The organism is Dyadobacter sp. CY345, assembly GCF_021502725.1.
In the GTDB taxonomy this organism is placed as follows: domain Bacteria; phylum Bacteroidota; class Bacteroidia; order Cytophagales; family Spirosomataceae; genus Dyadobacter.
The window spans coordinates 461,371-576,713 of sequence record NZ_JAKFFS010000003.1 but is presented as its reverse complement, the minus strand read 5'-3'; the positions used below and the strand labels follow the sequence as shown (position 1 = coordinate 576,713).

Genomic DNA, 115,343 nt, shown 5'->3' with positions numbered 1-115,343 from the left:
CCTGAGAAGGATTGAGTAATTCCAAATCCAGGTCATTTACCAACGTCTGGCTTGCCTGAATCGCTGCTGCAGGGTCATTCCAGTACAACATCACTTTCAGCTGCGCAGTATTTTCCGGAATCGCGATGGTGTGATTTTTAGATGCCTTATTTGACACCGTCCCATTGATATAACTTCCGCTTTCCAACATTTTAACTGAACGGACAAGATTCAGCCAACCATAACCATACTTAAAATCTGGCCCGGCATTTCCTTTATCCATACCGCTATTGCAGATCAAGGCCTTCATAAGCGCATTTTTAGGATTTGCTCCACCATTCAGTTTTCTGTATTGCTGATATAAAAGCGCCAGACTCCCTGAAACTGCCGGAGCGGCCATACTGGTCCCTGATCCTAATCCATAATTATTCACAGGAGTAGTCGATCTGATGGTAGTTCCTTGCACAACAATCTCTGGCTTTATTCTTCCATCCTTAGCCGGACCTCTGCTGGAATAAACCGAAATCTGTCCGTCCATTTGTGTGTTTCCTACTGAAATTATATTTTTTGAAGCCTGATATCCTCCTAAGGATGTCCCGAATCCGGCAGGAAATGGGCTGCACGGCACTGCGCCGCTGTTTCCAACGGCAAAAACATTTTCCAGAAAGGGCATGTCAAATGCCTGCTGATCCAGAATCTGCGAATACAAATCATAGGAACCGAAAGAAGTGCAGCTTGTCACATCGTTCCCATAGGAATTGTTTGTCACCACCATCCCATAGTCTTTTACATAATTCGGTAGATTAACCAGTAAATTAGAAAAGTGATGTACAATAATTTTGGCTTTTGGTGCATACCCTTTGTAGCGCTCATCGATAACCCCGGCGCCTGCCATCGTTCCCATCACATGCAGTCCATGCGACTCACTTGTTTCTGATGCAAAACGGTTAATGACACGATTGTTAAAATCGATATGCAGCATCGGATTCGCGTTGTCTCCAATACCAACGACAACGCCTTCACCATGTAAATTACGATTTCCGGAAACCGATGAACTTAGCACATTTGCTCTGGAATTTTCCTCACTATGATCATTAAAAGCCTGATCCGGAGCCGGGATAGGTTGTACGTATTGGATAAAAGGAAACGTAGCCAATTCAGCAATACGTGTCACCGGTATACGCAATTCAAGCACACCATAAGCTTTAAAAGTCTCAGCGGTGATCGGGAAATTTTTATTACGTAATTCCTCACTGATTTCCTCAAATGAAAAAGTTTTAGGAAAGCTAATCCAAACGTCCACCATGCCGGGAGTTTTTACAGCATACAATGGAAATTTGCCATTGGCTAACGCAGCGTGCAATTTCTGGTTAACACTCAGCTGGATGACAGACCTTACCTTCGCGTTTTTCAAAGAACCAGCGTTCAAGGCATTGCTTACCGTTGCGGTATAGGCGTTATCGGGAATGTAATCCAATAATTGGATCCCGTCACTGCTAAGTTGTTTCTTTTCTGCCTCGCCTGGAGTATTTTCGAATTGAATGACAACAAACGATTTACGGTTCAACGACCTGAGCTTTCGATTAAGTTCTTCAATTTTCAAGGGAGAGACATTACCCTCCGGAGTGAAAGATCCTTCACGTAAAAAAATTCTGTGCTGCCCAAGAGTAGTAGTCGAACAAATTGCAAAAAGTGTGACAAATAAGTAGAGATTTTTCAATTTCATATGATAGCTGGGTAGAAGTACTTTACATCAATAATAGAGAATTACTTCTAATTATAATGAAAAATATAGCTTAATCATAGAAAATCATTTTATATCACAAAAAATATAGCTTAATCTCTTCTACAAATTTTCTTAACTAGTTTGAATAACATTCAATTATTCTACAAGTCACTAACGGCTACGATATTTCAATTTTTTGTTAATGAAAAAAGAGTCAATTAACTTCGTTGCCTCTAACCTTATTTCGTTGGAGCAACTACTCGTTTCCCACTTCACTGTCTTGCTATTAATTCAGGCTGTGAACATCATTTAAATAGTATGAACTTATACGGCCTGATAGGTTATCCCCTTACGCATTCTTTTTCGAAGCGCTATTTCACCGAAAAATTTGTTCGTGAGAAAATACATAATTGCGGCTACGACTTGTTTGAAATGCAGTCGCTGGAAGATCTTCCTCAATTATTAAAAAAACACCCTGATTTGAAAGGGCTCAACGTGACAATTCCATATAAACAGGAAGTCATAAAATACCTGGACGATCTGGACGATGCCTCTGCGGAGCGCATCGGTGCCGTAAATACGATTAAAGTTTTTGCCGACGGAAGTACGAAAGGTTTTAACACAGATTATTACGGTTTTCGTCAATCCATATCCGAGTGGATGGATCGTCGCGGAGAAGCTTGCTGTAACTTCAAAGCCTTGGTTTTGGGTAATGGCGGGGCTGCACAAGCGGTTAAAACAGCTCTTGAAGATATGAAGACAGAATACAAAATAGTATCCCGCCAGAAAAGCAGCGATTCGCTTTTATACGAAGATCTCACGCAGGAGATCATGGAAAGCCACCTCCTGATTATTAACACAACGCCACTTGGCACGCATCCTAACGTTGACGCTTGTCCAGAGATTCCTTATCCGTGGATAACAAAAGGTCATTGCCTGTACGATTTGGTTTACAATCCGACCACAACTTTATTCATGAAAAAAGGATTTGACCAGGGCGCGGCGGTTCATAATGGTTTGAAAATGCTGGAAATGCAGGCGGAAAAATCCTGGGATATCTGGAACTCAGAAGAGGAAATGTGGAGTGTTTAAACCCTCGAATAAAAACTCCAAAGATCGTGCTCGATTTGTTCTGAACCTGTAAAAATTCCTTGTGGCAGCGGTGCTTTGATGCCGCTGCCTATTTTTTTCAAACTCTGGCACCGCCTTATTTCATCCCACAATCCAACTTTCATAAAAGATCCCAAAACCTGAGCTCCTCCCTCAACCAGCACCGATTGAATCCCTCTTTTAAAAAGCTCGTGCAAAAGCTGATTAATCTCGTCAATACCAGGATTTATTTTTATGTGAGAAGTATTGCCATGATCCGCATACCGTCCTGAAAAATTCTCCGCGTCAGTTTGTTTCAAATAATTTACTACAAAAGTTTTCTGAGAGCTATCAAATAAATTTAAGGTATTAGGAAGCGTAAGGTTTCGATCTAATACGATTCGAACCGGATTTCGACCCTCCCACTGACGGACATTTAATTTTGGATTATCATTCAAAGCGGTATTATAACCCACGAGAATCGCATCTTCTTCCGACCGCCATTTATGCACATTAACACCTGACAATTCACCACTTATTTTTACCGGACTACCATTTTCATACGCGATATATCCATCAGCAGTTTCAGCCCATTTTAAAATAACATAAGGACGTTTTTCCAGAATACTTGTAAAAAATCTTTTATTTAAATTCTTACCTTCCTCTGCAAGAACCTCCTGAACAACCTCAATACCAGCATCCTGCAATCGCCAGATACCTCTTCCTGATACCAGCGGATTAGGATCTCCGTTGCAAACAACTACTTTTTTTATTCCTTTATCCACCAGCAAATCTGCACAAGGCGGAGTTTTTCCTGTATGCGAACAAGGTTCCAACGTAACGTATGCCGTTGCTTCGGAAAACAAATGTCCGTTATTTCTTTTTTCAACATCTTCCACAGCACGCACTTCTGCATGCGGGCCGCCATAATTCCTATGCCAGCCCTCACCAATAATTTCATCATTACATACGATTACGCAACCAACCATCGGGTTTGGGCTGACACTTCCCCGTCCATATTCGGCGAGTTGCAAAGCCCGCTGCATCCACTTTATATCCATGTTCATTTGACAAAAATACAAACCTCGTTTTAAACTCAACTTTCGTGAGTTCTTATAATTTGCTAACTTTCCGACATCAGAATAAAAAATCAACTAAAAATGACTTCGGCTCGTCAGTTATATCAACATATTGTAAGTGGAATTAATGTCTATCCGCCCAAAGAATCCCAGGCCATAACCTTTATGTTATTGGAACATTACATGCGGATAAGAAATATAGATGTTTTGGTGGATCGCCCTATTCCTGAAAATACTGCGCAACCGGATTGGGAAAATATTATTTCAAGACTGAACAACAACGAGCCCGTTCAGCATATCATCGGAACAACAGAATTTTGCGGTCTTGAATTTCGGGTTTCTTCATCTGTTTTAATCCCAAGACCAGAAACCGAAGAGTTGGTTCAGATGGTAACACGCGACTACGCTGAGCCCGATAAAGATGTTGCGATCCTGGATATTGGTACCGGAAGTGGCTGTATTGCAATCGTTCTCGCTCGTTTCCTGCCGCATGTGACAGTTCACGCCTGGGACGTTTCCGACGAAGCACTTTCTGTAGCACGTGAAAATGCCCGCCAACTTATTGCAGATGTTCAGTTTGCGAAACAGGATATGCTGAATGTAACTTTTCCGTTACCGGGAAATGTTATAAAATTTGACTGTCTGGTCAGTAACCCTCCGTATGTAACCTATTCGGAAGCAGAACATATGCGCCCAAACGTGCTCCGTTTTGAGCCGCATGAAGCACTTTTTGTGGAAGATAGTGATCCGTTATTGTTCTATAAAGCCATTGCCGACTTCGGTGTGCATCATATAAAACCGGGCGGAAAATGTTATGTTGAAATAAATGAGCATTTTGGCGCGGGAACAAAGCAGGTTTTTGAAGAAAGAAATTATTCTCAGGTTGAAATCCTGCGTGATATTCACGGAAAAGACCGATTCGTCAGAGCCGTTTGGAAATAATTTTTTCAGAAAGCTTTCGAATTATTTCTGTGCTAACCCGGAATATTCCGTGTTATAAATAACGCCTCATGTATTTAGAAAAAATAAAAGAAGTACTTGATGAAATGGGCAAAGTAGTTGTTGGGCAGGACAGACTGCTCAACCGTCTGCTTATCGGGCTTTTTACTGGCGGCCATATTCTCTTGGAAGGCGTACCAGGACTTGCTAAAACCTTGACCATCAATGTTATGGCAAAAGTTTTACAACTCGATTTTCGCCGTATACAGTTTACACCAGATCTTCTGCCTGCCGATTTAATTGGAACCATGATTTACAAGCCAAAAATTGGCGATTACGAAGTAAAAAAAGGGCCGATTTTTTCCAATATTATTTTGGCAGATGAAGTTAACCGGTCTCCCGCAAAAGTACAATCTGCCTTGTTGGAAGCGATGCAGGAAAAGCAGGTAACAATTGGTGACCAAACTTACTATCTGGATAAACCTTTTGTCGTATTAGCCACGCAAAATCCGGTTGAGCAAGAAGGGACATATCCTCTCCCGGAAGCTCAGATCGACCGTTTCATGATGAAAGTGTACGTCGATTATTTAAATAAACAGGAAGAACTGGAAGTAATGCGCCGCATGTCGGATATCACTTTTGATTATCAGATCAAGCCAATTCTTAACAAGCAGGATCTTTTTGCAATCCGGGAAAATGTCAATAAAGTGAATATTTCAGAAACACTGGAACGTTATATTATTGAGCTGGTTTTTGCCACGAGAAGGCCCCTGGAATATGGTCTGCGTGACGAGGCAAGGTATATTCAGTTTGGCGTTTCCCCACGTGCAACAATTTATCTCAACCGCGCGGCAAAAGCTCTGGCATATCTGGAAGGTCGTGATTATGTATTACCGGAAGACATTAAAGCACTAGCCCCGGATATTATGAACCACAGGATCATGCTAAATTATGAGGCAGAGGCGGACGGGGTAAAGACCACAACAATTATTGATTCGATATTAAGAAAAGTTGCAATTGGATAAATTTAGCTAATTTTTCGGTAATGATCAGGGAACAGGATCATGCCCGTGACCGCCCCACGGATGGCAACGGGAGAATCTTTTTAAACCCATCGGCACACCTTTTAACACGCCGTATTTTGTTATGGCCTGAATCATATATTGCGAACAAGTGGGCGTATAACGACATGAATTAGGCAGATAAGGTGACAGAACACCTTGATAAATCCGGACCAATCCAATGAGTAAAAATTTCATTTTGCTTCGTTGTGTAAAATATTATCTTTGACAATTAACATCATAAACGCATGATTTCCTATATAATTTGGGACGTAAATCCCGAAATCTTTACAATCCCTGAATTCCTGGGGTTCGGCCCTTTTCCCGTTCGTTGGTATGGACTTCTTTTCGCCGCTGGTTTTTTAATCGGGCAACAAATTATGATTCATATCTTTAAAAAAGAGAAAAAGCCTCTTGAAGATATTGATGCGCTGACTTTGTATATGGTGATATCAACTGTTGTAGGAGCACGCGTCGGCCACTTTTTATTCTACGAACCGGAAGTTCTTTTCAAAAATCCGCTGGAAGTAATCCTTCCGCCCTATGCAGGGCTCGCCAGTCACGGTGCCGTTATTGGAATTGTCACCGGGCTATATCTTTATTCCAGATCCCGAAAAGCAACCGGCCAGACATTTCTTTGGGTCGCGGATCGTATGGTTATTTTGGTAGCACTTGCCGGTTCCTTTATCCGTCTCGGAAATCTTATGAATTCCGAAATTGTTGGCCGCCCGACCGATGTTGCCTGGGGATTTATTTTTATGAAAAACACTGAGTTTTTACAGATCCCAAGACACCCGGCTCAGCTATATGAGTCCATTTCCTGCTTTGTACTCTTTTTTATTCTCCTGGCTTTGTGGAACAAATTTAAGGAACAAACCCCGCGTGGTTTGTTGGTTGGTATCTTCTTCGTTTGGGTATTTACACTTCGTTTCCTCTATGAATTTTTGAAAGAAAACCAGGAAGCTTTTGAGGCAAACTATGCGCTGAACATGGGACAGATTTTAAGTATCCCTGTGGTCTTATTAGGCTTATTTTTTATCATACAATCAAGAAAACACGCGATTCAAAAAATAGGGTAGCAGTAATATAGTCGCAGTTAACTTCATGATTATCAAAGCAGGCATTTTTAGATTATATTGCATATACCATGTAATACCTAAACTTGATCGTATGAAAAAAAGATTTATCCTTCCTATGGCTTTGGCGTCAGTTTTCTTCCTGTCGGCATGTGGCGGAAAAAATGAAGAGCAAAAGCAGGAAGAAAAAGAAGAACCAAAGACGGCCGTGGATGCGTTACAACAATTCGCTGATCAGGCAAAAACGATGCAAACCAAACCGGCCGTAGATCCCGTAAATTTTAGGGAATTAAAAGAACTACTTCCTGAAAAAGTTTTAGGACTAGAACGAAAAGAATCTTCCGGAGAGAAAAATGGAGCAATGGGCTTCACCATTTCGCGGGCCGAAGCCACGTACGCAGGCAATTCAGATGAGTCCGTTCATATTGAAATATTTGATACCGGCGGTGTAGCGGGAGTGGGTACAATGGCTCTGGCTGCCTGGACCATGGCCGATATCGACAAAGAGACCGATAAGGGTTATGAAAAAACGACAAAAATAGAAGGCTATAAAGGTTACGAAAAGTACAATAACGAAAGCAAGTCAGGAGAATTAAATGTTTTGGTAGGCGATCGTTTTGTGGTTAATGTCAATGGTGACAATGTTTCGATGGAGCAGCTCAAAAGTATACTTTCCGATCTCGACCTGGAAAAACTAGCAGAGTTAAAATAAAAAAATATATAAAACTTGAACAAAAAAGGAGCCAAAAGGCTCCTTTTTTGTGGTTTAGGAATTTAGAAGTAGAGGTATTGGGTTGATTTGATAATCTCTAATCTCATACTGCGGCAAAATCTACTTTTTCTCTCAAAATTTGCTTCGCCTTTACGAGTTGATTCTTCACAGTATTTTTGGATATAAGCAAAAACTCAGCGATTTCCTGATACGATTTTCCTTCTTCAATATTGAGCCGAAGTATTTGTTTTCTTTTATGAGATAGCGAATCTATGGCTGTTTGTATCAAATAAATTCGTCTCTCCTTTTCTTCCTTCTCATCATCTGCTGCCGCTGTCATAACTTCCATGTATTGTTTGCGGAGAAACTCATTTTTTTCCAGCTTCTTAAAATGATCAAATGCCATATTACGAAGGCAAGTGAAAAGGTAAGCGTTGAAGTTATGATCGGGTTTAATATGATCCCGTTTCATCCAAATTTTAACAAATACATCCTGTACCATATTTTCAGCTTCTTCTTCATCTTTCAGTAATGAAATCGAGAAGCGAAGTGCAGGTACTTTATAATAGCTGTATAGTGCTGCAAATGCCGACTCATCGCCTTGCATCACTTTAATCAGCACATTTTCATCTGGAAGGGCCACGATTGTAATGGTTAAGTCAAATCAACAGAGTACGTTAATAACATTTTAGAATCAATGATCAATTACTATTTCCAAAAATTAATACAAATCAACTTTTGAAAATGAATAATTGAGTCATTTAATGTAAATGAAAATATGCCTCGTATTATTAAGAATTGTGAAATGTTAGATTATCAGCTTTAATTATAAACTTGATAATTAACGAAACTTTAAAAGTTGATCGATGCCAGTAGAATTATGATTATAAATTTACAGATCAAAATTAAAATTCAGATCGCAACTTGCGTAAAATGATCTTCAATTTGCGCAAAGAACATTTTATTAATGAATTGGTAATGATTTTTTATCAGAAAAGACTCATACACACTCCAACTGCATATTTTACGCAGTTATACATATATATACACGGAACTGTCCACTGTTTAAAATGCTGGCGATACTTGTCTCACAATTTTAAAAATCGAATTGATAATAGTCCACCTCCGATAAAGAAGAGTATTATCTAAAACCTTACGCTGGCGAGTATCACACGTGTCGATTCAGCTTTTACATTTTAAAAATCGATAATGAATCAAATTCAGCTCGAAGATATCCTTGGAAAAATTTCAGCTGTCAAGATTGCTGTCTATGGCGACTTTTGTCTCGATTCTTATTGGATTATGGACAAAGGCGGTTCTGAAATTTCAATCGAAACCGGATTAAAAGTAGAGACTGTCTCAAAACATTATTACAGTCCGGGAGGAGCTGGAAATGTGGTCGCTAATCTGGCGGCTTTAAGACCAGCCAAAATAAAGGTAATTGGCGTAATTGGTGATGATATTCATGGCCGTGAGCTGAACATGCAGTTGCAAAATCTGGGCGCCGACACTTTGTCTCTTTACATTCAGGATAAAGATTTCGATACTTATAGTTATTTAAAGCGGCATGTCGACGGGAAAGAACAACCGAGAATCGATTTTGGTCTTTCCAACAAAAGAAGTCTCGATACTGATCGAAAACTTTTACAGTCCATCGAAGAAACACTGAAAGAATATGACGCACTGATTTTTAATCAACAGGTTCCGGGGAGTATAAATAATGAATCATTTATAGACGAAGCCAATATCCTGTTTGAAAAATACAGTCAAAAAATAGTGATGCTTGATTCCAGGCATTATAATAACCGTTTTGAGAATACTTATCGAAAAGCGAATGACCGGGAAACTGCCACTTTATTAGGCATATCTGTAAAGTCTGACGAATCAATTTCTACAAAAGACGTAAAAAAGTATGGCAGCGCGGTTTTTAGTAAAACGCAGAAACCAGTTTTCGTTACTTGTGGAGAACGGGGAATACTGGCGTTTGATGCGACCGGCGTTTATGAAATTCACGGCTTACAATTAAAAGGAAAACTGGATACTGTCGGCGCAGGCGATACAACGATCAGCGCGATTACATTATGTCTGGCGGCAGGAATTCCAGCTCGGGACGCCGCGATGTTTGCCAATTTTGCAGCTGCCGTTACCGTTCAAAAATTATATACAACCGGCACTGCCAATGCCGATGAGATCCGAAAAATTAGCGTTGACCCTGATTTTGTATACAATGCCGATCTGGCTGAAAATGAACGCTTAGCTATATACTTCCCAGGAACTGAATTTGAAATTTGCAGTCCGGAGATCATTAACAGTTTAGGACATATCCGTTATGCCGTTTTTGATCACGACGGCACGATCAGTTCTTTGCGGCAGGGGTGGGAGGAGATTATGGAACCTGTAATGATGAAATCAATTCTTGGTAACCAATTCGACTCCATCGATTTCATCACATTCCAGGGCGTCCAGGAGCGTGTGCGGGAGTTTATTCAAAAAACCACTGGTATTCAGACGATATACCAAATGGAGGGTCTTGTCGAATTAGTAGGCGAATTTGGGTTTGTCCCTGAAAGTGAAATCCTTGACAAATTTGCATATAAAGAATTGTACAATAACGCGTTAATGGCGTTGGTTAATCAAAGAATGCAAAAGCTTGAAGCCGGCGAATTGAGTCAGGAAGATTATACCATCAAAGGCGCTGTTACATTTCTTCACGAGCTAAAATCACGTGGCGTCAAACTTTATCTTGCGAGTGGAACAGACGAAGCAGACGTCATTAATGAGGCGAAAAAACTGGGATATGCTCATCTTTTTGAGGGCGGCATTTATGGCGCATTGAAAGATTATAGCAGCTTTTCCAAAAAACTGGTTATTGAAAAAATTATCCGGGAAAATAGTTTAGAAGGAAACGAACTGGTCATTTTTGGTGATGGGCCGGATGAAATAAGAGAAGGCCGTCGCGCAGGCGGCCTGGCTATTGGTATCACAAGTAATGAAATTCAACGTTTTGGCCATAATCCGGCAAAACGACCTCGTCTGGTGCGCGCCGGAGCACAATTACTCATTCCCGACTTTTCACAATACAAAAAATTGACAGCATCTCTGTTTAAGGGAAATGTCGATTTAACGCCGTAACCTATAAAAGTATTCCCTACCCTATGAAAATCCTGATTGCGTTTTGCATTAGTTATCTGCTATCACAAGCTACGCTGTTCGCGCAGCATAAATCCATTGTTGAGGAATCTCTAATTTTTCCTCTGCAGGAAAAACACGTTCATGCAAGTAGCCTCGTCAGTTTACCCAACGGAGATTTCCTCGTTGCCTGGTTTGAAGGCAGCGGAGAAAGAACAGCTGATGACGTGAAAATAATGGGAGCCCGCTTGAAGAAAGGAGGAAAATCCTGGGGAGAACCTTTTCTTATGGCCGATACTCCGCTCATTCCCGACTGCAATCCGGTACTGTTTTTAAACGCAAAGGGGAAACTTTTTTTAGTCTGGATCGCCGTGCAGGCGAATCTTTGGGAGCAATCGATTCTACGGGTTAAAACGTCAGTCGAGTTTGAAAAACCAGGCGCGCCTGTCTGGAATTGGCAGGATATTATTTTGCTAAAACCAGATAAACAATTTTCGGAAGAGATTATCGCAAAATTTAAATCGCTACCTAAATCAGGCACTGGCTGGGCTGGTTACGCACCAAAGTATGATGATTTAATTATTGAAGCGAGCCAGGAAATTGCAAAAAGAAGTATCGGCTGGATGACCCGCATCAAACCACTTTTACTTGAAAACAAAAGGATTGTTCTTCCGCTTTATTCGGATGGATTTAACCTTTCGATGATGGCAATTTCTGATGATGATGGTGAAACATGGCGGCCCGGCAAGCCGGTAGTTGGCCGCGGCCCGATTCAGCCTGCGCTTGCAAAAAAGAAGGACGGCACTCTCGTTGCACTCATGCGCGATAGTGGAAATTATCCGAACCGCGTTCATATCAGTGAATCCGCTGACAATGGTGAAAGCTGGACTGCAACTTCGAAGACGGATATTCCCAATACGGCAAGTGTCGAACTTCTGGTTTTGCGGGACGGGAAATGGGCTTTTCTCGGAAATGACATCGACGATGGCAGATATCAGCTCAGCCTCCGCATTTCGGATGATGAAGGAAAAACCTGGAAATGGAAAACTTTTATTGAAAATGATTTATCCAAAAAAGGCAACTACTCTTATCCTTCGCTGATCCAAACATCGGATGGACTGCTGCATATGACCTATTCTTATCATCCTGAAAAACAAAAGAAATCCATCAAATACGTAGTCGTCGATCCAAAAAATTTGGTTAAGTAATTATAAACTCTGCTGAAATCCTTTACCTCTTCTATATGCGCAAGATATTTTCTTTTTTTACACTCTTCCTTTTATCCGGAGCCTGTTTTTTTTCATGCAGCAAGTCTTCGCTGAAACAGTCCGTTTATGTGGACAAGCCATTTATACAAGATTTCAGTGTTAAATATTATTCTGATACGGCTAAAACAAATTTGCTTCAGGCTTATGCAGATCGTAACGGCGTGATAAAAATTCTCTCAAAAGAAGGGATTCAACATCCTTCTGACGGGCGGTTATTATATCATGGTTCAATCGTGCCGGATAATTCTTACCGGTTTATGCGTGACAAAAAAAATGCTGCGACAGGAGTCTATCAAAAGCAGTTCGTATATCTTAGCGATTCTGTCGTATTCAGTAATGCGTGGGCAGGAACATTATTCTCAAGACACACTTTACCGGCAGCGAAAATATTTGAAGGTGGAAAAGATTTTTCCTTTCTGATTTCAGATGGAAAATCACTTCAACTTATAAAAAATTCCAAAATCCTTTGGAGCGGATCTTTACAAAACGACGAGATTTTGGGAATACGCTACGACGAGGAAACTAATATCTTCTGGATTCTTGGCAATAAAACACTGTCCAAATTATCAGCCGAAAATAATCTTTCAAAGGTTTTTGAGGGTTCAAATTTCACCTCTTTTGATATCTTTGATAAAGATCAGAAAATCTATATCGGGACAACAGACGGATATCTGGTTTATGATCCTGTTACTAAAAAACAGGTGGGTGAAATAAATAAAAAACTTCCGGTCACACATATTACCGCCATTCAGGCAATAGGTGAAAAGCTTTGGTTTGGATCAAATGAAGGTGCTTTTACGCTACGTGATAGTGGGAAATTTGATTACTATAATGGAGAAAGATGGCTGCCAGGAAATAAAGTGATCCATATTTCAGCAGGACCGGGAAACTCCGTTTTGGTATTAACGACAGCTGGTCTGGGGCAAATTTCTTTCAAAGAAATGACACTTCAGGAAAAGGCCGTTTATTTTGATGAGCAAGTTCGGTCAAGGCATATCCGAAATGGATTCAATGCTGCGCTTGACAACATGAAACATGGAGACCTGGCAACTGGCTATATGTCCGATTCAGACAACGACGGACTCTGGACTTCTATGTATCTGGGAGGCGAAATTTTTCGATATGCTGTTACGAAAGATTCAGCCGCACTGCAAAATTGTCGTGAGTCTCTGGATGCAATAGAGAGATTGTATACGATCAATCCTGTGCCCGGTTTCCCTTCCCGATCCTTCGAACGCAGCGGGCATATTAACAATCTTTCCGATCCGGAACGCTGGCAACACAGTCCGGAAAAAGAATGGGATTGGAAATCTACCACGAGCAGTGACGAAATTATCGGGCATATTTTCGCCTTCGGCGCCATGGCAGAATTAGTTGATGATGTTTCCATGAAATCACGCGCGGTTTCGTTGATTGATACCGTCATGTCACATATTGTAAAAAATGATATGTACCTGATCGATTTTGATGGAAAACCGACGACATGGGGGAAATGGAATCCTAAATATGTTAATGCATTTCCGACCAATGTTGGTGACAGAAAATTGAATTCTTCCAATATTATTTCAATGCTTCAAACCGCTTATTATTTTACAAAAAAAGAGAAGTATAAAACTAAAGCGTTTGAGCTGATGAATAAATTCGGTTATTACGAAAACATGATGCGCCCGATGAGTGCAATTGGAAAAGCACCGGACGATGCTGACGAACATGCTAAAAATATGTCGGAGGGCTGGAATCATTCGGACGACGAAATGTATTTTGTAGGATATTGGGGATTATACCGTTATGCGTTTAACGACACGCTGAAAGCCGCTTACAAGAAACAAATCCTTGACCATTGGCAAGCTGAACGTCCGGAAAAAGAAGGTGCCTGGAATATTTTCACCGCGCTAACCGGCACAAATGAATTTGATTTAAACGAAGCGGTTTGGTACTTACGCGAATATCCGCTTGACATGATCAACTGGTCGATCAAAAACAGTCATCGAAAAGACATCGAATTGATTGAGCCAAATTTTCGCAGGCAAACTACAAAGGAAGTTCTGCCTCCCGATGAAAGACCAATTAAACGTCATAATAGCAATACTTTCGATCTTGACAGAAATGGAGTTGGCGGGACATCTGAGGAAAGTGCAGGCGACATCTGGCTTTTGCCTTATTGGCTGGGAAGGTATCTCGGCGTGATTAGTTCGCCTGTAAAATAGCCCATAAAAAATGAACAACTTATCTTTGTCTTTGTACCTGTTATCACTTTTTATGTCTACACCAGCCCGCCAATCGGAAAAAGAAAACGACGAAAAACAAATTACCCACGATCTGACCTACAATCACGATCTGGATAATAATGATAATTTTTCCCCGGATGGCAAATGGCTCGTATACGATACCAGAACTGACGAAGGTGGCATTGCGGCTTCACCCAGAATTGAAATGGTAAATATTGAAACTGGCGAAATAAAGACTCTTTTTGAAATAAAAAACAACGAAATCTGGGGACCCGGAGCAGGCGCAGTCAGCTACGGTCCTAATACTAATTCAGTGGTGTTTATTCATGGACTGGCAAATAGTACGAGAGAGAATCCATATCAGCAATGGCGTAGGACGGGTGTAATTATTGAAGATTCAAATCCAAATGTGCCAATTTTTATGGATTCCCGGGATGTTATCCCTCCTTTTACGGCCGGCGCTTTGCGAGGAGGAACCCATCGGCACGAATGGAGTGGAGATGGAAATTGGATCGGTTTCACTTATAATGATGCCATTTTAAAAGCACTGGAAGACTCCACCGGAACCATGAGAAATCTGCGGTCTATTGGTGTTTCAAAAAAAATACAACCGGTTTCGGTAAACAAAAATCCGGAAAACATTTCCGGGGAGTGGTTCAGTGCACTGGTGGTTCGCGTAGTGCCTCAGCCAAAGCCTGGCAGTGATGAAATTAGTCATGCGGCCAGTGATAGTTGGGTTGGCGTAAACGGCTATCGACGTCCTGATGGTAAAATGCAGATGGCAAGAGCTTTTCTGGGAACTGTCACTGATAAAAATGGAAAAAGTGTTCATGAAGTTTTTATCGTAGACATCCCCGAAGACATCACGAAACCCGGAGATCTTGGGCCGTTGGAAGGAACAGACACTGATTTTCCGATGCCTCCAAAAGGAACTGTTCAGCGACGGTTGACTTTTACTGCTAACCAAAAATTTCCAGGATGTTCGGAAATTGTCCGCTCATCGGCCGATGGCAGGTTACTTGCGTTTATTTCGAAGGATGAAAAAGGTATTGAGCAGGTTTTTTTGATTTCACCAGCTGGTGGCGTACCAGAACAATTAACCTACCATGAATCAGACGTATCCGGGAACTTACGCTGGCATCCGGATGGTAACCATCTGAGTTATACTTTGAACGGCAGCATTATTTTATGCAAGATAGGAAAGGAAACTTTCGGAGATAGGATTGAAACATTAACAAAGGCTACGAATCACTTTCCAACAAATATCGTATGGTCGCCTGATGGAAAAATGTTTGCCTTCAACAGATTGGTAGAATCAGAAAATGGGAAGAATGCCTCGTTACAAATATTTATAAAAGAATATCTGTCGAAACATTAAGACTCTTTCTGAAAAGTGATTTTTTTGTAAACAGTCGAGAGCGGTAATTTTAAGCCAAAGTATGGCAGCGAAACAATGCCATCCAAAGTATCGAAGAACTCGACATACCAGCGTTCTTCTTCGCGAATGTAAACTTCAACAAGGCAACTGGACTGTTCAATGATCAGATAGTACTGCAAAGAGGGGATTGACCGATACTCATTAAGTTTAATTATTCTATCTGTTTTTTCCGTGCTTTCTGAAATAACCTCCACGATGAGAACTGGCTCTGTTGCATATTTTATCTTATTTCCGGACTCTTTAAATATCAGAAAATCAGGAATACGAAAAATCCTATCCTGGCTTACCTGCAACTTAACAGAATTTTGAACAAAAATATACGGTCGATCTTCCAGAAGATTTCCTATATAGCGATGAATATTTCCAGCAATCTGATTTGCTGTAACCGATTCTCCTGACATCTCGATTAATTCTCCGTTTACGAATTCGAAACGTCCTTCTTGCGTTTCGCAAAACTTAAAGTATTCTTCCAGGCTGTGAAGTTTTTCGGTTACTGCTTCCATGACAGATTTCTTTTTTTTCAAAAATACATTTTTATTAATTAAATCCTAAGCCCATATTGCAATAGGTAATATTTTAATCAAATGATTCTTAGAACTTTGCGGATAATAAGTAATATCTACTTTGCGGTCACGAAACGCAATGACACACTATGGAAATCGTTTTAAATTTGATCAGCAAATCGATGAAATCACACAAAACAACCGGACTATGAGAATTGAAGAGTTTTTACTGGACCGGGCTGAAAAAAGGGAATCGAACGAGGTAAAGAAAATGGCCGTATTAAGTTTGTAAATTCTCTTTTGAGAGAAAACAGCTTTGACACCGAGAAAATTGCCTCTTCTGCTGGTGGGGTTCTGCGGAATTTGTGGAAAGAATAAAAAGTGAGTATAAAACGAGTATAAAATGAGTATTTAACTACTCTAAACGGAAAAATTTTTCAAAGAAGACGCTCGTATAATGAGCCGGGATTCAAGCACAGTTCTGTTTGAAACATTAATTGGTTCTATCCCTTTTAAATGATTCACCAAAGTTCTTACGGCTGCTTCACCCATTTGCTGACCAGGATAATATACTGTTGTTAAATTAGGCTCTATAACCTGGGAAACGGGGTCGTTATTAAAACCAACTACCGCAATATCATCCGGAATATTAAATCCTTTTTCTTTCAATGCTTTCATGCAATTGACAGCGCAGATATCATTGGAAATGAAAATTCCATCAGGCCGAACCTTCATTTCATTAATTTTTTGAGCAACAAATTTTCCGGCTTCCTGACTTAAATCAGTTATCAAAACCAAATCTTCCTCAACTTCTACTCCGTTTTTTATTAGTGCATTTTGGTATCCGTGCAGACGCCCGGAATAAACGTTTCGTTTCAAATTTCCGGTTACATGCATAATCCGTTTGCATCCCTGATCAATTAAATGAGAAGTGGCCTCAAAACCTGCAAGTTCGTTGTCAATAATCACGCCACTGCATTTTGGATGATCGATGATCCGGTCGAAAAATAATACAGGAACTCCTTTTTTTATGAAGTTTTCAAAATGATCAAACGTTTCCGTATCATAAGCAACAGATGCCAGCAGACCATCCACACGGCTATTAAACATTGTTTTTGCATTAGAAACTTCCTTTTTCGCAGACTCCAGAGATTGGCTGATTAGCAAGTTATATCCTGATTCGTTTGCTTCCTGTTCCATTCCCGCCAAAACAGCTGACATAAAATGACTGTTCAGGCGTGGAACAATGACGCCCAAGGTATTTGTACTGCGGCGGCGAAGATTGCTTGCGAAAGTATTGGAGCGATAGCCCATTTCAGCGGCCTTCGCACCAATCATAATTTTGGTTTTACTATTAATGGCGGGATGATCGTTCAAAGCTCTGCTGACTGTTGCCGGAGATATTTCCAGAATTTTAGCGATATCATAGATTGTAACTTCTTTTTCCATGCTGTCAGGGCGATTTATCATGAAAGGTAACAAAAAAATGGTTGATCAAAATAATTTTTGCAATCGGTTGCAATGCAAATTAATATTTAGATATTTATATGATTAAAACAAATTTCAATACGAGGCATGATACATACAATGCGTTGGTTCGGCCCAAATGATCCGGTTTCATTGATGGATATTCGTCAGGCCGGATGCAGCGGAGTCGTGAGCGCCCTGCACCAGATTCCGGTTGGGGATATCTGGAATTCACAAGCGATCGAGGAAAGAAAACGACTTATCCAAGAAAAGAATAACCAATTTTCCGCGTTAAAATGGCTTGTTGTCGAAAGTCTCCCGGTACATGAGGATATAAAAAAAGGGCTTTCATCGCGTGAGTTTTATATAGACAATTATAAAAAGTCTCTGCGAAATCTTGCAGCTTCCGGCATCAAAACCGTTTGTTACAACTTTATGCCCGTACTTGACTGGTCGCGAACTTCTCTGGATTATCAATTGCCGGAAGGTTCAAAAACGCTTCGGTTTGTCTGGATTGATTTTGCCATTTTTGATTTGTTCATTTTAAAAAGGCCAAATGCAGAAGCAGATTACGAACCGGAAACAAGGATTGCCGCAGAGAGTAAATTTCGGAGTATGTCCGATTATCAGCTTTCGGTCCTGACAAACACCGTTTTATTAGGCTTGCCAGGTTCTGAGGAGGCTTTTGATTTAAATATTTTTCAAAGTTTACTTGATGAATATGCTGATATAGACGATGTTCAGTTAAGAAAAAACCTCTATTATTTCATTTCAAAAGTAGCTCCTGTTGCGCAGGAAGTGGGTATCAATCTTTGCATACATCCCGATGATCCTCCACGTTCACTACTGGGACTGCCTCGCGTAGTGAGTACAGAATCTGACCTCGATCAATTAATGAAAGCATGCGATGTTAGAGCAAATGGAATTACTTTTTGCACGGGCTCGCTAGGTGTCCGGGAAGATAATGACCTGCCTGGTATGATCAAAAGATTTGGCGACAGAATCCATTTTGTTCATTTACGCACTACAAAACGGGAAGAAGGAACGCGAAATTTCCATGAAGCGCCACATTTAAACGGTGATGTCGATATGTACGAAGTTGTTAAGGCATTATTGACAGAAGAGAATAGAAGAAAATCCGCGGGATATGCTGATAGTTTATTACCCATGCGACCGGATCACGGTTTCCAGATGCTGGATGATTTGCAGAAGAAAACCTACCCGGGTTATTCAGCGATCGGGCGTTTGAAAGCACTTGCCGAATTACGTGGATTAGAAATGGCAATAGCCCGATCTCCTTCATTGGTTTAAAAATAGTCGCCTCCGACTTGGTCTAGTCAAGCCGATTTTGAAAAACTTTTACCAACTATCAGTTAATACAATGCCGGAATCAATATTTAAAGAAGATCAATTACAACCCTCAGTTTTTTCACTTGAAGGAAAAGTCGCCCTGATAACCGGTGGTGGTAGCGGCATCGGGTTTCACATTGCACAATGTATGGTAAACGCTGGCGCAAGTGTCGTTTTAACTGGACGCAGAGAATCCGTTTTACAGGAAGCTGTCGAAAAATTAGGGGAGAAAGCTACTTATTTCGTCAATGACATCACACAGCTTGATACGATTCCATTGTTGGTGGCTGATATTGAAAAACAATGCGGACCGATTGATATTCTGGTAAATAATGCCGGAATCAATATGAAGAAATTTGCTGTGGAAGTGACGGACGCTGATTTTGACAAGGTCATACAAACGAACTTACATGCTGTTTTCTCCATGACACGTGAATGTGGAAAACGAATGATCGAACGAAAATCCGGCTCCATTATCATGATCACATCCATGGCCGCTATTTATGGAATTGACCGGGTTGTAGCATATACTGCTTCCAAATCAGCTATTGCAGGTATGGTAAAGGCTTTAACGACTGAATTTTCTCCATATAACGTAAGGATCAATGCCGTTGCACCAGGATTTATAGAAACGCCCATGATGCTAACCGCCATGAACGGAGATCCTTCCCGGCGGGACAAAGCAATGGACCGAACACCCATGGGTACCTGGGGAAAACCAGAAGATATCGGATGGGCCGCGGTATTTCTGGCTTCCAGTGCCGCAAAATTCATTACCGGTGTGTCGCTTCCTGTTGATGGTGGAAATTCCATAGGTTTTTAAACATTTTATTCCTTAACCTTAAAACGAACATTTAGTAATGAAGAGAAAACCCTATGGAAATTTAGCATGTTTCGTTCTGCTTCTTGCATTGGCATTTTTCACTTTTCCAGTACACGCACAAAAGATAAAATGGAATAAGGTCAAAATTCTGGTTTATACTAAAAATGGAAAAGGTTATGTACATGACAATATTGCCAATTCTGTTGAGGCGATTCAGGCTTTGGGAAAACAGCATGGCTTTGTTGTTGATGTAAGCGACGATCCATCAAAATTTACAGATGAAAATCTGAAACAATATGATGCCTTGGTTTTTTCAAATACCAATAATGACGTTTTTGATACTGATGCTCAACGCGTTGCTCTGATGCGCTACATACAGGCTGGTGGAAATTTCGTTGGATTACACTCAGCTTGTGGTACAGAAAGGAGCTGGACATGGTTTAAAAATATGCTGGGAGGAACATTTTTCTGGCATGAACCGGGACAAAGTTTTTCGGTAAATATTCTTGACTCAAAAAATCCGTCACTGGCACATTTACCAAAAAAGTGGGATCGTGAAAAAGATGAGTTTTATTTTTTGAAAGAAATGAGCGTAAACCTGAACGTTCTGGCGGTCAACGATCACACCTCGATTCAAAAACCTGCGGGAAAAGCGCTTGATACTTTTGGAACGGTATTCCCGTCTGTTTGGTGGCATGAGTACGATGGCGGACGTGCGTTTTACACTTCCATAGGACATGAAAAAGATGACTATTTAAAAGACGACTTAAGAAAGCATATTCTTGGAGGAATTGAATGGGCGATTGGACCACAAAAACTGCGGAATTACAGCAAAGCCTACGCAAAATCTCCATCCGACGAAGTCAAGACCAACTAGGCCTGAAAGGCCGACATACCTTAACATAGGGCATCGCCCTATGGGGCTTACCATCTCCATCACCCAACAATCCTGAATCCTATGCATAACTCAGAAGAAAATAATCAAAGCAGAAGATCATTTCTAAAAACTGCTGGAACCGGTACCGCAGGTATAATCGCCGCGTCCATGTTCCCAACCATCGTTCCCGCCAGTGTTTTCGGGAAAAACGCGCCAAGTAATAAAATTAATATTGGACAGATCGGATTTGGCCGGATTGGCTCCTCTCACGATTTACCGGAAATTATAAAAAATGAAGCAGCGCATGTGATCGCAGTGTCAGATCTGGACAAAAACCGTTTGGCACAGGGTAAAATCTGGATTGAAAAAAAATATGCTGAACGTACCGGAAAGGAAAAATATCTGGACGTAAAAACCTACGACGATTATCATGAAATTCTGGCGAGAAAAGATATTGATGCCGTAATCATCAGTACGCCGGATCACTGGCATGCGCAGCCAGCCATGGAAGCAGCCGTAGCCGGAAAACATATCTACATGCAAAAGCCAACTTCCCTTACTATCCGTGAAGGAAGACAAATGGCTGATATGGTGATCAAGAAAAAAGTCATTTTCCAGCTTGGCAGCCAGCAACGATCCATGAATCCCTGGCCGCAATTTAAAAGAACTTGTGAACTGGTGCGGAATGGCAGGATTGGTAAACTGAAAAAAGTATACGTCGGACTTCCTGGTGATCCTGCCGGAGGAAACCCTGATAAAATGCCCGTTCCTTCTAATTTAAATTATGATATGTGGCTGGGTTCAACACCTGACATTTATTATACTTTGGACCGGGTACATTCTCAGACTGATATGCTGAATCAGCGTCCGGGATGGTTACGCTTGGAACAATTTGGTGCAGGAATGATCACAGGCTGGGGTTCTCACCATATTGACATAGCCCATTGGGGAATGGATACCGAATTAACCGGGCCAATTGAAATTGAAGGAAAAGCAACGTTTCCTGCACAAGGATCAGGATTATGGGATGTCCACGGCGACTTTTTAGTCAATTCAAAATATGCAAACGGCGTTGAAATGGAAATTGGCGGAACAAATCCAAACGGCGTAAAATTTGAAGGAACCGAAGGCTGGATATTTGTCTCACGTGGAAACGTCGGCGTAACTGCTTCCGATCCTGGCGCCGCAGCAGCTGCGAAAGAGAATAAAGCATTTTATGCAAGTGATCCGAAAATTCTCGGATCGGTGATCGGGCAGGATGAAATTCACTTATACGAAAGTCCGGAACAACACCAGAATTGGATTGAAAGTATACAGAGTGGCAAACAAACGATAAGTCATGCAGAAATCGCGCAGCGCTCCTGCACCGCTTGTCTTCTGGCGCATACTGCAATGAAGCTTGGCCGAAAACTTAAATGGGATCCTAAAAAAGAAGATTATATTGGTGATAAAGAAGCCAGTGCAACTTTGTCAAGACCGCAACGCGGACCTTATGGAACGACCAAGGTGAAAGGTTAAGAAAATCTAAACAAAAAAATCCCTCCGAAATTGAAGTTTGGGGGGATTTTTTTTGTTTGTATCGAATCTTTTTTGTTTGATTGATTTCTGGTAAGTTATTTGGCCTAAATTGGATAAAAACTGACCTAACCCCGAAATCTTAGCTTCATGAAACATTTGCTGCCCTCACTTCTTCTCTGCGCCTGCCTTTTTTCTTGTTCTTCAAAAAATAAGTATGATACAATCATTCGGAATGGTACGATCTATGATGGAAATGGGGAAAAACCTGTCATGGCTGATATTGCCATTAATGCCGATACCATCGCCTTCATTGGTGACCTGAAAAATGAAAAGGCTAAAAATGAAATTGATGCAAAAGGACAAGCTATTGCACCTGGTTTTATAAACATACTGAGCTGGGCAACAGAATCTTTGATTCATGATGGACGAAGCCAAAGTGATATTCGTCAGGGTGTAACTCTGGAAGTGATGGGAGAAGGTAGCAGCATGGGCCCATTAAACCCGAAAATGAAATCTGACCTGCAAAAGGGCCAGGGCGATGTTAAGTATAAAATCGATTGGAATACACTTGGAGAATATTTGAATTTTCTCGAAAAGAAAGGTATAAGCTGTAATGTCGCGTCATTTATCGGAGCCGGTACAGTAAGAACTTATGTTGTGGGCGAAGATAACCGCAAAGCCACGCCGGCCGAATTGGATAGTATGAGATTACTGGTAAAAACAGCCATGGAAGAAGGCGCGATGGGTGTGGGTTCGTCATTAATTTATCCTCCCGATTTTTTCGCAAATACACAAGAACTGATCGCGCTGTGCAAGGAAGCATCGAAACACGGCGGTATGTACATTTCGCATTTACGCAGCGAGGGGAATAAGCTGGAAGAAGCTGTTGAAGAATTGATTACAATCTCAAAAGAAGCCAACATCCCTGCCGAAATATATCACCTTAAAGCAGCTGGAAAAGATAATTGGAAGAAAATGGATGCTGTCATTAAACGTATTGAAAAAGCGCGAGCAGAAGGTTTGCGCATAACTGCTGACATGTACACATACCTGGCCGGTGCCACAGGACTTACCGCTTCGCTTCCTCCTTCTTTGCAGGATGGCGGTTTTGGAAAATTATGGCTCCGTCTGCAGGATCCGGCAATCAGAGCTAAAATGGCGATAGCGATGAAAACAAATCCCTCAGACTGGGAAAACCTTTATTACGGCGCCGGATCAGCTGAAAAAGTATTGTTGCTTGGCTTCAAGCAAGATTCTCTAAAAAAGTATACGGGAAAAACTTTGGCAGAAGTCGCCAAAATAAGAGGTAAATCTCCTGAAGAAACTGCCTTGGATCTTATCGTTCATGACAGCACCAGAATTGGCGCTGCATATTTTTTAATGAATGAGGAAAATGTAAAAAAACAGGTGGCGTTACCCTGGGTAAGCTTTGGATCAGATGAAGGTAGTTTTTCGCCGGAAGGGGTTTTTCTAAAATCGCAGCCACATCCACGGGCCTATGGAAATTTCATTCGTGTGATCGGGCATTATTCAAGGGATGAAAAATTGTTGCCATTGGAGAAGGCGATTTACAAGCTGGCCAAACTACCTGCAACAAACTTAAAACTCAAAAAACGTGGAGAACTTAAAGTTGGTAATTACGCTGATGTGGTAGTTTTTGATCTCAAAAAAGTGAAAGACCTGGCTACTTACGACAAACCTCAGCAATTTGCCACCGGTATTTCTGATGTTTTTGTGAACGGCGTATCTGTTTTAAAAAATGGCGAACACACCGGTGCAAAACCCGGGAAATTTGTAAAAGGTCCCGGCTACAAAACCAACGACTAATAGCCCTGAAAGGGCGTTATATTTTAGAATAGGGCAACGCCCTATTAATTTGGCAATGTACGTTTTTATTCATATCAATCATCGCATATTCCGTGCGAGTTGCTAATTCCCAACGGGCGTTTACCCGTGAATTTCCCAAGGGCGTTACCCGAGGCTAAGATATAACGCACTTTCAGGGCTAAGTTTCAATAATTGGCTTTGTATTCTCTTGGCGTGTGGCCGATGTAACGTTTGAAGTTCCGGTTAAAATTTGACAAAGAATCAAAACCGCTATCGTAGGCGATTTGCGCGATTGTCCATTGATCCTCCAAAAGCAGTTTACAAGCATGCCCAACCCTGATTTCATTTACAAAATCAATAAAAGTTTTGTTGGAACGTGCTTTGAAATAACGACAAAACGCAGCTTCACTCATACCTGCAAGCGACGCGACATCTCCCAGCCTGATTTCCTGGGCGAAATGCTGAAGCACATAGTTATGCACTTTTTGCATTCTTTCAGTTTCTGAAACTTTGTAGGTATTGACGTATCCGTAACTGGCTATCGGACTTCCCGCCATGCCATGAGCAAGTTTATCAAGCAGTGTGAGCAGCCTTAAAATACCCTGGAAACCTTCTGCATTTCTCAATTCTAGAAGCTCCTCGCGAATGTGATCCCGAATGGGGCCTCTATACTCTATCCCCCGCTTAGAATCAATTAGTAGTTGCTTTAAATGAAGCATTTCCGATTTTTCGAAAAAATCTTTTCCTAAAAAATCTTCCTGAAAATAAAGAACCACACCATGTGTGAAAAGCTCTGAGCTGCCTCCAAAATAAGCCGGATCGCTTCTCCATAAATGTGGAATATCAGGCCCTAAAAAAACGGTATCACCTGGTTCAAACGTCTGGATGGAATCTCCTATCAGTCTCTTTCCCGTTCCTTCCAAAACTGTAAAAAGCTGATAGTGAGGATGAAAATGCCAGTTCGGGTCAAAATGATGTTCCCTGAGTTCATGAACCGTTACTGACCTTACCTGACTTTCAACGTTTTTGTGAATCGGCGCTTTCATAGGAATTATTGACTTATCTGAATTTTGCCAAAAATAATGAACATATTTAAAACAAAAGTCAAAATACAGCTAGTTCTAATCAAATGAGGAAAAGTATTTAGTATTTTGTTGTTGTAAAATTGTATTAAAAAAAACAATCTGCATGAAGTATAGCATGAATCTCCTTCTATGGGGAAATCAAATTGACGATAAACTCTTCCCTACCCTCGAGTTGATTAAAGAAATAGGATTTGACGGAATTGAGGTGCCGATATTTAATACCAATCCTGATCACTGGTTTAAATTTCGCAAAAAGTTGGACGACATAGGGTTATCCTGCGAAACCGATACGATTTGTGGTCCAGACAACCACTTAATCAGCCAGGATCCTGCTATGCGGAAAGGAACTCTGGAACATTTGAAACGTGCATTGGATTGCTCGCTTGTTCTGGGAGCAACCAAATTGATGGGCCCATACCATTCTGCATTGGGCGTTTTTACCGGTCAGCCTGCGACGGCAGATGAATGGAAATGGGCGGTTGACAGCATCAGAGAACTGGCGGATTATGCCGGCGAACTTGATATTACGCTGGGACTCGAATATTTAAACCGATTTGAATTATATCTTACCAGCTGCGGTGATGAACTGATCCGTTTTGTCGATGATGTAAATCACCCAAATTGCAAGATCATGTTTGATACGTTTCACGCTAATATTGAAGAGAAAAATATAGGCGATACCATGCGAAAAATGGGCGACCGGATTTCTTTTATTCAGCTTTCTGAAAATGACCGGTCGACTCCTGGCAAAGGGAACGTAGATTGGGAAGGAATTTTTGGTGCGATCCGTGATCTTAAATATGATGGCTGGATCAGTATTGAAGCGTTTAGCCCTAAATTACCTGTTGCCAATATCTGGCGGAAAATGTTTGAATCGGAAGAACAATTAATGCGAGACGGTTTGTCGTTTATCAAATCCAACATTGAAAATCCGCAAATAATTAGGCCGGTTACTTTTTAGTAATTGCTGTTTTTTACCGGTCGGACGGCGAAAAAGCCGACCGACCGGCTGCCCGTCCGACGGCTTTTCCGCCGTCGGACGGGTAAATAAAAAATACGATCCAAACTATAATTGCCAGATCTTCCGCCCTCGGACGGGTAAATAAAATCAAGCTCCCAAATTAGGTTTCTAAATTTCCCACCATCGGACGGATAAGAAACTCACTCGCCATCAGAAATTCTCCAACACCTCCATTCTAAAACTATTCTTCCCCAAATTGCATTATTAAATAAAAACGAGAAGAATACTTCATGAAACAGATCATTGCAAAATATAAGGCGGCATATACTGATATGAGTGGCCTGGATACCTATCGCGTCATGCCTTCGCAGGAAGTTGCCATCGATGCGCTCGAACCATTTCTTTTTTTGAATCATCACGGGCCACAGGTTTATCCAGCCAATAATCGGGGATTGCCTTTCGGTCCGCATCCCCATAAGGGTTTTGAAACGGTCACTTTTATTATTGATGGAGATATCGTTCACACAGACAGCACAGGATATAATAGCAAAATTGGAGCTGGCGGAATCCAATGGATGACTGCCGGGAAAGGAATTATCCACTCTGAAAATTCTTCAAAAGAATTTCTCAAAAACGGAGGAAATGTTGAAATTCTCCAACTTTGGGTAAACCTGCCGGCCAGACTAAAAAACGTCGACCCTGCCTATATCGGACTGCAAAAAGATCAGATCCCGCATGTAAATCCGGATGGAGGAAAAGTCGTTATCGATGCTGTATCAGGAATTTGGGAAGGTCAAAAAGGTGCCATCGAATCACTTGCTGACATTCATTTGGCGACAATCGCTTTTGAAGCAGGAGGAAAATTTGAGATCCCGATCCCTGAAAACAGAACGGTTTTATTTTATATCATCAACGGAAAGCTGAATGTCAACGGAGATGAAATTGATAAGCTCACGCTGGTTGAATTCGATGAGAAAGCCGGAACAATTCATATCGAAGCTACTGAAAAAAGTTTGTTATTAATTGGTCATGCCTCACCGAATAATGAACCTGTCGTTGCTCAGGGACCCTTTGTAATGAATACAAGGTTAGAAATCCAGGAAGCATATGCTGACTATCAGGAAGGTAAATTTGGTAAGTGGAGACATTAATTTTGCAGAATATCTAGACCTTGAATACGAGTTTCTTCCGGTAGAGAATATACAATATGACAAACCACAATGTCAGATAGGCTAGTGCATATGCAAATGACGCATCTGCCGGATCCTGAAAAATCGGAGAGAGAATAAACTGATAAAAATAAGCTTGTAAACCAATGGGAATATGGGTAGGATCGTTTGGGTAATTAATCGTTATGCTGCTCAAAACCCGGGGAATTATCCCGGAAAAGAAAAATACGACCATAGGATTTACTCCAAATATTACGAAGAATTTCGTCCAGCCAGAAATGCCTAATACGTCAATAACATAATACAAAATCACCAGACAAACAGACGCGATTCCGGCGGCGTACAAGACATAGGAACTTGTCCAAAGTGCCTTGTTGATAGGAAACACGACGTTCCATAACAAACCTATAACGATCGCGAGAATCGATCCGGTTAACAGATAAAGCGCCTTTTTATCTTTTGAAAGATGGCTGGTTAGTAACGTTCCGACTAAAAGTCCGGCAATTCCTGTCCCGATAGCTGGGAGGGTGCTCAAAATTCCTTCTGGGTCCCAGGTTTTTGAAGTTGCCCAAAGGTGGCCCGGAAGCAAGTAATTATCAAGCCAGGCGGCAAGATTTGTTCCTTTTTCAAAGTTCGGCTCACCAACTCCTGGTACTGGAATTAATGTCATTAAACCCCAATAGACCAACAAAACAGCAATACCAAGGAAAGCCTGTGTTTTCCAGTTTGTTTTAAGATATAAAAAAGAAACGATCAAATAAACAACAGCGATTCTTTGCAGAACACCTGGAATCCTCACGTTTTCATAGTCAGCAAAGCCACCGAAAGCAAGGATCATCATAACTGCAAACATTCCTGACGCTGCATAAAATTGAAGTTTTCGGTCATAATCACTGAAAAGTGCCAGCACGACAATTGCAGTTATTACCAATCGAATACCAAGTAACAGCAGACCTTCAAGTCCAAATGCCTGAATTTTTGAGAAAAAACTTAGAAATAAACCCAGACAGAAAATCCTTAACGTTCTTGTAATTATTTTTTGTATCGAACTGGCATTCAGATTTTTGTTTGGAGTTGCTAAAACAACAGACACACCAACAATAAAAAGGAAAGTAGGAAATACGAGATCCGTCGGTGTGCAACCGTGCCATTCTGCATGAAGCAACGGAGAATAAACGTGTCCCCAATCGCCTGGATTGTTAACGATCGTCATGAGCATAATGGTCAGCCCACGCAGGACGTCCAATGAAATAAGACGCGTTTTCATTTATTTCTTTTTAAAGGTTAGGAAAGCGCAAGGTACTGTTTTTTCAAAAGTTACTAAAACTATTTAGCAGCCATTAATGTGGGCTATTACAACTCCTTAACCATATGAAAATACTGATGTCCCATAAAATCCTTCTTTCCAACGTCCCAAAAACCGAGCTTCTCATACAACTTTTTCGCCGAAGGATTTTCTATATCCACGATAAGCCCGACTCGTTGAAAACCAAGTTTCTCAGCATGGTCGCAAAATGCTGCAATTAATTTTTTCCCTAGACCTTTCCCCTGTTGAGAAGTATCAACATTTACACAATCGAGGTAATATTCGCCCGCTTCGGTCTCATCGCCCGGATAAAAGTCAGGATCGGATTTATGCAATTCGTCCAGGATGGGCTGCCGTAATTCGTGAAGCAATTTCCCATCATAACCAGTGACAGCACCTACGATCCCAAATTCATTTTCATACACCAAAGTATTCTCGTAACTATATTGGTTTTTATCATGCCTGAAAAAAATTTCTACAAACGGAATGGCATCCTCGTGGTTTTCTGACTTGGCAAAGATCCCTGCGATGTGCCCCAGCGCAAGAATCATTAACGGGGCTACTGCTTCTGCATCCTCAGGTTTTGCTGGTCTGATCATCGTTTATTTTTCGTAATATTTAATTTAAAAACTTTGTAAGTATTTTTTTTGGTATAGCTTTATTTTGCTCAAAAGACAGCGCAGATTTAAAAACAAGTCAAAATACAGTTAGTACTAATCAAAAGACGTAAAGTTTTTAGCATTATTTTGCTGTAAAATTGTATTGTTAATAAAAGAGTGGGGCAAAATACAATTCGTTATCAGAGGTTACATCGAAAATACCGTATTAGTGCTCTGAATTATATCCTAATTACTTTATCCGAATCTTTAATCCTTTACTATTATATGTCACAAAAAATTAACATTGCTATTGTTGGTCTCGGTTTCGGAGCTGAATTTATTCCTATTTATCAGCGTCACCCAAACGCTAATATGTATGCAATTTGTCAGCGTACAGAGTCAAAATTAAACGCAGTGGGCGACCAGTATGGTATTGATGTTCGTTACACAAGTTATGAAGACCTTTTGAATGACCCAAAAGTAGACGCAGTTCATATTAACTCGCCTATTCCAAATCATGCAGAGCAAACTTTAAAGGCACTTCGTGCAGGAAAACACGTTGCCTGTACAGTTCCAATGGCAACCAGCGTTGAAGATTGTATGGAAATTGTTAAGGTTTGTAAAGAAACCGGCAAGAAATACATGATGATGGAAACGGTGGTTTATGCTCGTGAATTCCTGTTTGTGAAAGAATTATATGAAAAAGGAGAACTGGGTAAAATACAATTCCTGAAAGCCAGTCATCAGCAGGATATGGAAGGATGGCCTGACTACTGGCCAGGTTTGCCTCCGATGCATTACGCGACGCATTGTGTAGGTCCGGTAGCCGGATTGTTAAAATTGGAAGCTGAATATGTATCCTGTTTTGGTTCAGGGACGATCAGTGAAGATTTGGCAAAAATCCATAACTCGCCATTTGCTGTGGAATCTGCACATATTAAATTCAAGGATAGCGACTTGTCGGCTTATGTATACCGGTCGCTATTTGATGTAGCTCGTCAATACCGCGAAAGTTTTGAAGTTTACGGAAGCAAAAAATCTTTCGAATGGCCGTTGATCGAAGGGGAAGACCCCGTGATCCATACTGCTAAAAAACCGGAACATGAGATTGCTGAGCATGTAAAAACGCCGGATTACGCGCATTTGCTACCCGAAGAAATTCAGCAGTTTACGGGACACGGAGTTTATGATGCTGATGATAATTCACACCTTTCGTTTGTACAAGGAGGCGGTCATGGTGGATCACACCCGCATTTGGCTAACGAATTTATTGCGGCGCTAATCGAAGATCGTGACCCGTTCCCAAATGCATGGCAATCTGCAAACTGGACAAGTGTTGGTATCCTGGCGCATGAATCGGCTTTGCAGGGCGGTGCTTTGATTCAGTTGCCTGATTTTAAAAATGCCTGAAAGAGTTAAAGGGTATTCAGATATTATGGTGCTGAGCACCAAAGTAATTTGCGATGCACCATAATATTACCAGACTTACAAATAAATCCTTAATAACTAAATGAAAACCAAAGCTTTATCTTTTATAATTGGCATTATTCTTCTGGGATGTGCCGTCCAGCAATCCTCACAAAATGCTGTGAGTAAAACTGAGGCCGCAAAGGGTCGCAGGATTGAGGTGCTTTTCCTGGGAGATACGATCGGACATCACAAATCCTCTGAACGTGCGCCTCAAATCATGGCGGCACTGGGGCCTAAGGGAATTAACTTCACTTACACTGACGATTTGAATGACCTGAATCCGGAAACATTGAACAAGTACGATGCATTAATGCTTTATGCAAACTGGGACTCAATTGCTCCGCAACAGGCCAAAGCATTATTGGATTATGTTGCCAGCGGCAAAGGATTTATTCCGGTTCACTGCGCATCCTATTGCTTCCGTAACAATCCGGAAGTTGTAAAATTAATCGGAGGTCAGTTCTGGAGACATACCTGGGATACCATTCAGCCTGTCTGGACAAAGCCTGAACATCCGGCACTTGCTGGTGTAAAGTCTTTCAAAACGGTTGACGAAACTTATTTACACAAATTATTACAACCTGACAATGTGATCCTTACCGAGCGCATTATTCAAAAAGATCAGGAGAAAGATAAACCTGGTGTTGAAAAAGAGCCTTACACATGGGTTCGTACGCATGGAAAAGGACGCGTTTTCTACACAGCATATGGCCACGACGAACGTACCTGGGCAGTTCCTGGTTTTCATGATCTGATTGAAAAAGGAATTCTTTGGGCAGTGAATGATGATGCTAAAAAATCATTTGCAGCCTTGGCTCCAAAACCTTTCGAATACAGAGAAGCAAAACTTCCGAACTACGAACAGCGTCCGGGTGCTCAGATGCAGCAATTGCCACTTTCTCCGGAAGAATCGGTGAAACATATCCAGATTCCGGTTGATTTCACATTGGATATTTTCGCGCATGAACCTGACGTGATGCACCCGATCGCGATGACTTGGGATGAGCGCGGAAGATTATTTGTACTGATCACAAAGGATTATCCAAATGAAAGAAAAGATACGGGCGGAAGCGATTATATCCTGATTTGCGAGGATACGGATAAGGATGGCAAAGCTGATAAATTCACGAAATTTTCGGATGATCTGAGTATACCGACGGGATTGGTTTTCGCAAACGGCGGTCTGATTGTATCACAGGCTCCTCATATGTTGTTCTTGCAGGATACTGACGGAGATGATAAAGCGGATGTTAAGAAAATTCTTTTCAGCGGATTTGGAACGGGTGATACACACGCCGGACCTTCTAACCTGCATTATGGTTTCGACAACTGGGTTTACGGATCAGTAGGATATTCTGGTTTTAAAGGTAAAGTTGGAAAAAGTGATAACCTGGATTTTGGACAAGCACTTTTCCGTTTCAAACCTGATGGTACAGATATGGAGATTGTCGCAAAAACTTCAAATAATACCTGGGGATTAGGCTTTAACGAAGCGGGCGATTTGTTCGGTTCTACGGCAAATAACTCCCACGGATGGTATAGCGCAATCCCAAACCGTTATTTTGGAGCAAGCAAAGTTGACAACGGAAGCCGCAGTACAGATACGCACAAAGACATGCAGCCGATCACGCCGAAAGTTCGCCAGGTTGACGTTTTTGGAGGTTTTACTGCCGCTGCCGGACATAATTTCTACACTGCCCGTGCCTATCCAAAAAAATATTGGAATAACGTAGCATTTGTATCTGAACCAACGGGACATATTCTTCACCAGAATTTTATGGACAAAAACGGAACGGATTACGAAGATAAACTTGGCTTCAACTTACTTGCTGGTGCTGACGAATGGGTTGCCCCTGTTTTTGCAGAGGTAGGCCCGGATGGTGCCGTTTGGATTGCTGACTGGTATAGCTACATTATCCAACATAACCCAACACCGAAAGGATCTGAAAACGGTGCAGGAAATGCTTATGAAACGCCTTTGAGAGACTTTACACATGGTCGTCTTTACCGTGTGGCCTATAAAAAAGCACCGGCATATAAGCCTGTCACGTTGAGCAAAAGCCGTCCGGAAGAACTGGTAGCTACGTTGAAAAACACCAATATGTTATGGAGACGCCATGCACAAAGATTGTTGGTAGAACGTGGACAGAAAGATGTGGTCCCTCAGCTTATAACTTTGGTAAACGATAAATCTGTTGATGAAGTTGGTTTAAATACTGCTGCCATTCATGCCTTGTGGACACTTCACGGATTGAATTCGATGGAAGATCCACAAGTTCTGACCGCCGTAAATGCTGCGCTTAAACATCCAAGTAATGCGGTTCGCAAAACTGCCGTTCAGGTTTTGCCTCGTACCGCTGCTTCGGCCCAGACTTTGCTTTCTGCTGATGCTTTACATGACAAAGAGCCCTTGGTTGTGTTAAATACACTTTTAGCTTTCTGTGAAATTCCTCTGACACCGGAAATTGAAACGGCTGTTCTTGGACTTCTTGACAGTTACGCGCAAGCTGACGACCGTTGGATGCCAGATGCTTTTGCAGCGATTTTGAACGCACATGACGGCAAACTGCGCCAGAAATATTTGGCTCAGCGCGTAAGCAAATCGGGATCTCAAAAGTCAGCCGGAACGGATTCTAAGAAAGCAGTGATGGATCATTCAAAAATGAATCACGACAATCATGAAGCAAATAAGGTGACTGTTCAAGGCTCGGCTGAGCTTGCCATTACGAATATTACCATCGAACCTGCGACGCCTTATGTTCGTGAATATGCGCGTGTTGTGATTGAAATTACAAACCAGGGAAGCGTTGCAGTACCAAAAGAGCTGGTTCCGGTTGTGAATGTGGGTATCAGAAGCCGTTCTTTGAATACCAATTATGTTAGTCGTCAGTTAAACGCAGGTATTGCACCCGGCGAAACCATTAAACTAACAGAAGGGAACAACGGCCCATGGAAAGCCGGTTTCGGATTTACATCAGATGAGTCAGGAAAAGTGAGCGTAACGGCAACTGTTGATGTTGACAACGTGGTTCCTGAAAAAGATGAGAACAAAAATAACACCATGAGCAAAAGTTTCGAAGTGAAACGTCTGGACCGTTTGTCTGACTTTGCGTTGGAAAGAGCTGCACGTGGTTATACTTCTTATGCTTCGGGCGACGAAGTGCTTGATATGATCAAAACGGCAGAATCGCTTGATCCGCAGGGAAGAAATGCGGTTTTGAAAGGAGTTCTTGGCGCATGGAATCCAAAGCGTAAAGAAACACTTTCTGATGCCAACCGCACCTTACTTGCCTCTGTAAAAGGAAATATCCAAGATGATTTAAGCACGAAGTTTACAACGCTTATGGAGTCTTATGGTATCAAGGATGAAGTTGCTTCTGATCCAAATGTTCAGATCGTTCGCATCAAGGCAATTCGCGAGGAGATGAAATTCAGTGTTACCGAGTTTACAGCAGTAGCAGGAAAAACAGTTGAAATCATCTTCGAAAATCCGGATGCGATGCAGCATAATATTGTTGTTGGAAAACCTAAAACAACAGCCATTATTGGTGCAGCAGCTGATAAAATGATTACAGCAAAAGATGGTGCTGAGAAAAATTATGTACCAAATATCCCTCAAATTATTGCAGCGACGCCATTGGTGAACCCGGAACAAACCTATCGTTTGAAATTCGTGGTACCAAAAGAGGTTGGTGATTATCCTTACGTTTGCACATTCCCAGGCCACTGGCGTCTGATGACAGGTGTTATGAAAGTAGTAAAAGAATAAAAAATTCAGCTGGCCGTTGCTTCGGTGACGGCCAGTTTTAATACTGTATTTTTATAAGATTTTTTACACTCATCTCTCATATCAATCTACCGGCCTATGAATAAACCATCACTAAAAGCTTACAGGAACGTTTATTAGTTCACGTTCAACAAATCCTCTTCTTTAAACCATAAGAATGTACTTTTCAGCTATAAGAGCACTGTTTCTTCGGAAATGTTGCATTGGAAAAATACACGCAAAATTCAATATGGTTAATTCAATAAATATTTGATTTATACAAATATTGAACACTAAGAATAATTACTATCTCATCTCTAATTTAATTTTTTACACAATGAAAAAACGTAACGGATATCCGGAATGGGGTATTTCCAAAGCCCTAGGCGTTTTGATAACTGCCGCCTGTTTATGCCCACAGGAAACCCTGGCGCATATAAATCCAAAATTTTTAAACAAAACGGCTATTACATATGAAGGAAAAAATTACATTGACAAAACAATTTCAGGCTCAATAGTCGATGAGAACAGCAATCCATTACCCGGCGTAAGTGTTGTTGTAAAAGGAACCTCAATCGGAACAAGCAGTGGTGCTGACGGAGCCTTCGTTTTGAATATTCCCAACGACGCCCAGACGCTTACTTTTTCTTTTATTGGATACACATCTCAGGATGTTGCCATAGGGAATCAATCGACAATTAAGGTTACAATGGTTCCGAGCAATGAGGAACTTCGGGAAGTAATTGTGGTTGGTTATGGAACACAGTCCGCTGCGACGGTTACGGGTGCCGTGAGCAATATCCAGGCAAAAGACCTGATCCGGACGCCTTCGATCGGAACATCTGACGCGCTGGTTGGGCGGGTACAGGGAATCACCGCACGGAAGGCAGATGCTCGTCCGGGAAATTCTACTTCCATCCAGATCCGTAACATGGGAACGCCACTTTACGTAATTGACGGGATTCCTTCAGACGCGACCAACTTCAACAATTTAGGTCAAAATGACATTGAAAGTATTTCAATTCTGAAAGATGCCTCCGCCGCCATTTATGGTTTACGGGCAGCAAACGGCGTAATTCTTGTTACGACAAAAAGGGGGAAAGCTGGCGACGGACCTGCAAAAATCAATCTTTCGGGTTATTACGGATTACAAAATTTTACCAGGTATCCAAAACCAGCCAATGCTTATCAGCATATGCGCGGGTTGGTCGAATCGGACGTGAATCAGGGCCGCACGCCTTCGATCACGCCGGAAGAACTGGCAAAGTGGAAAACCGGAACAGAAAAAGGATTCCAGAGTTTTGACTATTACAAAATGGTCATGCGTCCGAATGTTCCGCAATATTATGGAAATGCAAACGTATCAGGCGGAACAGAAAGAGTCAATTATTATCTCTCTTTCGGACAACTGAACCAGGATGCTTTAATCAAAGATTATAAATTTAAAAGAACCAATATTCAGGCGAATATCGAGGCACATATTACTAAAAAACTGAAAGTCGGAACGCAGATCAATGGTCGTATTGAAAATAGATCGCAGGTCGGAGTTCCGGGTCTTGACGATTATTTCAACCCGTTCCTAAGTATTTTTACGATGTGGCCTACTGAACGTCCTTATGCAAATGATAATCCGAATTATATCAATCAAACGCATAATGTTAACGTAAACCCCGCCACTTACACAAAGGAAATTACAGGATATATTGATGAATTAACGCGCGTTGTAAAAGGCAACTTTTTCGCAGAATACGATTTCGGTTTTGGTTTAAAAGCCAAAGGTACGTACTCCTATGGTTTTACAAATTTCGACTTCGACGGTTTTGAATACACTTATGACGCCTACACTTATAACGCCGAAAAAGATACTTACGACGTCGTGGTCGGTGGTGGAAACCAGAATCCGTGGAGAGAGCGGCGCAAGCGTAATATCGTTGACCGTTTTGCACAATTTCAGCTAAGCTATAACAAGACTTTTGGTGATCATGAAATCTCAGCGGTCGGTGCTTATGAGCAGTCGGATAATGTAAATACCTACATGATCGTTCACACAGTACCGCCAAATAATTACATTCCTTTAATGTCATTCGCCAACCAGGATTATCTTTTGGACGAATGGAGCACAGAAGCTCGGGCAGGTTATATCGGCCGGGTAAATTATGCTTTCAAACAAAAATACCTTGTTGAAGCAGTAGGTCGTTATGATGGATCATTTTTATATGCGCCCGGAAAACGTTTCGGATTCTTCCCCGGAGTTTCTGCCGGCTGGCGTATTTCAGAAGAGAATTTCTTCAAAGGAAAACTGGAAAATGTTTTCAGCAACCTAAAAATCCGTGCTTCCTATGGGCGGACTGGTAGTGACCGTCTTGCCAATGACAATTTTATTGTTGCTCCGTTTAGCTATTTGCCGGGGTACAACTTTCTTCAGGGAAGCGCAATATTTGACGGAACATACAACATCGGCGTTCGTCCACGAGGATTGCCAATTACCACGTTATCCTGGATTACCAATGTTTCAACCAATTTCGGGATTGACTTTGGTTTTATGGGTGGAAAGTTAAATGGTCAGGTTGATGTCTTCCAACGCAAACGCGAAGGCTTGCCAGCTGCACGTTATGACGTTTTGCTTCCATCAGAAGTTGGATACACCTTACCGAATGAAAACCTGAATTCCGACGTCAATAAGGGAATTGAAGCTGTGTTGACTTATAAAAGTTCATTAGGACAAATTGATTACACTTTCAGTGCCAACGCAACTTTATCCCGCCGGAAAGATCTGGATTTCTACAAACCGCGTTTTGGAAATTCCTACAATGAGTATCGTAATTCATTTGTTGACCGTTGGGGAGATATCAACTGGGGTTATCAGGTAGAAGGCCAGTTTCAGTCACAGGAGGAAATTGAGAGCCACACGATTGACAACGATGGACAAGGAAACAGGTCACAATTACCGGGCGATTTCATTTACAAAGACGTTAACGGCGATGGTATTATTAACGAGTTGGATGAAAGGCCGATCGGATATGCCGAAGGAGCGAATCCATATTTGAGTTTTGCCTTTAACGGAAGTCTGGCTTATAAAGGATTCTCGCTGTTTTTCGACTTTGCCGGTGCGTCCATGCAAAGCTTTCAGAGAAACTGGGAATTGAAAATACCCTACCAAAACAACGGAACTTCTCCGCATTTCATGCTCGAAGACCGCTGGCATCGTGAAGATCCGTTTGACCCTAACAGCAAATGGATTCCGGGAACTTATCCGGCTTTACGCAAAGACAATACTAGCCACGTTAACTTCCGTAAGAGTGATTTCTGGATTACGAACGTGCGTTATATCCGTCTTCGGAACATAGAATTTGGATATAATTTCGACCAGAAACTTGCCAAAAAAATTGGGTTGTCGGGCCTTCGCCTTTACGTAAATGCAACCAATTTATTCTCCCTCGACAACGTAAAAAAATACGAAATCGACCCTGAAATTTCATCCGGAAATGCTTTGGTATATCCTCAGCAGCGCTTGTTGAATGTTGGTTTCAATCTTACTTTTTAATCTGATTACCATGAAAACCTTATCAAAATATACATCATTCGTTCTCCTGCTTTTTTTCCTTTCAGGATGCGCTGAGAACTGGCTGGACAGGGAGCCGCAAAATTTAATTCTTGAAGATCAGATATGGAATGACCCGAAACTGATCACTGGTTTGCTGGCCAATTATTATGATCGTTTGCCGCATCACACTGACTTGAATCATGGATCAACAACTGATCAGGCGATTCCTATCAAAGAAGGCTGGCAAGACTTTGCCGCATACGACGAAGCGATGTGGTCCAATAACGATGACGCAAGAAATAATATCATTTCCTATGGATTCAACCGCTGGCGTTACTGGGATTATGGTCTTGTTCGAGATATAAATCTTGCGCTTGAAAACATCGAAAAATTTAGTACAAAACTTTCAGCAACTCAAAAAACGCAATTTTCTGCTGAACTTCGTTTTTTACGTGCTTTTGTATATTTCGATCTTGTAAAAAGGATGGGCGGCGTCCCAATTGTTACCAAACAATTGATTTACGATTACAACGGAGACCCTTCCTATCTACAGCAGCCGAGAAACAAAGAAGAGGAAGTTTATGATTTTATTGCATCCGAGCTAGATGCAGTAAAAGAACAACTTGGTAATACCGGAAGTAACACGCGAGCAAATAAATTCACTGCCATGGCGCTAAAAAGTCGCGCTATGTTATATGCGGCATCCATTGCAAAATACAATAACAAAATGGCTTCGCCAATCTCAACGCCTGGTGGTGAGGTGGGTATTCCTGCATCAAAAGCAAATGATTATTATACAAAATCACTAGCCGCTTCGGAGGAAATTATTGCCAGCGGAAATTATCAGCTTTATAAAACGAACCCTAATCTGGGTGAAAATTTTTATGAGGCCGTCACTAAAAAATCTGCTAATCAGGAAATAATTCTGGCGCAGGACTTTTTAACGAGCAAAGACAAAAGACATGGGTTTACGTATGACAATATCGCCAGAAATGTTCGGGAAGATAATCTTTCATCCTCTTCCATAACGCCATCGCTTAATCTGGTTGAAGACTATGAATATCTGGACGGAACTTCGGGTGAGCTGCGTACCAGAAATGCCGGTGGTTCTGATTATGTTTATTACGACAATCTTCAGGATATTTTTGCAAATAAAGATGCCCGTCTTTACGGTACTGTAATTTATCCGGGAACGTCATTCCGGGGAACTCCTGTACAGATTCAGGCTGGTGTTAAGTTATGGAACGCATCGACAAACAGCTTCCAGAATGTTGAGTCTAATACACTCGGTTCAACTTACGAAGATGGCGGTTTGCTGACAGGCTCTTCCGGACCGCAGCGTTCGCAGACAGAAGTTACTAATTCCGGTTTTTATCTGAGAAAATATGTTGACCAGACAGCCATGTCCAGTACACGTGGTATTCGTAGCGATATGTGGTGGGTACGCTTCCGTTTGGGTGAAATTTACCTGAATGCAAGTGAAGCTGCATTGGAATTGGGCAAAACGGCTGATGCTTTGAAATATGTAAATGTTGTTCGTGAAAGAGCTGGTTTTGGCGCAAATAGTTTGAAAACACTTTCAATAGAAAAACTTCAAAACGAACGTCGCGTTGAACTGGCTTTTGAAGATCATCGCGTGTGGGATTTAAAACGCTGGCGGATTGCGCATGAGGTTTGGAACGGTAATGCTTCCAATCCGGATGCCGTTATTTATGCACTTTATCCATACCGCGTTGTTCGTCCGGGGCATCCTACTCATGGAAAATACGTATTCGATAAACTAGTCGCACCACGTTTCCGCGCGCCACGCTTTTTCCAGATGGGGAATTATTATTCCTCTATCGAGCAGCTTGTTATAGACAATAATCCAAAAATCGTCCGTAATCCATTCCATTAAAAGATATGAAAACGACACTAATAGCATTTTTCATGATGGCTTCGGCAGTCATACTTTCAGGATGCGAAAAAGATAATTATCAGCAGCCGAAATCTGTTTTAAAGGGCAGAATTGTTCATGACGGACAACTAATTGGCGTTAGATCAAACGGCGTTCAGCTGGAAATTTGGCAACGCGGATATCAGTTGTTCACGAAAATTCCGGTTTATGTAAACCAGGATGGAACATTTTCAGCCAGTCTGTTTGACGGAAATTATAAACTTGTAAGATTGCGTGGCAACGGTCCCTGGATCGATAATACCGATTCAATTGACGTTCAAGTGAATGGCTCACTTGAACTCGACGTGCCGGTTACGCCTTATTTTGTCATCAGAAATGATACCTATCAAAAAGGAGAACAAGCGGTTTCGGCCACTTTTAATTTACAACAAATTGATACCAGCCGTCAAATTGAACGTGTTAACCTTTATGTTGGAACCACAACCATTGTGGACGCCAACAACAATGTAGGAAATGCACAGAAAGTTGCAGCAGATTTGACCGACGTTACCAAACCGGTAACATTGACGGCCAGTCTGTCTACCGCACTCGCAAGCCGAGAATATGTTTTTGTCCGGATAGGTGTTAAAACGGCCGGTGTTGGTGAAATGATTTTTGGTGCGCCTCAAAAAATAGCGCTGAGATAATTTCCTGTTTTCGAATGATGTTGACTGCGAAGAATAGTTCTTCTATACTTCGCAGTTTTTTTATCTTATCAAAATGCAATAACAAACTTATTTTAACCTATAATAGCCTGAACAATAAATTTTCCAGATAATTTCCGACCATTTTTCGTGTTTTTTAATTCCGAAACTGGTATGTTAGCATATCGACATCAATTGCCTGCTAAATTATCTACCCGATGAAAGTAGTTCAGTTCACTATACCCGTTGCTAAGGAAAGCACGATTGTAGTTCAGGATAATATTATACCGCATTTCTACAATCACCTGCACCGACATCCTGAAATTCAGATCACCTGGATTAAATCGGGGGAAGGAATGCTTATCGCCGGAAATTACATGCAACGTTTTAAAAGCGGGGATGTTTATATTATCGGAGCGAACCAGTCGCATGTTTTCAAAAGCGATGATATTTATTACGATCCTGAACAAAACAAAAGTGTTCACGAAATCTCTTTCTTCTTCAATCCTGCACATCTTTTTCAAAACATTTTGAGACTTCCGGAAATGGCCGTCATCAGAAAATTTGTCGAAGGTGTTCACAATGGGTTGCAGCTCCCCGAAAGTTCTTACGATATGGTCAAGAAAACGATGACTGAAATTATGAACAGTTCGGACAGTCTTCGGATTTCGACTTTTATCAATTTGCTCCAATCCTTTTCTACACTGAAAAACCTGAAACCACTATCAACAAATAATAACGAGCAAATCATTTCTGATGTGGAGGGAATCCGGATGGACCAGATTTTCCAGTATGTGATTGGTAATTACAAAAACCATATCACACTTAGTGAAATTGCCTCCATTGCAAATCTGACACCTCAGGCTTTTTGCCGTTATTTCAAAAAACATACAGACAAAACCTTTGTAAGTTTTTTGAATGAAGTCCGTGTAAATGAAGCGTGTAAGATTGTGGTATCCGGAAAATTTGATAGCATTTCCGATGTTTCGTATCAAACCGGCTTCGACAACGTAACTAATTTCAACCGTGTTTTTAAGAAAACAGTCGGAAAATCTCCACGCGAATATCACCGTGATTTTTTCAAAAAGCTGCTATAATTAAGTATTTCACTGGATAAAATTCCAAAGTACAGAAAGGCTATACGCCCGACAACTAGCTGATTGTCTGGACATTTATCATTTTCCGAAAGTTTACAGTAAGCAAATCAAATATACAATACCTCAATCCACGAGTTTAAATTTGCCTCCTTTTTAAATATTCCATATAAATCACTACATAATACACATAACGCAAAATTAATTCTAACACTAAGTTAATATTGGTAAACTATCCGGCAATTAAGACGAATAATTTGCAAAACGTAGCAGGTAATTTTACACTCATTAATTACAGTCATTTACCTAACACGATATGCATGAACAATACGAGCTACTGTTGTCATTTATTTAGTGAACTAATCACGGTTTCGACTCCCTGACATCTTCCATTCTCTGGAAATGCCAATGCCGGTGAAATATTTCGCCGGAAGAATTGCTGTTGCCCAAGGAACCTAATTTCTTACAACCTATCTACAAGTATGAAACGACCTATCTTCTTTATTTTGTCAAAGCGTATATGCGTGGCAGCATTCATTGCGCTTTTCTGCGTTCCGGCGGATTTCGTCAGGGCCGCGCCGGTCAAACAATTTTCAAAAACAGCTGATATCGAAATATCCGGCGTCATCACTTCCAAAGACGACGGCAGCCCACTTCCGGGTGCTTCGGTATTGGTTAAAGGAAGTTCTAACAATGGAACAACCACAGACGCAGACGGGAAATACAAACTTCTTGTTCCTGAAAACGGGACGCTGGTCGTAAGTTTTATCGGGTTCATGTCACAGGAAATTCAGGTGAGCGGCCGCAAAAATCTTGATATCATTTTGGTGTCTGATTTAAAGCAGCTGAATGAAGTTGTCGTCACCGCTTTGGGTATGACAAGACAGAAAAAATCGCTTGGATACTCGATCCAGGAAGTAAAAGGAAACGATCTTGTTCAAAGTAACGAGCAAAATGTATTGAACTCACTCTCCGGAAAAGTGGCCGGTGTGCAGATTACCTCCGCAAGTGGAGCGGTAGGTTCGGGCTCGCGTATAGTGCTTAGAGGTAATAACTCTTTCGGTAATAACCAGCCATTATTTGTTGTCGATGGTGTACCTGTCAGCAACTTTTCGACGGATGTTGGCTCTGGTGGCTCTGTCGATTATGGTAGTGCGATTTCAGAAATCGACCCAAACAATATTGCTTCGATGTCTGTTTTGAAAGGTGCGAATGCCGCTGCTTTATATGGTTATCAGGCCGCAAATGGTGTTATTCTGATTACAACAAAAAACGGAAAAGGATCAGGAAATAAAATGTCTGTTTCATATTCCGGAGGTTTTTCAACGGAGAAACCATATATCCTTCCGAAATATCAGAATCAGTATGGACAGGGAAAATATGGTGAAGAATATATGTGGAAACAATATCAATCCGGCGCGATTACGCTGGGAGACATTGGCGCAAATGAATCTTTATCTCCTGCAACGTATCAGGATTGGGCACAACAAGTTGGTTTTTCTTACAAAGACGGACTTGGAAATGGCGTAAACGACGGTGTTGATGAAAGCTGGGGACCTCGTCTGGATGCAGGATTGAACATTCCGCAATACAACAGCCCACTTGATGCAAATGGAAATCGTACGGCAACACCCTGGATATCACATCCTAACAACGTGAAAGATTTTTTTAGAACAGGTTATACCATCGACAATTCACTTGCCGTAACCAACGCAACTGAAAATGGCGATACGCGTTTGGCTTTCAGTAATCAGAAACAGGTAGGAACAATTCCGAACACAGATCAGAAACGTTATACGATTCAGTTAAATACAACGCAGCAATTGACAAAACGTTTAAAAACCAACGCTTTGATCAATTATGTCCGTACAGAAAATGACAATTTGGTAGGTCAGGGTTACAACAGTAATAACCCGATGCAATCCATCGGCGGATGGTTTGGCCGTCAGGTTGATATGAATGATCTTAAAGCAAATTATGAGAAAACATTTGCAAATGGAATGCCGTATAACTGGAATAATAACTTCCACGACAATCCTTATTTCAATGTTTATAACAGCACCCACGGCCGCAAGAAAGACAGAATGTACGGGAATGTAAGCGCGACTTACAAGTTCCACGACTGGCTGACAGCGATGGTAAGAGTTGGACAAGACTGGTCGAGCGAGCGCCGTAAGGAGATTACTTATAACAAATCGAATTCGACGTTGACGAGTATGGCAGACAAAACCTGGGGTGGCGGTAAATTTAAAGAATGGCAGTACAGCCTCAGTGAATTTAACGCGGATATGATCCTGACAGGTGGCGGAAATATTGGTAAAGATTTTTCATTGAACTATACCGCGGGTGCCAATTATAGAAACAACCAGCAGATCAATAGTTCTTTGGGAGCAGATCAGCTTACAGTGCCTAACTTGTTCACAATCAGCAATACAAAAGGTTCCCCGGTTACCAGTATGAGGACAACAATGTTGCGTTCAAACAGTATTTTCGGTCAGGCTTCTTTCGGTTACAAAGAATCACTTTACCTTGACCTTACTGCACGTAACGACTGGAATTCGACGTTGCCGAGCGACAACTGGTCTTACTTCTATCCTTCTGCAAGTGCAAGCTGGGTATTCACAAACATGCTGGATATTAACCCAAATATTCTACGATTCGGTAAGTTGAGAGCGAGCTGGGCGAGTGTTGGAAATGGCGGATCGCCTTATTTACTGCAAGCGCCATACATCGCAAACGCTGCCGGATTTAACGGAACAACGCTTTACAGCATTTCGAGCACATTGCCTCCGCTAAACCTCAAACCTGAAAAAGCGAACAGTACTGAAATTGGTACGGAACTGCAATTCCTGAATGGCCGCTTAGGTCTGGATGCGACTTATTATGATAAAGTTACTACCAACCAGATCATGCAGGTCAACATTTCTAATTCGACAGGATTTGAAAAACTGCAATTGAACGCTGGTGAGATCCAGAATAAAGGTGTTGAGTTACAGTTAAACCTGGGAATCATCCGCAAACCGGAAGGTTTTAACTGGGATATGAATGTGAACTGGGCAAAAAATAGCAGCAAGGTTAACAAGTTATACGAAGATCCGGTTACGAAACAAAAACTGGAAGCTTACACGATCACTTCTGCATGGAGCCTAACTGTTGACGCAATACCCGGACAAGCTTATGGTGTGATGCGCGGAAATGCATTTTTACGGGATGAGGCAACCAATGCGATCATTATCGGAAGTGATGGTTTACCAAAATATACATCGTCTCCGAAAGTAGTCGGAAACGTAATGCCTGACTGGGTTGGCGGTGTTACCAACAGTTTTTCCTACAAAAACCTGAGAATGAGTTTCCTTCTGGATATGCGTAAAGGTGGTGATGTCTTTAGCGTAACGCAGTGGTTCGGACTTCAATCCGGTGTTTTGGAACCGACTGTTGCCGGTGGAATTCGTGAAAACGGCTTGATCGTTGGACAGGATGTTTTGAAAGGCGAAAAAGTGATGCTTGAAAACGGCGAAGCAAACAATATCCGTGTCGGCGCGAGAGATTATTTCCAGAGTTTATGGGGTGGTAAGGAAACTGCGATTATAGACGGAAGCTTTATCAAACTGCGTCAGATCGAACTTGGCTATTCGCTTCCGGCTTCTCTTACGAACAAAGCCACCTGGTTGAAAGGAGCGGGATTGTCTGTTTTTGCTCATAACGTTGCATTGCTTTACACGCACAAAAGCAACGTGGCACACATCGATCCGGAAACAGGTTTTGGAGTTGGTAATGACGGACTTGGTATTGAACAATATCAGATTCCTTCGAACAGAAGCGTCGGTGTAAAACTTAATGTTAAATTCTAATCGCGACATGAAAAAAATATCATCCTATATACTGTGCCTCGGACTTTTGGGTTTCTCTGCCCAGTCTTGCACCAACGAATTTGAAGACATCAATACAAATCCAAACAGTCCGGTTGAAGCGCCGATCACAAATGTTTTGGCTTATGTAATTCAGGATTTCGCAGCAAATTATTTCGATGCCTGGGGAAATATGAACGAGCCGGAAACATATAGCGGCCACCTTGGAAAAATCCAGTATGTTGACGAAGCGCGTTACATGTACCGCAGCGGAACCATCAGTGATCTTTGGAAAAAAGTATACCGTGATCTTAAAAATGCCCAGGCCGTTATTGACCAGGCGGATAAAACGCAAGCGACAAACATGAAAGCGGCAGGTATGACGATTCAGGCCTATATCGGGCAGATCGCCACGGACCGTTGGAGAGATATGCCTTACACCGAAGCCATAAAAGGTGATCAGGGTTTTATCACGCCAAAGTATGACAAGCAGGAAGATATTTATCCTTTGCTTATTGCACAACTAAAAACGGCGGCAGATCTTTTCGCAGCTGGCGGAACGGATCCGCTAGGAGAAGGAGACTTGTTGTATGCCGGAAATGTTGCGAATTGGCAGAAATTCTGTAATTCCCTCCGACTGCGTGTGGCGATCCGGATTTCAGGAATTAACCCGGCTCTTTCCAAATCAATCATTGAAGAAATTGCCGCAAACCCGACCAAATATCCTGTTTTCAGCAGCAATACTGACAACGCATTTTTCAACTGGGTTGGTACCAGTCCATACATTGAGCCATGGAACAACGATTTCCGCTCACGTGACGACCACGGACCAAGCGCTCCTTTGATCAATACTTTAACAACTTTGAATGATCCGCGCTTACCGGTTTATGCAAAACCAGCACCCGATGATAATGTTTACCGAGGTGTTGAAATCGGCCCGATCAGTTCTCCAACCATTTCGCGTTTTTCAAGGATCGGTGTCAGGTTCCGTGAAAATGCTGCTGGCTTTTCTCCATTCATGCGTTATTCAGAAGTTCTTTTTATTATGTCGGAAGCGGCCTTGAAAGGCTGGAACGTTGGCGGACAAACTGCTGAAAAACTTTATGAAAGCGCTGTTACGGCTTCTTTACAGGAAAATGGGATAACAGATGCGGCCGTCATCACAAAATATCTGAACGGAACAGGCGTAAAATGGGATGGAACAACAACCAAACTATATACCCAAAAATGGCTTGCGTTGTTTAAAGATGGCCATGAAGCGTGGGCTGAGTCAAGAAGAACAGATGTCCCTTTGCTTCCGGCAGCAAGTGGATCTCCTTTCCCGGGACATACGCGCCCGCCTTTCCGCTACCCATACCCGGCAGAAGAAACGACTCTAAATGGAGCAAACAGTGCAGCTTCTGTTGCTGACGTAAAAGACAACTTGTGGGGAAAACAAATGTGGTGGGATACGAGAACAGGGGTTAATTAATGGTAAATTGTTAAGGGTTTATTGTTAATGCTGAAACGGCGACTATTCGAGCTCACGCTAGGAAATAGTCGCCGTTTTTAATGGTAAAGGTGAGGAAAAGAGGCTTATCCTTTCTTCTCAAAGGTAAGTCTTTCAAATAATCAATTTAGGTTATAATAATCCTGAAAGGATGGAATTATTGTAGCAAATGTTGTGATATTGTTAATTTAAACCCTGAAAAGGTGACACGTTTGCTCCGGCACTCATACCATTAATATAATTAACTACCATCCATTTACTTCACCCAGCTTTTCAAAATTGTAGATTGAAGCTTGTCCGGATCTGGGATCGGGGTAATATCAAATGACCGTTCAGATTTTGTACCAAGAACAACCGGAATTTCTATTTTAGTATCATTTTTAATGAGGTTCAAATGGATTTTTTCACCTGATTCTCTATTGGCAAACAGATATTCAATATTTTTCTCCGTAGCTGGTGCAGAATCAATGTCCTGAATTACATTTCCTCTTCTAACGCCTGCTTTCCATGCCGGTGAATCCCAGTCAACGCTCGTCACAATGAGGCTGTCATTTCTCAGTTTTGTTTTTATTCCTGAATATCCGCCAGGAAGCTGTTTTGGAACAACATCTATATTGAGTCCGGCATAATTGAAATACTTCACATAATCGAGTTCCTTAGTTGTATATACGTAGTGGAAAATTTCATCTAATGAAGCACCGGCAACTTGCTCACATACCTTCCTGAATTCCATTTCCGTAAATCCACGTTTTTGTTTTTGGTAATATTCCTGATACAGCGTACGCATCACATCATCCAGCGATCTTTTGTTTTTCGTTTCATGACGAATTTTAAAATCCAACAGCAAACCGACGATTGGACCTTTGATGTAATAGGAGATCGTCTTATTAAATTCATCATTAACACGACCACTTGGCCCGTCAGACCAGGTTTCTGCACTCGCCTGTGCCAGCGACTGATACAATCTTCCTGGCTGCGTTTCCAATTGCAATATTAAAGATTTGAATGCGTCCAGGCTTTCCTTTTCCGACATTAATCCAGCTCTATTCAAAATTGGATATTCATAATAAACGGTCAAACCTTCCGAAACCCACAGTAAATTTGTTTTGCTTCCGCGGTCATAATTAAATGGCCCAAGCTCAACCGGGCGAATTCTTTTTACATTATAATGGTGAAAATATTCATGTGTTAAAAAGCTAAGCAATCTGATTTTACCCGCCTGCGTGCCTAAATCGGCTCCATTGAAACTTACAGCCGTAGAATTCAAATGTTCAATTCCACCTCTTCCAGGGCCGATTGCCAGAAATGTATAGTGTTTGTAGGGAATATCCCCGATCAAACCAGATGCTTGTTCGATCATTTTTTTCAGGTCCTGCATGAATTGCGCTTTATCAAAATCCCCCATTTTGAAACCAATAAAACGATGCGGGATCCCTGTTATCTCAAAGGCTGGCAATTCTTCCAGATTCCCTATCAAAATCGGGCTGTCATAAAGTATATCAAAGTCAGGTGCTGCATATGTGAAAGCCTTTCCAGTTATTGAATCAAGTCCCGTCGCAACATTTTTCCAGTCTGCAAACGGCTTAATCGTAATTTCTGCCGGTCTTTTTATTTCATTTTCCAGATAAAGACAAACACTTGCAGGAATAATATAACCATGCTGTTCATCCAGAAAACTGGTTCCAACGAATTCCCGTGAAGTAATAATATCATATTCCACCTTCAACGTCGTCGCTTTTCCTTTTTCCACATGCCATCCATTTTTGCCTTTCTTTCTGAATTCAAGATTTTTTCCATCTCGGTCTTTCACTGAAAAGTTGGTAAGTGCATCAGCAAAATCCATGATCTGATAATATCCCGGCGACCAGGCTGGCATTTTCAATATGGATGTTTCGTTAGGCCCCACTGTACATTCCATCGTTACGTGAAATGTATGACTGCCGGGATTATTCATAGAAACCGTAAACCTGACAGGATCTGGCATTTGTCCAAAAACTGCGAAAGATTGAAATAGCAGGAGCGTGATGAAAAGCGTGTAAAAAGGAGCGTTTCTTTTCATGATTAAGGTAAAAGATGAGAATAATGTTATATCAGGAAAGTAAAAAAATACAATTGTAAGATAATCATTAAAAACAAAAAGACTCCGCTGGGAGCCTTCAAATTTTATTGCATTATGTTAAATTCATGAAAGCTTTTGCTGCACATTTAAAACGAAAGATTCAGTTACACTCGCGAAGTTTGCAATTTCAGAAATCGTAAATCTTTTTGCCAATAACAGATTACGGACAACCTCTTCCTTACCTTTTGCAATCCCTTCTTTTTTTGCCAGATCAATAACTAACTCTTTGATTCCCATAGCTGTGCGTTTTTCTGTTAATTCTTCAATTACCTTATCAAATTTAATATTAAATTCTGTATCTGCAAAAGTTACGTAGCGTTGCAGGAAAATCAACAAATGATTAATTTTAGTTCTCGATATTTTTCTGCTTAGCAACAATTTTGCCAGTAAATACTTTTGGTGAAAAAGCTTTTCGTCGTTATTATATTGCTTTTTCTTGATTGCAAGCAATACCGTCAGAATTACTATTGCAAATGGATTATCACTTGCCAGGAGCATTTCTTCATTTTGCTCAATTACTTTGTAGGTATTAAACTCAAAGCTAAGTTTCGTACCCAGATATTCATATACATATTTTTTTGGTTTAAAACTTTTTTGCGCATCAGTAAAAATGGCAATGCTTGTCAAACGCTTGCCATATCTGTCAAGTATCCGATAAAAGTATGTAAACATTCTCTCTCCGAAGTCTTTGTCATGATAACCCTGAACTTCGATATGTAAAAGAATCCATTCTTGTTTTCCTGATTTGGTGAAAACCTTAACCAGCTTATCAACAAACTTTGGGGCTAGAATTTCTTCTGCCGGAAAAAGCTGTTCCAGCTCTTTGTCGAGAAACTGAAAGCCTTTTTTAGTATCAAATACTTCGTCAGCATTATTGAAGAAAAACAACAGAAAATCTCCGAATATATTTTCCAGTATACCTTTCCAAAGCGTATCATTTCTTTTCATATCTAATAAAATAAGTAGTGTGTGATTTTAATTATTACGGCAAAGAATTTAAATAAAACCTAAGCTAAGTCGGTCACATACACTTTTCAAGATCGGTTTTATTCAAAATCCGGTGTAATTTGGTAACTGAATCCATAACTGCGCTAAAACGACTATTTTGAATACTTCAAACACACCAATCTGGAAAATCAGCATTGACACTGGCGGTACTTTCACGGACTGTCTCGCGGTTGATCCAGATGGAAAAACGACAAGAATTAAAGTGCTGAGCTCTGCACGATTGAGAGGGAGAATCGTTAAAAAAGTCACTGCTTTTATTTATGAGTTTTCTTCGTCATGGAAATATGAGAGCGAGTTATTGGCGGGTTACACCTTCCATATTTACCATACGAAGGAATCGGCATTTTTGACCGGCGTTGATTACGACAAAAATATTTTGACATTAGATACTGAGCTTTCAGATATTGCCAACACGGATTTCGAATTGTTCAGCGGCGAGGAAGCACCTGTTCTCGCGGCAAGATTGTTAACCAAAACGCCGCTAAAAAACCCACTTCCATCTTTGGAAATGCGCTTGGGTACCACCAAAGGAACGAATGCTTTGTTGGAACGAAAAGGCGCAAAAACACTTCTGGTCGTCACAAAAGGTTTTAAGGATTTACTTTATATTGGAACACAGCAACGTCCGTCGTTATTTCAACTGGACATTCCTGAACCTAATCTACTTTACTCAGATGTGATTGAATTAAATGAACGGGTAGCTGCCGACGGCCGCTTGATCAAAGAACTGGATAGTCATGACTTTACACTTTTTCCAGGCATACATTTCGAATCGATAGCTATTTCTTTGCTTCATTCATACCAGAACGATCGGCATGAAACAGCCATAACCACCGCGTTCAGACAAAATGGAGCAAAATATGTTTCAGCATCTTCACAGCTTTTTCCTTTTTCACATTATTTAAGACGTACGCAGACGGCTGTCGTCAATGCCTATCTTGATCCTGTTTTAGATGTTTATCTCAACAATATCAAGAATTCCTTACCGGATGGCAGCCTGAAAGTCATGACAAGTACCGGAAGCTTGTCGGAACTCAATGGCTTCAAAGCAAAAGATAGCTTATTGAGTGGCCCGGCTGGCGGCATGGTCGCGGCAACCAATATTGCAAAACTTCTGGGTTTCCCAAAGGTGCTCACCTTCGATATGGGTGGAACCAGCACCGACGTAGCACGAATCGACGGACAGCCTGAGTTAAAATATATTACCGAAATTGACGGAATCGAGTTTCACAATCCTACTCTTGCTATTGAAACAGTAGCAGCCGGCGGCGGCTCCGTTTGTTGGTTTGACGGATTTACCTTACAAGTTGGCCCGGAAAGTGCAGGCGCATCACCAGGCCCGGCGTGTTATGGAGCCGGCGGACCGCTTACAATTACAGACGTAAATCTGTTGCTTGGAAAACTGGATCCGGCAAAATTCGGAATCCCGATTCGTCCGGAAGCAGCATTATCAACGCTAGAAAACCTTCAAGATTCAATTTTTGAAAAGACTACCAATCGTCTTTCAAAATCAGAAATTCTGATCGGACTAGAAAGAATTGCGAACGAAAAAATGGCCGATGCGATCAGAAAAATATCAGTAGCAAAGGGAATAAATCCTGCCGAATATGCCTTGATAACATTTGGAGGTGCCGGCGGTTTACACAGCTGCCAGCTTGCGGATTTATTGGAAATTGAAAATGTAATTATTCCGTACGACGCAGGACTTTTCAGCGCAGTTGGAATAGGACAAGCATTGATCAGTGCTCTTGTTTCCAAACAAATAACACTTCCCTGGGAAAATGCAGAAAGTCAGATCTCAGGCTGGAAAAATGAATTATTAATTAACGCTGAAAATGAATTATTGAAGCAAGGTATCAAGGAATATGATATTGCTTTTTTCACAACATTTTTGCATTTCTCCGGACAGGAAAATACAATTGAAATACCTTTTGAAGAAGGCCTGACACTGTTAAATTTTAAAAAGGCATATATTGAACAATTCGGTTATTATCCGGAAAATGCCAGTGTAGAACTTGAAAGTGTAAAGCTGAAAGTCCAGGAAAAAGCTGATGTGATTCCTCCAAAATCTATTTTAAAAAATGGTAAATCAGTTGAAGTTTTGCGGCAAGTTAAACCATTAAACAAATCTGATGCTACTGTCAATACAGAAATCACAGCACTGTATAATTGGGATATTTTAAGTCCTGGCGATGAAATAAAAGGACCTTCCATTCTTCTCAACAACACTTCCACCGCTTTTATTCCACTAGGCTGGAAGCTTGTTGTTCAGGAAAATAAAGATGCGATTGCATTTAAAACGGATACAAAAATTACTCCATCAAAGGAGTATAGCGACGAAATTTCCTTGCAGCTTTTCACCAATCGTTTTAAAGCCATCGCAGATGAAATGGGTGTTCAATTACAACGCACTGCATTTTCAGTCAATGTGAAAGAGCGCCTTGATTTCTCCTGTGCACTTCTGGATGCGGAAGGCGAATTGTTGGTCAATGCCCAGCATATACCCGTGCATTTGGGCAGCATGGGTATATGCGGAAGGCTTGTCCGGGAGGCGATCTCCATTGGTCCGGGCGACGTTATCATAACCAATCATCCAAAATACGGAGGATCACATTTACCGGATATCACATTGATTTCAGGTGTTTTTACGGTTAAAAATGAATGTTTGGGCTATGTTATCAATCGGGCGCATCATGCAGAAATCGGCGGAAAAACACCCGGATCAATGCCGCCGGACGCCACTTGTCTGGCAGAAGAAGGCGTTGTTATACTTCCTCAATATCTGGTTAGGGCAGGGGTTTTTCAGTGGGATGTTATTCATAAATTATTTACCGAATGTGAATATCCAACGCGTAATTTCTTATCCAATGAAGCGGATATTACCGCGGCCTTATCTGCATTAAAAAAGGGAAGTGATCAGCTTCTGAAGCTAGCTGATTCTCATGGAGTCGAAACTGTTAAAAAATATATGCAATTGCTGAAAACCAGTGCAATTCAGCAGTTGACAGATGCATTAAAATCACTCGAAGGCAGAATATTTGAAGCCAAAGAATTCCTTGATGACGATTATCAGATTCAGGTAAAAATCTCAATAGATTCTCAAAAACAGGTTTTCGATTTTACCGGAACTTCACCCGTTCATCCTAATAATCTGAACGCCAATATCTCAATTCTTTACAGCGCCATTTTATACGTTTTGCGATTACTGGTCAACAAGGAAATTCCGCTGAATGATGGATTGATGAAAAATGTGAAAATCATTTTGCCCGACAACAGCTTCCTTCATCCTGATTTTTATGATGATCCGTTTAAATGTCCGGCTGTTGTCGGTGGAAACACTGAGGTAAGTCAGCGCCTTGTTGATACTTTGCTGAAAGCTTTTGGCCTGGCGGCATGCAGTCAGGGCACGATGAATAATTTTCTTTTTGGAAACGAGAATTTTGGATACTATGAAACCATTGGCGGCGGCGTAGGCGCAGGACCCGGTTTTAAGGGAAGGTCGGCAGTTCACCAACACATGACCAATACCAGAATTACTGATCCTGAACAACTTGAACAAAAATACCCTGTAAGATTACTAGAATTTGGTATACGCAAAAATTCCGGTGGAGATGGGCAATTTGACGGCGGTGACGGGATTATCAGAAAGGTTGAATTTCTTGAAAATTTGCAGGTAACAGTTCTGGGCCAGCATCGGAAATACGCTCCTTATGGTTTGAACGGAGGACAAGACGGAAAACCTGGAAAACACACTTTAACAAGTAATCACGTTTCAACGCAACTTCCCGGCATATGCAGTATTCAAGTACAGAAAGGCGATATTCTAACCATTGAAACACCCGGAGGTGGCGGATACGACAAATCTGATTAACCAAAAGTAAAAAGACAAGTAAACTCTTTACACCTCCTAAACATCTTCGAAACGCTGTGTCCAAACCGAAATCTATGTCAGATTCAAAATCTTCCAAAGCCTTATTAGGGGCAGCGTTTTTAATGGCAACTTCGGCGGTCGGGCCGGGATTTCTTACACAGACAACAGTTTTCACGGAACAGCTGGCTACAAGTTTTGGCTTTATTATACTAATTTCTGTTGTTATTGATTTATGTGTTCAATTTAACATCTGGCAGATTGTAACCGTTTCCGGGAAACATGCCCAGGATCTTGCCAACGATCTTTTTCCAGGCCTGGGCTATTTTCTTGCGCTGCTGATTGTCATTGGCGGCTTGGCTTTTAATATTGGAAATGTTGCTGGTGCAGGTCTTGGAATTGAGGCGATGACCGGCATACCTGTAAAAACGGGAGCTGTAATCAGTGCGTTGCTGGCTGTTGGTATTTTCCTTTTCAAAGAGGCAGGTAAAACAATGGATATGTTTACCAAAGTGCTTGGACTAATCATGATCGGATTGATTCTGTACATTGCCTTTACTTCGGATCCTCCTTTTGCTGAGGCATTACATCATACATTTATCCCTGAAAAATTTAACGCAATATCAACCTTGACGCTGGTTGGAGGCACTGTTGGAGGTTACATTTCCTTCGCAGGAGCACACAGGCTTTTAGATTCCGGTTTTAGAGGAGAAGCAGCGTTGCCACAAGTGAACAGAGGCGCGGCAACAGGAATTGTAGTAACCGCTGTCATCCGTTATTTTCTTTTTCTTGCGACTTTGGGAATAATTTTGGCTGGCGCGAAGATAAATCCTGAAAACCCAACTGCTTCAGTTTTTGAAAATGCAGCAGGGCAGTTTGGACGTCAGATGTTTGGGTTAATGATATGGGCGGCGGCAATTACTTCCGTTGTTGGCGCAGCATATACTTCCATTTCATTTTTAAAATCTTTTCATCCGCTTCTGGAAAAATACCAGACCTTTATGACATTTTTTTTTATTTTGATCTCAACAGTCATCTTTCTCCTGATAGGAAAACCTGTAAAAGTTCTGATTTTTGTAGGCACTTTAAATGGATTTGTCTTACCGATCGCGCTCACAATATTATTAATCGCCAGCCGAAGATCCAGACTCATGGGCACTTATAAACATCCCGTTCTATTACAAATTGCAGGCTGGCTGGTAGTTCTTGTTTTATTAGGTTTGAGCGTCAATTTATTTTAGAAAATTGGAATGAATACCGTGCGACTGGTAAATCTTTTCTGAGGTTGATTAAAAAAAACCTACTAACGTTTTCAAGCAGATCAAACCAATTAGTAATACAACTTTAACCTCTTTTATAGCCAAAGTTGGTAATGATAACAACGTCTTTCGAACAAATTATTTCTATCATTACCAACCTCAGAAATTGAACTAAATGATTTCTGATATTATTCTACAGAAACAATATCCTTTTTTGCAATCAGATAATAAACCGGTATTCCCAGCAAAACGATGATTAGCCCCGGCCAGGTATATTCTGGTTTGAAGATGATAAGCAACACGCAAAATGCAGTTCCCATCAGAATATAAATAATCGGCAGGAAAGGATAACCAAAGGCTTTATATGGTCGATCCGCGTTAGGTCTTTTTTTACGAAGTATAAAAATTCCGATAATTGTCAGCATATAAAATACCACCACAACAAAGGAAATCATATCTAGAAGATTACCATATTTTCCGCTCAAACTCCATAAGGAAGCAATTACGCACTGTATCCATAAACCAAATTCCGGAACAGAATTCTTGTTTAATTCTCCTACTTTTTTGAAGAATAAACCGTCTTTTGCCATAGAATAATATACCCGCGCACCAGACATAATTAGTCCGTTATTACAACCAAACGTCGAAACCATGATCATAATGGCAATAATGATCGTTCCTGAATTCCCGAAAATTACGTTCGATGCTGTTACTGCAACCCTGTCTTTATCGGCCGAAGCAATTTCCGGTAAAGACAAAACTCCTGTATACATCACATTTGTCAACACATAAATAACCGTCACGATGATCGTACCGAGTGCAAGGCTTAATCCGATATTACGTTGGGGATTTTTAATTTCTCCGGCGATAAAAGTTACATTATTCCAGGAATCGCTGCTAAAAATAGAACCAACCATGGATGCAGCAATCGCGCCAAAAGCTGCAAATGTGGTGTAAGATTCGATACTTCCGTCAAGATTAAGTTTATGCAAATCCCACATTGTTGCAGAATCCCAGTTAATATTCCAGACTTCCGGTTTCATAAAAAGAAGACCAAAAACGATCAGTCCGAGAAGACTAAGCAGTTTGGCAAGTGTAAAAGTTGTCTGAATTATTTTCCCGCTGTTAACGCCACGTGTGTTTATAAACGTAAGAACGACGATAATTACAATGGATAACAATTGCGCGGGGGTTATCTGGAGAAAACCAAGGTCGATAGCGACCAAATCTTCACTAAATACAGGTAACAGGTAGGCGGTAAATTTCGCAAAAGCCACTGCCACAGCCGCAATTGTTGCTGTTTGTATTACCGTAAAAAAGCTCCACCCATACAAAAAACTAATCAGCGGATTGTACGCTTCTTTTAAATACACATATTGCCCGCCCGCTTTCGGAAACATGGCGCTAAGTTCTCCATAACTCAATGCCGCAGTCAGTGTCATGAAACCAGTGATCAGCCAGACAACCATCAGCCAGCCCACGCTTCCTGTATTCCGGGTAATATCTGCGCTAACAATAAAAATCCCTGATCCGATCATACTGCCAGCTACAAGCATGGTGGCATCTACTAGGCCCAGGGAAGGTTTAAATGAAGTATTTTCCGACGTACTTTCTTGTGACATATAAGGGTTAGGTTATTAAGATCAGGTTTTCTGGTGAAAGCTACAATATTATTCAGAACTATGAAACTTCTGTTTTACTAAAAATATCATAGTAACAAAATTTGAATTAATTCGCAATACCAAATATTGTTTCTAACATAACCTTATTATCAAACTTTTCTAATACATTACTCAAATATCTAATAATTTTATTTCCCAAGCCCTCATAACTGGGCTTGGGAAATAAAGATAGTATTATTGGTAAAGGGGTAGAATGATCCTGCTTAGTTATAACGTTGTGGATCGTAAATAGAAATGTCCACAGAAGTCGGTTTGCGATCAGCCAGTTCAGCGACAATTTTACCAGTTGCCGGCCCCAGACTTACGCCCATCATCCCATGACCACCTGCAACGATCAGATTTTTCAACTTTTTGCTATAACCCAGATAAGGCAAACCATCCGGAGAACATGGGCGGAAACCGTACCAGATATCCTTTATTTTTGGCAAATCTGTTGATAAATCTGAGTAGTATTTAGGAATTGAATTAACAATCCCTTCTACCCTGTTCATATTGATTTTGTCATTTACAGGCGCAATTTCCATCGTTCCGCCAAAACGAACCTGGCCGTTCATTGGGGTAACTGCAACCCGGGCTTCTATCAAAAGTGACGGATGGATAATCTTGTGTTCAGTGTTCGGTTCCATGAAAGAATATCCCTTTCCAGGCATTACCGGAATTGACAAGCCAGCTAACTTTGCCAGTTCAGGAAGCCAGGTTCCGCCTGTCATCACGACAAGATCACCCTCTACATTTCCCTTATTTGTCTGAACAGCTTTGATCTCGCCTTCGCGGATATCAAATCCTGTTACATCACTGTTTGTTTTAATTTCCCCACCATTTTTTTTGATAAAATCAATAAGTTGTGGAATCAGCGCATTTGGATATAAATGCGCATCGCAACGGTAATGTACCGCACCGATAACATCCAGATTTGCATGAGGCTCCAACGCCTGAACTTGCTCTTTGCTTAAAACCTCAACATCCAGGCCAAGTTTTTGCGCATCCTTTCCCACATGAATTTCTTCTTCACCAGCCTTTTCGGTTTTGTAAAGCATCAGAATCCCTTTGTCCTCTAAACCAAAATTAAAGCCGGATTCACTGGTAAGATCCTTATATAACTGGCGGCTCAATAAATGGTAATCCCGAAGATAAGGTGCCGAGTGCTCAACATGGCTCGCTGTGGCACTTTTCATAAATTTCAAGCCCCAGGAAATTAGTGAAAAATCCAGGGAAGGTTTTACATAAAAAGGGCTGCGGCTGTTGAACATCCATTTTATTCCTTTCGAGATCATTCCTGGTGCGGCCAAAGGAATAAAGTGACTGGGAACGATCATACCGGCATTGCCAAAAGAACAACCATTTGTCAAATCTCCCTTTTCCAATACCGTCACATTCCACCCGTCTTTCAACAGATAATAAGCAGAAGCCAACCCCATAATTCCGCCTCCGATAATGACAACTTTGCCTTTTTTTGTATCCATTTTCATATAATTTAACCGCAATGGACGCAAAGTTTTGCGCAATGGACACAACCTTATAGTTTAAATTTCACGTCCATTGCGAAACTTATTGCGCCTATTGCGCCGGGCCGCCGGAGCGGTTAAAATTTTCTATTACAACACTTGAAACCCATAAGCATAAGGATCCTCATCGTCAATGATAATGGTATTATATCCAGTTACCATCGCCCATCCTTCAATTCCAGGAATGATAGCGGATTTATCACCAATGGTAACTTCGTCCTCAACGGTACCTATAAATTTGGACCCGATGATACTTTCATGGATAAACTTATCGCCTTTTTTCAACTTGCCTTTTGCATGCCATTGCGCCATACGTGCCGAAGTTCCGGTACCGCAAGGAGATCTGTCAATTGCTTTGTCTCCGTAGAAAACAGCATTTCTCGCTGTGGACGTTGGATCAATCACCGCACCTGCCCAAAGAAAATGACTGAGTCCGTTGATGTATTCGTTTTCCGGATGAATGAAAGTGTATTGTTCATTCATCCGCTTCCTGCAAACCCGGCTCCAGCTGATTAATTGATCAGCGGTATAATTTTCCAGTCCTTTAAAATTTTCCTGCGGATCTACGATCGCATAAAAATTTCCTCCGTAAGAGACATCAACTGTCAGAGTACCTAAATCAGGACATTCGACAGTCAGTTTTTCGGCTGCTAAAAAGGATTTGATATTAATCAGCTTGACCGATTTTACTTTTTTACCTTCCTGCACATATTCCACCAGAACCAGTCCGGCAGGTGTTTCGAGACGAAGTTTTCCCGGCACTTTTGGCGTTACCAAACCTTCTTCAATGGCGATGGTTACAGTGCCAATCGTCCCGTGACCACACATGGGCAAACAACCACTGGTTTCAATATATAAAACACCAATATCATTTTCAGGATCTACGGGCGGATAAAGTATACTTCCGCTCATCATATCGTGGCCGCGGGGCTCGAACATCAATCCTTTTCTGATCCAGTCAAATTCTTTCAAAAAATGAAGCCTGCGCTCCATCATGCTGTTACCTTGCAACAAAGGCCCTCCACCCGCGACAACCCGCACCGGGTTGCCGCAAGTATGGGCATCTATACAGAAAAAAGTCTTACGCATATGTATCGGCTGTCAGCTATCGGCTTTCGGCATTCAGCTTAGGCATTTAAATTATTGTATTGTTGTTCCGTTAAAATGATTTGAACGCAATCAGCTAACCGCCTCTTTTGTTCTTTCATTGTTGATTGTCCGCCAGATATTTAACGGATTGCTGTTTTTCAATTCGTCTGGCAAAAATTCATCAGGCCAGTTTTGAAAGCTCAATGGTCTCACGAAACGCTTAATCGAATCTGCTCCTACCGAAGTATAAGCGCCGTTGCTGGAAGATGGGAAAGGCCCGCCGTGATGCATCGATTTACAAACTTCAACACCTGTCGGGAAATTATTGAATAATATACGACCGCATTTTGTTTGAAGAATGGATATGGTTTCCTCATTTGCAGTCAAATCTTCATTTGTCGCAAAAAGTGAAACGGTTAGCTGCCCGTCAAGTTTTTCTGAAACTGCCAACAATTCTGAGGTGTCTTTACATTGAACAATTAATGCAAAAGGTCCGAAAACTTCATGCATCAACGCAGGATTAACCAATATTTCAACACCAGAAACTGTTGCTACGGTAGGCAAACCTTGTCCTTGTGCTGCTTCTGTCGAAGAAATTGCAACAACTTCAACGCCAGATTGTCCGATCATTTTCTCACGACTTTCAGCATATCCGGTTGCTATTTTTTCATTAAGCATCGGACAAGGTGCGATACCCGCAATTTCCTGTTTTAAAGCTTCAATAAACAAATCAAGATCTTCACCGGAGACGCCGATTACCAATCCCGGATTAGTACAAAATTGCCCAACACCGAGCGTAAGCGATCCGGCATATTGTTTGGCCAGTTCCTGCGGTGCTGATTTAATTTTATTTGGCAAAAGATATAATGGATTTACGCTTCCCATTTCGGCGTAAACCGGAATCGGTTCCTGACGTTGGTTTGCCAGATCCATTAATGCTTTTCCTCCGCGGTATGAACCGGTAAAACCAACTGCTTTCATCAACGGATGACTTACAAGCTGCTGACCAGTTTCGAATGTCGAACTGTAAACATGAGCAAATATTCCTTCCGACATACCGCTTTTCTCAACGGCGCGGGAAATTGCATCAGCCATAATTCCAGACGTTTTCGGATGACCTTCATGTGCTTTTACGATTACAGGACAACCTGCTGCGATCGCACTCGCGGTATCTCCACCTGCTGTCGAAAATGCAAATGGAAAATTACTTGCCCCAAAAACTGTAACCGGGCCCAGCGGCACAGCCGTTTTTCTGATATCTGGTTTTGGTGGAGTGCGTTCTGCATTTGCCGTATCAATGCTCGCATCCAGAGAATCGCCCCTTTCAATTGCATCGGCATAACTTCTCCACTGAAAAATTGTTCTTGCTTTTTCTCCAACCAATCGCCCCTCCGGCAAATGAGATTCTGCCATTGCAGTCTGGACAAGCTCAGGACCAAGCGCTTCGATTTCATCAGCTACGGCACGCATGAAAGCGATCCGTTTTTGAAGCGGAAAGTTTTTACTTATCAAAAAAGCCTCCTGGGCTTTTTGAACAATACGATCTAATTCTTCTTTTGAAATATCCATAATGGGGGCTTTTAGCGATTCGCTATCAGCGTTTATAATGTTGGTTGGTTCCAAAAGCTTTTCATAAGCTTTTCGTTCAGGGTTAAATGTGCCTTACATATACCCTAAACAGAAAAGCACTTTTGGTTAAAATTATAATTCAACCAGAAGAACAAAATTATGCAACGGATGAGTCCACAGCCAGATTTAAATAATCCGACAAAACAGGCTGAGTTTCGATTGCGTGATTGACAATTGCCAAAACCTTTTCTCTTTCCGCACCTTCCAACACGAGTCTCGGAGCTCTCACATATTCAGATCCGATGCCTGCAAGAGTCGCTGCCAATTTAATATTCTGAACCAGTTTAGGATGAATGTCAAGTTCCAAAAGAGGAAGATACCATCTGTAAACTGCAAGAGCCTCTTTGTATTGACCCGCTTTTACGAAGTTGAAAATAGCAACGGTCTCTTTCGGAAAAGCATCAACCAGACCACCGACAACACCGTCAGCGCCAAGCATTACCTCTTCCATAATTAAAGTATCCACACCACAGAAAACTTTGAAACGATCACCAAAACGATTAAAAATACGAGTTACGTTACTTACATCACGCGTAGATTCTTTTATCGCCTGAATATTTGGATAAGCCGACAATTGCTCAAACATATCCAAAGTCACTTCAATTTTATAATCAACCGGATTGTTATAGATCATCACAGACAAAGAAGTGCTCTTCGCAATCGTTGTGAAATAAACGACCGTTTCCTGATCATCAGCTTTGTAACGCATCGGAGGCAAAACCATCAATCCGTCTGCACCGATTTCCTCTGCTTTTTTAGCGATTTCAACGGCAACAGCTGTCGATTGTTCTGCAATACACAAAACCACCGGCATATCCGCAGGAAGTGATTTTTTTGCAAATTTCACCAATTCATATTTTTCTTCCGATGTCAATGTGCTCGCTTCACCCAAAGATCCTGCGACGATAATACCAGTAATCCCGGCCTCAACCTGTGCAGTAAGATTTTTTGCGAACATGTCGAAATCGATCGTGTCGTCAGATTTAAACGGTGTAACTAATGCAGGAAATACGCCCTGCCATGATGCCTTGTCCATAATATATGTTTTAATAAATTTAAGAATCAGAATTTTTAACAAAGGTAGATGGTGTATCGCCTGGAAACATTTCAGGTATTAATCAATAATAAACATATTTTAACATAAATGCAGTTGCTTCATACTTAAAAGTTATGAAACAACTGCAAATAGATAGACAGATCAATATTGGTAAAAACGACGTGAGCCGTCAGGTTTTGCTCTCTACGAAAACAATCTGGGAACGGTCTGCTTTTCTGATTTTTTTTAAAAAATCAATCCACTTTGGGTAATCAGCGGATGAGAAACGGCCTCCTTTCATAGTAACATTCCTTAAATAAAACAGTCTGTTATTATCAAACTCCACCTTGACAGTATATATACCAAAAACGGATTCAATTTTTAAGTTCGGAAGTGAAGTTTCCAGCTTTAATCCAGCCGGAATTTCAAAGGAAACACTGTCCGAATCTGTAAAATTATAATCGGACGGAGGCAGATAAAAATCCGTGGTCTGTTCTTTTGAAGAATTTGGCAAGGCTAATTGCCTTGTTAATAAATTAGGCTTAACAAATAATCTGTCGCCTGTTCTTGTGGCGCAATTTCGAACCAAAATCCTTAACTTTTCTGTCACCACGGGAACTTCATTATCGGTCTTGCTATATTCAATATTTTCCAGCTCCATGTTGGGCAGCTCCAAATTACTTAGCAGCCATTTTTTTTGTTCTTCCTTTGTATAAACATACAAAAGTCTCTCCCGGGCCTCCTGCTGCATTCCTTTGAAGTTTGTCCGGACACTTAACTGTCCATTACCCTTTTCATCCAGTTTTGCATTTATAACGCGATTTACTACGTTCTCTTCAGATTCGTAAAAATGTGTCGTTACCAGCTTTCCTCCTTCTGGCATCACAAGCAAAGCTTTACGATTACCAGTGAATGAGCCCATAAAACCGGCAGACGTATTCTGACTGGTACATTCAAGCCAAATCGTATCTTTTGGTAAGATAGCGCAGGCAATAACATGGTTAAACTGGTTACTTGGAAAGTCCAGATTATTTTCTGCTTCATCACCAGCTTTGATCAAAGCTACATAAGAAGTAATTCCAACTTGTTTTAGGCTCGCTGCCATAAAATTACTTAGTGCCTTACAATCTCCATAACCTTTCGCGGCGACAGTCATGGCATCGATCGTTTGCCACCCTCCAATTCCAAGTTGAATGCTCACATACCGGCTTCTTGCCTGCAGCCATTTATAGAGGAGCAACACTTTTTCACGATCTGTTCTGGCATCTTTCACAACCGATTTTATTTCTGCAATCGTCTCGGCAGGCATTTGATCACGGTCCTTGTTCAGCGTATAATAAAATTTACTAAAATCTTCCCAGTTGTTCAAAACTCCCGAATATTCCTGAATTTCAAAAGCAACCGGTGCTGTCAATACTCTTGGCAAAAATTCATTTTCGGGTAAGGGGTATGGTGTTTTATCAAGAACTGCATGATTTCTCATTGTCCATTCATACAGTGGCAAACCGTCTGTATCAAACGTTTTTTTTACCGGAGAAGCACCATTATACTCTTTATACCTAAATGTAAAACCAATGGGTGTTTTTATTTTGAACGAAGAATATTCAATAGAGCTTCTGCCATTATTCGTCGGAACCCAACTGGGATAAGACATCATATTCCGATCTCTGGTATCATAGCTAAGTTCTATGGAATACGGATATGGGTAGCTTTTCCGACCAAAATCTACAACCTTAAATCTGGCATCTGTTATATCATTTCCAACTATGCCATAGCCAAACTCTTTTATATCAGAGCTTTTTATTTTCCTGATCAGCTTACCATCTGCATCATAAATATTGGCGGCAAGGTCTGTGATTTTTGTAAATTTATCATGACGGACCATCATTTCACTATACGTATCTTCGCCTTTCTCATTTAGAATTGTCACAACTAAACGGTTGCGCTGTTTAGCTTCCGACTTAGATAAAATTTCAAAAGTCTCTTCGTCAAGACGAATGACAGCATTAGCATCTTTAAGTAGTTCCAGCGGTATTTTACTAACGCTAAAATCGTGCGCATAAGCAAGACTTTGGAGTGCAAAAAAACAAAGTGTCAGCAATGTCTTTGGTAAAAAAATATTGATTGTTTTCATCTCAATTAAATCTATTTCTTTTTCTTCAAAACAAGTAACTGCGCATGTTTTTCGACCACCCGGTCATAAAACTCTCTGAGCAGCTCGTATTCCGATGCAGTAAAATAGGACTTATTAATTACGAGCACACTGTTTACCGAGATCACATTCCCTTCTTGTTTTACCTGATAAGTAAATCTCCCTGCTTTTTCTGGCAATGCGATGATAGCCGTCTGGGGGATTTGCTCTAAATAATACCCTTCGGGAAATTTGAAATTTCCAATGAATGTAGTTGAACTCGTTGTCGTCAGATCAACAGGGTATATCCTGTTCAGCGCTTTGAATGGATTTTCATAAATCTTCCCAGCCACCATTGGATTGAAATAAAAAACGTCAGATGCCGATCCGTCACTTTCAGCTTCAAAATCGTAGGTTATTTCAACTGATTCTCCTAACTTTTCATTTTTGTTTGATACTCTGAAATTGTCAATATCCCAGTCAGGATTCGTCTTTTTTACCTGTTCAGAAAAGTTTTCTTCCGCTTCTAAAAGATATCTGTCTCGCCACCTCAAAGCTTCGTAACCACCCAAGGTCATAAAATATTTTCCTTTTAACAAACCATTTTCCGGCGAGACATCTGCGTCAATCTTTTGATATTTTCTCAGTGCAACTTTAGATCTTAAATCTAGAAAACGGCCTTTTCCATTATTCAAAACTAACCTCCCTTTTGTATTAAGCGCATTTTCAGGTAACATGCCCAAAGGTGTATTTCTTTGCGTCGCATCCAGCAGATATTCTTTTTCACCCAGTTTTACGTGACTCACCACATAATTGAAACCATCAATAAGAGGAATTTCTTCAATGACCCTTCCATGTGAACGTGTACTTAACACGACAGGATTACTTTCCAGCCCTAATTGTCTCAGCAAATTGGTAAGCATCAGATTAATATCACTTACGTTCCCTTTTTTATTTTCAAAGGCTTTTTTAACGCCCTCCTCGGATACAAGACCTGTCTCTCCATTCCACTTTATATTTTGACGAATGTAGTCATACGCCAGTGCCATTCTTTCTTCCGGGTCTGTTGTCTTTTTTGCTAAAACTTCATTAATTTCCTTTATAAATAAAAAATTTTTCAACTGTCCCCCAAAGCTGCCTGTGCTAAGCAACGTTCTGTCCACATCAGGCCAGGTTTGAGAATAGCTTTTCATTCCTTCTCCATAAATATGCACACTGGCCAGTTCGAATGCGATCCGGGAAACGTAATCCTTCTTAGTTGTAATGTAAGACTCATTTGCAAACGCTGGTGCATCTTTAATAACAAATCGATACGCCAACCCGGGCCCATCAATTTGCCGATGGCCAATATCAATGTTTACATTCTCCCGCTTGTCAATATGAAGCGGTAGATAACCTCCAAAGGTGATTTTGTAATAAAGAACATTAGGGATTGTAATTTTGTACTCACTCCATTTGCAAGGAATATCCTGTTGGAAATTCCAGTCATCCGGCTCTGAACGGAAAGCAAAAGGTGTGGCTTTGGTATAGGTGTATTCAATGACAGATCCCTTTCTGACATTTTGCAGGTTAAATTTGCATACCCAGTATTTGTCAGACAGTTTTTCTCTAACTATGGCTTTTTTCGGCATCGCAACCGTTTCAATATTATTTGCGACGAGATTGTAAGTAAAACCGGAAATGTCAGTAATGCTTTCATCCCTTTCAAGGTTTCCATCTTCGCCATAGCGAATGATTACCGACGCACGGTCAAGTGCGGATTCTTTCAAAATCTTGATTCTGACTCGGTATTCAAAAATCAGCATGAGTCCGACATGATCCTGGTAGCTGAATCTAAGTTCTCCAAAATCATAAAGCACCAAGGCCTCCGCGCTGCTGTCCGCCGGATAAGCATTCATTTCAAGAGATGCACGGTCAACAATCCCATAGGTTGGTTTAAGATCTTCCTGCGCAAAGGCACAGTTACAAATTGTAAGAGCAAAAAAAACGCAAATGCAAGCGAGACGCCTGATTCCAGTATGAGGAACCACAAGAGAAAAATTGATAAACATCTATTAAGAGGAGATAAATTTCGTGCATTATGCAACCTTTAGTTCATTAAAAAAAGAACATCATTACAATTCTTATATTTTAAACATTCTTCTATGCTTTTGATACTTGCAATCGGATCACCAGCAAGTGATAATTCCCTAAACGGATTTAAATCGTTAATTTTGGGGTTAATATTCCTATCTACCCAATATTATTAAATAACAATATTTCGTATGTCTGTTTCAGTTAATGAAAATCCGTTGCGCGTCCTGGTTGTCGGCTGTGGTAACATGGGCGCATCCCACGCAATTGCATATCAGTTGTCTGATGGTTTCGAAATCTGCGGAATCGTATCGACCGGAAAGAGCAAAGAAGTTTTAAACGAAAAACTTGGCGGCGGTTATGCCTTGTACAGTGACTATGAAACCGCATTAAACGAAACCCGGCCAGATGCTGTTTGTATTTCCACTTATCCGGATACGCACGAAACTTTTGCGATCCAGGCTTTGGAAGCAGGCGCTCACGTATTTATAGAAAAACCGCTGGCCGCCTCTGTTGAAGGTGCTAAAAGAGTGGTTGCCGCTGCAAAAGTAGCCGGCAAAAAAGTTGTTGTTGGTTACATTCTTCGCCACCATCCTTCGTGGGAGCGTTTCGTACAGGAAGCTCAAAATATCGGTAAACCGCTGGTTATGCGAATGAACCTGAATCAGCAAAGCCATGGCTATATGTGGACAGTTCACCGTAATTTGATGAAAAGTCTTAGCCCGATCGTTGATTGCGGTGTACACTATATAGATGTGATGTGCCAGATGACTCGCTCGAAGCCAATCCGCGTGAATGCAATAGGTGCGCGTCTGACGGACGATATTCCTGAGGGAAATTATAACTATGGACAACTTCAGATCTGGTTTGAAGATGGTTCGGTTGGCTGGTATGAAGCTGGCTGGGGTCCAATGATCAGCGAAACTGCATTTTTTGTAAAAGACGTGATCGGGCCAAAGGGTTCGGTTTCAATTGTTGCGAAAGATGCCGCCGGAGCCGGAAAATCTTCTTCTGTGGAGGCTCATACCAAAACTGAATCAATAAGAATTCACCATGCCGCTTTAAATGATAAAGATGAATTTGTTCACGAAGATTCATGGATCAATCTGGAAGACGAGCCGGATCACCAGGAATTATGTAACCGCGAACAAGCTTATTTCCTGAAAGCTGTTAAGGAAGATCTCGACCTGACAGACCACCTGGAAGATGCTGTTACAAGTTTGCAAATCGCTTTTGCCTGCGATGAATCCGTTCGGAATGGAGGTGTAGTTATCGATCTGGTGTAAGATCAAACATATTATTTGCTTAAAACGGGTGTCAGCATTGGCACCCGTTTTTATTTTTATTGGCGATCTGAGCCGTTCTCAAATATCCAGTTCTTCGATAACTAAGGGTAAAATTATTGTACACAAAAAAAATTTAACAATCACATAATGGGAGTGATATATCCCAGGAATACGGACTGACACCATTCTTCCGATTCATGTAATTTTTTGTAGTAATCACGCGGCATAACAGATACGAATGCCGACCTTCTCCTTACTTGATTTGATTCTCAGCACTATACAAATATCCCACCTACGCAAAATCAAATAATTATTTTTTTTAACAATTTGTTTATACACGATAAATACCCATCGGTTACATAACAATTTTCTGTTTATAGAATTTTTTTGCAAACGTTTGCAGGGACATTTTAATGACAATATTAAAATTCTATTTAATTATTATATTTATTTATTATAATATTGCCCCTATTAATTAAAACTTTAAAATATCTATTGTTAAAATTATACTTCCCTATCCTGATAAAAAGCTGTAAAATCTATGAGCGCAAATAGAATTCAGTTTATCGAATTTGATGATGAGGAACTCTTATCTGAAATCAAGCTGGACAACCACCTGGCTTTCGAAGAATTATACCGAAGATACTTTTACAGACTTTTGAATGATGCCTACAAACGTCTTCGCGACAGGGATCATTCGGAAGAGCTGGTGCAGGAATTATTTGTAGGATTATGGTCTAAAAGACATCAAATTTTGGTTGCTAAAACGTTTGATGCGTATATTCACACGTCTCTTCGCAATGCTGTCATTTCATTTTTCCGTAAGAATTACAAGGTTGCAGAATTCCCCGATGACTATTCTGAAAAAGAAGCTGACCAGGCTACTTATGAGGAAATTGCATATAACGATTTGAAAACAGCGTACGAAAAAAGCCTTTCCCACCTTCCCGAAAAATGCCGAAGTGCCTATGAACTGTTTGAAAGCGGACTTACGATTAGAGAAATTGCCGATAGTTCCAACGTTTCTACCAAAACTATTGAAAGCCATCTTTTAAAAGCCCGAAACACAATCCGTTATCAGCTTCGCAGCTTTTCGCCTGCTGCTTACATAGCTTTCGTCATGAGCGTTTTAGAGCAAAATTTAAATCTGATTTAACTTTTGATAAAGAAATTTGATTTTTTTTATCAATCAACTAAGGTGTTAGCCTTTCTCGCACGTCCTTGTAAAACAGATCGATTAAATTGTATTAATCCGGTTTATTATTATCCAAAACGAATGTATATATGAAGACACCTGTACCATCCGGATTATTAGATAAATATTTAAGCGGAACCTGCACGCCACAGGAGCGTGAAGAAGTAGAAAGCTGGTACCAGTCATTCGAAAGTTCACCGGAAATAAATTCCCTGTTCCCAGAATCAAAAAGTGAAGAGTATTCTAAATCGATTCTGGAAAAAATCAAAACCAAAATAAAACTGAGAGAGCTCGAAGACATTAAGAGCGGAAAGTTCCCAATCGGTCGGCAAGCTTACTGGTACCTGGCGGCTTCGGTCCTGATAAGCAGCGGCGTGTGGACTATCTCTCTATAAGCAGGTTCATCAACCGAACCGACAATCAATGAACATTTTAACTAAGCTAATACAGTCCATTTTTAATAATTTAAATTAAATCAATTTATGAAAGAAAAAACCCTGACTACCTTTTTAGGCTGTAATCAACGATCACAGGCCATTCACGCTTACAAAACATTGTGCGCATAGGCTATACATTACATTTTCATAATTAAAGCAACCAACTGTATGAAAAGGAATATTACCAGAAAAAGCAAAACTCTTAAAGGAGCGATGCAAAAAACAGTTTTAGTAGCTCTCGCGCTGTCGTGTTCTTTTGGAACATACGCGAACGGGAATATTGAAACGATATCTGCCAAACATAAAAATACGAATCTGTCCGGTTTGAAAACTGCTGACAGAACGATTAAAGGAAAAGTTACTGAAAAAGATAAAGCAGAAGGCCTTCCAGGCGTGAACGTGGTGATTAAAGGAACCAGCACGGGTACTACAACAGATGCGACAGGTTCTTACACACTTTCTGTACCGGAAAGCGGCGCTACATTGGTATTCAGCTTCGTTGGTTATGTGAGCCAGGAAGTTGCAGTAGGCAATCGTTCTACAATTGATGTTGCCATTGAATCAGATACTAAAGCGTTAAGTGAAGTTGTTGTTATCGGTTATGGTACAGCAAGAAAATCAGATTTAACAGGTGCTGTTGGTTCAGTAAAAGAAGATCAGCTTAAAGAAAGACCTTCCCCTTCTTTGAATCAGGCTTTGCAAGGTAAAGTTTCAGGGGTTCAGGTAAACGTGAACTCAGGTCGCCCGGGTGGAAGAAGCAATATACGTATCCGTGGTTTCAGTTCTATCAACTCTTCCAACAACCCATTGTACGTTGTAGATGGAGTAATGCTTCCACAAGGAACTCAAAACCAGTACAGCTCAGCCATTGATTATATCAACCCGAATGATATCGTTTCTGTTGAAGTATTGAAAGATGCATCTTCTACTGCGATTTATGGAGCGAGAGGTGCAAATGGTGTAATCCTTGTTACAACAAAAAAAGGAAGATCTGGTGAAGGTATTGTGACTTACAATGTTGACGTCAGTGTACCGACGATCGGTCCAAAAAGACCAAAAACATTGAATGCTCAGCAGTATCTTGATGTGGAAGATCTTGCGTATGCAAATATTCAGAAATTTGACCCGGCTGGCTGGGCTACCGGAAAATATGCCAACTTAAACCCTCAGACGCGTAGAGCTGCTTTTAGCCTGCAGCATCCTGACGTATTCACGCAGGCAGCAGACGGAAGCTACAAACCAAACTACGATACAGACTGGTTTGAAGAAGCAACGCAAAATAAAATTTCTCAAAACCATCAGCTTGGTTTCAGCGGTGGAAATGATAAAACTACTTATGCATTGTCTCTCGGCTACCGTGATGATCAGGGTTTATTAAAAGAATCTTATCTGAAACGTTATTCAACTCGTTTCAGCATTGATGATCAGGTTAAAAAATGGTTGAAAATCGGCGCGACTTTGAGCTATAACAACCAAAGCGAAAATCTTGTTGATATCAACGATGCTGTTCCACGTCAGATGGTGGAAGATTTCCCTTTCCTTCCTGTAAGATACCCTGACGGAACTTTTGCCAATAACAGAGATTATCCTCAGGCAGAAGGTTCATTCAGTTCTATCCACAGATTGTCTGGCCGTAAATATATCGTGAATACTGCTACTACATTGGGTAGCTTGTATGGAAATGTTACACTTGCAAAAGGTCTGGAACTACGTTCGGTACTTGGTATCAACGTGATCAACCAAGAAGTGAACCAATCTCAGACACGTACACTTGCACTTTCTGAATTTGGTACTGCCAGCAAAGATGCAAGAAAAGAAACGTTCTGGTCATGGGAAAACTACCTGACTTACAACAAGACAATGGGAATCCATTATTTGAACGTACTTGCCGGTATTTCTTGGCAAAAAACGAACGTTACAACAACAAATGCCAGTGTTCGTAACTTCTCGACAGATTATTTCGGATTTGACAACCTTGGTGCGGGCGCTACGTTGCCGGCAGTGGGTTCTCTTGAACAAAGTTTTGCGTTTAACTCATATTTTGGACGTGTGAACTATACATTGCTTGATAAATATCTTGTAACGTTCACGGGACGTGCGGATGGATCTTCTAAATTTGGAGAGAACCATAAATTCGCGTTTTTCCCTTCTGCGGCTTTGGCATGGAAAGTATCTGATGAAGAATTCCTGAAAGGAAATTCAGTTATTTCTAACTTGAAAATTCGTACAAGTTACGGTTTGACTGGTAACTCTGAAATTCCTCCTTATTCTTCTTTGTCACTGCTTGGTTCTGGCTATGCTACGATTTACAACGATACAAGAGTAAGTGGTACAGGTATCAACCGTTTGGCTAACCCTGATTTGAAATGGGAAAAAACAGCACAAACGGATGCAGGTTTAGAGATCAGTTTCCTTAAAGGCAGAATTTCTGTTGAAGCAGATTACTATTACAGAAAAACTACAGACATGCTTTTGGATGCACCGGTTCCACGTTCAAGCGGATATGCTGTAATCAGAAAGAACATTGGTTCTATGCAGAATAAAGGATTTGAATTTACTTTGAACACGACGAATATTGAAAGAGGCGACTTCACATGGAATTCAAGCTTCAATATTTCTTTGAACAGAAACAAAGTACTTTCATTGGCAACACCTTCTGATATTTTCGGTGTAGGTGGTCCTAACTTTACAAACCAGACAGGTATTATCCGTATCGGAGAACCAGTTGGATCGTTCTGGGGATTAACACGTTTAGGAACTTGGAGCGAGGCTGAAAGAGATGAAGCTGCCAAATTTACCAGCTACCGTAATAACCTTACTATGTTGCCAGGTGATATCAAGTATAAAGATTTCAACGGCGATGGTGCTATTACAGATGCTGACCGTTCTATCATCGGAAATGGTAGCCCAAAAGCTTGGGGTACATTCTCCAACACAGTTCGCTTCAAGAGCTTCGACCTTACTTTTGATGTACAATACTCCTACGGTAACGACGTTATGGACATGACGCTTCACCCAAGTGAAGACCGCGTTTCTATCGCAAACAGCTACACTTCTGTATTGAATGCTTGGACACCTACTAACCAGAACACACCTGTTGCGCAAATTCGTGAAACAAGAGCTGGTTATGTAACAAACGTAGATTCTCACTGGATTTTTGACGGATCATTCCTACGTGGAAGAAACTTGTTGTTGGGTTACAACTTCCCATCTGACATGGTGAGCAAACTTAAACTTAGCAAACTAAGACTTTATGTTTCTGCTCAGAACTTCTTCCTGCTTACAAAATACCCACATGGAGATCCGGAAGTTACGCCAACAAACGGAGATCAGAACAGCAACGTATTCTCGCAAGGTATGATCTGGCACGGCTATCCAAAACCAACCACTTACATGGCAGGTTTACAGATCGCGTTCTAATTAGCCAAAAAAATTAATCCTTAATAAACATTGATTATGAAGTTATATAATTTAAAAAATGTAGCCAAGGTACTTCTCTGCGGATCCATTTTACTTGGCCCGACAAGCTGTTCGGATTTCCTTGACGAGAAAGATCCATCTAACTTAACACCGGAAAGTTTTTACACCATACCTGATCACGCAGAGGCGGCTATTGCAGCCACTTATGCAGGTCTTCGTTTCTATGGTGAAGGAGCTGGTATTTTCTCTGCAAACTGGCAATTGCTTGAAGCTGTTACAGGAACAGCAACAACAGAAACAGGTCAGAATTCAGATTTGAATAACCTTTATTCTCTGACTTATGACGGAAACACTGCTCATATCAATAACTGGTATAATGGTTTGTACAGAATTATTGCCAACGCCAACCTTGCTTTGGAAAAAATTCCAACGATTCCATTTCTTGCGCCAGCAACTGAGGCTCAGAAAACTAAGTTGATCGGGGAAGCGCGCTTCCTTCGTGCGTGGGCATATTTCTACGCTGTGAGACTTTGGGGAGATGTACCTTTGGTTACCACTCCTCAAACTGCAAACTCGACTGATTTCTTGCCGTCTCGTGCGCCTCAGGAAGAAATTTACAAGCTTATCGTTGACGATTTGGTTGCCGCAGAAGCAGCTGGTTTGCCAGTAACTGAAACAAGTGGACGTGCTACGCAGATGGCTGTTAAATCACTTTTGTCAAAAGTATATTTGACAATGGCTGGCTTTCCATTGAGCAAAGGAGCAACACATTACAAACTTGCCGCTGATAAAGCACTGGAAGTAATCACGTATTCAAAAGCAAATCCCGCAGTACTTAATCTGTTTGATACTTACAAACAAGTTCATCAGGAAAATTTGAAAAACCGTGTGGAGCACATTTTCCAGATCCAGTATAATGTGGCAGTAGCAGGTAATCCATTAGGAGATTATTTGCCAAACTTCAAACCGGTAACTTTTTCAGGCCCGGGTGGAACAGGAAGCACAGTACCAACTTTGTCTTTCTACAACTCTTATGAAGCAGGTGACCTTCGTACAGTAGATCAGGAAGGATGGTTCTATACGACTTACTTCACAAACGGTAACGGAGCACGTTTTTCTCTTGGAGCTCCTTACGTTTTCAAACACTTCAACCAGACCGCAAATGGAATGGAAGGTGTAGCGGGAACTCGTAACAACAACCTGAACGTTCCGCTTATTCGTTATGCAGAAGTTCTTTTGATCTTTGCAGAAGCACAAAACGAGCTTGGTGCACCAACTCAGGAAGCTTATGACGCATTGAAAAAAGTACGCGACAGAGCTAAATTGACAACGCCTGCACTTGGAAGTTTCTCGCAGACTTCGTTCCGCGAAGCAGTGTGGAGAGAGCGCTGGTATGAATTCGCTTATGAAGGAATTACCTGGTTCGACATGGTTCGTCTTCGTAAAGTTTTCAACGAAAAAACAAAAGGATTTGACAATTTCGTTGGTCACCTTAACCTGAATGTAGGTGCCGGGGTAGCTTTGCAGGAAAAACATCTGTTGTTCCCATTAGGTATCCAGGAAATGAAAAATAACCCAAATCTGACTCCTCAGAATCCAGGTTATAACTAATAAATTTGAAATTTCACAAAGCCAGCTCAGCAGCCAAAAGCGATGAGCTGGCTTTTTTGTTTTATTTTTAGCGAACTTTATAACTAGAAACCTTTCTCCCAATATCGGCAAGCCTTTGAATAATAAACCAGCACACTATGACGGAATTTGTTTTGCGTTGCAATTACCGGCTTTCTCTTAACCTCTCCCACCGGAATCTGCTTCTTACTTTTTTGTTTTTTTTAAGTTGTTGCTTAGGTCTGCGTGCACAACTGGTAATTAAAAGCCCGATTAATAATCAGGTGTTACAAAGAGATAAATCCGGGTTTGCAGAAATATCAGTTACTGCTTACGCCTATGTCCCTTACGAATCCATTGAAGCTAAACTGACTCCTATTCAGGGTAATATTGCCGAAATAAAATCTTTGTCATTTTCCAAAAGCCAGATTGATCAGGGATTTTTAACTGCAACATTTGAAGCAAAAACAGGCTGGTATGAATTGCAGCTAACCGGATACGCAGCAAATGGAACGGTTGATATCTCAGCGGCTTCCCGGGTAGGAATTGGTGAAGTCTTTCTGGTCGCGGGAAATTCAAATGCGATGGGATTGCCGGATCTGGGTTCTAAAAATTCTTCTGACCAGGTTGTTACATTCAATGCAATAAACAAATTTCTGAACGCTGACAACATAACTGTCGCGCCGGACGAACCTATGCAGGCGCCCCAGTTCGCGCCGATAAAAGCAAAAGATTATATTTTTCCGTCTGGAGAAACTTCCTGGTACTGGGCAGAACTTGGTGATATGCTTAATAAAAAACTGAATACGCCTGTCCTGTTTCTAAACTCAGCATGGGCTGCTGCGAATTCAGAAAACTATCGCGACGGTGCGTCCGGCAAAGATGCCTTTAATGTTTATGTCGGAAAGTTTTGGCCGAACCGTCAGCCCTATACCAATATTATAAACACAGTTCGTTACCTGAATTCTTCACTCGGATTGCGGGCGATACTTTGGTCGCATGGTGAAAATGACGCGCAGCAAGGGGTTACTGAGGAAAATTATTTTAACAATATCCGAACATTAATCACCAATAGCCGACGGGATACTGGAAAGGATATACCGTGGATTATAGCCAGAAACTCCGCCAGCTCGACACTGCCGAAACCATACGTTCCGGTAATTACAGCTCAAAACCGGATAATTTCCTTGGATAGTTTCAACACTTATGCTGGACCAAATCTTGACACCGTCCAAATGCCCCGGCCACAGCAAGGCCATTTCGAAAATATCGCTGGCGGTGTCCAGGGACTGACATTGGCGGCCTCGGCCTGGAATCGTATTTTGACTGATTCTTTGATGGACGAAATAACTCCGCTTCAACCCAGCTATGCCATTCATACAGGTGTTACTCCTTTCCAAGTGTTTCCCGGAGCATCTTTTACCTTACCATTCGACCTGACTGGTCTGCCAGCCAGCTTGCTCTCTTTGCAAGCTGAACTTTTGGATAGTGCAGGAAGATTTGTGGCAATAGTGGGCGCAGGAAACCAAACTCCCCTGAAAATTCAAATTCCGCAAGAGATTAAAAACGGCCAATATCGTATCCGCCTGACTGGATTAAATCCCGTTTTAACAGGAAGCGTGTCTGATCATTTTTCAGTCAGCAGTGCCTATACCGAAGTTGATTTTATCAATAAACTGACGGCAAGGACTGTTGATAACAAAACGCACCTGGCCTGGCTGATAGCGGCCGTGCCGGGTCTAAAGCAAATTGTTATACAAGTGAACAATGATGGCGAATCGTTTTCAGACATCAAAACGTTTGATCCTGATAATGAGACCAACTCTCAGATCTTTTCTCATATTGACGAAAACGATATCAAAACGAGTAGTTTTTACAGATTAAAGTTGGAATATGAGAATGGTGAAGTTGGATATTCGGCGGTGTATTCAATTTTCCGGGAAGGTTCACCAGCTAATCTGGTCATTTTCCCAAACCCTGTAACAAAACAATATTTCTATTTCAGAGCTGATGAAGATATAAAACTGGTTAAGTGCGCACTTTTCGATGCAAGGGGAAATGAACATCCTATTCGCGTCTCAGATAACGAAATTGTTGGCCTGGTAAGGGTCGAGCCTGCGCATCCATTGCCGAGTGGAAATTATTTTCTGAAAGTGATTACCGAATCAGGTGTTATCGGACAGACGGTTTTATTCTATTAATAACAAAAATGGTAAGTACAGGGGCACTTACCATTTTTGACTTTTGTAAAATAATCTTGTTACGATTCAAAAAGATTGCCTAAACCGCCAATGACTGAACCGCCTTCTTTTCTCGCATTTGGTCCGCCTACTGACAATCTTTGAATCAATTTAGAAATTGGCATCGACTGAATCCAAACGCGTCCAGATCCGCGAAGCGTTGCAAGAAACATACCTTCGCCACCAAACACCATAGATTTCAAACCACCTGAACGCTGGATATCAAAACTCAGCGATTGCTCAAAAGCGACCACACATCCGGTATCAACACGCAAAGTTTCATTGTTCAACTGACGCTCAATAACAACGCCGCCGGCATGAACGAAAGCCATTCCATCGCCTTTTAATTTTTGAAGAATAAAACCTTCGCCACCAAAAAGTCCAGATCCGAAACGCTGGTTGAAGTGGATCTTCATGCTGGTGCCAAGTGCGGCACACAGAAATCCGTCTTTCTGCACAATCAGTTCATTACCGTAAATTTTGGACAAATCAATCGGCATAACTGTTCCGGGGTAAGGCGCAGAAAATGCAACCTTTCTTTTCCCAACACCGTGGTTTGTAAAATGCGTCATGAAAAGAGATTCGCCAGTCAGCACACGCGTACCTGCCTGAAAAATCTTACCCATAATACTCTGATTGGCCTCAGATCCATCACCCATTTTGGTTTCAAACTGAATACCATCTTCCATAAAAAGCATTGCACCGGCTTCGGCAATTACCGTTTCATTAGGATCGAGTTCTATTTCAACGATTTGTATATCATCGCCGATAATTTTGTAATCGATTTCGTGTGAGATCATCTAGCTTTCAAAGTTTATATGTAATAAGTAAATCACGCAGGTATGCCATAAACAAACATTACTTCCCTATTCCTCTTCTTCCTCCCCGGATTTTTTGGCTTTTGTTTTTTTGGTTTTCCTTCCAGGAATATCTTCCCGGTCACGAAGTTTCTTATCATCCACGTTTTTGTTCAAAAACTGGTTGATACGATCCATATCAAAGCTCGTCGTTATCTCGCCAAACGAATTTATCTGGATGTCAAAACCGTCCAGATCTTTGTGCACACGAGGTTTCTCGTTTGCAGGTTTAGCGGAATCAGGTTGTTTCTTTTTGGCCATAATGTTAATTGGCTATCGGCCCGAGGGCCAGTAAACTAAATTACTTATACGAAATTATACGACTATAAACCCATTGACAAAGCAAATTGATCGAACGGTTATTTTCGACTTATGCCAGGCGAATTTGCGCTGGCAAACGGTCAAGCGCTTGTGCTAATCTGTTAATTACTTCTTGCTTTCCTAAAATTTCCATGATCACCATCAAATCCGGGCCAGCACCTGCGCCGGTCACTGCAAGACGCAATGCCTGCATTATTTTTCCCATCTTGATACCAGACGCTTCCATTTTCCCGGAAAGCGTGTGTTTGATATTGTCTGCTACAAAATCTCCATCGAAATCTTCAAGTGCATCTTTAAATCCGGAAATAGCATTCACAGCTTCCTCATTCCATTTTTTTATCGCAACATCCTGATCATAAACTTCAGGAGCATTGAAAAGAAATTCTGATTCTGTAACAATCTCTTTTGTTAAATGAACACGGTCTTTCAACAAATGCACAATCTGGATCAGCTGGTCGTCATTCACTACAATTCCTTTTGCTGCATAAAGTGGTTTAATTTCAGCCACGATCGAGGCATCATCTTTCAATTTCAGATATTGCTGGTTGAACCAGTTTGCTTTCTGGATATCGAATCTTGCACCGGCTTTATGAACACGATCGAAACTAAAAGATTTAATCATGTCATCCATACTGAAAATCTCCTGCTCAGTTCCTGCATTCCAGCCAAGCAAAGCAAGGAAATTGGCAGTCGCTTCCGGGGAATATCCTTCTTCACGGAAACCTTTCGCCACATCACCCGTTACCGGATCGGTCCATTGCAATGGAAAAATAGGGAAACCGCCAAGATCTGCGTCACGTTTTGAAAGTTTTCCGTTTCCGTCAGGTTTCAATAATAATGGCAAATGCGCAAACTGGGGCATAGTACTTTCCCAGCCCAAATATCTGTAAAGCAAAACGTGCAAAGGAGCAGACGGAAGCCATTCTTCTCCACGGATCACGTGCGTGATTCCCATCAAATGATCATCCACAATATTGGCCAAATGATAAGTCGGCATACCGTCAGATTTCAACAAAACCTTATCGTCAATCTGCGAAGAATGAACAACCACCCATCCGCGGATAAGATCATTGAAACGAATATCTTCTTTCGGCATAATTTTCATCCGGATCACATAAGGCTCGCCGCTTTCGAGACGTGCTTTTGTTTCTTCCGGGGAAAGCGTCAGAGAATTTTTCATTTCCTGACGGGTAATAGCGTTGTACTGAATTGCAGCAACTTTTGCTTCTTCAAGACGCTTGCGCATCACATCAAGTTCTTCCGCAGTATCAAAAGCATAATAAGCCTTACCGTCGGCAATCAGTTTTTCAGCATACTGACGGTACATTTCTTTTCTTTCCGACTGACGGTATGGTGCATGAGGCCCACCATTTTGCGGCCCTTCATCAATTTCAATTCCAAGCCATTCAAGTGCTTCAAGAATATAGGCTTCTGCTCCGGGAACGTAACGATTCTGATCAGTATCTTCAATGCGAAGCAACATTTGTCCACCTTGCTGGCGGGCAAAAAGATAATTATATAAGGCAGTGCGGACACCTCCTGCATGGAGTGGTCCTGTTGGGCTTGGGGCGAATCTCACCCGAACTGGTAATTTATTCATTATTAATATTTCAACATTAAATATATCTGTCACGAAGTGGTTACGGGTAGTCAAGGGTATTCAAGAGTGGTCAGGCGTGGTCATTTATTGTCAGGAAATTGTCATTTATCGTTTATAAGCCCTGACTACTTCCTGACAACACATGACAATTTCCTGACCACTTCCTGACAACACATGTCTACTTCCTGACAACTTCCAGTCTATAACTCCACCGCAATCACGGAAATTTCAACATTTACATCTTTCGGTAAACGGGCAACCTGAACAGTTTCACGAGCAGGAGGTTCATTGGTAAAAAACTGACCATAAACTTCATTCACCACGGCAAAGTCATTCATATCTTTCAGATAGATATTCGATTTAACGACATTTTCGTAACCAAGCCCGGCAGCTTTTAAAATATGCCCGATGTTTTCCATCACCTTGCCAGTTTCCACTTTGATACTTCCCGACTGAGAAGCTTCAAAAGCGATTTGCCCTGAAACGTATAACGTGTTATCAACTTTTACAGCCTGGCTATACGGGCCGATCGGAGCAGGAGCTTTGTCCGAAAATATGATCTCTTTTGCCATTTTTTATAAATAATAAATGAAAGCGTTTTATAAATAATTTTCTGTGAAGCGCGTATAATTTGCGAACCACACGAGAAAACAATCAACCAACAACGGCAGGCCGCCTATGGTTTAGCAAAATTACCAAAAAAAGATGGGTTATGGCTTTTCTTCCTGTATTTCGAACAAGGCTTTTAATTCGATTGCTTCGGAAGGCTTCATTCTTCCGGCTAAAACCAATCGCAACTGACGGCGACGTAAAGCACTGACAAATAATTCCTGGTCAGCTGCAGTTTCCGGCAACAACGGTGGAACTTCAATTGGTCTTCCGTTTTGATCAACAGCCACGAAAGTATAAAATGCACGGTTCGTGGCAACACGCAATCCTGCGGGAATATCCTCCGCCCATACTTCGAGAAACACTTCCATCGAAGAATTAAAAGCGCGGGTAACACGGGCATGCATGGTAACAATATTTCCTAAACGGATTGGCTCTGTGAAAGAAACGTTATCAACCGAAGCGGTTACGACGATACGATTTGAATGTTTTTGAGCTGAAATGGCTGCACAAATATCCATCCAGTGAAGCAAGCGCCCCCCCATCAAATTATTGAGCGTGTTGGTATCGTTGGGAAGTACCATTTCAGTCATGGTCACCTCCGACTGCTGCGGGGTTTTTGCTTTTAACATTGGGCTGATTTTGATAATTTATTTAGAAACGCGGACAACGTACACTTTTGCGTTCGTGCGCTTCTTTTCTTGTACCGATTAAATAATTGACACGAACCTGAAGAAACAGATAAATATCTTTTCGGGCAGGCCTTCCACGATGCCAGCCCGGTTGCTGTGGTATCCCTCCAATTTCAGATGAACGGTCAGAAAGTCGGCGGGCGAGATCACTTGATAAAGTATTAAAATCCGGATAAACTGTGCTGACATCATCCAGATAATCCGAATTGACAAAGTTGTTGACAAGCTCCATACCTACACTCCAACGCTCCGCAATCTGCTTCGAAAATCCTGCGCCGAGCATAAAAACTAAAGGCAGACGATTATATTTTACACCTTCCGTTTGCAAGGGAGCAAGACTAATCCAATTGCCATCAAGTTCTGCTTTCGGAGTCATATAAGTTACGCCAACACCGCCAAGCAGATATGGATTGAAAGTTTCATGACGATTATAGGCAAATAAATCAGCTTGTATTCCAACATTCAAATCAGGATTTCGCGTTCGGAAAGATAAGTTTTGCTGATTATTTGCGGAATTTTTCTGATCCGCAGAAACACCGTAGAACCTCACTTCTCCCCGCGCACTGAAATGTTCTGTCAGACGATACAGCGCGCCAACCGATACTGACGGGCCAAGACCTAAATGCTCCGAAAGCCCACTCTGCAAATCTCCCATGTAATAGGCAACGCCGACACCGCCAGTTAGACTGAAAACGCCTAATGGTGGCATATATCTTCCACGGTATTTGCTGCGATCCTGCCCACTTGCCAAATGCAAAACCCCTGATAATAAAAACAATAACAAAATATACTTTCTCATACTATTGCGGCTTCCCTCGTTAATTCTGCGATGCAAGTTGTAAAAGAAACTGATTTATCCCAAATTAGCATTAGTTTCAATCTATCCCTTCCCATCATTACTCAACCTATGCAAAAATTTGCAGTCATTTTAATTATTAATCTTACAATACTCCTTATTTCTTCATGTGACTTTAAAGATCATGACATTCCAAGTAAAAATTGTAAATATGTTGGTCAAACCTGGGTGATTGAAAGCAAAAATGGTCCTTACATTTCTAAACTTACTTACGATTCTGATATCGATTTAGAGAGTCCAGGATTTCCGAGGGAAATGAATTCATTGTTTTCAACTTTCTCGGGAGACACATCCAAGTTAGAAATGCAGGCTTCCGAGCAAAAGAATTTTTCCTATCAGTATGATAAAAATGGATTTTTGACTCAAACAAAAGCTTCTACACTATTTGATTATCGTTCCCAAGAATTTTCATACGGCAATTCAGGCACTTTGCGGAATGCCAAAATGGAGACAGTTGAAACTACCAATTTTCAATATGAATCAAATCTGCTTAGAACTACATCAAAACAGACAGTGACAACCATAACCAGTAGTAACAAATCTCCGATAGTTACTAACGTTAGTAGCATTAAATCCTATACCTATAATACCGATGGCACCGCTCTGGTAGCTAACGAAGTATATGACGATGGTCAAATCGTTACCACAGATTTTGTGGATGGAAAAATCTCTTCTTCACAAAGACATGGTGCTGACGGCACTATAATTTCCTTTACAAAGTATAATAAACAAGGCAGAACCATTCTCGATAAATTTCAAGATTCCGAAATTCTTATCACTTATGATCAAAAAGACAATTTGGAAAATGTTAAAACTTTTTCGAAGGGAAAGTTACAATTTGAGCAAAACTATGAACATGATAATCAGCCTAATCCGGAAATACTGATTCCAATTTACTTTAAAGGGATACCTATTCCAATGAGAGATCTGTATCAATCAGGAGACAATAATAATTTAGTGAGAATAAAATTCACTAATTATGACCTAAATTATATTTCAGATGAAATAGCGAGTTATATATATAACCCAAACGGTTTACCACAATCTTCACTGTTAAAAAGGGTAACAGGGAGCAGCAGCGGAAGTACTGATAGTAAAATCACCACTTTCAAATACAAAGACTGTCAGTGAACAAAACCAAAAAGCCGGACAGAGCCGGCTTTTCGTACTATTCTATATAAAACAAGTTTCTAATCTCTCTTCACAGAACTTGCGCCTGAAGTATTGGAATGGATGTTTTTCACACTTCCGCCATAACGGATTCTACTTGCTCCGCTTGCGTCGGCATGGATTGTTGCATTGGCCATCACATAAGCACTACTCGCTCCGGATGCTTCGATATTAACTTCTTTTGCCGGAAAATTCTCTCCTTTGAAAGACGATGCGCCTGAAACTTCGCCACTTAGAATATCACACTGACCAATCATCGTCAAAGAAGATGCACCGGATAGTTCCATTGAAACTTTCGGAGCTGAGAAATTCATAGTGACGCTTGATGCGCCGGAAACCTCAACAGCCATCATTTTAGAGTTCGGGAAATTTCCAACCTGCGCCTTTGAAGCACCAGAAAAGTCCACTGCTTCCAGCGTCGGCATTGTGATATTGATACTGACCGTTTTTCTGCTTTTGTTCCAGTTGTTTCCGCGATATCCAATTCTCAAAATGCCTGATGTAACTTTCGCTTCCAGGTCTTTGATATCACCTGGCTGTCCGGTGGCTGTTACACTAAACTGGTTACCCTTTTTAACATCAATCTTAAAAGCGCTTCCCATTGCAAGTTTGTCGAAACCTGAAAGTTGGAAAGTTCTGCTTTCCTGAGCGAACGCCATCGCCGTGGATAAAAGGCAGACGATTCCGAATAAAAATAATTTTTTCATGACTGTAATTCTTTAATGTTTTGGTTAATGTGATTGAATGATGACAAATCTTCTTTGAAGGTTGCATCCACCTCTTACATTATTGCTGAACTTCCACTTTACTTGCGCCACTCAAATCTTTTTTCATATTTGCAACCTGTCCAAAATCCGCTTTCGAAGCTCCTGACGCGTGGACATCCGCATTCTGAATATTCATTCCTGTACCATCCAGTTTACAAGCTCCTGACAAATCAGCGTCAACAGATTTTGCGGAACCTTTCAAAGTTGCTTTTGAAGCTCCGGAAAGTCCAACCGACAGCTCATTTGTTTCAACATCGATCTCAGTTTTTGAAGCGCCGGAAACATCAACATCCAGCTTTTGAAGTCCTTTGAAACCAACGATTCTTGTCTTGTTAGCTCCTGATAAAGAAACACTTTCGATCGTTGGCATGGTGATGATAATTCCGATCCGCTTCCAGTCATTATCAAAAAGATTGAAAGGAGAGTCGCGTTTTACCTTTAAAACACCGCCTTCTTCGTAAATTTTCAGATCGTCAACATCTTTTTCTTCGCCATCCGCAGAGACATTAAACTCAGCACCTTGTTTTACTACAACTACATAAGCGCCGCCGATATCAATTTTCTTAAAATCTTTTACAGGAAATTGTTTGATATATGTTCCACGTTCCCCCATATCCATGTCGCTGTCTTCGTCGTCAAAAGAATAAGCGCCGTTACTGTTATTGTCATCGTCATTATCTGAACGAATATATTTTGCTGGCAAATTGATACAGACCAGGCCGGAATCCCGTTTAATCGTCCAGCGAAGTTGCTCCCAATTTACATCGTCATCGTTCAGATCGTAGGAATCTAAGTGGCGATTGCTGCCGTATCCGTGTGATATTGAAAACCATAAATTACGGGTGATAATAAATTGTCTGTCGAAAGGAATGTTCAATGTCAGATCAATTTGCTGATCACGGAAAGGACCATCATCTTTGAAAGCAGGGCCGTCATGGAAGGTAATTACAGAATCTTTGATTGTCGGTTCGTATTTTAATTCAGAAGCAAGTTTCCTGGCAATCTCTTTCGAACGACCGCGGGAAAGCATCTTTTTATCCAGTTTTAAACTATCTGTCGCATTGTAACCAGCTAGTCGAATATCAACATCAATCGTTTCATCTTCATCCGAATCGCCTTCATCCAGCGTAAGTGTTCCCGCTGGAATTGCATAGGAAACCGACTGGGTATATTCGCCACGTTTTGCAAAGTTACGCTGATAGGAAACGCCTTGAATGGTGGCAACAACAATACCGACAATCCAAAGTCCAAGTAAGGTCAGCCACACAGTACTGCCTACAATTTTCTTGTTTGACAAAAGCGTTAAACCCAGTAAAAGAAAAGTAATAAATGGAATGGCGGATACAAGGATCCCCGATAAAATCAGACTTTGCGGAATTTCCTGTAAAATACGGAACGGCAGCGGCATACCGTCAAATGCATCAATACTGGTAATACCCATCACCGCTGAGCCTCCAACAACCAAACCGAATAGTGCTAGAACCGGCATTCCAACCAAAAACACACCGATCATGATCCTAAGCACGGGCCCAAAGCCCTTTAAAAGCTTCCCCAAAGCACCGATAATTAATGCGATGGCACGAAAAGGAAATAGCAGAATTTTGGTAATCGGGTTTTCTTCACCTTCTTTATCAGAAAGATTAAGACTTTGTTTGATATTCGATTCGATATTCGAAAGCGTAATAGGCTCTCCCTGCATTTCCATTTTCTCCGTCAACGTATTAGCGGCCGGGGCGATAACCCAAAGGATAATATACAAAACAACACCGGTACCAAAAAGAAAAATAGATAGTACCCAAAGGAAACGGACAACGCCAAGATCCACGCCAAAGTAAGACGCAACGCCCGAGGCAACACCACCCACAACCTTACGATCCGGATTACGGTAAAACTTTTTAATTTTCGTATCTTCTTCAAGTGTTGAAGAACCTGGGAAAGCAATCCACATGGCGATGTAAAGCAAAACTGTGAATCCGGAAATACTTCCAAAAAACTCACCATCCATACCCATCATGCCGCCGCCTACGGGTAATCCGAGCACTGCTAAAAGAAAAGCCAGCCTGACCCACAGCGGATCAATTGTAAAATAATTTGCCAAACCAGCCGCAACGCCACCGACCAATTTACGGCGAAGATCTCTTACCAGTTTTCTGGGACCCGTGTGAGTTTTGCTTTCCGCTTTCGGAGCAGCTGGTGCCGGAGCAGAATAAGCTTCCTGTTTTGGGATGTCACTTTGTGGGTGAGCTGAACTAAGCGGATCTGAAAGAATATCTTCCGACTGCTCAATGGCTTCAAAATCTGCAACGGTACCCATGGCAGCGATCAACTCGTCCACATCAGAAAGCGAAATAACCTGTTTGCTTTCTGCTTTTTGTTTATTCCAAAACCGCTCGGCGATTCTGCCTTCAATGTCTGATAGAATTTCTTTGCTGTCGGCGAAAGAAGAAAAGTACTTTTGTATGGAATTAAGATAGCTTTTCAGCTTTTCGTATCCGTCCTCCTCTATGTGGAAGATGACACCGCCTATATTAATACTGATTGTCTTTTTCATGATTGAAATAATCGAAGGTCTTTAAATGATCAGTTAGATTAGGAAGGTTTTGACGTATCGCTCTTGCTCAGTTCCTCGCTGCGATGGATGACAGCCTTCACCGAGTCGGCCAGTTCAAACCACGTTGTTTGCATCGCATCCAGAAATATCTTCCCCTCATCTGTCAAAACATAGTATTTCCTCGGAGGCCCCGAAGATGACTCAACCCACTTATAATCCAGCCAACCTGAATTTTTCAGTCTGGTCAAAAGCGGATAAAGCGTCCCTTCCACCACCATCATTTTGGCAGATGTCAGCTCATCGAGCATATCCGAGGCATATACTTCCCCCCTTGATATGATGTGCAGGATACAGAATTCCAAAATTCCTTTCCGCATCTGCACTTGGGCATTTTCGATATTCATATCGGTTTCATGTTTTACTTAATGAAATGTATTTCATGGCTAACAGACAGGATTTGCACCTTCTATGTTTACAAAGGTATGCACAGGTACTTTGCTATGCAAGGTACTATGTTAAAATCTTTCAAGTCCTTTGATGAATGGCAGGATTCAAGGTTGACCGGCAAAAAAACGAGGATATAATTTTATGTTTATTTTTTCAGTTGTATTTTGAGAGACATTCTAACCTAACCAGCCCAATTTTGAATACCAAACCGCATCTTTATATCATCGCTGCTATGAGCGAAAATCAGGTGATTGGACAGGAAAATAGTTTACCCTGGCACCTCCCCGATGAATGGCAACATTTTCGAAAAGTTACTGACGGAAAGGCATTTCTGACAGGTAGAAAAAGTTTCGAAGCACCTGATGCGCTTCACTCTTCATATAAAAATGTGGTATTGACCCGACACCCAAATCGGAAAAAACAAGCGGATCCGGAATATGCCGAAGATTTAGCATCAGGCATTGCGTTACTTAAAGATGAAAACGAAGTATTTGTCTTAGGAGGCGCTTCGGTTTTTGAACAGGCACTGCCTTTGGCAGAAAAACTTTATCTCACAATCGTTCACGCAAACGTGGAAGGAGATGCTTTTTTTCCAAAGATAAACTGGGATGACTGGGAGCTGGTTTCTTCCGAATATCATGAAACTGATGCCCGCCACCAGTATGCGTTTTCCATGAATCTTTACAAAAGAAAGGAGCCAATGGAAAAATAAGCCTCGTGGTGATCATCCCAATTTCCTATGAAAATGGATCGATACTACGCGTCATGTTTTGGCAAACTATTTCTGATAATTCTAATTGCTTCGTCGAACAGTTGGTGCCAAAAAAAGTTTGGAAACGAATGGATTGATACAACGCAGAATTACCTACGCATTCCGGTTGTACAAACAGGGTTTTATCAGGTTACATTTTCTGAGCTGAAAAAGGCTGGTTTTCCTGTAAATATATCTGCCTTGGAATCGCTGCAATTATTTCGCCGCGGCCAGGAAGTTGCTATTGAAATAAAAAAAGATTCTGACTCCCTGGGTTTTCTGAGTTTCTACGGCGAGAAAAATGATGGTGCTCTGGATTCTTCTCTATATGTGACGCCGAAGGATATGCCGCATACTTATTACAGCCTATACTCGGATACTGCTTCTTATTTTCTGACTTATAGAAATGATGGAAAAATAGGAGAACGCATTGCAGTTTCCGCCGGAAAAGCGACGCAGAATGTAATTCCCTATCATTTCGAAGAAATTTTACAAATCCGGACTGATGAATATCCGGCGGGGAATTTGTATCCAATGGGAAGCACCTATGAAAACGGGACTGTACTCACAACCTACGATACGGGCGAAGGCTGGACTGGGAAAGAGCTCCAAAATAATCAATCGGAAACATTTCGAATCGCCCTGGAAAATCCATTTATTCCAAAACCAAATCAAACAGAAATTGAAGTATTGATCGTTGGCCGGTCAGCCGGAAATCATCAGATTCTCTTTCAAACAGGCGAAAAGAATACCGTGATCAGAACTTTGGATACGCTCCGTCTGCTCGATTACAATTCAGCCGTCTTCAAATTTTTATTAAATTCAGAAGGTATTACTGCTAATGGAAATCTTGCATTTACACTCAGTCCGATTAATAATTCCGGTTCTGTATCTCTTTCTTATCTGAAATTCCGATACCCGCAACGCACTTCACTTCCGTCAGCTCTGCTGCAAAAAACCTATCACTTCGATCCTGATATTTTTGAAAAAGCCGCCATTTTTAGGAATTCACAAAACTGGCAGTTTTACGATTGTACTAATCCCTATGAAACGAAGAAGTTGATACCCGAAGATTCCCTTCTCTTTTTAAACGGAGCTGAAAAAGTAATTGCCTTTAAAGAATTTCTGAAAGTTCCGCTTATGCGGTTGGCGAAGTTTAAATCCATAAATCCGAAGACCGATTTTCTGATTATCAGCCATCCGTTGGTAAGAAATCCAATTCCGGCCAGCAAAGATCCCGTTCAGGAGTATGCTGATTATCGGGCTTCAAAAGAAGGAGGTAATTTCAACACCTTGATTTTGAATAGTGAAGAAATCTTTGATCAGTTTAATTATGGAGAGCCAGGCCCTTTGGGAATCAGGAATGTGATATCATTTTTGCAAGAGAAAGCTTCTTTAAAATTTGTGTTAATTCTCGGAAAATCGATTGATCCGCAAACCGCGCGCCATCAATTAAAGGCGCGGCAAAATGATATGATTCCGAATGCCGGCTGGCCAGGTTCCGATATGGCGCTGACGATGGGGCTGGATGATCCAAGCACTTATGTTCCGTTGGTTCCAATTGGCCGGGTTAATGCGGCAACATCTCAAAATGTTTTTGATTATCTGCAAAAAGTTAAAACGTTTGAGTCGCAGAACAAGGCGGCAAGCTGGCGAAAAAATATCCTGCATTTAAGCGGTGGGCACACGGCCAACGAACGGGAAGTTTTCAGACAATATGTTGAATCTTTTGAAAAGAGAATTTCCTCTTCATCGCTGGGAGCAAATGTTTTGACGTTATCAAAAAAAACAGACGAACCGGTTGAATTATTCCCCATTGATACAATTGTCAACAATGGCGTTGCTTTAATGACATTGTATGGCCACTCCGGTTTGAATTCAAATGACATTGATATCGGTAGCCCGGCTGATACCAAACGCACCTACAAAAATGCCCCGTTTTATCCAGCCATTTTGGTGAATGGTTGCGCGATGGGAAATGTTTATTATTCGACTCCGGGAATCAGCAACGATTGGATACTTTCCCCGGAAAAAGGCGCTGTTTTATTTGTGGCCCACACGCATAACGGAGTCACCTCTTCACTAAAACACTACACGGATGCTTTTTATGAAGTACTCGCTGACAGTTTATTCGTGAGTGAATCATTCGGAATAATGCAACAGGAAGCAATTCGAAGAAACATGAAAAAATATCCGACGCTTTCGGACGGGATCACGGCGCAACAAATGAATTTACTCGGCGATCCGGCTATAAAAATTTTTCCGGCCAAACTTCCCGATTATACCTGGAATGGGGATCAATTGCATTTTTCTGACCCGACAGGACGTGTGCTGACCAATCAAAGCGACTCAGTCAACGTAAAAATCGGCATCAGAAATAATGGCAGATTTAAGGCCGAAAAATATGAAATTGTCATTCACAGAAACAATGGCAATTCCAGTACAACATATCAAATACCGCGAAACGCACCTGCCTATCTCGACACCTTATCCATCACTTTACCAAATAAAAATCTCAAATCTGGACCGGAAAAGTGGAGCTTCACCATTGATCCAGCCAACCTTTTACAGGAAGAAAACAAAGCGAACAATTATTTTGAAACAACATTTCTCCTGCCTGAAAGTAACGAAGAAAAACCGGCAACAATTTCCGATGCGGGCGTATCGCCCAATCCGTCGCGGGAACATTTCCGCTTTTTCCTAACATTTGATGGACTCGTTTTGCCTGAAAAATGGACGATTAAGGTTTTTGATATTTTGGGACGGACTGTTTACCAGAAAGATCTACAACCGTTTTTAGGTAAAAATGAACATATCTGGCGGCCTGGGAATATTCCCGTCGGAATGTATCTGTATCAAATGGTACCCGATAAAAACTATGTCACGTCCCGGGCCAAAGTTAAAAAACTGATGAGTGGAAAATTAATCTGGATGCACTGATGTGTAGTGGCTCAAAAATCTCAGATTATTGTCTTTTCCTGGTTTGGCTGCTGCACAGTTCAATAATCCTCCTGTTAGCCTATGTTAATCCAAATCATTACACAACCATTGACTCTCATTATTACCTTGAATCAGCTGATAATCTTTTGTCCGGAAACGGTTATTACATTTTTGAAAATAATTTTTACAATTGGAACAGTACGTTTCCTCCTGGTTATTCGCTTGCCATTTCGATCACTTCTTTACTTACCACCGCAAACGATTTGATAGCTTCAAAACTTGTCAACATCGCAGCGTCAGGAGTATGGCTAATTTATTTAAACCGATGGTTGGGAAAAGAAAAGGCGATAATACTGAGCTGCATATTGTTCCTGGGATCTTTCTTAAAACTATGGGCACATACCTGGTCTGAGCCATTATTTTTGATCGTTCTGTTTTGCTGGACTTATCAATTTTTCAAACTAAATAACGACTTACAGATTTCAAGAAAGACCTTTTCGTATTTATTTCTTCTCGGTTTGCTTCTGATGCTGATAAGATATGCGGGCATTTTCATTATTCCTCTAGCACTCGCATGCTGCCTATATCATATTCGAAAAAAGAATAATAAAAAAGCAAAAGCATACGCATGGCTGCTGACAGGATGGGCGACCCTATTTATCTTTTATTTGTCAATCAATAAATATCAAAGCGGAGAAATATTTGGCGGGAAGCGGTTTTATGGAAACATTTCCATATCTGAAAATCTCACAGCATTTTCGAAAGGAATTCTGAATGAATTATTAATTCGTGACGTTAATTTTGAGCTTTTCAACATCTCTTCAATGATTGGAACGGGAATTCAAACCGTTGTTATGCTTTTACTTTTTATCCAAAACAATCAGCGTATCAACAAACCTTCCAGTTTGACCATTCATTTTTTCGTCGTCGCCATTGGATATAACATTTTCCTTTTTTCCGTACGCATATTTAGTCCCTTTGACGAACCGGGTTATAGATTGTTAGCTCCTTTCAGCTTTCTGGCGCTCTGTGGATTTTGTCTGGCTTTGGATTTAAAACAATTTTCAACCCAATTGAAATGTGCTTTATTAACTTTAATTCTGTTTTCCTGGCTGGATCTGATACCACGTTATGTTTTTGGAATAAAATTGCTGAAAGTACTGACGACCCTTTAAACGAATTACTTTACTAATTCTAAAACTCCTTCGTTAGAGATCCTTTTTCCATTGAAACTAAATCCTGTATAGACATAATAAGCTCCTCCACAATCTTGTTCGACAGGTTTATAATTAATCAATAACGTATCAGTATCCTGATGATTCAGGTGAAGATATAATTCCGTTTGGCCCGTTTCGTTAAATGAAGGCATACAGATAAACTGTGTTTCGGTTAGCCCAGGACGTTCCAGTATCTCAAATTGAATGGCTGACTTATCTTTTACAGAAGCCCTGACAGAATCCGGATAATTCGGACCATTGAAAGAATTAACCAAATTTTTTCCAGCGCTATCAACAACTTTTAAGGTAATGTAAGAGGTAACCATTGGGTCAGCTGTATCGCAGTTTTCACAACCGAAAAGAATAATCTGCACCAGAAAAGCAGAACCCAGTAATATAATTTTAAAATTCATCCGATACAGTTGGCCAGTACTAATCTTTACGACAACGATTTACTGGAAAAGGTTGTACTATGGTCGTATAATCAATTAAGAACAAATACTTTACATCTCATTTTTTGCAAATTAATACGTGGATAATTGCGATTTTTGACGGTTTACAGTTGGACAAAACCGACTTCTATCTGCATCCACCTTTACTTTCCATAAAAACTTCTTATTTTTGTCAATTCTAAAAATCTTCGAAGCTCTTGAAAGAATACGGTAGCAACGTACAAAAACTTGCCGACCACATCGTAAAGATGGAGGACAAGGTAAAACGCAATCTCTACGCGCACATATTGATTGAACTCATGCGTCAGATCCATCCGAACATGAGGGATAATCAGGACTATACAAATAAACTCTGGGATGACCTTTACATCATTTCCGGATTTAAGCTGGATGTGGACAGCCCATTTCCGCCACCTTCTCCTGAATCTTTGGGTAAAAAACCATTGACGGTTGGCTACAATCAGCACAATCTGATGTATCGTCATTATGGTAGAAACATTGATCTTTTACTTCAAAAGGCAATTCAGACTGAAAACGAAGAAGATCGTCTGGCTTTTGTTTCTTATGTTTTCAGGTTAATGCGTTCGTTTTTCAATACCTGGAACAAGGATAATCCGGAAGATCACGTATTGATCGGGCAGCTTGAACTTTTGACGAAAGGGCAACTGAAAGAGGAAATTGATTATATCCGCAAAAACGGACCGGTTGATGCTGCGCCAAAAGACCGTAACAGCAATCAGGACAGAAATCGTGGAAATCATTCCGGCGGCGGTTTTAAAGCGCAGCCAAGTCAGGAGCGTCAGGGGCCTAATAATCAGAACAACAACAACCGGAACAGGCCGAATAATAAATTCGCAGGCAGGAACAATAACAACAATACCAACAACAATCGTAATAATAACAATAATCGCAAAAAGCCTGGAATCTGATCTCCGGCTATTTCTCAACCGGTTTAACTTCCAAACTACCGCCTGCAACTATCTATGGCTTCATTTAAAATAACAGGAGACAGACGCCTGAAAGGTGAAATTGTACCTCAGGGTGCCAAAAACGAAGCATTACAAATTATTTGTGCCGTACTTCTTACCAAAGAACCGGTTACTATACATAACATTCCAAACATTCGCGACGTCAACCAGCTTATTGATCTTCTTGGGGATCTTGGCGTTCGTAAAACACGTTTGAGCGACTCATCAATCCGTTTCGAGGCGAATGATATCAATCTTGATTATCTGGAATCGGATTCTTTCCGTCAGAAAGCTGCGGCTTTGCGCGGCTCCGTGATGTTGCTCGGACCGATGCTTGCGCGTTTCCGCAAAGGAAGAATCCCGCGTCCGGGTGGTGATAAAATCGGCAGAAGACGTCTGGATACGCACTTTATTGGCTTCGAAAAACTTGGAGCGACTTTCAGTTACGACGAAGAAGACGGAGGATTTTACCGTGTAGACGCCGCGAACCTGAAAGGCGCTTATATGCTTTTGGATGAAGCTTCTGTAACCGGAACTGCGAATATTCTGATGGCCGCTGTTATGGCGGAAGGAACGACGACGCTTTATAACGCTGCCTGCGAGCCTTATTTGCAGCAACTTTGTAAAATGCTGAACCGCATGGGCGCTAAAATTTCCGGCATTTCTTCTAACCTTTTGATTATTGAAGGCGTTAGTGAATTGACAGGCACGGAGCACACCATGCTTCCGGATATGATTGAAATTGGTAGCTTTATCGGTCTGGCTGCTATGACGCAGTCTGAGATTACGATCAAAAATTGCCAGATTCCAGAATTAGGAATTATCCCGGAAGTTTTCCAAAAATTGGGTATTCAGATGGAATTCCGCGGCGATGATATTTTCATTCCCGCTCAGGAAAAATATCGCATGGAAAATTACCTGGATGGCTCCACACTTTCCGTTGCCGACGCTCCATGGCCAGGTTTTACGCCTGACTTGTTGAGTATTGTTTTGGTTACTGCAACACAGGCACAGGGAACAGTTTTGATTCATCAGAAAATGTTCGAAAGCCGTCTGTTTTTTGTAGATAAATTAATTGAAATGGGCGCTCAGATCATTCTTTGCGATCCACACCGCGCTACCGTAATCGGGCACAACCGTGAAACGCAGCTAAGAGGAATTCGTATGACTTCTCCTGATATTCGTGCGGGTGTCGCCTTGCTTATCGCGGCGATGTCTGCAAAAGGCGTAAGTATTATAGACAATATTGAACAAATTGATCGTGGTTATCAAAACATCGATACGCGACTGAATGCAATCGGTGCAGAAATCGTTCGGTTGTAAATTTTATTTGATGAAATAAAGCAAGGCGCTCGAATCGGGCGCCTTGCTTTGTTTTATGAGGTATTATTATTTACTCTTTTTATAAGTACAAGCTGAATTATCAGCCTTGACGTAATACGATTTATAATTTGTCGCTTTCGGATCCATGCATCCTTTCAGGTTCAGAAGTTCTACTTTTCTGAACTCAACGGGATGGCTTTCACTTTGTAAAGAAATTGAGCCATGGTCCAACAATTTCCCTTCAATTACTTTTTCATCATTCCCGCTAACATTCCCTCCACCCATTTGTGGTTTATTATAGGCCAAGACCATCTCGCCATTTGCAAAATGCTGAATTAATGAATCGCCCAAAACCAGGACTTCGGCACGAACCCACTGATCGCCGTTATAGGTTTTTGAAGTAGAATTTACGCAATGCTGGGTCACCAGTTTTCCGTCCATAACCACATTGGTTCCGGGCGTACAAAGGTTACAAGTTGTGCGTTTTTTCTCATCTCCGCCTAACAATTGCACTTCGATAGAAATCGGAAAATCCTGATCTTTTCCCATCGTAGCAGCAGGTTGTCCCTGCACCATTATACCACTGTTTCTCCACGCCCAGCCTTCACCTTTGGGTGCTTGTTCACCAACAAAACGGTACTCAACTGCAATTCGATAGTAGGAAAAATCTTCTTTATAAAAAATGTGTCCGTATTTTTGCTTGAAATCGTCGTACTGATCGTAACGAACTACCATTTTTCCATCTTCCATACGAAAGGTGTTTCCAAAATTGTCGTTCAGATCATTCCCACGAATTTTAATATCCCAGCCAGCCAGGTTTTTTCCGTTGAAAAGCTGTTTCCATTCCTGTTTGGCGGCATCCTTTTGAGCAAAGGCTGTCAGGGAGAAAAAGGCAAATAAAATACTAAGACGTAATTTCATAAATAGATAATTAAGAAAAGATTGTAAGTAATTAAAGATCAGGCATAAGCAAGATATACTATATCAGCACGAATTATCCTTTCAAATATCCTGTTGTTTTAAAGCAGGTTGCAGATTGCTACTTCGTGAACTCCGGCCTGTAAATATACTATGAGAACTAAAAATATAAAGCGTAAAGGACATTCTGAGGATTTTTTTGGTGAATACCGCGACTTTTGGTGGAACGAAGGTTTTTTAAAATTACTAGCAAAAAGATTACAGCTGCATAATCATTTTAATCTGCTGGACGTTGGTTGCGGCCAATGCCATTGGAGCAGGATTTTGGTGGATTACCTGGGAGCGCCGGCGAAAGTTTCGGGAGTGGACAATGATCGAAAATGGTCAAAAGGGGAAGATGAATTAAACCAGTATTTTAAGTCAAAGGGTGTTGATTTTGAGTTAAAAAAGGGTGACGCGCATGAACTGCCATATGAGGATGAAACATTTGACATCGTTACCTGCCAAACGCTTTTGATACATGTTCAGGATCCAAAGACGGTCATAGATGAAATGAAACGGGTTTTAAAACCTGGTGGCACAATTCTTTGCGTAGAGCCTAATAATCTGGTACAAAGCCTGACGCAAAGTTCAGTTTCGATGAACGACCCGATCGACGAAGTTCTGGACCACGTCAAATATGCGTTGTTGTTTGAAAAAGGCAAGAAAAAGCTTGGTTTGGGCGACAATTCACTGGGCGATCTTGTTCCGGGATTCCTTGTACAGGCAGGTTTCAATCAGGTCGAAGTTCGCCTGTCAGATAAGGCAATCGCGATGTATCCGCCTTATACGACCGATGAGCAAATCGCGACCATGAGGCAATGGCAAAATGGAAATACCTGGAGTAACGAAGAGTTTTCCGATTACGATTATTTCAGAGCGATGGGTCAGGAAAATCTTGACTTTTTTGAACAATATAGGAGAAAATACGCGCATCTTGGTGAAAGAATGCTGCGTAATATTGATGCCAATAAATATCATTCTGCCGGCGGTGCTATGATGTACGTAATATCAGCTAACAAACCTTTATAGTCAATTTCGAGTAAACCGAATTCATTTATGCAAAAAGAGAAAATAGCAGTTTTTTGGTTCCGCAGAGATTTGCGTCTGCATGACAATGCAGGATTTTATCGCGCTCTGAAATCCGGATTACCAGTACTTCCTCTTTTTATTTTTGACAAAGCCATTCTTGATCAGCTTGACAATAAAGAAGACAAGCGAGTTACTTTCATCTATCAGGTGATTGCTGATTTGAAAAAAAAACTCGGCAAGCTGGATTCGGATATGGAAGTAAAGTACGGGTTCCCGGCAGATATCTGGAAAGAGCTTTTAATAAACTATGATATCGGAGAAGTATATACCAATCATGACTATGAGCCTTATGCGCAAGATCGTGACGGAGAAATTGGGGCATTATTGATAGAAAACGGGGCAGAATTTAAAACATTCAAAGACCAGGTTATTTTCGAAAAGCAGGAAGTTCTCACCGGACAGAATACAGTCTACACCGTTTTTACCCCGTATAGCAAAGCTTGGAGAGCGAAACTGAATGATTTCTATCTTTCTTCTTATCCCACAGAAAAATATTTTTCAAAACTCTACAAAACAAAAACGCAAGAAATACCTACGTTGAAAGAAATGGGATTTTTGGAAACAGATCATGATTTCCCTTCTGACGAAGTAAGATCGTCGTTGATTGAGAATTATGAGGCAACAAGAAATTATCCTGCCATACCCGGAACTTCCAGAATAGGTATTCATCTGCGTTTTGGAACGGTTAGTATCCGTGATTTAGCCAGAAAAGCTTTGGAAAAAAGCGGCACCTGGCTGAATGAATTGATTTGGCGTGATTTCTATCATCAGATACTTTGGAATTTCCCGCAGGTTGGGGAAGGGAAAGCCTTTCGTGCAGAGTATGACAATATTCGCTGGAGAAATAATGAAGCTGAGTTCAAATTATGGTGTGAAGGAAAAACCGGATATCCGCTTGTAGACGCCGGAATGCATCAATTAAATGAAACAGGCTTTATGCATAACCGTGTCAGAATGGTCACTGCAAGTTTTCTGACAAAACATTTACTAATCGACTGGCGTTGGGGAGAAGCCTATTTTGCAGCCAAATTACTGGATTTTGATATGGCATCAAATAATGGCGGCTGGCAATGGGCAGCAGGATCGGGCACCGATGCGGCACCTTATTTTAGAATTTTTAACCCTACTGCTCAGGCTGAAAAGTTTGATAAAAAAGGAGAATACATTAAAAAATGGGTACTGGAACTCAATAGTCTGAATTATCCGGCACCCATCGTAGATCATAAATTTGCCCGCGAACGCTGTCTGCAGGCGTATAAAGAAGCTTTAACTAAGGGTTAATTAGTAATGATTAATTGTTAAGGGTTAATTGTTAATGACTGTAAGGCGCAAATCATTAACAATTAACCCTTAATCATTAACAATTATTTCCCTCCTACTACCACCTCCACCATTTCATCAGGCCGCAAATAGGTTGAAGCCATCGATTGGATATCTTCGGCGGTTGTTGCGTGAATTTGCTCAATGTAACGGGTAAAAAAATCAGATGGCAATTTGTCAAGCAACAAGATCTTCTGACGGTCTGCTACTTCGAAAGCGGTATTAAGAGAGCCTGCAAATTCTCCTGCCATAAAATTCTTAACTGTTTGCAATTCGGTATCGTCTATTAATTCCGTTTGCAGACGATAAATTTCTTTTTTAATCTCATCAATTGTTTGCTGTGTAAATTCCTTTTTCACGTCCGTTCCGATCATGAAATACCCCTCGCGACCCAGCGTGACCATGTGAGAAGAAATCCCGTAAGTCAAGCCTTTTTCTTCGCGGATATTTTTCATCAAACGTGATCCGAAATATCCGCCAAGAATTTCATTCGTCACCAGCATTTTGAAATAATCCGGATGTTGTCTTGTAAATAATCTGCGTCCGATTCGGATTGTAGACTGGACGCTATCCGATTTTTCAACCAGAACTTCTTTGCCCTTATAGTCCGTAGCGGCAACATGTGAAATATCAGCAGCATCATTTTTATACTCTGACTGTCCAAAATATTCGTTGACCAGTTTCGCATCAGCATCGCTAACCTGTCCTGCTAAAATTATCGTCCGCTTTCCGTTTTTGATAAATTTTTCAAAATGAGCCTGGATTTCTGACAATGGCAGTTCCTGGATATTTTTTTCTTCCTGGCTTTGTCCGTACGGATGTTCCCGACCGAATAATTGTCTGCGAAACTCAGTTGTTGCCAGATAAGCAGTTTTTTCCTTATTAACTTTTAGATTCTGCAATGTGATGTTACGAAGCTCATCCAGCTCCTTTTCAGGAAAAGCAGGACCGCCGATCATCTCTTTCACAATTGTCATAACCTCCGGAAGAAATCTTGACAAACAATAAATAACAATACCGGAACGATCAGAAGAATGATTCAGATCAATGAATGCTCCGATCCTGTCGAAGGCTTCGCTAACCTCAGAAGAAGTCATGGAACCGGTTCCTTCCGGAAGCATTTTAATTGCAAAATAGGATGCGCCGGTTTCTTTTTCATGCCAGTTTCCTGACTCAAAAATGCATTCAAACCTGACAACCGGCTGATCTCCTATATTGATAACGTGAAGCGGAATTCCGTTATCCAGTGTGTGCGATTGCGGTTCCGGCAGATTTATTGTGTTGATGATCTTATAAGCGGGAGCTTCCGTACGGTCGAGTATCATATCGTTATATTGATAAAAAAGCGAATGACGTTCTTTCAAACATCATTCGCTTTTTATGAATTATATATTGTAATAAATTTTAGTTTTCTGTATCTCCAACATCAAGTTTTTCAGATTTGTTCAAACTTAAACCCAGCGTAATACGCAAAGTCTGCGCCAATGGACTACCCTGTGTTGTTGGGAACATGTAAGCGAAATCAACATTGTAACGGTCAAGGAACTTAGCTCCTACACCGGCAGTGAAAAATCTGCGGTCACCTTTATTTTTGTTCTCACCAAAATAACCTGCACGTAGTGCAAAAATGTCGTTGTACCAATATTCAGCACCAACCGCCACAGCAATTTCCTGAACCTCTTCTTTCAGACCGTCAGGTGCATCTGAGAAAGAACCAAATGCTCCTTTCAACGATCCGTAACCATTGATCTGAACATTCTGAGCAGCTGTTGCGCCAGGCGTCGGAACCATCAATTTGCTTGCATCAACGATAAAATTGAAACGGTTTCTTCCGTCAGCTGTGAATGAAAGCCCACCACCCAATTTCAGGTTTGTAGGAATAAAACTTTCTGTATCTGTGTTAGAACCGTAGTTGATCTTGCCACCAAGGTTAGACAACACCGCGCCAAGAGACCACGTTAAGTCGCTGCCAGTATCTTCGTTTTTAATTTGTTTTCTATAAAATGCGCTGATATCGCCAGCTACTGTACGAGCTGGTTTTAGCGAAACATTATTTACAACAGCATTTCCTGCAAGGTTGGAAGAAATATATTTCAACGTTAAACCCATCGAGAAATTCTTTCCAAGCTGTTGGGAATACGTTCCGCTGATCGCTAGTTCTCTTGAATTAAAAAATCCGGTATGCGTACCAACCGCATCTCTCAAATCCAGTTCTCCATTGTTGAAGAAGTTGATAGAACCTGCGATTGCCTGTCCTTTCCCGATTTTCTTATAGGCAGTCAGGTAACCCAACCACATGTCGTCAACTAGATTTCTTAACCACGGAGTGTAAGAAGCCGAAACTCCGAAATCTTTTTCATTGTAAGGTAATTTTGCTGCATTCCAATAAGTTGAGTTTGCATCGGGGCTAAGTGCAACACCTGCCTCACCCATAGCCGCACTGCGTGCGTCAGGTGCAAAAGTTAAAAAAGCCAGAGGGGAACTTGGTATTCTGCGAATTGTGTCTGCTGCGAGGGATTGAGCAAGCAAACTACTCGTTGACAATAAGAATAATGAAGATAAACTTACAAAAAATAGTCTCATATTTATTGGATTTGCGATAGGAAGTGGTGTTAGTCGACTTCTTTTAAAGGGTCAAAAATACAATGAAAGATATTTAATACTACAATAAAATTACAAGATTTATTATTCGCTAACGTAAACGCAACAGTTTTCCCGAGCGCTTGTCAACAGAATTGTCATTTAATGAACGAATTTGCATTGTATACAGGAGTGAATTCATTCCCGAGGTAAAACCATCTAATCTTATTCCTGGAATTGTTTCTCTGATAATACTCTCACTGTTATAGTATTGCCAGCGAAAAGACCCAACTTTTTGACCCGAGCTCAGCAATATACTAAAAACAATTTCTACATCATCATCAGCTTTGTTGTGAATTAATTCAAAAGAAAGATCCTGATCGAAAGGGTTTGGAAAAACATTCAAACTATTAAGTTTTATACCGGTTGCTAAACCTACTTGAAATCCGAACGTTATTTCAGAGGAGTTAGTATACGTATCCCATACTTTAATGACGGCGCTGTATTGTCCGGCTGGTAAATGATCGAACGGGAATCGAACTGCACCTTTTCTGTAATCAAAATCAGCTGTATAATAATCGTTTAGAACATAGGTAACGGTATCATTAAGCGTAATGGTTATATTATGCCCAATTCCTGATTTTGACACATTAATACCATTCTCGTCACTTAAATCCAGAAATAAAGTTGAAGAAGCATCGACAAGGTCACCATCCTTAAAGTCCTTTGTATTCATGTAGGCTGAAACTTTTGGCGGTGTAACATCAGCGACTGGGGTTACGCTCCCTCCAATCAGAACATCGAGCTGGGCGGACGCATCAGACAAACTATCTTCGCTTAAAGCGTAAAAACTGGCCCGTCCAATGCCAGTGCGGTAATCTATATCTTTGGGCATAACAAATTGACAGACAAACTGTCCGTCAGTAATTTTCACCTTTCCGTCGAACAGTTTATTTCTGAATTCGCTGTAACTTTCTGCCTCTCCCTCATTACCCAAAGTCCGGAAAGAAACAGGCTTGTCATAAACCGTCACACTGGCCGTTCCGTTGAAAGACTTATCTGCCGCGTTGTTAAAAACTACTTCACCTTGTAACGCCACCTTTTCCATGGCACGTAAAGTATCGGGTTTGGTAACCCAACGAATCTGCCTTTCAGCTCGCGCCAGACGCATGGAAGGATCGCCCAGCAAGGTGAAATTCCGGTTCAGACTTCCGGCCAAACCATTGTTTTTAGTCAGTCGGAAAATATCACCCAGTTTTGCCTCTGGCCCCAGTCTTATCAACGCTTCATAAAAAGCTTTGTTGATCGTAAAATTTGTGCTGGAATAAACCGGCCTGGTAGTACTCAAAGCGGCAATCGCAGCACCTCGCGGACTTAGCACCATTAATTCGGCACCGGAAATAATCCCAGGATCATCGTAGCGGCCAAAATCGCAGGTTGCGGTAATTAATAAAGGCAGATTATTGTAACCTCTCGCCGTTTGCATTTCCCCAATCGTTAATACCTGTTCCTCGGCCCAACCGCTGGTTCCTCCGTGGCCGGTATAATTCAGAATAAGCGTCCCGTCATTGATCTTGTTTTTTATTGCAGCATTTACAGCAGGCACCTTTTGCCCTAAACTTGTTGTGGTCTGCGGATAGGCATCAAGAAAAATCCGGCTCGATAAAAAATTGGGTTGTGTTATTTGGGCAAGCTCATCTGCATGCTGCTGGTGAATCAGATCATCACCATCATCTGCAACAAAACTGATCGTGTTCTGCCAGCGCCCAAGGGATTTGGGTGACGAGGCATAGTGAATTAACTTGTCAACAATAATAGTCGCATCTGAAACTGATTTAACCGGAAGCCTTCCAACCCCGATTTCCATGGCATAATCCCCAATATCATTTTCAACCCATTCACCTTCTCCATCTTTTAAAAAGCCAAAGTAATCGTCTGAGGAATAGGTATAAACCGGATTGAGTGATTCATGGCTTTCATATACCGGAACCCAATTATTCCGCTGAGGCAACGTCTGATTTTCGAGCAGATTTTTAAAATCATACGTAGCATCACCAAACAAGAGCAGATATTTCAACTTTCCTGTTTCGCTTTTATCTAAAAAACGAACATAGTCGCGAACTGCTGAAACATCCGTTTTCCCACCTGAAAACTCATTATAAATCTGATCCGTTGTTACTACCAATGTTTGAAGATTATCGTTTTCTTCACGAAAAGCAGCAAGCCTTTTTGCTTCGGACTCAAACATTTTTGCAGTAACAATTAAAAGATCGGGAACTGCATTTCTGCGCAGGTTTTGATTCTGGATTTTCTGGACAGAAGGTGGTAGTAGCGCGTTTTGAAAAGTAAATCCAATGTATTTTCGATCAGTCCTGCCATCTATGTCTTTAAATGTGGCTGAGCTCGCTGTATTTTGTAAAATTGCGGAAGTAATCTGGCTGGCATCTGAAATATTCCACCAGAGCCAATCCGCAGAAACACTGTTAATCTGATAGGTTACAATATCTTTTGATCCAGGCCGGAATCGGTAAATTTGCTGGTTTCCATAGGCTTTCAGAATTCTTTGAGTTTGCAGGCCGAAGTAATTTAGGTAAGCCTGCGCTGAGCTTTGTCCGCTCCTGTCATAATTTACCCCGAGTGTAATGTTCGCTCCCGGATTTTCCGCCGCTTTAATAACAAAAACTTTCTCAGATTTCTGGGCTTTAAGATCATATTGTCCTGCACCAATCACCCCAACATAATTTTCGCCAGCCGATTGACCATTCAATTGCCAGGTAAATTTTGTTGGAATCTGCGCCGATCCGATTGCGGAAGTCGAAAAGTTGATATCGGAAGAAGGAATAACATCCGGAATATTTGCCTGAATTGTAAATATGGAAGAATTACCAATATATTCTCCCCACCACTCCCGGCCGGACCTCAACAAATTAACTGATTCCTTTTCGTGAAACCAATAATCATCATACTGGTTAAGATTAGTCTCAGAAGCAGATACGCCACTTTGTTTATTGGTTACCCGTAAACCTTTTCCCGCACTGACCGTGAAAAAATAATAACTACTATCTGAATAAATATTGATCTGATGAGCGTAGCGGGACTTTAAAGAATCGTAATAGATCTGATGCGGACTGTCTCCATAAAAATAGATCACATCTGAAGCATCAAATTTTCCATCTTCTTCTCCCTTAACCAGAATAGCGTTTTGCACCAAATCGACAGGGCGTTCTGAACTATTATTTTGAGGTAACATTTTACCTCCATTTCCATAAATTTTAATCTGGTCAGGCGCAATGGTTGTGATGTCAAGGCCCATTCCTTTAAGAAAAGCAGCGTCAATTTTATAAACACCACTTTCCGTGACCGCAATTTTATACCAGTTACCTGTTGACAAAACAGATGATACTTGTCCAAAAGACTGACTTGATAACAGCAGGAGAATCCAGCAGAAAAATGCCGGATAAGAGGAAAATCTTAAATATTTAACACGCTTCAACGAGGGCATGAGCAGGAATTGTGTAACGCCGTTGGGACAGTTTATCAGTACAAAGTACACGGGTACGTCTCAACGAACCTCTGATAAACTGCCTGTTATGAAAAACGAAATTGCTGCCTTCCATAAGGTGGACTAAGGCAACTTTATTAGCAGTCAAAGTATTGTCGTCATATTTTTTAATAGAATTGTAAAGAATATGATCTGCGCTTGTCGAAGCTTTCGGGTTCTGCGCATACCTCAAAAGTGGTTCCAGAATGTCGGCAGGAAAAATCTGCTCGTTCATTACCGGCAATAATAATTTTGCAAAAGCTGTTTTCCATTCAATGCCATGAGGTGCGACACGTTTTCTTAACCGGTTTTTTGTTTCGGTATAAACGATGTGGTGCGCAACTTCATGCAAGTAAGTAATCAGGAAATTATAAGGATTCAAATTTCTGTTTACTGTAATTCTTGGCACAAAACCTGGTTTTATAGTAAAATCGCCCAGACGTGTATTACGTGGGCGTGACAAGAAAAAATCGAATTTATACGTTTTGTGAAGATGGTCGCAGTATGCGTATGCAAGCTGAGGAACGTAGTCAGCGAGGGATATATTTTTTTCCATACCCTAAATAAAAAAAGAAAAGCCTTATAAATAAGGCTTTTCAGTAATTTCAGCAAAAGCTCAATGAATTATTTCACTGAATCAGTTGACATAGAATCTGTTGCAACAGAATCAACAGCTACAGTATCAACCATAGGAGTTTCAACAGTTACAGCAGTAGAATCAGCTGCTTCTTCTTTTGGCTTGCTAGTACAAGACGCGAATGCTACCATTCCGGCAACAAATGCAAATGCTACGAATTTTTTCATTTCTTGGGTGTAATTAAGGTTCGATGCAAAGATAGCATGATTAGTTTCAATTATCCCAACGTTTTGGATTGTATTTTTCCAAGAACTTAAAATTTCCTTAGAAAATAATGAAACCCCTTTCTTTAGTACAATATATTATCTTCTAAGTCTAGTAAACCTTTTCCAATTGGAGGTTAAACATTTTTACAGACGCTGCAACCTCGGGAAGCAAATTCTGGTTTTGTTCTATTCCATTACCTACGACGATGACATCTGCACCGGCCTGCATCGCCCTTAATGCTTTTTCACTTGAATCAATTCCACCGCCAACAATTATGGGCGTATCCACGGCAGAACGAACGGCGGCGATCATCTCCGGAGAAACCGGGACTTGCGCACCACTGCCAGCATCAAGGAAAATATTTCGTAACCCTAGCATTTCTCCGGCCATGGCTGTACAAGCAGCAATGGAAGCTTTATCATGAGGAATTGGCGTCGTATTGCTGATATAAGAAACGGTGGTCAGCTTGCCACTTTCAATCAGCATATAACCTGTTGGTAAAATTTCAATTCCGCTTTTCTTTAACATAGGAGCAGCGATGACGTGTTGCCCAATAAGAAAATCAGGATTTCTTCCGGAAATCAGAGATAATAATAATATCGCATCAGCAGTATGCTCAACATGAAGACTGTTACCAGGAAATAGAATTGTCGGGATATTAGTATATTGTTGAATAGCTGAGATCAGCTTATCAATGGCATAGTTTGTAATAAGACTGCCGCCAACAAAAAAAAAGTCCACTTCATTTTCGACAGCCTGCTCGAGGAAACTTTGAAAAGTGTCAAAATCCACTTTATCGGGATCCAGGAGGACTGCAAAAGATTTCCTTTTTTCTTCTTTTCTGGCTGTAAGGAGTTCTGCTATTTTATGATTTGATATTTTCTTCATTCGATTCAAGGTCATCTGCAATAAAATTCTTTAGCTTTTGGCGCGCCCATCCTGCTGCCAGCGTCCATACTAAGCTTTGTACGACTGCACCTATCGCAAATTTACTCTTCTTTTCAGGAACCGAACGTCGAATTACCGTATTTTCAGGGTCAATATATATTTTTTCTTTCTTTTTTTCCTTCGGGAGCACAGCTTCCAGCACTAAATAAGTACTTGCAACCACTCCGCCTATGATCAACGCCTGCTTGCCGTAATCTGTTGCATCCTTCTTTAGGTCGTCCCACTGCACTTCAAGCTTATCTCTGTAAAGATCCGCTTCTCTCAGCAAATCCTCTTTTTCTGCGTCAGTATTTGACGAGAATGGTTTCGTCAACTTTACGGATGAATCTATCGGTGAACTACTCATATCATGATCCTAAATTAAAGTATTATTCAGAAGTAACCAATGTGAACCAAAAATAACAAATTCGTTGGAAAAGCCTATTTTCCAAGTACTTTATCTGTAAGTTCATCTTCTTTCACCTGAACAAAACGAGTGATTATATTACGAATAAAACCGATCAGCTGCTTCTTGAACGTAATCGCCAAAATTAACTTCAAGACAAATACACCTAACAATATTAGGTATCCAAGATAATCACTGTCCAGCCACTTGTTAAGGAATGTTCCTAATAATATGATTAGCAGAATCAGAATGATTAATGCAACACTCAACAGAACTACGCCGTAGATAGCGCTTACGACGGTACGTTCTATTTTGTCTCTTGTCTCTATCTTAAACAAATCGATACGTGTCTCGAAATACTTAAACAGCGTATCTTTTATTTCCTCTAGTTGGTTAAACATAGGCCTGTAGTTTGCAATTCATATAATTGATATTGAACTAGTTTTTACAAACAAGAGTCTAATCCAAAAACATACCAAGGATTGCAGAAACGACTGAAACGACGAAACCAAATATCAGCGCAGAGATAAATCCGCTGATAGCGAAGCCATCAACCAGATAAGTCGCCAGATAAATTATAAATACATTGATAACAAAATAGAATATCCCTAATGTCAGAATAGTGATCGGCAAGGCCAGAATCTGAAGCACTGGTTTTAAAAAGGTATTAAGAATTCCTAAAACAATAGCAACAATTGCGGCCGTTGTCCAGCTTTCCACGAAAACACCAGGAACAAGCTTCGAAGCAACTACAATCGCCAAAGTACTGACTAGAAGGCGTATTAATAAATTCATATAGCTTTGGTTTTTATGAGTGACGGCTACGAAGTACGCTAATTACCTCATCTAAGTCAATGTTTTTTTGTTCCAAAAGCACCAGAAGGTGAAAAAGCAAGTCGCTCACCTCACCTTTAAACAGGTCGTCATCACTATCTTTAGCCTCAATAACAACTTCAACGGCTTCTTCCCCTACCTTTTGTGCGATTTTGTTGATACCTCTCTTAAAAAGACTGCTGGTATAAGAATCATCTGCGGGATTTAATTTTCTGTCACGGATAATATCCTTTTGCAGATAATTTAAAAACGCAGCTTCCCCGATCCGTGTATTACGGTTATTTTTTTCCCCAAAACAGGTATCGTCCCCAGTGTGGCAAGTTGGCCCCGCTGGTTCAGCCTTAATCAGAATCGTATCTCCGTCACAGTCAGCTAATATTTCCTTAACAAATAGAAAATTATCAGAAGTTTCGCCCTTTGTCCAGAGCCTCTGTTTACTTCTGCTAAAAAAGGTAACCTTGCCTTCTGCCTGTGTTTTCTCAAACGCTTCGCGGTTCATATAACCAAGCATTAAAACAACAGAAGTGTTAATATCCTGAACAACAGCCGGCACAAGTCCGTCGGCTGATTTCGTAAAATCTATGGTTGAAAGTTCGTGCGTCATTTATACTTTTTTATGAAATTTTGGCCGTTATCAACAGCGATGAATTTATTTTGTCAAACGCATTGGGAGCGCTTTATTTTGTAAATATTGCTTCAAATCAGGAATATCTATTTCCCGGAAGTGAAAAATACTTGCTGCAAGGCCGGCATCTGCTTTACCTGCTGTGAAAACATCGTAAAAATGTTCCATGTTTCCGGCACCTCCTGAGGCAATGACAGGAATGTTCGCATTGGATGAAATCAACGAGGTAAGTTCCAGCGCAAAACCGTTTTTAGTTCCGTCGGTGTCCATAGAAGTCAGCAAAAGTTCGCCTGCTCCACGGTCTTCAACTTCTTTTGCCCAGGCAATTGTGCGGAGTTCGGTAGGTTTTCTGCCTCCGTGGGTATGCACAATATGCTCAAAAACACCTTCACTGGTTTCAACGTAACGGGTATCAATGGCGACTACTATGCATTGGCTTCCGAATTCCAAAGCGAGCTCATTGATCAGGTCGGGATTACGAACGGCAGAAGAATTAATAGAAACTTTATCGGCCCCCGCATGAAGCAAAGCCGATACATCCGCGATAGAAGAAATTCCACCGCCAACCGTAAAAGGAATATTAATGGTATGCGCCACGCGCCGAACCAGATCAATAAAAGTAGAACGACCTTCAACAGTTGCTGCGATATCCAGATAAACCAGCTCGTCGGCGCCTTGTGCGGCATAAAGTGCGCCAAGTTCCACCGCGTCACCTGCATCACGCAGATTTACGAAATTGACCCCTTTTACCGTACGCCCGTCCTTTACATCAAGACAGGGAATTATTCTTTTTGTCAACATATTTTTAAGCTAAAAATCGTTGTAAATCGGTTAGACTTATACGGTTTTCATAGATTGCTTTCCCTATGATCACTCCATATATGTTCATTTCAGCAAGTTTTTCAACATCTTCCAAACCACTGATACCGCCACTTGCGATAATTTTCAGGTCAGGACATTTATCCTGCAAGTTTTTATATAAACCGAAAGAAGGACCTTGTAAAAGTCCGTCTTTGGCGACATCGGTGCTGATGGTATATTTTACACCTTTTTCAACATATTCCTCGACAAAGTCATAAACCCAAAGTTCTGTTCCTTCTTCCCAGCCGCTTACTGCCACTTTTTCGTTTTTGGCATCAGCACCCAGGATGATTTTTTCTCCGCCATAACTATCCAGCCAGCTTTTGAATAAATCCGGCTGTTTCACGGCTACACTTCCGCCTGTTACCTGCTTGGCACCACTCTCAAAAACTACACGAATATCTTCCTCCGACTGAACACCGCCACCGAAATCGATATGCAAAGAGGTTTGCGTGGCGATCTTTTCAAGCACTTTCCAATTGACAACTTTTTTGGCTTTTGCTCCGTCCAAATCGACAAGGTGTAATCTTGTCAAACCGGCATCCTGAAATTCCAACGCAACTTCAAGCGGATTTTCGTTGTATATCGTTTTTTTACCGTAATCTCCTTGCGTCAGACGGACACACTTTCCGTCGATCATGTCTATGGCTGGTATTATCTGGATCATGTTTTGTGGTCGTAATGATATCCCGATTCATGCCGATATCCGATTCACAGGCCGGTGGCCTGTGTTGAGATATGTCGGCCTTTCAGGCCTTGTTGGTTACAGTTTCAGGAAATTTTCTAATATTTTTTGTCCGACGTCACCGCTGATTTCGCAGTGAAATTGGGCGGCGTAGAAGTTATCTTTATGCAGCATCGCACTGAATGGATTTATATAATCGCAAGTTGCTACCGTGTATTCACAAACCGGCGCAGCATAACTATGCACAAAATATACGTATGCGTCGTCGATCAGATTTTCTGTGAGCGCTGATTTGTAGTTGGTAATGTTATTCCAGCCCATGTGCGGAACTTTCATCCCAGGCGTTGCCGGAAATCTTTTAACGTCAACGTCGAAAATCCCCATGCAAGTTGTATTATTTTCCTCTGAAAAACGGCACATCAGCTGCATGCCTACGCAGGTTCCCAGAACAGGCTGCGTTAAGGTTGGAATAAGTTTGTCAAGTCCTTTTTCTCTCAGATAACTCATCGCCGTGCTTGCCTCCCCTACTCCCGGAAAAATCACTTTATCCGCAGAACGTATTTCTGCTTCGTCGTCTGTGTACAAATAATCAACGCCAATTCGGTCGAGCGCATACATCACAGACTGCACATTTCCCGCATTGTATTTGATAATAACGGTTTTCATTCGTTTCGGATTAAGATTATGCCGGGACAATTATATAAAAAACTTCAATGACAAACTGAAATTCAAAATCTCAGCAAAAATAAAGCCCGATTCGTTTGAGGAATCGGGCTTCTGGGATACTATGTATTCAACCTTATTACAACACTACTTGCAAAAACACATCACCCAAGACGCCCGGAAACCAAATGGTTTTGATGAAAATGATGATATGTTTCAGCTCTTAACATGCTGCAAATATATGTAAAGTTTGTTACAGAATGGAACAATTTTTGCAAAAATTCTGCATTAAACATAAAGAAATTGTACGACCGGTATTGAAGATTGTTTTTACTTTTACCAGTGTAAACGTAAAAATTTCAACAACTGCCTGATTACATTTATTTTACAGATTTGCCACATACAAATTCATGAATTTGAAAACTGCTTTTGAAAATAATCTCTATACCTCCTATCCGCTCTTTCGCGAGACTTCATTGCAGAATAGGCGTTTCAAACAAGACTCGGTCATTCGTTTAATTGAAAAAAGGAAAGGCGATCCGGCTTATGAAATAAAACAGGTTGGAGAGTCTTTCGAAGCTCGTCCGATTCACTGTATCAAAACAGGAACCGGTCCGCGGAAAATATTACTTTGGAGCCAGATGCACGGCGATGAGCCGACCGCGACCATGGCGATATTTGACATTTTAAACTTTCTGGAAGGAAAAAATGACGGATTTGACGAGGCGCGTAATTTAATTTTGTCGGAGACTTCACTTTATTTTGTTCCGATGTTAAATCCGGATGGAGCGGAACGTTACCAAAGAAGAAATGCTCAGAATATTGATATCAACCGCGACGCTTTGCATCTGCAAGCTCCCGAATCGAGGATTTTAAAAGAATTACAACAAACGCTTCAACCTGAGTTCGGATTTAATTTGCATGATAAAAATCCGCGTTATTCTGTCGGAAATACTCCAAAACTTGCAACAATTTCCTTTCTGGCCACGGCATATGACCATGAGAAAAATGTAAATCCTGTCCGCGAAAAATCAATTCAGGTTATCACCGGAATGAACCGGATGTTGCAGAACTATATTCCAAACCAGGTCGGAAAATGGAATGAAGATCACGAACCGCGCGCTTTTGGCGACAATATTCAAAAATGGGGAACATCCCTGATCCTGATCGAATCGGGCGGATATGTTGGCGACCCTGAGAAACAGTATATCCGGAAACTGAATTTCATGGCTATTTTATCCGGACTGTATTCGATTGCAGAAAATTCATACGTAAATGAAGGGAGGGAAGTTTATTATGCTCTGCCGGAAAATAGTCGTTATATCTTCGACCTTTTAATAAAAAACGTAAATGTAACACAGGACGGAAAAACTTTTCAGGCCGACTTTGGTATTGATCGCAGCGAGGTAAATTACGAGAACGCTACGAAATTTTTCTATCAAAGTAAGATTGAAGACTATGGAGATCTTTCTATCTTTTTTGGAAGCGAAGAGTTTGATGCCACAGGATATACTTTGGAAAAAGGAAAAGTACTTTCCGTTGATTATGATAACATCCATGATCTTGATAAGATTGACCCATGGTCTTTACTGAAAGACGGTTATACTTTCATTAAAATGAAACCTGATTTCACCTTGTCAGGAGTTTCGGACACCCAGCTTCCTTTACATATATTAAGAAACAGATCCGAGCCGGCAGCAGCTCCTACTTTTGAAGACATTGCAACTTTTACGCTTACTAAAAACAGTGAAGTGAAATATGCTGTCGTCAATGGATTTATTTATGATTTAGCAGCTGAAAACACCGCTTTTTTTAATGGAATTGTTGAGTGACTTTCTTTTTGTGAACGTTCCACGCAAAGAAAATTAAGGTAAAAGCAAAGATTAAGAGGTTTTCTTCGTTGAGAGACCTAGCGGTCTTCGCGTTTAACCCGCGCGGTCCGCTTTTTTGCTTTGCATGAAACAAACAAGATTATGAAGTATTTACTCACCCTCCTTGTCGTAGTTTGTCAAATACAATTAACCTTTTCCCAGTCCAATGACCTGGCTGAAAGGTTGATGAAATCTCACGAAAAATATAAAGAAACAACAATAAAGAACCGGCGTTTCAAGCATAAGGATATTCAGCCATTAATCTCTAAAAGGCGTACGAACGATGCTTACGAAATTTCCAAAGTTGGCGAATCCTTTGAAGGACGTAGTATTTCCATGATTAAAGTTGGGAAAGGGCCACACACGATTATGGCCTGGTCGCAAATGCACGGCGACGAACCGACTGCCACGATGGCCACTTTCGATATCTTGAACTTTCTGGAGGGAAAAGGTGACGGTTTTGATAAATTAAGAAAAACCATACTGGACAGCACGACCATCTATTTTGTCCCAATGCTGAATCCCGATGGCGCAGAAAAATACCAACGAAGAAACGCGCAGGGGTTTGATTTGAACAGAGATGCCATGTTTCTTCAGGCACCTGAATCCAAAATTTTAAAAGACCTGCAAAGCAAAATTAAACCGGAATTTGGCTTTAACCTGCACGACCAGGGGCCAAGATATTCGGCAGGACGTTCTGAGAAAAAGGCTACTATCTCCTTTCTTGCCACGGCATATGATTATCCAAGATCAATTAATTCCGTAAGAGAAAAATCAATGCAGCTGATCGTTAAAATGAACCGCGATCTTCAGCAATTTATTCCTGGACAAGTCGGCAGATATGCAGATGACCACGAACCGCGTGGTTTTGGGGATAATTTTCAAAAATGGGGTACAACCTTGATTTTAATTGAATCGGGTGGATATGCCGGAGATCCTGAGAAACAGTATATCAGAAAACTAAATTTCATGTCACTACTCACGGCATTCGAGGCCGTTGCAGATCGTAGTTACGCCAAAGAAGATAAAGTAAATTACGAAAATATCCCCGAGAACGGAAGGTCACTTTTCGATCTGATTGTACGCGGTGCAACAATAACGAAAGGTGATAATACATACCTTTCGGATCTTGGAATAAATCGTAATGAAGTTAACTATGCCAATGCCAGCAGATTTTATTATGCTGCCAGAGTTGAGGATTACGGAGATCTTTCGACGGTTTTTGGTACCGAGGAAATTAACGCGTCAGGACTAACACTCGCTGCGGGAAAAGTTTATCCAACTGCACTAAACAACATTCAGGAATTGCAAAAATTAAACCCGAAAGAATTGTTCAGACAAGGATATCTTTATATAAAACTAGCCTCAACTGACTCCGAAAAATTACCGCTTTCGTCATTATATGAATCACCATTCCACTTCTTAGAGCGAGGAAAATTGCCACCCGGAACCTCGCCGGAACTTGGAAGTACCGGCACTTTCCTCTTAAAAAAAGGTAACATTGTGAAGTATGCGGTAGTCAACGGATATGTTTACGACTTGGAAAAGTTCAAAACCAGCAGTGGTAATGGTTTTATTGAATAACACGCCGGAAAGGCAAAAATGCCTCTATCTCTTTTTAAAGACATATTCTTGTCGAACAAATGCCACAAATGCGGTAAATAATTGATTTACAGTGATAATTGCAATTCTTAAATAACCAAGCCATAATATTGAGTTAACATTGAGGTAACATTGGGTGGGTACTTTTGCTGTCGAAAAATTGACACCCAATATGAAAACAAAACTTTTTACCCTCTGTTTATTTCTACTTGCTGCTTCAACAGCATTCGCTGGTCCCGGTTCTATCCGCGGTATGATTAAAGACGCCAAAACTAAGGATGCACTAATTGGTGCGACTGTCATGGTCGAAGGCACACAACTCGGCGCAGCCGCAGACGTAGACGGAAGTTTTACAATTGCAAATGTTCCCGCAGGCACGCACAAGATTATTATTTCATTCGTTTCTTACAAGACCAAAGAAATTCCGAACGTAAGAGTTGAATCCGGAAACACCACCGTTATTGATACGGAAATGGATGAAGAAGGAACAGCATTGCAGGAAGTTGTGGTTCGCGGTGCAAGAGCTACCAATACAGAGGTAGCCGTTATCAGCGAAATCAAACAACTTAAACCGATCGCTGTTGGTATTTCCGCACAACAAATTCAGAAATCGCAGGATCGCGATGCCGCAGCAGCCATTCGCCGTGTTCCTGGCGTAAGTATTGTTGACAACAGATTTGTAATGATTCGTGGTCTGGGATCACGCTACAATGCTGTTTTGATCAACGATGTTATCACACCTTCATCTGAGGTTGATACCCGTTCTTTTTCTTTTGACCTTGTTCCAAGTAATATCATTGACCGGATGATTGTATACAAGTCCGGATCAGCTGAATCGCCTGGTGATTTCGCCGGTGGTATCATCAAGATTTACACAAAACGCCGTCCGGATCAAAATTTCATGGACGCAGCTGCAACAATCGGGTATAGAGGCAACACTACTTTCGCTGACGCGCAGACACATACTCGTGGAGGTGCCAATCTTCTTGGGTTGTGGAGCAAAGATCAGATTTTGTCCAGCGCTTTCCCTACAAGATCTGCTGATTTCAATGTATTGAGTAATGAAGAGAGAGCGTCATTCGGACGACTTTTTCCAAATAACTGGGCATTGAAAAATGTTAACATCGCTCCTGATTTGCGCTTTGCATTCAACATGGGCAAGCGTTTTGAGATTGGCAATGTAGATGTAAGTAATATCACAAACATTAATTACTCTTTAACGAATCAACGTGCTGATGTAGGTTTGACCTTATATCAAAACGGTGTGATTGCAAATGAAGTAGCTGAAAAATATACTGATGACAACTACCAACGTCAATCACGAATCGGTATTCTGCACAATTGGACTCTGCGCTTCTCTCCTGTTTTCACGATGGAGTGGAAGACTTTATTTAATCAGCTTGGTAATACTGAAACGGTTGTTCGTAATGGTCAAAAAGTAATTGATGGCTACGATGCACTTAGTTATTCTCAAAGATTTGAAAATAGAACCATCGTGACAACGCAGGTTTCCGGTGATCATAAATTCGGAGATTTGACAAAACTTAACTGGATCACAGGATTTGGTTACACAGGTCGGTGGGAGCCCGACTGGAAAAGAATTCGTTTTCAAAGGATTACCGGAGCAACTGGCAGCGATGGGCAGCCTGCGCCGTTTGCAGCAGTAACACCAAATGATCCGACAGCCAACGAAGTTGGACATTTCTTCTCAAAACTAGGAGAACGCGTTCTGACACTTTCGGTAAACGGAGAGCACGCTTTTGGCAATCCATCGGATCGTGAGCCTAACCGCCTTCGCTTCGGAATTTACGGAGAAAGAAAAGATCGTGATTACTCGGCTCATTTTTATGGATACAATAACATTGGAAATGCAAGCGCAATACTTACGCAAGGACTTGGTACCATTTTCTCTCCTGAAAATGTAAATGGCCAAACCGGCGGACTTACAATTAAAGACGGAACAAGAGATCTTGATTCTTATCAGGGAATAAACAATTATGGTGCTGCATACATCAGCGGAGATCTTAATTTCGGAAGCAAAGCCATAGCAACAATCGGTTTTCGCGGTGAATATAACAACCAGCAATTGCACTCTTATATCGTAAACGAAAGGAGAGAACTAGTGAATAACAAGATTTTCATCCCTCTTCCTTCTTTAAACTTCACGTATAAGGTTTCTGAAAGACAGAATTTAAGATTCGCTTTTTCTTCAACGCTGAATCGTCCTGAATTCCGTGAACTTGCTCCTTATGCTTATTATGATTTCAATCTTCAAGCAGATATCCGCGGAAACACAACCTTAAAAACAGCAAAGATTCAAAATATTGATGCGAAGTGGGAATTTTACCCAACACCTAATGAGCTGATTTCTGTTACTGGTTTTTACAAACATTTTAAAGATCCAATCGAATCGTTTCTTCTTCCTGTCG

85 protein-coding genes (2 of these 85 only partly in view) are annotated in these 115,343 nt (G+C 41.1%); 43 read left to right on the top strand and 42 right to left on the bottom strand.

Annotated elements, in window-relative coordinates; genetic code table 11:
• A protein-coding gene (locus tag L0657_RS16265) for a S8 family serine peptidase (RefSeq protein WP_235151838.1) crosses the window boundary here: on the bottom strand, positions 1-1,705 show its start. The gene continues 3,674 nt to the left of window position 1, outside the view; 1,705 of the gene's 5,379 nt are visible here — the first part of the coding sequence; it begins with the start codon at positions 1,703-1,705; its stop codon lies off the left edge, out of view.
• A gap of 318 nt (positions 1,706-2,023) precedes the next feature.
• Here L0657_RS16265 and L0657_RS16260 point away from each other — a divergent pair, with 318 nt between their 5' ends.
• Complete coding sequence (locus tag L0657_RS16260; protein ID WP_235151837.1) at positions 2,024-2,797, top strand: shikimate dehydrogenase; 774 nt, start codon at positions 2,024-2,026, stop codon at positions 2,795-2,797.
• Here the strand turns inward: L0657_RS16260 and ribD are convergent.
• A complete protein-coding gene (gene ribD / locus L0657_RS16255) occupies positions 2,794-3,855 on the bottom strand; it encodes a bifunctional diaminohydroxyphosphoribosylaminopyrimidine deaminase/5-amino-6-(5-phosphoribosylamino)uracil reductase RibD (protein WP_310588290.1) in 1,062 nt (353 codons plus the stop codon). The genes L0657_RS16260 and ribD overlap by 4 nt on opposite strands.
• Positions 3,856-3,954: 99 nt before the next feature.
• On the opposite strand from ribD, the gene prmC reads away from it, so the two are divergent.
• Together prmC and L0657_RS16245 are read left to right on the top strand one after the other, a co-directional pair.
• Positions 3,955-4,815 carry a peptide chain release factor N(5)-glutamine methyltransferase gene (prmC, locus tag L0657_RS16250; RefSeq protein ID WP_235151835.1) on the top strand — a complete coding sequence of 287 codons (861 nt, stop codon included), beginning with the start codon at positions 3,955-3,957 and terminating at the stop codon, positions 4,813-4,815.
• 68 nt (positions 4,816-4,883) lie between these two features.
• Positions 4,884-5,837 carry a MoxR family ATPase gene (locus tag L0657_RS16245; RefSeq protein ID WP_235151834.1) on the top strand — a complete coding sequence of 318 codons (954 nt, stop codon included), beginning with the start codon at positions 4,884-4,886 and terminating at the stop codon, positions 5,835-5,837.
• Between the two features lie 24 nt (positions 5,838-5,861).
• Here L0657_RS16245 and yidD read toward each other — a convergent pair whose 3' ends face one another.
• Complete coding sequence (gene yidD, locus L0657_RS16240; protein WP_137342320.1) at positions 5,862-6,071, bottom strand: membrane protein insertion efficiency factor YidD; 210 nt, start codon at positions 6,069-6,071, stop codon at positions 5,862-5,864.
• A 50-nt stretch (positions 6,072-6,121) separates the two neighbouring features.
• Here yidD and lgt point away from each other — a divergent pair, with 50 nt between their 5' ends.
• Together lgt and L0657_RS16230 are read left to right on the top strand one after the other, a co-directional pair.
• Complete coding sequence (gene lgt / locus L0657_RS16235; protein ID WP_235151833.1) at positions 6,122-6,952, top strand: prolipoprotein diacylglyceryl transferase; 831 nt, start codon at positions 6,122-6,124, stop codon at positions 6,950-6,952.
• A gap of 91 nt (positions 6,953-7,043) precedes the next feature.
• The gene (locus tag L0657_RS16230; RefSeq protein WP_235151832.1) at positions 7,044-7,661 is read left to right on the top strand and encodes a hypothetical protein; all 618 of its coding nucleotides are present in this window, start codon (positions 7,044-7,046) and stop codon (positions 7,659-7,661) included.
• Between the two features lie 103 nt (positions 7,662-7,764).
• Here the strand turns inward: L0657_RS16230 and L0657_RS16225 are convergent, their stop codons facing one another.
• Entirely contained in the window at positions 7,765-8,304 is a 540-nt protein-coding gene (locus L0657_RS16225) for an RNA polymerase sigma factor (protein ID WP_235151831.1), read from the bottom strand.
• Positions 8,305-8,870: 566 nt separating this feature from the next.
• Here L0657_RS16225 and L0657_RS16220 point away from each other — a divergent pair.
• The 4 genes from L0657_RS16220 to L0657_RS16205 are packed head-to-tail and all read left to right on the top strand — an operon-like array spanning position 8,871 to position 15,664.
• Positions 8,871-10,793, top strand: coding sequence for a PfkB family carbohydrate kinase (locus L0657_RS16220; RefSeq protein WP_235151830.1), 1,923 nt, complete (start codon positions 8,871-8,873; stop codon positions 10,791-10,793).
• 23 nt (positions 10,794-10,816) lie between these two features.
• Positions 10,817-11,998 (top strand): exo-alpha-sialidase, encoded by a 1,182-nt coding sequence (locus tag L0657_RS16215; RefSeq protein WP_235151829.1) that lies wholly within the window; start codon positions 10,817-10,819, stop codon positions 11,996-11,998.
• Positions 11,999-12,033: 35 nt separating this feature from the next.
• Positions 12,034-14,265, top strand: a complete 2,232-nt coding sequence (locus L0657_RS16210; protein WP_235151828.1) for a hypothetical protein — start codon at positions 12,034-12,036, stop codon at positions 14,263-14,265.
• 10 nt (positions 14,266-14,275) lie between these two features.
• Positions 14,276-15,664 carry a DUF3748 domain-containing protein gene (locus tag L0657_RS16205; RefSeq protein ID WP_235151827.1) on the top strand — a complete coding sequence of 463 codons (1,389 nt, stop codon included), beginning with the start codon at positions 14,276-14,278 and terminating at the stop codon, positions 15,662-15,664.
• Here the strand turns inward: L0657_RS16205 and L0657_RS16200 are convergent.
• Both L0657_RS16200 and L0657_RS16195 read right to left on the bottom strand, forming a co-directional pair.
• A complete protein-coding gene (locus L0657_RS16200) occupies positions 15,661-16,227 on the bottom strand; it encodes a Uma2 family endonuclease (RefSeq protein ID WP_235151826.1) in 567 nt (188 codons plus the stop codon). The genes L0657_RS16205 and L0657_RS16200 overlap by 4 nt on opposite strands.
• A 420-nt stretch (positions 16,228-16,647) precedes the next feature.
• Complete coding sequence (locus tag L0657_RS16195; RefSeq protein WP_235151825.1) at positions 16,648-17,676, bottom strand: LacI family DNA-binding transcriptional regulator; 1,029 nt, start codon at positions 17,674-17,676, stop codon at positions 16,648-16,650.
• 126 nt (positions 17,677-17,802) lie between these two features.
• On the opposite strand from L0657_RS16195, the gene uxuA reads away from it, so the two are divergent.
• From uxuA to L0657_RS16170, 5 genes are all read left to right on the top strand, one after another.
• Positions 17,803-19,005, top strand: a complete 1,203-nt coding sequence (gene uxuA / locus L0657_RS16190) for a mannonate dehydratase (RefSeq protein WP_235151824.1) — start codon at positions 17,803-17,805, stop codon at positions 19,003-19,005.
• Between the two features lie 70 nt (positions 19,006-19,075).
• A complete protein-coding gene (locus tag L0657_RS16185) occupies positions 19,076-19,867 on the top strand; it encodes an SDR family NAD(P)-dependent oxidoreductase (RefSeq protein ID WP_235151823.1) in 792 nt (263 codons plus the stop codon).
• Positions 19,868-19,904: 37 nt separating this feature from the next.
• The gene (locus L0657_RS16180) at positions 19,905-20,744 is read left to right on the top strand and encodes a ThuA domain-containing protein (RefSeq protein WP_235151822.1); all 840 of its coding nucleotides are present in this window, start codon (positions 19,905-19,907) and stop codon (positions 20,742-20,744) included.
• Between the two features lie 81 nt (positions 20,745-20,825).
• Entirely contained in the window at positions 20,826-22,262 is a 1,437-nt protein-coding gene (locus tag L0657_RS16175) for a Gfo/Idh/MocA family protein (RefSeq protein ID WP_235151821.1), read from the top strand.
• A gap of 147 nt (positions 22,263-22,409) precedes the next feature.
• Entirely contained in the window at positions 22,410-24,089 is a 1,680-nt protein-coding gene (locus L0657_RS16170; protein WP_235151820.1) for an amidohydrolase family protein, read from the top strand.
• A 185-nt stretch (positions 24,090-24,274) separates the two neighbouring features.
• On the opposite strand, the gene L0657_RS16165 is transcribed toward L0657_RS16170, so the two are convergent.
• A complete protein-coding gene (locus L0657_RS16165) occupies positions 24,275-25,135 on the bottom strand; it encodes an AraC family transcriptional regulator (RefSeq protein ID WP_235151819.1) in 861 nt (286 codons plus the stop codon).
• 154 nt (positions 25,136-25,289) lie between these two features.
• Between L0657_RS16165 and L0657_RS16160 the strand changes: the two genes are divergently transcribed.
• Both L0657_RS16160 and L0657_RS16155 read left to right on the top strand, forming a co-directional pair.
• The gene (locus tag L0657_RS16160; RefSeq protein ID WP_235151818.1) at positions 25,290-26,135 is read left to right on the top strand and encodes a sugar phosphate isomerase/epimerase; all 846 of its coding nucleotides are present in this window, start codon (positions 25,290-25,292) and stop codon (positions 26,133-26,135) included.
• A 290-nt stretch (positions 26,136-26,425) separates the two neighbouring features.
• A complete protein-coding gene (locus tag L0657_RS16155; RefSeq protein ID WP_235151817.1) occupies positions 26,426-27,286 on the top strand; it encodes a pirin family protein in 861 nt (286 codons plus the stop codon).
• Between the two features lie 13 nt (positions 27,287-27,299).
• Here L0657_RS16155 and L0657_RS16150 read toward each other — a convergent pair whose 3' ends face one another.
• Both L0657_RS16150 and L0657_RS16145 read right to left on the bottom strand, forming a co-directional pair.
• Positions 27,300-28,571: an acyltransferase family protein gene (locus L0657_RS16150; RefSeq protein WP_235151816.1), complete on the bottom strand. Its 1,272-nt coding sequence runs from the start codon at positions 28,569-28,571 to the stop codon at positions 27,300-27,302.
• 86 nt (positions 28,572-28,657) lie between these two features.
• Positions 28,658-29,209: a GNAT family N-acetyltransferase gene (locus L0657_RS16145; RefSeq protein ID WP_235151815.1), complete on the bottom strand. Its 552-nt coding sequence runs from the start codon at positions 29,207-29,209 to the stop codon at positions 28,658-28,660.
• A 285-nt stretch (positions 29,210-29,494) separates the two neighbouring features.
• Between L0657_RS16145 and L0657_RS16140 the strand changes: the two genes are divergently transcribed.
• The 8 genes from L0657_RS16140 (at position 29,495) to L0657_RS16105 (ending at position 46,982) form a co-directional block, all read left to right on the top strand.
• Positions 29,495-30,619 (top strand): Gfo/Idh/MocA family protein, encoded by a 1,125-nt coding sequence (locus tag L0657_RS16140; RefSeq protein WP_090341048.1) that lies wholly within the window; start codon positions 29,495-29,497, stop codon positions 30,617-30,619.
• 100 nt (positions 30,620-30,719) lie between these two features.
• Positions 30,720-34,448 (top strand): PVC-type heme-binding CxxCH protein, encoded by a 3,729-nt coding sequence (locus L0657_RS16135; protein ID WP_235151814.1) that lies wholly within the window; start codon positions 30,720-30,722, stop codon positions 34,446-34,448.
• Positions 34,449-34,782: 334 nt separating this feature from the next.
• Positions 34,783-37,989 carry a TonB-dependent receptor gene (locus L0657_RS16130; protein WP_235151813.1) on the top strand — a complete coding sequence of 1,069 codons (3,207 nt, stop codon included), beginning with the start codon at positions 34,783-34,785 and terminating at the stop codon, positions 37,987-37,989.
• Positions 37,990-37,999: 10 nt separating this feature from the next.
• Complete coding sequence (locus L0657_RS16125; RefSeq protein WP_235151812.1) at positions 38,000-39,886, top strand: RagB/SusD family nutrient uptake outer membrane protein; 1,887 nt, start codon at positions 38,000-38,002, stop codon at positions 39,884-39,886.
• 5 nt (positions 39,887-39,891) lie between these two features.
• Positions 39,892-40,572, top strand: a complete 681-nt coding sequence (locus L0657_RS16120) for a DUF3823 domain-containing protein (RefSeq protein WP_235151811.1) — start codon at positions 39,892-39,894, stop codon at positions 40,570-40,572.
• Positions 40,573-40,787: 215 nt separating this feature from the next.
• The gene (locus L0657_RS16115; protein WP_235151810.1) at positions 40,788-41,666 is read left to right on the top strand and encodes an AraC family transcriptional regulator; all 879 of its coding nucleotides are present in this window, start codon (positions 40,788-40,790) and stop codon (positions 41,664-41,666) included.
• A gap of 479 nt (positions 41,667-42,145) precedes the next feature.
• A complete protein-coding gene (locus L0657_RS16110; RefSeq protein WP_235151809.1) occupies positions 42,146-45,514 on the top strand; it encodes a SusC/RagA family TonB-linked outer membrane protein in 3,369 nt (1,122 codons plus the stop codon).
• A gap of 7 nt (positions 45,515-45,521) precedes the next feature.
• On the top strand, positions 45,522-46,982 hold the full coding sequence (locus tag L0657_RS16105) for a SusD/RagB family nutrient-binding outer membrane lipoprotein (protein ID WP_235151808.1): 1,461 nt from the start codon (positions 45,522-45,524) through the stop codon (positions 46,980-46,982).
• Positions 46,983-47,256: 274 nt separating this feature from the next.
• On the opposite strand, the gene L0657_RS16100 is transcribed toward L0657_RS16105, so the two are convergent.
• On the bottom strand, positions 47,257-49,059 hold the full coding sequence (locus tag L0657_RS16100) for a M61 family metallopeptidase (RefSeq protein ID WP_235151807.1): 1,803 nt from the start codon (positions 49,057-49,059) through the stop codon (positions 47,257-47,259).
• 123 nt (positions 49,060-49,182) lie between these two features.
• The gene (locus L0657_RS16095) at positions 49,183-50,067 is read right to left on the bottom strand and encodes a hypothetical protein (RefSeq protein ID WP_235151806.1); all 885 of its coding nucleotides are present in this window, start codon (positions 50,065-50,067) and stop codon (positions 49,183-49,185) included.
• Between the two features lie 157 nt (positions 50,068-50,224).
• On the opposite strand from L0657_RS16095, the gene L0657_RS16090 reads away from it, so the two are divergent.
• Both L0657_RS16090 and L0657_RS16085 read left to right on the top strand, forming a co-directional pair.
• Positions 50,225-53,998, top strand: coding sequence for a hydantoinase B/oxoprolinase family protein (locus tag L0657_RS16090; protein WP_235151805.1), 3,774 nt, complete (start codon positions 50,225-50,227; stop codon positions 53,996-53,998).
• A gap of 74 nt (positions 53,999-54,072) precedes the next feature.
• A complete protein-coding gene (locus tag L0657_RS16085) occupies positions 54,073-55,236 on the top strand; it encodes an NRAMP family divalent metal transporter (protein WP_235151804.1) in 1,164 nt (387 codons plus the stop codon).
• A gap of 206 nt (positions 55,237-55,442) precedes the next feature.
• On the opposite strand, the gene L0657_RS16080 is transcribed toward L0657_RS16085, so the two are convergent.
• The 7 genes from L0657_RS16080 to L0657_RS16050 form a co-directional block, all read right to left on the bottom strand.
• Positions 55,443-56,876, bottom strand: a complete 1,434-nt coding sequence (locus tag L0657_RS16080) for an APC family permease (protein ID WP_235151803.1) — start codon at positions 56,874-56,876, stop codon at positions 55,443-55,445.
• Positions 56,877-57,139: 263 nt separating this feature from the next.
• Positions 57,140-58,399 (bottom strand): FAD-binding oxidoreductase, encoded by a 1,260-nt coding sequence (locus L0657_RS16075; protein ID WP_235151802.1) that lies wholly within the window; start codon positions 58,397-58,399, stop codon positions 57,140-57,142.
• A gap of 132 nt (positions 58,400-58,531) precedes the next feature.
• On the bottom strand, positions 58,532-59,530 hold the full coding sequence (locus L0657_RS16070; protein WP_235151801.1) for a 4-hydroxyproline epimerase: 999 nt from the start codon (positions 59,528-59,530) through the stop codon (positions 58,532-58,534).
• A 90-nt stretch (positions 59,531-59,620) separates the two neighbouring features.
• Positions 59,621-61,153, bottom strand: a complete 1,533-nt coding sequence (locus L0657_RS16065) for an aldehyde dehydrogenase (NADP(+)) (RefSeq protein ID WP_255717875.1) — start codon at positions 61,151-61,153, stop codon at positions 59,621-59,623.
• A 103-nt stretch (positions 61,154-61,256) separates the two neighbouring features.
• Positions 61,257-62,195, bottom strand: coding sequence for a dihydrodipicolinate synthase family protein (locus L0657_RS16060; RefSeq protein WP_235151799.1), 939 nt, complete (start codon positions 62,193-62,195; stop codon positions 61,257-61,259).
• A 190-nt stretch (positions 62,196-62,385) separates the two neighbouring features.
• The gene (locus L0657_RS16055; RefSeq protein ID WP_235151798.1) at positions 62,386-64,329 is read right to left on the bottom strand and encodes a DUF3857 domain-containing transglutaminase family protein; all 1,944 of its coding nucleotides are present in this window, start codon (positions 64,327-64,329) and stop codon (positions 62,386-62,388) included.
• Positions 64,330-64,340: 11 nt separating this feature from the next.
• A complete protein-coding gene (locus L0657_RS16050) occupies positions 64,341-66,377 on the bottom strand; it encodes a transglutaminase domain-containing protein (RefSeq protein WP_235151797.1) in 2,037 nt (678 codons plus the stop codon).
• A 213-nt stretch (positions 66,378-66,590) separates the two neighbouring features.
• On the opposite strand from L0657_RS16050, the gene L0657_RS16045 reads away from it, so the two are divergent.
• From L0657_RS16045 to L0657_RS16020, 6 genes are all read left to right on the top strand, one after another.
• The gene (locus L0657_RS16045) at positions 66,591-67,685 is read left to right on the top strand and encodes a Gfo/Idh/MocA family protein (RefSeq protein ID WP_255717874.1); all 1,095 of its coding nucleotides are present in this window, start codon (positions 66,591-66,593) and stop codon (positions 67,683-67,685) included.
• Positions 67,686-68,226: 541 nt separating this feature from the next.
• On the top strand, positions 68,227-68,841 hold the full coding sequence (locus L0657_RS16040) for an RNA polymerase sigma factor (protein ID WP_235151796.1): 615 nt from the start codon (positions 68,227-68,229) through the stop codon (positions 68,839-68,841).
• A gap of 128 nt (positions 68,842-68,969) precedes the next feature.
• Positions 68,970-69,275 (top strand): hypothetical protein, encoded by a 306-nt coding sequence (locus tag L0657_RS16035; RefSeq protein WP_235151795.1) that lies wholly within the window; start codon positions 68,970-68,972, stop codon positions 69,273-69,275.
• Between the two features lie 210 nt (positions 69,276-69,485).
• On the top strand, positions 69,486-72,737 hold the full coding sequence (locus tag L0657_RS16030) for a TonB-dependent receptor (protein ID WP_235151794.1): 3,252 nt from the start codon (positions 69,486-69,488) through the stop codon (positions 72,735-72,737).
• 36 nt (positions 72,738-72,773) lie between these two features.
• On the top strand, positions 72,774-74,348 hold the full coding sequence (locus L0657_RS16025) for a RagB/SusD family nutrient uptake outer membrane protein (RefSeq protein ID WP_235151793.1): 1,575 nt from the start codon (positions 72,774-72,776) through the stop codon (positions 74,346-74,348).
• A 137-nt stretch (positions 74,349-74,485) separates the two neighbouring features.
• Complete coding sequence (locus tag L0657_RS16020) at positions 74,486-76,546, top strand: sialate O-acetylesterase (protein WP_235151792.1); 2,061 nt, start codon at positions 74,486-74,488, stop codon at positions 76,544-76,546.
• Between the two features lie 59 nt (positions 76,547-76,605).
• Here L0657_RS16020 and L0657_RS16015 read toward each other — a convergent pair whose 3' ends face one another.
• The 6 genes from L0657_RS16015 to L0657_RS15990 all read right to left on the bottom strand — a co-directional run bounded on the left by L0657_RS16015 (position 76,606) and on the right by L0657_RS15990 (position 81,463).
• Complete coding sequence (locus L0657_RS16015) at positions 76,606-77,385, bottom strand: TIGR00266 family protein (RefSeq protein WP_235151791.1); 780 nt, start codon at positions 77,383-77,385, stop codon at positions 76,606-76,608.
• 66 nt (positions 77,386-77,451) lie between these two features.
• A complete protein-coding gene (locus tag L0657_RS16010; protein ID WP_235151790.1) occupies positions 77,452-77,703 on the bottom strand; it encodes a hypothetical protein in 252 nt (83 codons plus the stop codon).
• A gap of 109 nt (positions 77,704-77,812) precedes the next feature.
• The gene (gene gltX, locus L0657_RS16005; RefSeq protein WP_235151789.1) at positions 77,813-79,363 is read right to left on the bottom strand and encodes a glutamate--tRNA ligase; all 1,551 of its coding nucleotides are present in this window, start codon (positions 79,361-79,363) and stop codon (positions 77,813-77,815) included.
• Between the two features lie 200 nt (positions 79,364-79,563).
• Positions 79,564-79,935 carry a RidA family protein gene (locus tag L0657_RS16000; protein ID WP_235151788.1) on the bottom strand — a complete coding sequence of 124 codons (372 nt, stop codon included), beginning with the start codon at positions 79,933-79,935 and terminating at the stop codon, positions 79,564-79,566.
• A gap of 138 nt (positions 79,936-80,073) precedes the next feature.
• Entirely contained in the window at positions 80,074-80,604 is a 531-nt protein-coding gene (locus tag L0657_RS15995) for an acyl-CoA thioesterase (RefSeq protein WP_235151787.1), read from the bottom strand.
• Positions 80,605-80,626: 22 nt separating this feature from the next.
• Positions 80,627-81,463, bottom strand: a complete 837-nt coding sequence (locus L0657_RS15990; protein ID WP_235151786.1) for an outer membrane beta-barrel protein — start codon at positions 81,461-81,463, stop codon at positions 80,627-80,629.
• Between the two features lie 30 nt (positions 81,464-81,493).
• Between L0657_RS15990 and L0657_RS15985 the strand changes: the two genes are divergently transcribed.
• Positions 81,494-82,651, top strand: coding sequence for a hypothetical protein (locus L0657_RS15985; RefSeq protein ID WP_235151785.1), 1,158 nt, complete (start codon positions 81,494-81,496; stop codon positions 82,649-82,651).
• A 59-nt stretch (positions 82,652-82,710) separates the two neighbouring features.
• Here the strand turns inward: L0657_RS15985 and L0657_RS15980 are convergent, their stop codons facing one another.
• The 3 genes from L0657_RS15980 to L0657_RS15970 form a co-directional block, all read right to left on the bottom strand.
• Entirely contained in the window at positions 82,711-83,397 is a 687-nt protein-coding gene (locus L0657_RS15980; RefSeq protein ID WP_235151784.1) for a head GIN domain-containing protein, read from the bottom strand.
• 79 nt (positions 83,398-83,476) lie between these two features.
• Positions 83,477-86,008, bottom strand: coding sequence for a PspC domain-containing protein (locus L0657_RS15975; RefSeq protein ID WP_235151783.1), 2,532 nt, complete (start codon positions 86,006-86,008; stop codon positions 83,477-83,479).
• Positions 86,009-86,046: 38 nt separating this feature from the next.
• On the bottom strand, positions 86,047-86,412 hold the full coding sequence (locus tag L0657_RS15970) for a PadR family transcriptional regulator (protein WP_235151782.1): 366 nt from the start codon (positions 86,410-86,412) through the stop codon (positions 86,047-86,049).
• A 239-nt stretch (positions 86,413-86,651) separates the two neighbouring features.
• On the opposite strand from L0657_RS15970, the gene L0657_RS15965 reads away from it, so the two are divergent.
• The 3 genes from L0657_RS15965 to L0657_RS15955 are packed head-to-tail and all read left to right on the top strand — an operon-like array spanning position 86,652 to position 91,321.
• Positions 86,652-87,167: a dihydrofolate reductase gene (locus L0657_RS15965; RefSeq protein ID WP_235151781.1), complete on the top strand. Its 516-nt coding sequence runs from the start codon at positions 86,652-86,654 to the stop codon at positions 87,165-87,167.
• 33 nt (positions 87,168-87,200) lie between these two features.
• Positions 87,201-90,146 (top strand): C25 family cysteine peptidase, encoded by a 2,946-nt coding sequence (locus tag L0657_RS15960; protein WP_235151780.1) that lies wholly within the window; start codon positions 87,201-87,203, stop codon positions 90,144-90,146.
• On the top strand, positions 90,146-91,321 hold the full coding sequence (locus tag L0657_RS15955) for a hypothetical protein (RefSeq protein ID WP_235151779.1): 1,176 nt from the start codon (positions 90,146-90,148) through the stop codon (positions 91,319-91,321). Before L0657_RS15960 ends, L0657_RS15955 begins: the two co-directional genes overlap by 1 nt.
• A gap of 5 nt (positions 91,322-91,326) precedes the next feature.
• On the opposite strand, the gene L0657_RS15950 is transcribed toward L0657_RS15955, so the two are convergent.
• Positions 91,327-91,776 carry a hypothetical protein gene (locus L0657_RS15950; RefSeq protein WP_235151778.1) on the bottom strand — a complete coding sequence of 150 codons (450 nt, stop codon included), beginning with the start codon at positions 91,774-91,776 and terminating at the stop codon, positions 91,327-91,329.
• Between the two features lie 236 nt (positions 91,777-92,012).
• Here L0657_RS15950 and L0657_RS15945 point away from each other — a divergent pair, with 236 nt between their 5' ends.
• A complete protein-coding gene (locus tag L0657_RS15945; protein ID WP_235151777.1) occupies positions 92,013-92,744 on the top strand; it encodes a DUF4290 domain-containing protein in 732 nt (243 codons plus the stop codon).
• Positions 92,745-92,798: 54 nt separating this feature from the next.
• A complete protein-coding gene (gene murA / locus L0657_RS15940) occupies positions 92,799-94,106 on the top strand; it encodes a UDP-N-acetylglucosamine 1-carboxyvinyltransferase (RefSeq protein ID WP_235151776.1) in 1,308 nt (435 codons plus the stop codon).
• Between the two features lie 66 nt (positions 94,107-94,172).
• On the opposite strand, the gene L0657_RS15935 is transcribed toward murA, so the two are convergent.
• A complete protein-coding gene (locus tag L0657_RS15935; protein WP_235151775.1) occupies positions 94,173-95,027 on the bottom strand; it encodes a DUF1080 domain-containing protein in 855 nt (284 codons plus the stop codon).
• Between the two features lie 150 nt (positions 95,028-95,177).
• On the opposite strand from L0657_RS15935, the gene L0657_RS15930 reads away from it, so the two are divergent.
• Positions 95,178-96,095, top strand: a complete 918-nt coding sequence (locus tag L0657_RS15930) for a class I SAM-dependent methyltransferase (RefSeq protein ID WP_235151774.1) — start codon at positions 95,178-95,180, stop codon at positions 96,093-96,095.
• A 27-nt stretch (positions 96,096-96,122) separates the two neighbouring features.
• Positions 96,123-97,436 (top strand): deoxyribodipyrimidine photo-lyase, encoded by a 1,314-nt coding sequence (locus L0657_RS15925; protein ID WP_235151773.1) that lies wholly within the window; start codon positions 96,123-96,125, stop codon positions 97,434-97,436.
• 83 nt (positions 97,437-97,519) lie between these two features.
• On the opposite strand, the gene L0657_RS15920 is transcribed toward L0657_RS15925, so the two are convergent.
• The 13 genes from L0657_RS15920 to hisH form a co-directional block, all read right to left on the bottom strand.
• The gene (locus tag L0657_RS15920) at positions 97,520-98,839 is read right to left on the bottom strand and encodes a pitrilysin family protein (RefSeq protein ID WP_310588289.1); all 1,320 of its coding nucleotides are present in this window, start codon (positions 98,837-98,839) and stop codon (positions 97,520-97,522) included.
• Between the two features lie 40 nt (positions 98,840-98,879).
• Positions 98,880-100,058, bottom strand: coding sequence for a type IX secretion system outer membrane channel protein PorV (porV, locus tag L0657_RS15915; RefSeq protein WP_235151772.1), 1,179 nt, complete (start codon positions 100,056-100,058; stop codon positions 98,880-98,882).
• Positions 100,059-100,167: 109 nt separating this feature from the next.
• Positions 100,168-103,557 (bottom strand): type IX secretion system sortase PorU, encoded by a 3,390-nt coding sequence (porU, locus tag L0657_RS15910; RefSeq protein ID WP_235151771.1) that lies wholly within the window; start codon positions 103,555-103,557, stop codon positions 100,168-100,170.
• The gene (locus tag L0657_RS15905) at positions 103,535-104,152 is read right to left on the bottom strand and encodes a hypothetical protein (protein WP_235151770.1); all 618 of its coding nucleotides are present in this window, start codon (positions 104,150-104,152) and stop codon (positions 103,535-103,537) included. The genes porU and L0657_RS15905 overlap by 23 nt, the downstream gene beginning before the upstream one ends.
• Positions 104,153-104,220: 68 nt before the next feature.
• The gene (locus L0657_RS15900; RefSeq protein ID WP_235151769.1) at positions 104,221-104,400 is read right to left on the bottom strand and encodes a hypothetical protein; all 180 of its coding nucleotides are present in this window, start codon (positions 104,398-104,400) and stop codon (positions 104,221-104,223) included.
• A 148-nt stretch (positions 104,401-104,548) separates the two neighbouring features.
• Positions 104,549-105,328 carry a geranylgeranylglyceryl/heptaprenylglyceryl phosphate synthase gene (locus L0657_RS15895; protein WP_235151768.1) on the bottom strand — a complete coding sequence of 260 codons (780 nt, stop codon included), beginning with the start codon at positions 105,326-105,328 and terminating at the stop codon, positions 104,549-104,551.
• Complete coding sequence (locus tag L0657_RS15890; RefSeq protein WP_235151767.1) at positions 105,306-105,734, bottom strand: hypothetical protein; 429 nt, start codon at positions 105,732-105,734, stop codon at positions 105,306-105,308. The genes L0657_RS15895 and L0657_RS15890 overlap by 23 nt, the downstream gene beginning before the upstream one ends.
• Positions 105,735-105,808: 74 nt before the next feature.
• On the bottom strand, positions 105,809-106,174 hold the full coding sequence (locus L0657_RS15885) for a phage holin family protein (protein WP_235151766.1): 366 nt from the start codon (positions 106,172-106,174) through the stop codon (positions 105,809-105,811).
• A 58-nt stretch (positions 106,175-106,232) separates the two neighbouring features.
• A complete protein-coding gene (locus tag L0657_RS15880; RefSeq protein ID WP_235151765.1) occupies positions 106,233-106,568 on the bottom strand; it encodes a phage holin family protein in 336 nt (111 codons plus the stop codon).
• Between the two features lie 13 nt (positions 106,569-106,581).
• On the bottom strand, positions 106,582-107,211 hold the full coding sequence (gene hisIE, locus L0657_RS15875; RefSeq protein ID WP_235151764.1) for a bifunctional phosphoribosyl-AMP cyclohydrolase/phosphoribosyl-ATP diphosphatase HisIE: 630 nt from the start codon (positions 107,209-107,211) through the stop codon (positions 106,582-106,584).
• A 45-nt stretch (positions 107,212-107,256) separates the two neighbouring features.
• The gene (hisF, locus tag L0657_RS15870) at positions 107,257-108,033 is read right to left on the bottom strand and encodes an imidazole glycerol phosphate synthase subunit HisF (RefSeq protein ID WP_235151763.1); all 777 of its coding nucleotides are present in this window, start codon (positions 108,031-108,033) and stop codon (positions 107,257-107,259) included.
• Positions 108,034-108,037: 4 nt separating this feature from the next.
• Entirely contained in the window at positions 108,038-108,760 is a 723-nt protein-coding gene (gene hisA, locus L0657_RS15865; protein WP_235151762.1) for a 1-(5-phosphoribosyl)-5-[(5-phosphoribosylamino)methylideneamino]imidazole-4-carboxamide isomerase, read from the bottom strand.
• A gap of 96 nt (positions 108,761-108,856) precedes the next feature.
• Positions 108,857-109,444 carry an imidazole glycerol phosphate synthase subunit HisH gene (gene hisH / locus L0657_RS15860; protein WP_235151761.1) on the bottom strand — a complete coding sequence of 196 codons (588 nt, stop codon included), beginning with the start codon at positions 109,442-109,444 and terminating at the stop codon, positions 108,857-108,859.
• 407 nt (positions 109,445-109,851) lie between these two features.
• On the opposite strand from hisH, the gene L0657_RS15855 reads away from it, so the two are divergent.
• The 3 genes from L0657_RS15855 to L0657_RS15845 form a co-directional block, all read left to right on the top strand.
• Positions 109,852-111,273, top strand: a complete 1,422-nt coding sequence (locus L0657_RS15855; protein WP_235151760.1) for a M14 family zinc carboxypeptidase — start codon at positions 109,852-109,854, stop codon at positions 111,271-111,273.
• A gap of 141 nt (positions 111,274-111,414) precedes the next feature.
• Positions 111,415-112,896: a M14 family zinc carboxypeptidase gene (locus L0657_RS15850; RefSeq protein ID WP_235151759.1), complete on the top strand. Its 1,482-nt coding sequence runs from the start codon at positions 111,415-111,417 to the stop codon at positions 112,894-112,896.
• Between the two features lie 190 nt (positions 112,897-113,086).
• A protein-coding gene (locus L0657_RS15845; RefSeq protein ID WP_235151758.1) for a TonB-dependent receptor crosses the window boundary here: on the top strand, positions 113,087-115,343 show its 5' portion. 638 nt of this gene lie beyond the right edge of the window; the window shows 2,257 of its 2,895 coding nt (coding positions 1-2,257); it begins with the start codon at positions 113,087-113,089; its stop codon lies beyond the right edge, outside the window.

What these genes read in the sequence shown, in the direction of transcription:
- L0657_RS16040 (WP_235151796.1), top strand. Translation starts at nt 68,227, where the DNA reads ATGAGCGCAAATAGAATTCAGTTTATCGAATTTGATGATGAGGAACTC.
- L0657_RS16150 (WP_235151816.1), bottom strand. Translation starts at nt 28,571, where the DNA reads ATGAAAACGCGTCTTATTTCATTGGACGTCCTGCGTGGGCTGACCATT.
- hisIE (WP_235151764.1), bottom strand. Translation starts at nt 107,211, where the DNA reads ATGACGCACGAACTTTCAACCATAGATTTTACGAAATCAGCCGACGGA.
- L0657_RS16210 (WP_235151828.1), top strand. Translation starts at nt 12,034, where the DNA reads ATGCGCAAGATATTTTCTTTTTTTACACTCTTCCTTTTATCCGGAGCC.
- L0657_RS16165 (WP_235151819.1), bottom strand. Translation starts at nt 25,135, where the DNA reads ATGAAAGCGCCGATTCACAAAAACGTTGAAAGTCAGGTAAGGTCAGTA.
- L0657_RS16160 (WP_235151818.1), top strand. Translation starts at nt 25,290, where the DNA reads ATGAATCTCCTTCTATGGGGAAATCAAATTGACGATAAACTCTTCCCT.
- L0657_RS15885 (WP_235151766.1), bottom strand. Translation starts at nt 106,174, where the DNA reads ATGTTTAACCAACTAGAGGAAATAAAAGATACGCTGTTTAAGTATTTC.
- L0657_RS16105 (WP_235151808.1), top strand. Translation starts at nt 45,522, where the DNA reads ATGAAAAAAATATCATCCTATATACTGTGCCTCGGACTTTTGGGTTTC.
- yidD (WP_137342320.1), bottom strand. Translation starts at nt 6,071, where the DNA reads ATGAAATTTTTACTCATTGGATTGGTCCGGATTTATCAAGGTGTTCTG.
- lgt (WP_235151833.1), top strand. Translation starts at nt 6,122, where the DNA reads ATGATTTCCTATATAATTTGGGACGTAAATCCCGAAATCTTTACAATC.
- L0657_RS16000 (WP_235151788.1), bottom strand. Translation starts at nt 79,935, where the DNA reads ATGGCAAAAGAGATCATATTTTCGGACAAAGCTCCTGCTCCGATCGGC.
- L0657_RS16055 (WP_235151798.1), bottom strand. Translation starts at nt 64,329, where the DNA reads ATGAAAACAATCAATATTTTTTTACCAAAGACATTGCTGACACTTTGT.
- L0657_RS15900 (WP_235151769.1), bottom strand. Translation starts at nt 104,400, where the DNA reads ATGAAAAAATTCGTAGCATTTGCATTTGTTGCCGGAATGGTAGCATTC.
- ribD (WP_310588290.1), bottom strand. Translation starts at nt 3,855, where the DNA reads ATGGATATAAAGTGGATGCAGCGGGCTTTGCAACTCGCCGAATATGGA.
- L0657_RS15930 (WP_235151774.1), top strand. Translation starts at nt 95,178, where the DNA reads ATGAGAACTAAAAATATAAAGCGTAAAGGACATTCTGAGGATTTTTTT.
- L0657_RS15935 (WP_235151775.1), bottom strand. Translation starts at nt 95,027, where the DNA reads ATGAAATTACGTCTTAGTATTTTATTTGCCTTTTTCTCCCTGACAGCC.
- L0657_RS16020 (WP_235151792.1), top strand. Translation starts at nt 74,486, where the DNA reads ATGACGGAATTTGTTTTGCGTTGCAATTACCGGCTTTCTCTTAACCTC.
- L0657_RS16130 (WP_235151813.1), top strand. Translation starts at nt 34,783, where the DNA reads ATGAAAAAACGTAACGGATATCCGGAATGGGGTATTTCCAAAGCCCTA.
- L0657_RS15895 (WP_235151768.1), bottom strand. Translation starts at nt 105,328, where the DNA reads ATGAAGAAAATATCAAATCATAAAATAGCAGAACTCCTTACAGCCAGA.
- L0657_RS15880 (WP_235151765.1), bottom strand. Translation starts at nt 106,568, where the DNA reads ATGAATTTATTAATACGCCTTCTAGTCAGTACTTTGGCGATTGTAGTT.
- L0657_RS16070 (WP_235151801.1), bottom strand. Translation starts at nt 59,530, where the DNA reads ATGCGTAAGACTTTTTTCTGTATAGATGCCCATACTTGCGGCAACCCG.
- L0657_RS16045 (WP_255717874.1), top strand. Translation starts at nt 66,591, where the DNA reads ATGTCTGTTTCAGTTAATGAAAATCCGTTGCGCGTCCTGGTTGTCGGC.
- L0657_RS16170 (WP_235151820.1), top strand. Translation starts at nt 22,410, where the DNA reads ATGAAACATTTGCTGCCCTCACTTCTTCTCTGCGCCTGCCTTTTTTCT.
- L0657_RS16050 (WP_235151797.1), bottom strand. Translation starts at nt 66,377, where the DNA reads ATGTTTATCAATTTTTCTCTTGTGGTTCCTCATACTGGAATCAGGCGT.
- L0657_RS15995 (WP_235151787.1), bottom strand. Translation starts at nt 80,604, where the DNA reads ATGTTAAAAGCAAAAACCCCGCAGCAGTCGGAGGTGACCATGACTGAA.
- prmC (WP_235151835.1), top strand. Translation starts at nt 3,955, where the DNA reads ATGACTTCGGCTCGTCAGTTATATCAACATATTGTAAGTGGAATTAAT.
- L0657_RS16120 (WP_235151811.1), top strand. Translation starts at nt 39,892, where the DNA reads ATGAAAACGACACTAATAGCATTTTTCATGATGGCTTCGGCAGTCATA.
- porV (WP_235151772.1), bottom strand. Translation starts at nt 100,058, where the DNA reads ATGAGACTATTTTTTGTAAGTTTATCTTCATTATTCTTATTGTCAACG.
- L0657_RS16175 (WP_235151821.1), top strand. Translation starts at nt 20,826, where the DNA reads ATGCATAACTCAGAAGAAAATAATCAAAGCAGAAGATCATTTCTAAAA.
- porU (WP_235151771.1), bottom strand. Translation starts at nt 103,557, where the DNA reads ATGCCCTCGTTGAAGCGTGTTAAATATTTAAGATTTTCCTCTTATCCG.
- L0657_RS16015 (WP_235151791.1), bottom strand. Translation starts at nt 77,385, where the DNA reads ATGATCTCACACGAAATCGATTACAAAATTATCGGCGATGATATACAA.
- hisA (WP_235151762.1), bottom strand. Translation starts at nt 108,760, where the DNA reads ATGATCCAGATAATACCAGCCATAGACATGATCGACGGAAAGTGTGTC.
- L0657_RS16035 (WP_235151795.1), top strand. Translation starts at nt 68,970, where the DNA reads ATGAAGACACCTGTACCATCCGGATTATTAGATAAATATTTAAGCGGA.
- uxuA (WP_235151824.1), top strand. Translation starts at nt 17,803, where the DNA reads ATGATACATACAATGCGTTGGTTCGGCCCAAATGATCCGGTTTCATTG.
- gltX (WP_235151789.1), bottom strand. Translation starts at nt 79,363, where the DNA reads ATGAATAAATTACCAGTTCGGGTGAGATTCGCCCCAAGCCCAACAGGA.
- L0657_RS16095 (WP_235151806.1), bottom strand. Translation starts at nt 50,067, where the DNA reads ATGAAAAGAAATGATACGCTTTGGAAAGGTATACTGGAAAATATATTC.
- L0657_RS15855 (WP_235151760.1), top strand. Translation starts at nt 109,852, where the DNA reads ATGAATTTGAAAACTGCTTTTGAAAATAATCTCTATACCTCCTATCCG.
- hisH (WP_235151761.1), bottom strand. Translation starts at nt 109,444, where the DNA reads ATGAAAACCGTTATTATCAAATACAATGCGGGAAATGTGCAGTCTGTG.
- L0657_RS16010 (WP_235151790.1), bottom strand. Translation starts at nt 77,703, where the DNA reads ATGGCCAAAAAGAAACAACCTGATTCCGCTAAACCTGCAAACGAGAAA.
- L0657_RS16100 (WP_235151807.1), bottom strand. Translation starts at nt 49,059, where the DNA reads ATGAAAAGAAACGCTCCTTTTTACACGCTTTTCATCACGCTCCTGCTA.
- L0657_RS16195 (WP_235151825.1), bottom strand. Translation starts at nt 17,676, where the DNA reads ATGGAAAAAGAAGTTACAATCTATGATATCGCTAAAATTCTGGAAATA.
- L0657_RS16220 (WP_235151830.1), top strand. Translation starts at nt 8,871, where the DNA reads ATGAATCAAATTCAGCTCGAAGATATCCTTGGAAAAATTTCAGCTGTC.
- L0657_RS16060 (WP_235151799.1), bottom strand. Translation starts at nt 62,195, where the DNA reads ATGGACAAGGCATCATGGCAGGGCGTATTTCCTGCATTAGTTACACCG.
- L0657_RS16180 (WP_235151822.1), top strand. Translation starts at nt 19,905, where the DNA reads ATGAAGAGAAAACCCTATGGAAATTTAGCATGTTTCGTTCTGCTTCTT.
- L0657_RS15985 (WP_235151785.1), top strand. Translation starts at nt 81,494, where the DNA reads ATGCAAGTTGTAAAAGAAACTGATTTATCCCAAATTAGCATTAGTTTC.
- L0657_RS16135 (WP_235151814.1), top strand. Translation starts at nt 30,720, where the DNA reads ATGAAAACCAAAGCTTTATCTTTTATAATTGGCATTATTCTTCTGGGA.
- L0657_RS15850 (WP_235151759.1), top strand. Translation starts at nt 111,415, where the DNA reads ATGAAGTATTTACTCACCCTCCTTGTCGTAGTTTGTCAAATACAATTA.
- L0657_RS15955 (WP_235151779.1), top strand. Translation starts at nt 90,146, where the DNA reads ATGTGTAGTGGCTCAAAAATCTCAGATTATTGTCTTTTCCTGGTTTGG.
- L0657_RS16155 (WP_235151817.1), top strand. Translation starts at nt 26,426, where the DNA reads ATGAAACAGATCATTGCAAAATATAAGGCGGCATATACTGATATGAGT.
- L0657_RS16080 (WP_235151803.1), bottom strand. Translation starts at nt 56,876, where the DNA reads ATGTCACAAGAAAGTACGTCGGAAAATACTTCATTTAAACCTTCCCTG.
- L0657_RS16115 (WP_235151810.1), top strand. Translation starts at nt 40,788, where the DNA reads ATGAAAGTAGTTCAGTTCACTATACCCGTTGCTAAGGAAAGCACGATT.
- L0657_RS15980 (WP_235151784.1), bottom strand. Translation starts at nt 83,397, where the DNA reads ATGAAAAAATTATTTTTATTCGGAATCGTCTGCCTTTTATCCACGGCG.
- L0657_RS16110 (WP_235151809.1), top strand. Translation starts at nt 42,146, where the DNA reads ATGAAACGACCTATCTTCTTTATTTTGTCAAAGCGTATATGCGTGGCA.
- L0657_RS16215 (WP_235151829.1), top strand. Translation starts at nt 10,817, where the DNA reads ATGAAAATCCTGATTGCGTTTTGCATTAGTTATCTGCTATCACAAGCT.
- L0657_RS16140 (WP_090341048.1), top strand. Translation starts at nt 29,495, where the DNA reads ATGTCACAAAAAATTAACATTGCTATTGTTGGTCTCGGTTTCGGAGCT.
- L0657_RS16125 (WP_235151812.1), top strand. Translation starts at nt 38,000, where the DNA reads ATGAAAACCTTATCAAAATATACATCATTCGTTCTCCTGCTTTTTTTC.
- L0657_RS16145 (WP_235151815.1), bottom strand. Translation starts at nt 29,209, where the DNA reads ATGATCAGACCAGCAAAACCTGAGGATGCAGAAGCAGTAGCCCCGTTA.
- L0657_RS15890 (WP_235151767.1), bottom strand. Translation starts at nt 105,734, where the DNA reads ATGAGTAGTTCACCGATAGATTCATCCGTAAAGTTGACGAAACCATTC.
- murA (WP_235151776.1), top strand. Translation starts at nt 92,799, where the DNA reads ATGGCTTCATTTAAAATAACAGGAGACAGACGCCTGAAAGGTGAAATT.
- L0657_RS16245 (WP_235151834.1), top strand. Translation starts at nt 4,884, where the DNA reads ATGTATTTAGAAAAAATAAAAGAAGTACTTGATGAAATGGGCAAAGTA.
- L0657_RS16185 (WP_235151823.1), top strand. Translation starts at nt 19,076, where the DNA reads ATGCCGGAATCAATATTTAAAGAAGATCAATTACAACCCTCAGTTTTT.
- L0657_RS16230 (WP_235151832.1), top strand. Translation starts at nt 7,044, where the DNA reads ATGAAAAAAAGATTTATCCTTCCTATGGCTTTGGCGTCAGTTTTCTTC.
- L0657_RS16200 (WP_235151826.1), bottom strand. Translation starts at nt 16,227, where the DNA reads ATGGAAGCAGTAACCGAAAAACTTCACAGCCTGGAAGAATACTTTAAG.
- L0657_RS15925 (WP_235151773.1), top strand. Translation starts at nt 96,123, where the DNA reads ATGCAAAAAGAGAAAATAGCAGTTTTTTGGTTCCGCAGAGATTTGCGT.
- L0657_RS15975 (WP_235151783.1), bottom strand. Translation starts at nt 86,008, where the DNA reads ATGAAAAAGACAATCAGTATTAATATAGGCGGTGTCATCTTCCACATA.
- L0657_RS16085 (WP_235151804.1), top strand. Translation starts at nt 54,073, where the DNA reads ATGTCAGATTCAAAATCTTCCAAAGCCTTATTAGGGGCAGCGTTTTTA.
- L0657_RS16075 (WP_235151802.1), bottom strand. Translation starts at nt 58,399, where the DNA reads ATGGATACAAAAAAAGGCAAAGTTGTCATTATCGGAGGCGGAATTATG.
- L0657_RS15905 (WP_235151770.1), bottom strand. Translation starts at nt 104,152, where the DNA reads ATGGAAAAAAATATATCCCTCGCTGACTACGTTCCTCAGCTTGCATAC.
- L0657_RS15950 (WP_235151778.1), bottom strand. Translation starts at nt 91,776, where the DNA reads ATGAATTTTAAAATTATATTACTGGGTTCTGCTTTTCTGGTGCAGATT.
- hisF (WP_235151763.1), bottom strand. Translation starts at nt 108,033, where the DNA reads ATGTTGACAAAAAGAATAATTCCCTGTCTTGATGTAAAGGACGGGCGT.
- L0657_RS16260 (WP_235151837.1), top strand. Translation starts at nt 2,024, where the DNA reads ATGAACTTATACGGCCTGATAGGTTATCCCCTTACGCATTCTTTTTCG.
- L0657_RS15970 (WP_235151782.1), bottom strand. Translation starts at nt 86,412, where the DNA reads ATGAATATCGAAAATGCCCAAGTGCAGATGCGGAAAGGAATTTTGGAA.
- L0657_RS16205 (WP_235151827.1), top strand. Translation starts at nt 14,276, where the DNA reads ATGAACAACTTATCTTTGTCTTTGTACCTGTTATCACTTTTTATGTCT.
- L0657_RS15990 (WP_235151786.1), bottom strand. Translation starts at nt 81,463, where the DNA reads ATGAGAAAGTATATTTTGTTATTGTTTTTATTATCAGGGGTTTTGCAT.
- L0657_RS16025 (WP_235151793.1), top strand. Translation starts at nt 72,774, where the DNA reads ATGAAGTTATATAATTTAAAAAATGTAGCCAAGGTACTTCTCTGCGGA.
- L0657_RS15960 (WP_235151780.1), top strand. Translation starts at nt 87,201, where the DNA reads ATGGATCGATACTACGCGTCATGTTTTGGCAAACTATTTCTGATAATT.
- L0657_RS16030 (WP_235151794.1), top strand. Translation starts at nt 69,486, where the DNA reads ATGAAAAGGAATATTACCAGAAAAAGCAAAACTCTTAAAGGAGCGATG.